We start from the raw sequence: 113667 nt of genomic DNA on the forward strand, positions 1-113667 counted from the left end.
TTCCTCGGCGACGGCGTGAACGTCGCGAACCACGCGATCGGCGGCCGCAGCTCGAAGAACTTCATCAGCCAGGGCCGTCTCGACGAGATCCTCCGCGCGGTGCGCCCCGGCGACTACCTGTTCGTGCAGTTCGGCCACAACGACGCCACGCAGGGCGTCGACGACCGGTACGCGAGCCCCGCCGACTACAAGGAGTACCTGCGGGTCTACGTCGACGGCGTGCGCCAGCGCGGCGGGACCCCGGTGCTCGTCACGCCCGTGTCGCGCCGCAGCTTCGATGCGACCACCGGGCTCTTCAACGTCAGCTTCCCCGAGTACGTGGCGAAGATGACCGAGCTCGCGGTCGAGGAGGACGTGCTCCTCGTCGACCTGTCGGCCTCCAGCCGCGCCTACCTCGACGCGATCGGGCCCGAGGCCGCGAAGGCCGTGTTCCTGCACGTCGATCCGGGCATCTTCCCGAACCGTCCGGCGGGCATCGCCGACGACACGCACTTCCAGGAGTACGGCGCCATCCAGATGGCCCGGCTGGTCGCGCAGGACGTCCGTGGGCTCGACGACCCGCTCGCGGCATCCGTCGTCGACGTCGAACCGCCCGCCGAGGTGCCGCCGGCGCCGACGAACCTCGTGGCCGGCGCGATCTCCAACGCCGGTGCGGTGCTGCAGTGGGACGCCGCGGCCACGGCCGACATCTACAGGATCCACCGGCAGCTCGTCGGCGACCCCGAGGACACGTGGTCGCTCGTCGGCACCACGACGCAGACCAGCTCGATCGTGCAGGGCCTCATCGAGGGCGCGACGTACCGCTACTACGTCGTCGCCGTGAACGGACGCGGCGACTCCGCGGCATCCGACACCGTCACCTTCACGACCAAGCAGGCGCGCTGGAAGTTCGACTTCGGCCCGGTGGGGCAGCCGCTCATGCCGGGGTACACCGACGTGAACCGCACGACTGCGTACGACGAGGAGCGTGGCTTCGGCTTCGCGGCCATCGGCCACCTCGGCGACCGCGACCGCGGATCGACCGACGGCGTGCCGAACGACCTGCAGCGCGACTTCGTGCTGCCGGGCGACTCGGCGGAGTTCCTGCTCGACGTGCCCAACGGCACGTACTCGGTGAAGACGTACTCGGGCGACTGGATCGGCTCGACCCGCACGAACTTCGACCTCGAGGGTCGCAGCTTCGGGTCGGGCAACGCCGGTCGTGCGAGCGTGAACGAGTCGGTGCGCGGGCCGGTGCTCGTCACCGACGGGCAGCTCACCGTGCGCATCCACGGCGCCGCCGCGGGCACGCGCATCAACGGCCTCGAGGTCACGCCCATCCTGCTGGGGCCGACCGGCCTCGAGGTGACGGATGTCGCGGCCGACCCCGACGCGCCGGGCGTCTCGCTCGCGTGGGACGCGGAGGACGACCTCACCTGGAGGGTGTACCGCCAGAGCGAGCACGAGTCCGAGCCGCAGTTCATCGGCGCGGTCGACGAGCCCTCGTTCACGGATGTCACGGGCCGCATCGGCCTCGACTACCGGTACCACGTGACCGCGGTCGACCAGACCGGGCTCGAGTCGGTGCCGTCGGGCACCGCGGAGGTCTCGCTGGTCGACCCCGACGTCGAAGCGCCGGGTGCACCCACGGGGCTCACGCTGGAGTCGATCGAGGACCGCTCGCTCGAGCTGTCGTGGTCGCAGCCGGTCGACGCGCTCTACTACCTCGTGTTCCGCTCCGAGGTCGCGGGCGAGGACGGCGAGCTCGTCGGCCTCGCCGAGGCGCCCCGGTTCACGGACGCCGACGTGCTCACCACCATCCCGTACTTCTACCGGGTCGTGGCGGTGAACGCGGGCGGCTCGTCCGCGGCATCCGACGAGTTCGAGACCCCCGCCCCCACGGTGCTGCAGCGCCAGGCGGAGTACCTCGACCGGGCGCCCACGGCGGTGGCCGTCGACGGCGGCGTGCTGGTGTCGTGGCGCATGCTCGGGACCGACCCGGATGCGATCGGCTTCCACGTCTACCGCGACGGGGAGCGGATCACCGGTGAGCCGATCACGGAATCGACGAACCTGCTCGACGCCGACGGCACGGGCGAGTCGACGTACTTCGTGACCGCAGTGCTCGACGACCGCGAGGTCACCGAGACCGGCGAGTTCGGCGTGCGCGACGCGTCGTACCTGTCGGTGCCGCTGGACAAGCCCGCCGACGCGTACACGAAGGACGGCCAGCCGTACACGTACTCGGCGAACGACACGAGCGTCGGCGACGTCGACGGCGACGGGCAGTACGAGCTGTTCGTGAAGTGGTACCCGTCGAACGCGAAGGACAACTCGCAGGCCGGCTACACCGGCAACGTCCTGCTCGACGCGTACCGGATGGACGGCACCAGGCTCTGGCGGATGGACCTCGGTCCGAACGTGCGGGCCGGCGCGCACTACACGCACTTCATGGTCTACGACCTCGACGGCGACGGCCGAGCCGAGGTGACCCTGAAGACCGCGGACGGCACGATCGACGGCGTCGGCCAGCCCATCGGCAACGCCGCCGCCGACCACCGCAACAGCTCGGGCTACGTGCTGCAGGGACCGGAGTTCCTGACGGTGTTCGACGGTGAGACGGGCGCGGCGATCGACACGATCGACTACGTGCCCGCGCGCGGCGACGTCGGGTCGTGGGGCGATTCGTACGGGAACCGGGTGGACCGGTTCCTCGCGGGCGTGGCCTACCTCGACGGCGAGACGCCGAGCGTGCTGTTCAGCCGCGGGTACTACACCCGCGCCGTGGTCGCCGCCTACGACTTCGACGGGCAGCAGCTCGTCGAGCGGTGGGTGATCGACTCCGACGAGCCGGGTTCCGAGGGCCTCTACGGGCAGGGCAACCACAGCCTCGCGGTGGCCGACGTCGACGGCGACCAGAAGGACGAGGTGCTCTTCGGATCGGCGACGATCGACGACGACGGCGAGCTGCTCTACTCGACGGGCCTCGGCCACGGCGACGCGCAGCACGTCAGCGACCTCGACCCGTCGCGTACCGGCCTCGAGGTGTTCAGCGCCCACGAGGACATGGGCTCCGCGGGCAACCGCGGCGCGACGATGCGCGACGCGCGGACCGGCGAGATCCTGTGGGACATCCCCGCGGATCGCGACACCGGCCGCGCGGCATCCGGCGACATCGACCCCCGCCACGCTGGTGCGGAGGCTTGGGCCGTCGGCGGCGACGCGGCGTGGAACTCGCGCACGGGCCAGCTGCGGTCGGCCACGGGCGAGCTCATCGCGAACGAGATCCCGGCGGCGAACTTCCTCGCCTGGTTCGACGGCGACGCGCTCCGGGAGATCGTCGACCACTCGTGGGACGCCGACACGTCGCAGGGCGTGCCGACCGTGTCGAAGTGGAACTGGGAGACCTCGTCGGAGGACGTGATCCTCACCGACGACGGCGCCCGGTCGAACAACGGCACCAAGGGCACGCCGAACCTCCAGGCCGACCTCTTCGGCGACTGGCGCGAGGAGATCGCATGGCGGAGCGCCGACTCGTCGGAGCTGCGCATCTACGCGACCACCGAGGAGACCGAGCTGCGGATCCGCACGCTCATGCACGACACGCAGTACCGCACGGCGGTCGCGTGGCAGAACACCGGCTACAACCAGCCGCCGCACCCGAGCTTCTTCATCGGGGACGGCATGGCCGAGCCTCCGGCGCCGCAGATCGCGGTCACCGCGGCTCCGGGCGGGCCGACGGATGCCACGGCGCCGGTCGTGACGGGCGTGCCGGCCGACGGCACGCTGCTGCCCGACTCGGGCGCGTTCACGGTGAGGGTCGCGGCGACGGACCCCGAGTCCGGCGTGCGCAACCTCGACCTCGCGTTCGACGGCGAGCCGGTCGCGCCCGGCCAGGTGATCCCGCTCGACGGGCTCGCCGGCACGCACACCCTCACGGTGCGCGCGGCGAACCACGCGGGGCTCGTGACCGCGTCGTCGGTGTCGCTGCTCGTGTACGAGGACGAGGGCGCGACGGAGGCGCCGGGCCGCGGCAGCCTCTCGTCGAACTCGGGTTGGGAGGACGGCCTGCACGACGGGTCGTTCACGATCTCGATGAACCTGTGGCACGGCGTCAACGGCTCCGTGTTCCGGCTCTACGAGGACGGCGAACTCGTGTCGACGCAGCTGCTCTCGCCCGATTCGCCGAACGCGCAGCTCGCGACGTTCGACGTGGCCGGCAAGGAGAACGGCGACTACGTCTACACGGGCGAGCTGGTGAACGCCGCCGGCACGACGGCCACCACGTCGGTGACGGTCAGGGTGCGGGATGCCGCGCCGGCGCCGCCCGTGCTCAGCCACGACAACCGCGACCGGGACGGCAACTACGTCGTCACCGCGAACCTGTGGTGGGGCACGAACGGCACGGCGTACCGGCTCTACGAGGACGGCGTGCTGATCGACGAGCAATCGCTGGTCGCGGCCTCGCCGAACGCGCAGTCGGCGTCGACGGCGATCGCGGGGCGTGCGCCCGGCGAATACGTGTACGTCGCCGAGTTCGTGAACGCGGCCGGGGTCACGGAGTCGAAGCCGATCACGGTTCGGGTGAAGTAGCGCCGGGATTCGGACGGGGTGGCGGGTGCTGCGGCATCCGCCACCCCGCCCGGCGTCAGCCGCGACGCGGCGTCGACTCGCGCAGCACGACCTCGGTGTGCACGGGAGTCTCGTCCTCGGCGGTGGCGTCGCCGAGCGCGAGGCGGATGGCGCGCCGGCCGACCTCCTCGAGCGGGATGCGCACGGTCGTCAGCGGCGGGGTCACGTCGCGCACCGTGGGGACGTCGTCGAAGCCCGCGACCGCGACATCCGTGCCGGGGGTGAGCCCCGCGTCGCGCAGGGCGGACATCGCGCCGACCGCCATGACGTCGTTCGCGGCGAACACGAGCTCGACGCCGTCGAGGCCCTGGCCGAGCAGCTCCTCCATGCCCGCGTAGCCGCCGTCGCGAGTGAAGTCGGGGCGGACGATGCGCTCGAGCGTGCCGCCGGTCGCCTCGAGGCCCGCCCGGAAGCCGGCGAGGCGCTCGTCGGCGGTGCGGATGCCCTCGACGCCCGTGATCGCGGCGAAGCGGCGGTACCCGAGGCCGGTGAGCTCGCGCGCGAGCGCCTCGGCGCCGGCCCGGTTGTCGAGCTGCACGGTTCGGAAGTCGAGGTCGGTCGTGCTGACGAAGGCGACGCGGCCGCCGTTGGACTCGTAGGCGCGAAGCTCCGCCTCGAGGGCGTCGTTGTTCGGGTCGCCCACGCGGCGCGACGCGGCGAGGATCATGACGCGCGGACGCTGGCCGCGCAGCGTGCGGACCAGCTCGAGCTCGCGCTCGGTGTCGCGCTCGGTCGCCGCCATGGTCACGATGAGGCGTTCGCGGTCGGCCTCGCTGACCACGCCCGCGGCGATCTGCGAGAAGTACGGGTCGGCGATGTCGGCGACGAGCAGCGCCACGGTGGTCGTGGTGCCGCGCGCGACGGCCTGCGCCGAGAGGTTGGGGGAGTAGTTGAGCTTGGCTGCGGCGGCGAGCACGCGCTGGCGGAACTCCTCATTGACCTTGCGGGTGCTGCCGTTCAGCGAGCGCGACGCGGTCGCGAGCGAGACTCCGGCCTCGCGCGCGACGTCGTGGAGGGTCGCGGGTGCGTGCCGCGTGGTGGGGGCTGCGTCGCCGGCCATGCTTCCTCCGATTCGGTCGCGCCCGGATGGGCGCCTCGATGCTATCGCCGCGTGCGGTGGAGCCCCGGGCCGTTTGGCCCGCGATGCACGAGATGGTAGAAATGGTAGCGCAGTGAGATAGCGCTTTCCCGTGTGAATCGACCGGATGCCGCAGGCCCGGCGATCGTGTGCGGACATCGCGTTCTCAGCCCACGGACACACGAGCGGAGCACGCGATGGCGCAGCGCGAACGGTACGGACTCATCGGTACCGGGAGCCGCGCCGGCATGTACGTGGGCGCTCTCTCCGGCACGATGCTCGGCGCCGAGCGCGTGCCCGACGTCGCCCGGCTCGTGGCGTGGAGCGACGTGAACCCCGGGCGGCTCGACGTGTACGAGCGCGAGGTCGTGGCATCCGGCGCCCCCGCCCCCGCCCGCTACGACGTCGCGGACCTCGGGCGCATGATCGCCGACGAACGCCTCGACCGCGTCATCATCACGACGCCGGACTTCACGCACGCCGACTACATCGTCCGCTCACTGCACGCCGGCGCCGACGTGGTCGTCGAGAAGCCGCTCACGATCGACGCCGAGAGCGTGCGCCGCATCGGCGCCGCCATCCGGGAGACCGGCCGCGAGGTCATCACGACCTTCAACTACCGCTACAGCCCGCGCAACTCGACCCTCCGGCGCGTGATCGCCGAGGGTCGCATCGGACAGGTCACGAGCGTGCACTTCGAGTGGGCGCTCGACACGGTGCACGGTGCCGACTACTTCCGGCGCTGGCACCGCGACAAGGCGAACTCGGGCGGGCTGTTCATCCACAAGGCGTCGCACCACTTCGATCTCGTCAACTGGTGGATCGCCGCGGCACCCGTGCGCGTCTTCGCGAGCGGCGGGCTGCGGTTCTACGGTGCCGAGAACGCCGCCGCCCGCGGGCTCGGCGCGCGGCCGGCGCGCGGCACGGGCACGGCAGGCGACCCGTTCGCGCTCGACCTCGCGAACGACGCTCGCCTCAAGGAGCTCTACCTCGACCAGGAGCACCACGACGGCTACCTCCGCGATCGCGACGTGTTCGACGCGGGCATCACCATCGAGGACAACCTCGCGGCCCTCGTCGACTACGACACGGGCGCGACGCTCAGCTACTCGCTCAACGCGCACGCCCCGTGGGAGGGCTACCGCGTCACCGTGAACGGCACCGAGGGCCGCGCCGAGCTCGAGGTCGTCGAACGCGGGGCCGTGCTCATCGGCGACGACGGGCGCGTCGTCGTCGACCCGAGCATGCATCCCGACCACTCGCCCGTCGACGAGGTGCGCCCCGACATCGAACGGCTCGTGGTGCAGCGGCACTGGGAGGGCGCGCAGGTCGTCGACATCCCCGAGGGCATCGGCAGCCACGGCGGCGGCGACGCGTACCTGCTGCGCCACCTCTTCGACCGGGTGACGGATGACGCGCCCCTCGGCCGCGTCGCCGGCTACGCCGACGGCGTGCGGGCGGTCTCGGTCGGCATCGCGGGCAACCGGTCGCTCGAGACGGGCGAGGCCGTCCGGGTCGCCGACCTCGACCTCGGGGTCTGACGCCGGATGCGGCGAGCGGATGCCGCGCGGCATCCGTGGGCCGGCTTCACGGGAGTCACCGCGATCCACAGGACGCATCGCGGGACTCCGGCCTGCGATTCGCGGGTTCTCCGGTAAACGGAGTGGAGTGGCGGGAGGGGAGGCGTGAGGGGGCCCGACCGCGGTGCTGGCGTCGAGGGTCTTTGGGCCCCACGGCGGAGCGTGCACGGTGGCAGGATTGCGCGCATGACCGATCCGACGAATGTTCCCGCGGGCTGGTACGACGACGGACGCGGGCAGCGACGCTACTGGGACGGCACGCAGTGGACGGAGCACACCGCGCCGCTCGCGAGCGCGGGCGCCTCTGCTGCTGCCGGGACCCCGGCCGACCAGGCCGCGACCCTGCCGTACGAGCGGCAGCCGGGCGCCGCGGATCCGTACGCGGCGACGTCGCAGTACGCGGTCGCGCCCGCCGGCGGCGCCGGATCGGGCGGATATCCCGGTCCCGGAGCACCTGGCGCGCCCGGCACGCCCGCCGGCCCGAAGAAGCTCAACGTGCTCGGCATCGTCGCGCTCGTGCTCGCCGTGATCGGCTTCATCCTCGCGTGCATCCCGTTCGTGCAGGTCATCGCGTGGATCGTGCTGCCGATCGCCTTCGTGCTGTCGCTGGTCGCGCTGTTCCTGGAAGGGCAGAAGTGGCCCGCGATCACGGGTCTCATCGTCTCGGTGCTCGGCGGCATCGTCGGCGCGCTCGTGTTCACGTTCGTGACCCTCGGCGTGCTCGGGCAGATCGCCGATTCCGACGTCATCCAGGACCGGATCGAGCAGGAGCTCGAGGAGGAGTTCGGCACGCCCGTCCCGACCGAGGGCGCCACCGACGAGGAGCCCGACGGCGGCACGCTGGACGGGCTGGCGTTCGGCGACACCATGGAGTGGGACGACGGCGTGACGATGACCGTGTCCGAACCCGAGCCGTTCACGCCGTCCGACCTCTCGGCGGGCGCCGACCAGGCGGTGGACCTGGTGTTCACGCTGACGATCACCAACGGCTCGTCCGAGAACGTGCAGCCGATCGTGTTGTCGACCCTGTCGTCGGGCGGCACCGAGGCGACGCGCATCTTCGACGTCGGCGCCGAGGGCGGCCAGGTCGGCATCCCCCCGACCACGGCGATCCTGCCCGGTGAGTCGGTCACGTGGCAGGAGGCATGGTCGGTCGCCGACGAGGCGTCGCTGACGATGCAGACGGCACCGTCGTTCCAGTACGAGCAGGTCGTCTTCACGAACGTGCCGCAGTAGGCCGTCGCGGTGACGGATGCCGCTGCATCCGTCACCGCGTTCAGGCGGCGGCGACGCCGTCGGCCGCCGTGCCGTCGATCGCGGGGGCGCCCTTGGGGTAGGCGACGAGCATCGCGCCGGAGACGATCCACACGACGCCGATCGCGACGATGAGCGGCTCCGCGCCGACGCCCGCGGCGAGTCCCGCGACGGCGGCGCCCGCGGCGGCGGCCGCGGCGCGCAGGCCGGCACCGACCGTGAACACCTGCGAGCGCAGCGCGGGCGGGCTCTGCTGCTTGCGGATGAGCAGCATTGCGGCGGCGCTGCCGGCCGTGAACACCCCGGAGACGCCGATCGCGAACGCCGCCCACCAGGGGCCGAGGTCCGCGACCGCGATCACGGTGAATGCGCCGGTCGCGGCGAAGCCGAGGCCCATCTCGACCTCGGGACGCAGCCGGCTCGGGCGGGCCGAGTTCCACAGGGCGCCGAGCAGGCCGCCGACGGCGAACGCGGTCACGATGATCGCGCCGTCGGCGGCGGCGCCGCTCCGGGCGACCGCGAGGGCGACGGCCGCGATCGCGAGCCCGCCGGCGCCGAACTGGCTGAGTGTGCCGCTCGCGGTGATGATCGCGAGCGGTCGGTGCGTGGCGATGTGGCGGAAGCCGGCGGCGATCGTGCGCAGCATCGACGATCGGTCGTGGTCGCCCGCGACGGGATGCAGGCGCAGTGGGATCGTGCCGAGCGCGCCCAGCAGCGCCGACGCCGCCATGAGGAGCGTGGCGACGCGCGCCGAGCCGAGCGCGGCCGCGGCGGCGACGGCGGCCGGCCCGGCGACCGCGCCGAGGTTGTACGCGAGCGCGTCGATCGCGTACGCCCGCCGCTCGTCGGGGATGCGTTCGGTGACGAAACTCGACAGCCCGCCGAACACGAACGGGGTCGCGGCGCCCGCGACGAGCAGCGCGATCGCGACCGCCCATGCCGGCACGGGCCCGAGGAACGCCGCGATCGCGTACGCGGCGGCGATCGTGAGTCCGGCCGCGGCGACGAGTCCGCCCGGCCTGGGGCTGCGGTCGAGCATGGCGCCCGCGACGGGCGCGGCGACGATCGACGGCCCCAGTGCGGCGGCGGCGAGCAGGCCGCCGAGCGCGACGTCGCCGAGCTGCTCGACCGCGAGCACGGGGATCGCGACGGTGATCCCGCCGACCGCGAGCCGTGGCGGGGTCGCCGCGATGAGGTAGGTGGCGACGCCCAACTCAGGCGTCCGGCGCGTCCGGTGCGTCCGGCGCGTCGGGTGCGGTCGTGCCGGCCGGGTGGGCCGCCGGGACGAGCACACCGTCGACGCGGCGGGGGATGCCGAGCGGGTTGCCGTCGCGCAGCTCGGCCGGCAGCGCGTCATCCGGTGCGTCCTGGAACGCGATCGGCCGGAGGAACCGGCGCATCGCCGTGACGCCGACCGAGGTGTGGATCGAGGTGGTCGCGGGCCACGGTCCGCCGTGCTGCTGCGCCCAGCTCACGGCGACCCCGGTGGGCCACCCGGCGAAGAGCACGCGGCCGGCGACCTCGGCGAGCACGTCGACGATGGGCGCGAGGTCCTCGCCGGGCTGCGCGTGGACGGTCGCGGTCAGGCTGCCGCCGACGGCGCGCACGGCGGCGAGGGCGTCCGCGACATCGGGATACTCGACGACGAGCGTCGAGGGGCCGAAGCACTCGTGCAGCAGCGCGCCGGGGTCGGCGATGACCGCGGCGGTGGTGGTGCGCAGCACGACCGGGGCTCCGGTGCCGGGCTGCTGGGCCGGGTCGCCGGCGACGACCTCGACGCCGTCGCGGCCCGCGAGCGAGCCGATGCCGCGCGCGAACGCGTCGGCGATGCCGTCGGTCAGCATCGGCATCGGGGCAGCGGATGCCGCGGCGACCACCGCACCGACACGTTCGGCGAAGCCCGACCCGGCGGGCACCAGCACGACGCCGGGGTTCGTGCAGAACTGGCCGGCGCCGAGCGTGAACGACCCGACGAGCCCGGCGGCGAGTTCGTCGGCGCGCGCGTCGAGTGCGTCGGCGGTGATGAGCACCGGGTTCACGGCGCTGAGCTCGCCGTAGAACGGGATCGGGTCGGGTCGGCCCGATGCGAGGTCGAACAGCGCGCGGCCGCCGTGGAGCGATCCGGTGAACCCCACCGCACGGATCTCGGGGTGCTGCACGAGCGCGACACCGGCGTCGTGCCCGACGACGTGGCCGAAGACACCCACTGGTGCGCCCGCCGCGACGAGCGCGTCGCCGACGACCTCGGCGGTGCGCGCCGACAGCCGCGGGTGCGCGGGGTGGCCCTTGACGATGACGGGGCAGCCGGCGGCGAGCGCGGAGGCGGTGTCGCCGCCCGCGACCGAGAACGCGAACGGGAAGTTCGACGCGCCGAACACCGCGACGGGCCCGAGCGGGCGCAGCATGCGCCGCAGGTCGGGCCGCGGCGGGATCGTCGCCGGGTCGGGGTGGTCGATCGTCGCCTCGAGGTACGAGCCCTCGAGGATCGCGTCGGCGAACAGCCGCAGCTGCGCGGTCGTGCGGGCGACCTCGCCGATCAGGCGCGCGGGGCCCAGACGGGTCTCCTCGTCGGCGATCGCGACGAGCTCGTCGCGCGCCGCGTCCAGCGCCGCGGCGGCGGCACGCAGCCAGTCGGCGCGCTCGGCGGCGGTCGAGGCGACGGTCACGGCGAACGCGCGGCGCGCGGCGGCGGCGGTCCGGTCGAGTTCGGCGGGTGTCGTGGCATCCGTCTCGGCAGGGCGGGTCGCGGCGGCGGCGGCGGTGTCGGTCATGGTTCCTCCGTGGGTCGAGCGGATGCCGCGGCATCCGTCTGCTCGCTCGTGAATCGTATGCCGAGCCCGTCACGACCGGTGGTGGACGCCGTGGCGCCCGACACGGCGACGGGCGACGGCTCGGCGAGTGCGTCGAGCGCGTCGAACGAGGCGTCCTCGACGGACTCGACGAGGTGGTCGCCGGGCAGGGTGAGCGCGAGCTGCGCCGAGAGCTCGATCAGCAGGTGCGGTGCGAGATCGACGCCGCCCTCGGCGGCGAGGCGGGCGATCCGCAGGAACGGCGTGATGCCGCCGACGCGCACGACGTTGGGTTGCACGACGTCGACCGCTCCCGCGTCGATGAACTCGGCGAAGCGGTAGCGGGTGTACAGGTTCTCGCCGAGCGCGACGGGCACGTCGATGCGGCGGCGCAGCTCGACGTGGGCGGCGAGGTCGTCGGCGCGCAGCGGCTCCTCGATCCAGGCGAGGTCGAACGCGGCGAGTTCGCCGATCGCGCGGTCGGCCCGTTCGAGGCTCCAGCGCTGGTTCGCGTCGATCATGAGCCGCCGGTCGGGGCCGATGACCTCGCGCACGGCGGCGATGCGCTCGACGTCGCGCGCGATATCCGGGCTGCCGACCTTGACCTTGACGGCGTCGAAGCCCGCGGCGACCCAGCGCTCGGCCTGTGCGACGAGCTCGTCGAGGGGGTAGTGCAGGTTCACGCCGCTGCCGTACACGGTCGCGGCGTCGTGTCGGCGGCCGATGAGGTCGGTGAGCGGCCGGCCCGCCCGGCGCCCGGCGAGGTCCCACAGCGCGAGGTCGAGGCCCGCCATCGCGATGGTCGTGATGCCGCCGCCGCCGCCCTCGTGCAGGTGGGTCCAGAGCGGGTCCCAGAGCACGCGGGCGTCGGCCTCGCGCCCGAGCGCGAACCGCCGGATGTCGTGGTCGAGGTGTGCGCGCACCGCCGCCGCGCCGATCGTGGGCGTCCACGAGAACCCGTGCCCGACCGCGCCGTCGGAGTCCTCGACGGCGACCTCGACGACCGAGAGGTCGTGCACGTCCGGGCCCCACGGGCGGCGGAGCGGGATCCGGATCGGCCGGGTCCCGATGCGGGCGATCGTCGCGGTCACCGCGCGGATGCCTCCGCGGGGGCGGCCGTGCCAGACGGCGGCGTGGCCGCGGCATCCGTCGGCGGAGCCACCGTCGCATCTGGCTCGCCCGCACCGAGGTGCTCGGCCAGCGCGAGACCGGAGTCGAGCAGCGCCGCGAGCCGGGCCTCCTGCTCGGGCGTCGGATCGACGAGCGGCGGGCGCACCGACCCGACCGGCAGTCCGCGCAGGCGCAGCCCGGCCTTGATGAGCGACACCCCGAAGCCCGGCGTCTCGTCGCGCAGCCGCACGAGCGGCGTGAAGAACTCGCGCAGGAGCGTCATCCGCACCGCCTCGTCGCCGTCGGCGTACGCGCGATAGTGCAGCGCCGCGAGTTCGGGGATCATCGCGAACGCCGCCGACGAGTACAACGGGATGCCGATGCCGCGGTACGCGCCCTGGCTGAGCTCGGCGGTCAGCAGCCCGTTGAAGAACGCCCAGTCGTCGCGCGCGGCCCGGGCGGCGAGGACGATCTCCTGTGCGAGGCCGATGTCGCCCGTGCCGTCCTTGAAGCCCACGACCTTCGGGTTCGCGGCGAGCCGGGTGATGGCGTCGGCGGTGTAGCGGGCGGTGCCGCGGTGGTAGACGATGAGGGGCAGGTCGGATGCCGCGGCGACCGACTCGACCCAGGCGACGAGCCCGTCGGTGGTGCCCGGCACGAGGTACGGCGGGAGGAGCAGGAGCCCGTCGGCGCCCGCGTCGGCCGCGCCCCGCGCGAGCTCGATCGCGTGGCCGAGCGGACCGCCGGCGCCGGCGATCACGGGAACGCGACCGGCGACGACGTCGACGCTCGTGCGGACCACGTCGATCACCTCGCGCGCGGAGAGGGCGTGGAACTCGCCCGTGCCGCACGCGGGGAACACGCCGCCCGGCCCGAACGGCAGTCGCGAGGCGACGTGCTGGGCGAGGACGTCGCGGTCGACGAGCCCGTCGGCGTCGAAGGGGGTGACGGGGAAGAACAGCACTCCGTCGAAGTCGAGACGTGCTGGTGCGGGCGTGGTCGCGGTCATGCGGTCCTCGTCTCCTTCGTGGCGGAGGTGTCCGCCGACTGATGCCGTTCGCGGCGAGTGATACCGCTGGAACGGTCACTCTCGGCGCGAACGGCATCACTCGGCGACGGTGCGGCGGGTACGGCAGCAGCGGATGCCGCGGCGAGCTCGCTGCGCCAGTCGCGGGTGGGGCGCCAGCCGAGCCGGTCGGCGGCCTTGCGGATCGAGAACACCGGCGCGGTGCCCTCGAGGGCGTCGGCGGCGGCGCCGAGCCCGGGGGCGAACTCGCGCCACAGCTCGGCGACGGGCCGCTCGGCGAGCGCGTCGGCCGCGCCGACGAAGAAGCCCTCGCCGTCGATCGCGTCGGCGGGCGCGGCCAGCCACGCGTCGACGAACCCGGCGACGTCGCGCGCGTCGACGTAGTTGAACAGGCTCACGGCGGCGAGCGCGGGGTCGGCGAGCCGTTCTGCGACGGTGTGTCCCTGCTGCGTGGGCGCGCCGGCCCATTCCTCGGGCGAGATGACGTAGCAGGGGCGGAAGAACCCGTACGCGCCGGCCGCCGTGCGGGCGAACATCCGCGCGGTCTCCTCGATGACCGCCTTCGACAGGGCGTAGGCGTTGGCGGGCTCGATCGGGTGGGTCTCGTCGATCGGCACCGCGGCGGCGCGCCACGCGGGGGAGGAGTACCCGATGAGGGTGGGGCTCGACGCGGCGAGCACGCGACCCACTCGGGCGGATGCCGCGGCCGAGAGCACGTCGTGCGCGAGCGCGGTGTTGGCGAGCAGGATGTCGCGCTCGGGCGCACTGAACGGCACGGCGATGCCGGCGAGGTGCACGAGTGCGTCGGGTCGGAGTTCGCCGATCGTCCGCGCGGCCGCCCCGGCGGCGGCCAGGTCGACCGTGTGCTCGTCGACGCCGTCCAGTCCGGCCGGGGCTCGGTCGAGCCCAGTGACCTCGTGGCCCGCGGCGGCGAGGCGGGTCGCGAGCGAGCGCCCGAGACGACCGGACGATCCGGTGACGACGACGCGCATGCGTGGGCCTTCCGACTTGAGAAACCGCTTTCTCCGCGAGAGCCTAGGCGAGCTATGGTTGCTCCGGCAAGCCGGTGACTACACTGGGGAACCGATTTCTCCGATCGAAGGAGCACGCATGGGCGAACGCAGTCGCGGCACCACGATCTCGGACGTCGCCGCGCACGCCGGCGTCTCGCCGGCGTCGGTGTCGCGCGTGCTGAACGGACGGCAGAGCGTCGATCCGGCGATCGTCCGCCGCGTGCAGGCGTCGATCGCGGCACTCGGGTACGCGCCGAGCGCCACCGCGCGCAGCCTCGTGAGCGGGCGCAACACCACCGTGGCGATGGTCGTGCCCGACCTCGAGAACCCGCTGTTCCAGGGCATCCTCAAGGGACTGAGCCTGGCCGCGGCCGCGGACGGATACCGCGTGCTCGTCGCCGACACCGCCGAACGCGTCGACGACGAGGAGTCCACTGCGATCGAGGCGCGCCAGCGGTGCGACGCGCTCGTGCTGTGCGCTCCCCGCATGCCCGAGGAGCGCCTCCGCCGCCTCGTGGACCGCGTCGCGCCGGTCGTGGTCGTGAACCGCCCGCTGCCCGACGTCGACGTGCCGATCGTGGGCGTCGACTACGTGCGCGGCATCCGCGACCTCGTCGACCACCTCGTGGCGCTCGGACATCGACACCTCGCATACGTGACGGGGCCGGAGACGAGCGCCTCGAACGCCGAGCGCCTACGCGGCGTCGACGAGGCGCTCGCGATGCATCCGGGTGTGCGCATCGACCGCATCCCTGGCGGGTCCCGCCCCGAGGAGGGCGAGGCCGTCGCAGGCGCCGTGCTCGACGCGCACCGCGACGGCGTGACCGCGGTCATCGCATTCAACGACCTCGTCGCGCTCGGCCTGCTCGCTCGGCTGCGCGAGCTCGGCGTCGACGTGCCCGGCGATCTGTCGGTCGCGGGCTTCGACGACGTGCCCATGTCGCGCTTCGCGACGCCGCGCCTGACGAGCATGTCGGTGCCGCGCACCGAGATCGGCGCCCAGGTGTGGGCGCGGCTCCGCACGCTCATCGGCGGCGGTCCGGTCGAGCACTCGGTGCTGTATCGCCCCCGGCTCGAGGCCCGCGAGAGCACGGCGGCGCCGGTGGCGGTCGGGGTGTCCGCGTGAGCGGGCTCGCGCCCGCGGCATCCGCTCTCGGCGTGGACCGCCCGGCCAAGCGCGCCCGCGTGCTCGAACTGCTCGACCGAGGCGGGGCGTCCGCGATCGTGCTGCGGTCGCACACGGCGGTCGCCTGGTACCTCGACGGGGCGCGCACGCATGTCTCGCTCGCCGGTGAGCCGGTCGCCGCGGTCGTGGTGCGGCCGGATCGCGACGAGGTGCGCGTGTTCGCGAACGAGGCCGAGCGGCTGCTCGTCGAGGAGCTCGGCGACGCTGCGGACCTCGATGTCGTACGCGTGCCGTGGCACGAGCCGCTCGTGCCGGCGAGCCTCGACGCGCTCGACGAGGCGGATGCCACGGCCGACCTCCGCGCCGCCCGAGCCGCGCTGCTGCCGGGCGAGCTCGCCCGCTACCGGGTGCTCTGCAGCCAGGTCGCCGAGGCGCTGACGGATGCCGCGCTCGCCGCGGAACCATCCGACACGGAGCGCGACGTCGCCGCGCGGCTCGCCGCCGATCTCGTCGAGCGCGGGATCGACCCCCTCGTGACGCTCGTCGCCGGTCGATCGCGGCTGGCCCACCGGCATCCGCTGCCCACCGACTCGCCGGTCGGCGACCGCGCGATGCTCGTCGTCTGCGGCCGCCGCCACGGACTCATCGCGAACGCCACCCGCTGGGTGCGGTTCGGCCCCGCCGACCCCGGCGAAGCGGATGCCATGCGCCGCATCCTCGACGTCGAGGCAGCATTCCTCGACGCCACCGTGCCCGGCTCGACGCTCGGCGATGTGTTCGCGGCAGGCACCGCCGGCTACGTCGCGAACGGGTTCGACCCCGACGAGTGGCGCAAGCACCACCAGGGCGGGGCTGCCGGGTACGCCGGCCGCGACCCGCGCGCCGTGCCCGGCGCCTCCGACATCGTGCAGCTCGGACAGGCGTTCGCCTGGAACCCGACCGCGCCCGGTGCGAAGGTCGAGGACACGGTGCTCATCGGTCCCGAGGGCGTCGAGGTTCTCACCGTCGACCCGCGCTGGCCGACGATGCGCGTGGCCGGCCGCGATCGGCCCGTCGACCTGGCTCGTCCTGCGCACGACAGCGGGGCCGCCTCGTCGTCGCCCATCTCCGGCCGGGTCGGCCAGGTCTTCATCCCCGTGCGCGAGCTGCCTCGGGCGGCTCGATGGTACGCGACGCTGCTCGGAAGCTCGAGCGGCCGGATCTCGCATGGCGACACCATCTGCGAGCTGCGGACCGAAGGCGCTGTCGGCGTCGCACTCGACGCGAATCAGCCCGATTTCGTCGCCGACGGGCCACCCCGGTTCTTCTGGTGGGCCGATGACCTCGTCGCGGTACGCGCACACCTGGAGTCGCTCGGCGTCGCACGACTGGGGGAGATCGTCGACATCGGCAGCGTCTCATTCATCCAGTTCGCCGACCCCGACGGGAACCGTCTCATGGTGTGCGCCCGCAACTGACCCGGATCGCCCGCGATGCCGCGCCGCTCAGTCGGCGCCGGCCCGCTCCTCCTCGAGCTCCTCGAGCACCTCGAGCGGCGACTCCACCTCGCCCCGCCAGGCCTCGACGCCCTCGCGCACGGCGAGTGCTGCGACGACGAGCGCCGCGACCGAGTCGGCCCACCACCAGCCGAACAGCGAGTTCAACAGCAGCCCGATGAGCACCGTGCCCGAGAGGTAGACGCAGAGCAGCAGTTGCGTGGCATCCGCCTGCACGCTCTTCGACCCGAGCTCGCGGCCGGTGCGGAACTCGATCCACGCCAGGAGCGGCATCACGATGAGGCTGGCGACGGTGATGGCGATGCCGAGCGGGCTGTGCCCGACGCGTTCGACGCCGGTGAGCGAGATGATCGCGTCGACCGTCACGTATGCCGCGAGCGCGAAGAACGCGATGCCGATCGCGCGCACCGTCGGCTTCTCCCAGCGCTCGGGGTCGCGCCGCGTGAACTGCCAGGCCACCGCCGCGGCCGAGGCCACCTCGATGAACGAGTCGAGTCCGAATCCGATGAGCGCCGCAGAGGATGCCGCGACGCCGGCCGTGAGCGCGATGATGCCCTCGAGCACGTTGTAGCCGATGGTGAACGCGACGATCATGCGCACGCGGCGGTGCAGGGTCGTGCGGCGCTCGGGAGTGAGCGTGGCGATCAACGGACCCCCTCGATGCAGCATCCGGCGACGGTGCACGCCGGATCGATGCAGGGCGCGTTCTCGTCGACCGCGAGGGTGGTCTCGAGCAGTGAGGTGAGCGCGTGCGCGAGGTGCGGATCGGCGATCTCGTACCGGGTCTGGCGACCCTCGGGTTCGGCGACGACGATGCCGCAGTCGCGCAGGCACGCGAGGTGGTTCGACACGTTCGGCCGGGTCAGTTCGAGTTCGCGGGCGAGCACCGCCGGGTAGCTCGGACCGTCGAGCAGGGTCATCAGGATCCGGGAGCGGGTCGGGTCTGCCATCGCGCGGCCGAGCCGGTTCATCACGTCGAGTCCGGTCGAAAGGGTCAGCATGCGCTGACTATACATTGTGGACTGACCAATCGGCCAGCCCAGCGGCATCCGTTCTCAACTGGGTTCGGATGACGCCGCGACCCGTTCGCGCAGACCGCGCAGCATGCCACGCGACATGATGAAGTCCGCCGGGACGATGAACGCGTGCGCCCCGAGCGTGAGCCACCACGGGGCCGTGCGCGCGCGCCACCTGAACACGAGCCGGGTCGCGCGGCCGCCGTCGACGGGTCTCAGGCGGAAGCTCCACGTCCAGCGCAGGCGGGCCAGGTCGCGCTCCCGCCACGACAGCGGCAGGTGCGTCGTCGACTCGAGCACCAGGTGGTCGGCCGTTTCCGCCTCGCGAACGGTGAACCCGCAGACCGACTCGGGTGGCCCGTCGGGGATCACGTCGCCGACCTTCAGATCCTGGAACTCGGCGTGGATGCGGCTCGCACTCGGCCAGTTGTCGGGGAAGAGCAGCACGTCGACCCAGCGCGGGGTGTACCAGCCGCCGCGGTGCCAGCCGACCTGAACCAGCCATGGCCAGATCTGCTCGGGCGGTGCCGGGAGCGTCGCCGCGTGCGTCGCCACGATCTGCGGTCGGTCGACGACCTCGTCGCCGGGGAGTCGAGCGCGTCGTTCCTCGACCGTCGACCCGTAGGTGCGGCCGAGCCAGTGGAGCGCCAGGGCCCCGGCTGCGATCGGAGCGAACACGGCCAACGCGACGTTGCGAGCGGAGGGCATGCGCCGAGTCTGGCGATTGCGGGCGTGGCCGGGCGGGTCGATGGTCCCGCGACGAGTGCGCCGGTACGTCGGTACTGCGGTACCGCGTCCGCGACCCGGAACACTCGAGAGCGCCCACGCAGCGAACGGATGCCGCGCTCGAGCCCGCGCCCTCGCTCGTGGGTGCCTGCGTGCGTGAGGATGGACCCATGAGGGACTCCTATGCGATCGACCTCAGTGACGACGATCTCCGCGAGGTCACGGACTTCGCGGCGCGATGCGCGCGCGCCGTGCTGCCGATCTTCGAACGCGACGTGCCGAGCGACGAGCGCGCGCGCGAGGCGATCGACGCGGCGCGCGAATTCGCCGAGGGCGGGACGCGCACGAGCGCCCTGCGCACCAGCGCGTGGGGCGCCTTCCGTGCGGCCCAGGTCGCTGCGACGCCGGCCGCCTCCGAAGCGGCCCACGCGGCGAGTGCGGCGGCAGGCGCGGCGTTCCTGCATCCGCTCGCCCACCCAGACCAGGTGAAGCACATCCTCGGGTCCGCCGCCCGTGCGGCGCGCGCGGTCGAGGTCGAGGCAGACGACGCCCGGGGCGTCGGTGAGGCCTACCTGGAGGAGGAGCTCCCCGAGGTTCCCCCCGCGGTGATCGAGGTGCTCCGCCGGTATCCCCCCGCGCCGAACGGCGGCGGGCGAGTGGGCGAACTGATGCGCCTCCTCGACGCGTACCTCCGTGCGTCCGAACCCTCGTCGCCCCCGCCGGAGTGACGCGCGAACCCTGGCCGCGGACGGCGTTCCGGGGCACAATGCGAGTCATGTCGGACTCGACCCCGCGCGACCGTGCCGTGCCGAACCTGCCGTCCCGCGACCTCGACACGAGCGAGGCGTTCTACGCCGGCTTCGGATTCGAGCGCGCCTTCCGAGACGACGGCTGGATGATCCTCCGGCGGGGTGGGCTCCAGCTGGAGTTCTTCCCGTTCGCCGAACTCGATCCCGCTGCGAGCGCGCACCGCTGCACGGTTCGCGTCGCGGACGTCGACGAGCTGGCCGAGGCCATCGCCGCCGCCGGCGTGCCGGTCCGTGACACCGGGTTCCCGCGCCTGCACGAGGTGCGCCTGCAGGACTGGGGGCTCAGGGCGGGTCACCTCGTCGATCCCGACGGCAACCTGCTCACGCTCATCGCCGAACCGGCACTCCCGGAACAGCGGACGACGTCCACGGCCATGTAGGATGGGATAGCGCTTTCCGGTCTGACGTCCCGACGGCCGCCGCGCACCACGGATCGACGACGACACGAGGAGACCGATGCCCGACCTCCGGATCGCCCGCGACGACGACCGAATCATGATCCACGCCGCCGGCGAGGTGCTCGCCGAATACGTCTTCCGGCCCGCCCATCCGACGTTCGAGTCGCCGCGCCCGTACCTCAGCCCGATCCGCACGCTCGGCGGCGAGACCGTCTCGCTCTACCGCCCGCACGACCACGTCTGGCACAAGGGCATCGCGTGGTCGCTCCCCGTCGTCGGCGACGAGAACTTCTGGGGCGGCCCGACCTTCGTGCGAGGTGAGGGCTACGTGCAGCTGCCGAACAACGGCGAGCAGCGGCACGTCGGCTTCGAGCCGAAGGATGCCGCGGCGTCGGCGCCCGGCACGGCCCGCTGCGTCGAGCTCCTCGAGTGGATCACGCAGACCGGCGAACGGATCTTCGACGAGGAGCGCACGCTCGCGGCATCCGTCATCACCGACGATGCGTGGCTGCTCGGCTTCGCCACCCGCATGGCCAACACCACCGACCGGCCGATCCCGATCGGCTCGCCCACGACCCGCGGCCGCGAGAACGCCGGATACGGCGGCCTCTTCTGGCGCGGCCCGCGCTCGTTCACGGGCGGCAGCGTGCTCGCGCCGGGCGTCGCGGGCGGCGACGAGCTGCGCGGCATCCGCTCGCCCTGGATGGGGTTCACTGGGCGCCACGACGAGACGGACGCCGCATCCACCGTCGTCCTGGTCGACGACCCCGCCAACCTGCAGCACCCGCCGCAGTGGTTCGCGCGCAGCGAGGAGTTCGCGTGCCTGTGCCCCGCGCCGTTCTTCAGCGACGAGCACGTCGTCGAGCCCGGTGCGGCGATGACCCTGCGGTACGGGATCGTGATCGCGGACGGCGCATCCGACCCCGAGCGGGCCGCGCGGCTGGCCGGACTCGCCGCGGAGCGCCTTCCCGAGCTGCTCGTGCCGGCGCCCACCGCAGCGGAGACCTCGGACGCCTCGTGACCGCCCCCGCGTTCCCCGGCGCCACCTCGGTCAGCGCCCTCGAGGTCTACGACGACGTGGCCGCCGACGGGCTCGCGGGCGGCACGCCGCACCTGCACACCGTCTCGGCCGAGGCGTACCTCGTCGTCGGCGGACGCGGGCGGCTGCACACGATCGACGGCGCCGGCGCGTTCGCCGAGCTCGCGCTCGCGCCCGGAGACCTCGTGTGGTTCGCGCCCGGTGTCATCCACCGCGCGGTGAACGACGGCGGGCTCGACGTGCGCGTCATCATGCAGAACGCCGGGCTCCCCGAAGCCGGCGACGCCGTCATGACGTTCCCCGACGCCGTGCTCGCCGACCCCGGGCGGTATGCGGATGCCGCGGCGCTGCCCGGTGACGAGGCATCCGACGTCGAACGCCTCGCGGCCGCAGTCGCGCGCCGCGACCTCGCCGTCGAGGGGTATCGCGCGCTGTTCCGGGACGACGGCGCGGTCGACCGCGAGCGTCTCGCCCGGCTGCACGAGCAGGCCGCTGCGCTCGTGGCGCGTCGCGCCCCCGAGTGGCGCGCCCGCTGGCAGGCGGGCGCGCTCGCCGTCGCCCGCGAGACCGGCGAGCGCCTCGACGCGCTCGCGGCCGGGCGCGACCCGGGGCTCGGCGCGGCGCGCGTCGCCGCGGCATCCGGCACCCCGGCCCTCGGCATGTGCGGGCGCCTGCACCGCTACGACACCTCGATCGACGCCACCATCGACCCCACCGGAGGAGACCGATGACCGCCCCGACCACCCCGCTGCGCGCCGCGATCGTCGGCACCGGCGCGATCGCCAATGCGCACGCGCAGGCGATCGCCGCGACGCCCGACGCCGAGCTCGTCGCCGTCGTCGACCGCGATATCGACCACGCGAGGGCGTTCGCCGAACGCTGGGGCGGGCCGGCGGTCGCCGATTCGCTCGACGCGCTCCTCGCCGGCGACGGCGTCGACGTGCTGCACGTCTGCACCCCGCCCGGAGTGCACGCCTCGCAGGCCATCGCCGCGCTCGACGCGGGTGCGCACGTGATCTGCGAGAAGCCGGCCGCCCTCTCGCTCGACGAGTTCGACGCGATGACGGATGCCGCGAACCGCAACGACCGTCGTCTGGCCGTCGTGTTCCAGCAGCGAACCGGCACCGCCGCCGCGCACATCAAGGGACTGCTCGACTCCGCGGCGCTCGGCCGCCCGCTCGTCGCGACCTGCCAGACGCTCTGGTACCGCGACCCCGCCTACTTCGAAGTGCCGTGGCGGGGCAAGTGGGCGACCGAGGGCGGCGGGCCGACGCTCGGACTCGGCATCCACCAGATCGACCTGCTCGCGTGGTTGCTCGGCGACTGGGCGAGCGTGAACGGGCAGCTCTGGCGGCTCGCGCGCGAGACCGAGATGGAGGACGTCTCGACGGCGACCGTCGCGTTCGAGAGCGGCGTCGTGGCATCCGTCATCACGAGCGCGCTCTCGCCGCGCGAGACGAGCTCGATCCGCATCGACACCGAGCTCGCCACCGTCACGGTCGACCACCTCTACGGGCACGGGCACGAGCACTGGCGCATCACGCCCGCGCCGGGCGTCGACCCGGCCGTCGTCGACGGGTGGGCGCTGCCGCCCGCCGAGGAGGCCAGCGGCCACGACCCGCTCGTGCGCGACATCTACCGGGCGCTCGTCAGCGGTGGTCCGCTGCCGTCCACGGCGACCGACCCCGCACGCTCGTTCGAGATCGTCACGGCGATCTACTCGTCGTCGGCAGCCGGCCGCACGGTCACGCGCGCGACGCTGCGCGACGACGCCGATCGACGCCGCAGCCTCGAGAGCCCGGTCGTCGACCTGCGCCGATGAGCGGGCGAGCGGATGCCGCGGGGCCGGCGTCCACGCCCGTGTCAGGGGCCGCCGCGGCATCCGTCGGCCGAGTCGACCTGCCCGACGACGACGCGCTGTTCCACGACTCGGTGCACGACGGCGCGACGGATCCCACCGTCATCCGTCATCACGCGACGGGGGAGTGGTGGATGCTCTACACCCAGCGCCGTGCATCGGTCGACGAGCCGGGGGTCGCGTGGGTGCACGGCAGCCGCATCGGCGTCGCGCGCTCGGCGGACGGACTCGCCTGGCGGTACGCGGGCACGGTCGACGACCTGCGCCTCGGCGACGGGACGGTGCCGGAACAGGCGCAGACGCACTGGGCGCCCGAAGTGATCTTCGACGGCGAGCGGTATCGCATGTACCTCACCGTGATCGACGGCATTCCCGACCGGTGGGAGGGGCATCCGCGCCGTATCGTCGAGTACGTGAGCGACGACCTCGCGCGGTGGACGGTGGTCGGGGAGGTGCCGCTGAGCTCCGACCGCGTGATCGACGCGTGCGTGACGCCCTGCCCCGACGGGCTGTGGCGCATGTGGTTCAAGGACGAAGCGGACGACTCGACCACCTGGGTCGCCGCGAGCGCGGACCTCGCGCCGGGGTCGTGGCGCGTCGAGGGGCGGGCGATCGCCGGGCGTCCGCACGAGGGGCCGAACGTGTTCGAGCTCGGCGGCTGGTGGTGGATGCTCGTCGACGAGTGGCGCGGCATGGGCGTGTTCCGCTCGCGCGACGCGATCTCGTGGATCCGGCAGGGCGGCTCCGACGACGTGATCCTCGGCGCCCCCGGCCGTCGCCGCGGCGACGCGACGTTCGGCCGGCACGGCGACGTGGTCGTCGCGGGCGACCGGGCGCTGCTCTACTACTTCACCCACCCGCACTGGGACGGGTCCGAGCTGGGGTCGACGGATGCCGCATCCGCGCGCCGCAGCGCGATCTTCGCCGCACCGCTCGCCGTGGTCGACGGGGTGCTCGTCTGCGACCGCGACGCGCCGCTCGCCCCGCTCGGCGCCGTCGGCGCTTGACGTCACGCGAGGGGACGGGACCGGACGGGGACGGAGGCGCCGTGGCATCCGTCTCGAAACGGTATCGGTTGAAACGATTTTCTGCATTCGATTGACCGATCGCCGACTTGGCGTTACATTTGGGGAAGCGCTTTCCCACTCCAGCGTGATGCACCAGGCAGACAGCGACGTTTCCAGGAGGACAACGATGTTCAAGATTCGCACCCGACGCGCGGCACTCGCCGGCGTCGCGCTCGCAGCGAGCAGCGCGCTCGTGCTCACGGGGTGCTCCGGCGGGGGATCCGAGCCCGCCGCCGAGTTCGACCCCGACGAGGAGGTCACGCTCGACCTCGCCTTCTGGGGCAACGACGTGCGCGCCGAGATGTACGACGAGGCCATCGCCGCGTTCAACGAGGAGTACCCGAACATCACGGTGAACACCCAGTTCCTCGGCTTCCCCGAGTTCTGGGAGAAGCGCCAGACCGAGGCGGCCGGCGGTGGGCTGCCCGACGTGATGCAGTTCGACTACTCGTACCTCCGCCAGTACTCCGAGAACGGGCTGCTGCTCGACCTCACGCCGTACCTCGGCAACATCATCGACACCGAGCCGCTCAGCGAGAACATCCTGCAGATCGGCGTCGTCGGCGACGAGACCACCGGCATCCCGACCTCCACGAACGCGTGGGGCATGTACACCAACCCGGCGCTGCTCGAGCAGGTCGGCGTCGAGGAGTTCCCCGGCGGCACCTGGGAGGACTACAACGACTGGATGGCCGAGGTCACCGACGCGGCCGAGGCCGCGGGCGTCGAGCTCTGGGGCGGCACCGACTGGACCGGCCGCATCCAGAACTTCGAGATCCAGCAGCGTGCCGCGGGCGAGGATCTCTTCACCCCCGAGGGCGAGCCGAACTTCACCGAGGAGGACCTCGCGGACTTCTGGTCGCAGGGTGACGAGATCCGCACCGACGGCTCGGTCATCGGCCAGCAGCGACTCGAGGAGGTGTTCCCGCTGTCCGGCTTCGACTCGGCGCTCACCGCGAGCGAGCTGACCTGGGACAACTTCGGCGCCGGCTACCTCGGCAACCTCGGTGAGGGCTACAGCGAGCTCGGCCTCGTCGCCCCGCCCGTGACCGAGGAGGGGGCGCAGGACCTCTACCTCAAGCCGTCGATGCTGCACTCCATCGCGGCGACGACCGACCACCCCGAGGCATCCGCCACCCTGCTGAACTACCTCGTCAACGCCCCCGAGGTCGGCGAGGCCTTCGGCACCAACCGCGGCATCCCCGCCTCGGAGACCCAGCTCGACGGCGCCGAGCTCGACCCGCTGGGCGAGCAGATCGCCGCCTACGAGGAGTCGATCTCCGACCGCCTCGGCGACGCCCCGCCCGTGCCGATCGTCGGCTACGGCACCCTCGAGGAGAAGTTCCGCCAGATCGGCCAGGAGCTCGGCTACGGCACCATCACCGTCGACGAGGCCGTGGAGCAGTTCTTCGCCGAGATGGACGTCGTCCTGAACCAGTAGCGGCACCTCGGGTCCGGGCCGTCGCGGCCCGGACCCGGAGTACCCTCAGGACCGAACCGGGAGAACCATTGTGACCAGCACCCTGACGAGAACGATCGTCACGGCCGAGGAAGACGGCACCAGGCGCCGCTTCGGCCGTCGCGGCCCCGACGTCCCGGCGCGAGCCGGACTGAAGGCCAGGAACCGCCGGGAGACGGCGACGGGCTACACGTTCCTCCTCCCGTGGATGATCGGCTTCGTCGGCCTCACGCTCGGGCCGATGCTCTACTCGCTGTACCTCGCCTTCACGCGGTACAACCTCTTCACCGACCCGCAGTGGGTGGGCCTCGACAACTTCGTGCGGATGTTCACCGAGGACCCGCAGTACATCCAGTCGGTGCAGATCACGCTCGTGTACGTGCTGGTCGGCACCCCCATCAAGCTCGCCGCGGCCCTCGCCGTCGCGATGCTCCTGAACTACCGCGACAAGGGCTCGACCTTCTTCCGCTCCTCGTTCTACGCGCCGTCGCTGATCGGCGCGAGCGTCTCGGTCGCGATCGTGTGGCGCGCGATGTTCTCCACCGACGGGCCCGTCGACAACACGCTCAGCATCTTCGGCATCGAGCTCGGCGGCTGGGTCGGCAACGTCGCCCTCGTGCTGCCGATGATGATCCTGCTGGCGGTGTGGCAGTTCGGCGCCCCGATGGTGATCTTCCTCGCCGGCCTCAAGCAGGTGCCGCGGGAGCTCTACGAGGCCGCCGAGGTCGACGGTGCCGGCCCGATCCGCAAGTTCCGGTCGGTGACCTTCCCGATGCTCTCGAGCGTGATCTTCTTCAACCTGCTGCTCGAGCTGATCAACGCGTTCCAGGTGTTCGCGTCGGCGTACATCATCTCCAACGGCTCGGGCGGACCGGCCGGCATGACGAACTTCTACACGGTCTACCTCTACAAGCGCGGCTTCGCCGACCTGCAGATGGGCTACGCGGCCGCGATGGCCTGGGTCCTCGTGATCGTCGTCGCCATCATCGCCGCGATTCTCTTCAAGACCCAGAAGTCGTGGGTCCACTACGCGGGAGACAACCGATGAGCACTTCCACCATCGAGCAGCCCCGGGCCGAGTTCCTCGAGGTCGAGCTCCAGCCGGGCGACACCCAGGGGCGGCGTCGCATCAAGCGCAAGACCGTCAACACGATCATCTGGTTCGTGGTGCTCGCCGCCCTGACCGCGATCGTGCTCTACCCGCTGGTCTGGCTGCTGTTCGCCACGTTCAAGCCGTCGAGCGAGTTCGGCCAGAACCCGGGTCTCGTGCCCGACGACCCCACGATCGACAACTACTTCAAGGTCCTCGAGGGCATCGCGGGCACCCCGCTCTGGCGGTTCTTCGCGAACTCGCTGTTCATCGCGGTCATGGCCGTGATCGGCACGCTGTTCTCGTCGGCGCTCGCGGCGTACGCGTTCGCCCGCGTGCAGTTCAAGGGCGTCGGGATCCTGTTCGCGGCGATGATCGGCACGCTGCTGCTGCCGTTCCACGTCGTGATCATCCCGCAGTACATCATGTTCCAGAAGCTCGACATGATCGACACGTACTGGCCGCTGATCCTGCCGAAGTTCCTCGCGACCGAGGCGTTCTTCGTGTTCCTCATCGTGCAGTTCATCCGCAACATCCCACGCGACATGGACGAGGCGGCGCGCATCGACGGCGCCGGCCACTGGCGGACGTTCTTCTCGATCATCCTGCCGCTGATCAAGCCGGCCCTGATCACGAGCGCGATCTTCACGTTCATCTGGACGTGGAACGACTTCCTCGGCCCGCTGCTCTACGTGAACAGCCCCGAGCAGTACCCGCTGCCGATCGCGCTGCGCCTCTACAACGACCAGACGTCGACGTCGGACTACGGGGCGACGGTCGCGGTGTCGTTCCTGGCGCTCGTGCCGATCCTGATCTTCTTCATCGTGTTCCAGCGGTTCCTCGTCGACGGCGTGGCGACCCAGGGCCTGAAGGGCTAGGGGCGAGCGGATGTCGCGGGCGAGCGAGCGGGCGGCGCGTCACGCCGAGCGATCGGGCTCCGGTCCGGTCCGCTCGGACGCGCCGCCCGCGCGCTTCCCCGGCGCGACGAGCGCGTTCGCGCTGCTCGGCGAGGTGCTCCTCGTCGGGGTGCTCGTCGCGATCGTCTCGATCCCCGTGGTGACGTTGCCCGCCGCGCTCGCGGCGGGCGTACGGCACCTGCGGCGCTTCCTCAAGGCGGAGCACTCGCCGCTCGGGCTGTTCTGGGCCGACGTGCGGGCGGGGATCCTGGGCGGGATCGGCGTGGGCGCGGCATCCGTCGTGCTCGTGCTCGTGCTGTTGCTCGACATCGACCTCGCGGGCAGCGGTGCGCTGCCCGGCGGACCGGTCGTCGCCGCCGTCGGCTGGATCGGGCTCGCGGCGCTCGCGCTGGCGCTGTTCACCGCCGCCGGGCTGTGGTCGCCGCAGCGCGGGTGGCTCGGCGCGCTGCGTCTCGTGCCGCGGACCGTCGTGGCCGACCCCGTCGGTGCCGCCTACCTCGTCGCCGCGGGCGTGTTCGCGGTCGTCGTGACGTGGCAGCTGCTCCCGCTCATCGTGCCCGCGCTCGGCTGCGTGGCGCTCGCGATCGTGGCCGTGCCCGAGCGGCCGCGGCGCGTTCGCGCCTGAAGGCCGGGGGGGTCGCGCGCTCCCGGCGCGCAGTCTCTCGAGGCGGACGGCTCGCGCTCAGTCCGGCATCGAGTGGGTCGCTTCGCGGCGCTCCACTCGAGCGCGAGCGCGATCGTGGGCCTCGCGGAGCAACCGCAGCACCGTGCCCAGCGTGCGCTCGGCCGGCGCGACGACGCAGATCCAGCCGAGCGAACCGTAGACGGGGTGCGGATTCACGACGTCTGCGGCCGCGAAATCCCTCCGGCGGCTCAGGGCGCGCGGATCCTCGCCGGTCGCGTCGTGAAAGGCGCCGCGGGCGACGTGGACGTTCACGCGCCACCGGTCCGGCCCGCCGAGCGCCGACGCGGTGTCGCCGGGGTAGTCCTTGGTGACGATCGTCGCGTAGGGCTGCGTGCGCTCGGGCAGGCGGCCGTCGGGCGCGTAGTAGAAGAAGCTGTCGCCCCATGCGACCTCCGGGACGTCGTCGCCGGCCTCCGGTCGCACCACGAGCGAACCGTCGAACCCTCGCACCGCGTCGATGATCTGCTGCATACTCATGGTTCGAGTGTGACCTTCAAGTGCTTATGTGGGGTTTCGATGGGTGAGACGCATGCCGCGGGTGGAGGCCCGCTTCGGACCGCCGACGTCGCGCGTCGGTCCGGCTACTCGGTGCAGCAGGTCCGCGACCTGGAGCGACTCGGAGTCATCCCCTCGGCCGAGCGCGAGTCGAACGGGTATCGGGCGTATTCGATCCGCCACGTGCACGCGCTCCGGGCCTACCGCGGACTCGCCGTGGCCGCCGGGCCCGTCGCGGCCCGGCGCCTGCTCGCGACGCTGCACTCCGCGACGATCACCGAGGCGGCCGCCGCCATCGACGAGGCGCACGTGAGCCTCGCCCGCGAGCGCGGTGAGGTCGAGCGTGCCTTGGCAGCGCTGCGGGTCATCGCGTCGGAGCGCGCGGGTGCACCCCGCGAGCGCGCCGTCGACGCGATGACGATCAGCGAGCTCGCCGACGCGCTCGGGGTCCGCCCGTCGACCCTGCGGTTCTGGGAGCAGGAGGGACTGGTCCGGCCCGACCGCGTCACCTCCCTCCGGGCGCGCAGGTACGCGTCGCGGGCCGCCGACGAGGCGCGCATCGTCGCTGCGCTTCGCGGCGCGGGATACGGCGTGCCGGACGTACGCGCCCTCATGGCGGAGCTGGGCGAGCTCGGCGGGGCGCTCGAGGCCGACCGCCTCCTCGCCCGGCGGCTCGACCGCCTTGCCGAGCGGAGCGTCGCGCTGCTCCGCGCGAGCGCCGACCTCCTGGTCCTCCTCGAGTCACCGGGCACGACTCGGGGGTGATCCAGTTCTCACGAAGGTGCGGCCGGAATCCCGCCGTTCTCAGGACGACACGCCGTCGCGGGACGCGACCCGCCGGAGAACGCCTGAGGAGGGCGTGGGCCACACGCGGGTCGCGGAGACGTGCACGGCGTCGAGGGCATGGAGCGGGGTGGCGCCGACGGCGCACCGGCGGGTGTGCGCCTCGGCGGGGAGGTGCACTTCGGCGTCGGGGTGGAGCGGGAGGATGCGAAGGCGCACGTCGGAGCCGGCGCGGACGCCCGCCGCGTCGAGGTCGACGAACCAGCGCGTGCCGTCCCAGAAGCGGTCGGCGACGGTGACGCCGTCGACCTCGAGCGCCGCCACGTCGCCCGCCCAGCGCACCTCGAGCGTGCGGCGGACGCCGGCGACCGGGTCGCCGAGGCCGACGAGGCGGTGAGCGGATGCCGCGGCGTCGAGCTGCGCGGGCGACGGCGCCGCCCGGCGCGCGGGCGTGCCGCCGTACGACGGCAACGGCGTGCCCGCGTCGCGTGCGGGCTCGGCGGCCACCTCGAGCTCCGGTGCGTCGTCGCCTTCGAACGCGAGCCGCGTGAAGTCGCCGGAGGCGGGCTCGTACCGGAGCACGTCGGGCGCACGGTCGGAGCGGGCGGCGAGGGCGGCGCCGTCGAGCCACAGCGGCGCGGGCGAGCGCAGCAGCATCCGCTCTCCCGAGGGGCTGTCGAGGACCCAGAGGTCGTCGGCCCATCCCGCGGGAAGGACGAGCACGTCGAGCGCTGCGACGCGGTCGTGCACGCGGTGGAGCGTAGCGCGGTCGGGCGCGGCGTCGAGGAGGAGAGATGCCGACGTGGCATCCGTTCGCACCGAGACCGCGGCGGGAACGCCCGGCTCGGCGAGCAGCACCAACGTGGGGCGGTCGCCATCGAGGAGGGTCAGCGCCGAGGCGGTCGCCCATTCGACGATCGCGCCGCCGAGCGCGAGTCCCAGGGGCCAGCGCGCCACGGTGCCCGGCGGGATGGTGAGCGGCGGCCGATCGGCGGACGGCACGAGCACGGGCCCCGACGCGAGCGCGACCTCGATGCGCACGTCCTCCACGGGCGACAGCGGCTCGAACGGCTGGTGGTGCCCGATGAACAGGAATCCCGCGTCGCCCTCCGAGCGGACCGCCCAGCGGAGGGTGTCGCGGTCGTCGTCGCCCTGCGGCATCCGCTCGGGCAGCCGAGCCGCCATGGGTGCGAGGCGCTCGCCGAATGCGGCGAGGAACGCGTGCTGGATCCGCAGCGCGGCATGGCTCTGCGCGAGCGTGCCGGCCGCTCCGACGGGCGCGTGGAAGTCGTAGTCGAAGCGCGGCAGATCGTTCGGGTATCCGGTCGCGAGCGACTCCTGCATGCCGTCACCAAGATTCAGGCCGCCCGCGTACATGTAGTAGCCCTGCCAGTTCGAGCCCGACCCGAGCTTCGCGTTCGCGACCGCGGCGAGGTCGAGCGCGCTCGGCAGCGGGCGGCGGTGGTAGGCGGTCGCCATGCCGCCGCCGAGCTCGCAGGTGGCGACGGGGAAGTCGGGGGACGCCGCCGCGCGGGCCCGCGGCGCGGCATCCGTCGTCTCAGTCGTCTCGGCCGAAGCGCCGCGTACGTCCGCGCCGATGCCGGGATCGTCCCAGTCGTGCGAGAAACGGAAGTGCGAGCGGAAGCTCGACGGCCACGGCGCGTCGGCGTCGACCCAGAACCCGTCGGCGTAGCCGCCGAACACCGGCATGACGACGTCGGGCGGCAGCTCGGCGCCGTCCCACGCGGTCGCGGCCCAGATCGGCGCGGACAGGCCCACCTCGCGGGCGAGTCCGACGAGCGTCGCCAGGTGGTCCGGCTGATCGATGAGCTCGTTCTCGACCTGGATGCCCACGATGGGCGAGTCCGGCCCGCACAGCGGCGCGAGCTCGCGCCCGATCGCGGCGTACCATCCTCGCGCCAGGTCGAGGTAGGCCGGGTCGTCGGTGCGATGGCGAACGGATGCCGCGGCCACCCAATCGGGGAACCCGCCGCCCCGCACCTCGCCGTGCACCCACGGCCCGATGCGTACGACCACGTCGAGGCCGACCTCGGCGGCGACCCGCACGAACGCGGCGAGGTCGAGTCCGTCGTCGAAGCGGATGCGACCGCGCTCGGGCTCGTGGTGGATCCAGATGACGTACGTCGACACCACGGTGACGCCGCCGGATCGCATGAGCTGGAGGCGTTCGCGCCATTCCGAGCGCGGGACGCGGGAGTAGTGCAGCTCACCCGAGACCGGGATCGCCGGGTGGCCGTCGAGTTCGACGTACCGGTTCGTGAGGGCGACGCGGTCGTGCCGGTCTCGTTCGTTCGACATGGCGGGGCGGGTGAGCGGCGAGCGCTCGCCCGCATCGGGCGCAGGCGCGAGGCGCAGCGGCATCCGCTCGGTCATCTCGCTCCTCCTGCTTTCTTCGTTGACGAGGTGGTCGCTCTCAGGCTACAGTGCGGGGAAGCGCTTTCCCGAACACCCCCACGAGCGCCGACCCGAGACCCCATCACGGAGGACGACGATGTTCACGAGGAACGGCCGACGCAGCCTGCTCGCCGCCGCAGCCCTGACCGGCGCCACGGCCCTCGCCCTGACCGGCTGCTCGAGCGCCGGCAGCGAGGCATCCGGCTACGACCCCGACGAGGAGGTGACGCTGAACTTCACCTGGTGGGGCAACGAGGACCGCGCCGAGCGCTACCAGCAGCTCATCGCGACCTTCGAGGAGGAGCACCCCAACATCACCATCGACGGCACGTTCACCGACTTCCCGTCGTACTGGGAGAAGCGGAAGACCGAAGCCGCGGGCGGCGGCCTGCCCGACGTGTGGCAGTTCTCCGACTCCTACCTGCGCGAGTACGCCGAGCCGGGCCTGCTGCTCGACCTCGACACCGTGTCGGAGTACATCGACTTCGACGCGTTCGAGGACGGCCTGCGCTCGACCGGCCAGCTCGAGGGCACGCAGTACTCGCTGCCGACCGGCTACAGCGCCTGGGCGGTGTTCCTGAACGACGCACTCCTCGCCGACGCGGGTGTCGAGCCCTACGAGGGCGGCACCAGCTACGACGAGTACACCGAGTGGATGGCCGAGGTGACCGAGGCCACCGGCGGCGAGGTCTACGGCGGTACCGACATGACCCAGCGCATCCAGACGTTCGAGAACGTGCTCCGTGCGCAGGGTGAGAACCTCTACACCGAGGACGGCGGGCTCGGCTTCACCGAGGACCAGCTCCGCGACTTCTGGGAGTCCGGCGCCGACGCGCGCGACGGCGTCACGATCCCGCAGCAGCAGCTCGAGGAGATCGCCCCGATCTCGGGCTTCGGCTCGAACCGCACCGCGAGCGAGGCGAGCTGGAGCAACTTCCTCGGCGGCTACCTGGCCGACTCCGGCGCCGAGTCGGTGACCATGGTCGCGCCGCCGACCGACGACCCCGACGGCAAGGACCTCTACCGCCAGGCCGGCCTGCAGATGGCGATCTCGGCCGACACCGAGCACCCGGAGGCGGCCGCGATGTGGCTCGACTTCGTCGTGAACAGCGAGGAGGCCGGCGAGGTCTTCGGCACCACGCTCGGATTCCCGGCCTCGGAGACCAAGCTCGCCGGCACGACCCTCGAGGGCGTCGACGCGCAGGTCGCCGAGTACCTCGACTCGGTCGCCGACCGCATCGGCGACGCCCCGCCGGTGCCGGTCGTCGGATACGGCTCGCTCGAGCAGACCTTCTGGGACCTCGGCAAGTCGATCGGCCTCGGCGCGATCACCGTCGACCAGGCGGTCGAGCAGTTCTTCGCCGAGGCGCAGGTCATCCTGGGCTGACGCCCGGGCCGACAGCGACGGATGCCACGGGCGCCGGCTCCCGCGCGGGGGTCGGCGCCCGCGGCATCCGCTCACCGTCTCGAACACCCGCACCACGCACCGACACACGAGAGGAGCCCCGTGCACTACGGCGCCGACTACAACCCCGAGCAGTGGCCCGAGGAGATCTGGTCCGACGACGTGGCGCGCATGCGCGAGGCCGGCGTCACCATGGTGAGCCTCGGCATCTTCTCGTGGTCGCGGATCCAGCCGCGCGAGGGCGCGTTCGACTTCGGCTGGCTGGACCGCGTGATCGACCTGCTGCACGAGGGCGGCATCGCCGTCGACCTCGCCACCGCGACCGCGTCGCCGCCGCCGTGGGCCACGGCGCAGTACCCCGAGATGCTCCCGCAGGACGAAGCCGGCGCCACGTACTGGCCGGGCAGCCGGCAGCAGTTCGCGCCCTCCTCGCCCGTCTACCGGCGTCTCGCGGGCGAACTCGTCACGGCGCTCGCCGAGCGGTACGCGAACCACCCCGGCGTGGTCATGTGGCACGTGAACAACGAGTACGGCTGCCACCTCGACGCCGACTACTCGGATGCGGCGCGAGACGCGTTCCGCCGGTGGCTCGCCGACCGGTACGGCTCGATCGAGGCGCTCAACGAGGCGTGGGGCACGTACTTCTGGTCGCAGCGCTACCAGTCGTTCGACGAGGTGTTCCCGCCGCGGAAGGCGCCGTACTCGCGCAACCCCGGCCAGGAGCTCGACTTCCGCCGGTTCACGAGCGACATGCTGCTCGAGTGCTACCTCATGGAGCGCGAGCTCATCCGCGCGGCCGGTGCGACCCAACCGATCACGACGAACTTCATGGGTGCGTTCAAGCCCGCGAACTACGCCGAGTGGGCCGAGCACATGGACGTCATCAGCGACGACGCCTATCCCGACCCGAACGACCCCGAGTCGTTCCGGGCGGCGGCGTTCCAGCGCGACCTCGTGCGATCGCTCAAGCCCGAGGTGCCGTGGATCCTCATGGAGCAGTCGACCAACGCGCTGAACTGGCGACCCGCGAACGCGCCGAAGGCCCCCGGTCAGATGGCCGCGCTCTCGGCGCAGGCGATCGGGCGAGGGGCCGACGGCATCCTGTTCTTCCAGTGGCGGCAGTCGCGGGCGGGCTCCGAGAAGTTCCACTCCGCGATGCTGCCGCACGCCGGTACCGAGACCCGCACCTGGCGTGAGGCGGTCGCGCTCGGCGCCGATCTCGCGGCGCTGCCCGAACTGCCCGCCGGGGCGGCGACCCGCGACGCCCGGGTCGCGCTCGTCTTCGACTGGGAGAACTGGTGGGCCGTCGAGGCCTCCGACCACCCGCAGAACTCGCTCGACTACCTCGCGGTGATCCAGCGCTGGTATCGCGCGCTGCACCGCCGGCACGTGCAGGTCGACATCGTGCCCGCCTCGCGCGTGGGCGAAGGGTACGCGCTCGCGATCGCGCCCCTGCTCTACCTGCTGCGTGAGACGGATGCCACGGCGCTCACCTCGTTCGTCGAGGACGGCGGGCACCTGCTCGCCGGGCCGTTCACCGACGTGGTCGACGAGATCGACCGGTTCCGCGACGGCGGGTTCGCGACGCAGCTCGGGCCGCTCTGCGGCATCCGGATCGAGGACTTCGGGGCGCTCGTGGCGCCGTCCGCTCCGGCCGGGGAGCCGGGCGAGCGGGAGGCGACGTTCGCCGGCGACGAGGGGCTCGCCGGAGTCGGCACGCTGCTCGCCGAGGAGGTGCACGTCGTCGCCGACGACACGCGCATCGAGGCGTCCTTCACCGCCGGCCGTCGCACGGGCGATCCGGCGCTCACCGTCCGCGAGACCGGGGCGGGCAGCGCCAGGTACCTCGCGACGATCCCCGACGAGGCCGGCACGCAGGCCGTCGTCGACCGACTCCTCGCGGCGACCGGGGTGGAGCCGGTCGCCGCGGGGCTCCCCGACCACGTGGAGGCCGCCCGGCGCGGACGGCTGCTGACACTCGTCAACCACGGCGGGCCCGCGGCATCCGTCGACGTCTCGGGAACCGACGCGGTCACGGGCGAGCGCGTCGACCGCGTCGAGCTCGCCGCGGTCGACTGGGCCATGGTGCTCACCGACTGAGCGTCGTACGATGCGCCGGACGATGCAGTCGACCGAGGAGGTTCCGATGCGCGCGATGATCCTGAGCGGGGCCGGACGATACGCCGACCCGTGGCACCCGTACCCCGACACCAGCGCGCGTCTCGCGGCGCTCGTCGCCGAGGCCGGGTACGACGTCGAGGTGCGCGAGGACGTGGATGCCGCCCTCGCGACGCTCGGCGACGACCTGACGCTGCTCGTGGTGAACGCGGGCGACCCCGACGGGCCCGACGCGGAGGGCGTCGCGCCGGCCGCCGACGCGGCGTCCCCGGCCGTCGACGAGACCGCGCTCGAGACCGCGATCGATCGCGGACTCGGCATCCTCGCGATGCACTCGGCGGCGTCGAGCCTGCGAGACTACGCCGCCTACCACCGCGCCGTCGGCGGCCGGTGGGAGGACGACGTGTCGTGGCACCCGCCGTTCGGCGAGACGCACGTGCACCTGGTCGGCAACCACGCGATCCGCGAGGGGCTCGCCGACTTCACGGTCGAGGACGAGCGGTACACCGCGCTGCGCCTCCACGACGTGATCGAGCCGATCGCCGAGCACGACGAGGGCGGGTTCCGGCATCCGCTCGCCTGGGCGCGGGAGTTCGGACGTTCGCGACTCGTGTACGACGCGCTCGGGCACGATACGCGCTCGTACGACTCGGCGGAGCACCGTGCGCTCATCGCACGGGCGCTCGACTGGCTGTCGCACGTGCCCGCGCCGACCGCCGGCACCGGCGGCGTGAGCGTGGCATGAACCGCCGCGTCGTCCTCGCACCCGACTCGTTCAAGGGCACCGCGACGGCCGCCGAAGCCGCCGATGCGATCGCGCGGGGCTGGCGGACGGTCGCGCCGGCCGACGAGCTCGTCGCGAAGCCCATGGCCGACGGCGGGGAGGGCACGCTCGACGCGTTCGCCGCCGCGGTGCCGGGCGCGTCGCGCGTGCCGGTGTCGGTGCAGGGTCCCGACGACCGGCCGACGGATGCCGCGTGGCTCGGCCTGCCGGACGGCACCGCCGTCGTCGAACTCGCCCTCACGAGCGGCATCACCCTGCTCGATCGCCTTCGGCCGCTCGACGCGCACACGCTCGGATTCGGGCAGGCGATCGTCGCGGCGCTCGATGCGGGCGCGCGACGTCTGCTGCTCGCCATCGGCGGCAGTTCGTCGACCGACGGCGGGGTGGGTGCGCTCGCGGCGCTCGGCGGGGTGTTCCTCGACGCGCAGCGCCGGCCGGTGCGGCTCGGGGCGCGCGGGCTCGGGACGCTCGCGCGGGCCGACCTGTCCGGGCTCCGGCCCCTGCCGACGGATGGCGCGCTCATCCTGAGCGACGTGACGAACCCGCTGCTCGGGCCGACGGGCGCCGCGGCCGTCTTCGGACCGCAGAAGGGCGCGACCCCCGTGATGGTCGAGGCGATGGACGACAACCTCGCCCGGCTCGTGCGCGCCGTGCCGGGCGGCGACGCGCTCGCCGCGGTGCCCGGGGCGGGCGCGGCCGGCGGCACGGGGTTCGGACTGCTCACCTGGGGCGCGCGCATGGCAGGCGGGTCCGGCGCGGTCGCGGATGCGATCGGGCTGTCGTCGGCGCTCGCGGGCGCCGACCTCGTCGTGACCGGCGAGGGCCGCTTCGACGGGCAGTCGGCGGCGGGCAAGGTGCCGAGCGAGGTCGCTGCGCGCGCCGCCACGGCCGGCGTGCCGGTCGCCCTCGTGGCCGGGGCGATCGACGCGGATGCCTCCGGCTTCGCCGCATCCGCTTCCCTCACCGACCTCGCCGGCGGCGCTGCCGCCGCGATGGCCGAGCCGCTCCGCTGGCTCGAGGCCGCGGGCGCGGCGCTCGCCCGCTCGCTCGCCTGACCGTCCCCGCTCCAACGCCGGCGCCGTGCGTCCGGTCTGAGGGTCCGGGTCAGAGCGTGACGGATACCGCGGCGTCGGCGCCGCGGGCGATCGCGAAGGGTTCCGGCGCGGCATCCGCCGACCCGGCTCGTCGCACTGCGTAATCGCCGGCGAAGCCGCGCACGGCGACGCGCCCCCCGGCATCCGTTCGCACGGTCGTGGGCGGAAGCCACCACTCGCCCTTCACCAGGTCGCGCAGGGCGCGGTACGACGGCTTCGGGCTGCCGTCGGCGCGCAGCAGCCCGATCGGGGCGTTGAGCCACGCGCCCCGGTCGGTGATGCCCCAGTACGTGATCGCCGCGACGGCCGGGTGCCCGACGAGCGCGCGGTAGTGGCGCTCGAGCTCGTCGGCCTGCCGCGCCTCGCCGTCGGGCGTCGAGGGCCACTCGTCGACCTGCCAGTCGTTGAGGTCCTCGATGTGCGGCGGCATGAGGTCGCCCGAGACGAGCGACGTCTCGGTGAAGTGCAGGGGCAGGCCGTACCGGGCGAACCGGTCGGCGATCGCGACGAGCTCCTCCTCGCCGCGGAACCCCTGGTGCATGTGCGTCTGCAGGCCGATCGCGTCGAGCCGGACACCGGCTTCGAGCACGCCCTCGATGAGGCACTCGTAGGCGGTCGACAGGTCGAAGTCGTTCAGCAGCAGCGTCGCGGCGGGGTTCGCGGCGCGGGCCTCGTCGAACGCGAGTCGGATCACGTGGATGCGGCCGCGTGCTCGGGCGAGGGGAGTGATGGCGTTCTCCTCGGCCTCGAACACGGGCATGATCACGACCTCGTTGATCGCGTCCCAGGTGTCGATGAGGCCCGCGAAGCCGGCGGCCTCGCGACGGATGCGGGCGCGCAGCGCCTCCTCGACCTCGTCGACCGGGCGGTCCAGCAGCCAGCGCGGGGCGAGCGTGTGCCAGGCGAGCGGATGCCCCTTCACGGTCACGCCGCGGTCGCGGAACCACTCGGCGCTGCGGCGCAGCTCGTCGGTGCGGGGCCGGCCGGGCTCGGGCTCGAAGTCACGCCAGTAGAACGGGAGCGTGGCGGTGTTGAACACGTCGAGGTAGCGCTCGGCGAGCTCGACGTCGCCGGGTTCGCCGCGGCCGTTCGCCAGGCCGATGAGGTCGAAGCCGATGCTGCCGAACGCGAAGGCGTGCCGGGTCTGCTCGATGGTCACCTCGGCGTCGGCGAGCGGCCCACCGTCGCTGCCAGAGATCGTGAGCGTCGCCGTGCCGAGCCGGTGCTCGGGGCCGCCGCTCGCGCCGGCGACCGTGCTCATGTCGTGCGATCCGTCCCGCCGGCCGCGGCGCGGGCCGCGCGCGCGTACTGCTCGCGGATCACGGGGCGCGTGTCGGGCGCGAGCTCGTCGGCGATCTCGACCAGCCACTCCGGACGCGACCCCGTGAGCACCCACGCCGCCTGGCGCGCGGCGCCGTCGGCCACGTACTCGCCGGGGGCGGGCACGACGACGGGCACGTCGAACACCTGGCCGGCGATCCGCCGCACGGCCGGGTTCTGCGCGGCCCCGCCGATGAGCAGCACGCGCCGCGCCTCGACGCCCTGGGACCGCACGGCGTCGAGCCCGTCCGCGAGCCCGCACAGCAGGCCCTCGACCGCCGCCCGCGCGATCGACGGGCGCGTCGTGTTCGCGAGCGTCAGCCCCGAGAAGGACGCGGTCGCCTCGGGCAGGTTCGGCGTGCGCTCGCCCTCGAAGTACGGCACGAGCACGGCGCCGGATGCCCCGGGCTCTGCCTCGAGCGCGAGCCGCCCGAGTTCCGCGTGGTCGACGCCGAGCAGGCCCGCGGTCGCGTCGAGCACGCGCGCGGCGTTGAGCGTGGCGATGAGCGGCAGGAACCGCCCCGTGGCATCCGCGAACCCGGCGACCGTGCCGGACACGTCGGCGGTGGCGGCATCCGTCACGGCGAAGACCGTGCCGCTCGTGCCGATCGAGACGACCACGTCGCCGGATGCCGCGTCGAGGCCGAGCGCCGCAGCCGCGTTGTCGCCCGCGCCGGGGCCGACGAGGATGCCGTCCGGAGTGTGGCCGGCGGTCTCGCCGGGGCCGAGCACGCGCGGGAGGACCGCGTCGTGTCCGAGCGCCCGGACGAGCAGTTCCCGGTCGTAGCCGTCGGCGCCCCAGTACGCGGTGCCCGACGCGTCCGACCGGTCGGTGGTGAGCTCGTCGAGCACCGGACCGAGCGGTGTCTCGCCCTCCGGCCCGTAGCCGCGGAGGCGCCAGGTCAGCCAGTCGTGGGGGAGGGCGACCGCAGCGACGCGCGCCGCGTTCTCGGGCTCGGCGTCGCGCAGCCAGCGCAGCTTCGTCGCCGTGAACGAGGCGACCGGCACGACGCCCGTGCGGCGCGCGTACTCGTCGGCGCCCACCTCGTCGATCAGGTCGCGCGCGGCCTGCGCCGAGCGGGTGTCGTTCCAGAGCAGCGCGTCGCGGATGACACGGCCCTCGGCGTCGAGCACGACCATGCCGTGCTGCTGCCCGCCGATCGACACGGCCTGGACGCCCTCGAAGCCGCCGGCGTCGGCGAACGCGGTCAGGAGCGCGCCCCACCACGCGGCGGGGTCGACCTCGGTTGCGTCGGGATGCGCGGCGCGGCCGGTGCGCACGAGCGCCCCGGTCGCGGCATCCCGGATCACGACCTTGCACGACTGCGTCGACGAGTCGACGCCGGCGACGAGCGTCACGGTGTCCTCCTGGTGGTGTTCATGCCTCGAGTGTTGCCGTTCGCGGCGAGTGATGCCGCTGGAACGGCAACACTCGGGCCGAACGGCAACACTCGGCGGAGATGGCGGCGGTCAGCGCGCGCCGAGCAGGTGCTCGGTCGCGAGCTGCTGCAGGCGCACGAAGCCGAAGCCCCTGCCGCCGAGGTAGGCACCGGCGTCGAACTCCTCGAACGCGGAGCGGTCGGCGAGCAGGTCGTCGACCGTCTCACCCTCGCCGAGCGTGGGCTGCGCGAGCTCGAAGACGCGGGCGGCCTCGAGCGCCTCCTGCACCTCGGGGTCGGCGCGGAACGACGCGGCACGTTCCTTCAGGAGCAGGTAGGTGCGCATGTTCGCGGCGGCCGAGTCCCAGACGCCGGTCTCGTCCTCGGTACGCGACGGCTTGTAGTCGAAGTGGCGCGGGCCGGTGTAGGCCTGGCCCCCGCCGGGGCCGCCGTTCTCGAGCAGGTCGACGAGCGCGAACGCGTTGTGCAGGTCGCCGTGCCCGAATACGAGGTCCTGGTCGTACTTGATGCCGCGCTGGCCGTTGAGGTCGATGTGGAAGAGCTTGTCGTGGTACAGCGCCTGCGCGATGCCCGCGGCGAAGTTCAGGCCCGCCATCTGCTCGTGACCGACCTCCGGGTTGAGGCCCACGAGCTCGGGGCGCTCGAGCGAGTCGATGAAGGCGAGCGCGTGCCCGACGGTGGGCAGCAGGATGTCGCCGCGCGGCTCGTTCGGCTTCGGCTCGATGGCGAAGCGGATGTCGTAGCCCTTGTCGGTCACGTAGTCGCCGAGCAGGTTGACAGCCTCGCGGTAACGCTCGAGGGCCTGGCGGATGTCCTTCGCGGCGTCGTACTCGGCGCCCTCGCGGCCGCCCCACATCACGAACGTCTTCGCGCCGAGCTCGGCGGCGAGGTCGAGGTTGCGGAGCACCTTGCGCAGCGCGAAGCGGCGCACGGCGCGGTCGTTCGAGGTGAAGCCGCCGTCCTTGAAGACGGGCGTGCTGAACAGGTTGGTCGTGACCATCGGCACGACGAGGCCGGTGTCGGCCAGCGCGCCCTTCAGCCGGTCGATCTGCGTCTGGCGCTCGCTGTCGGAGGAGCCGAACGCGAACAGGTCGTCGTCGTGGAATGTCAGGCCGTAGGCGCCGAGCTCGGCGAGCTTCTCGACCACGTGCACGACGTCGAGCGCGTTCCGGGTCGGGCCTCCGAAGGGGTCGGTGCCGTTGTAGCCGACGGTCCAGAGACCGAAGGAGAACTTGTCGTCACGGGTCGGGGCGCTGGCCATGATCCGCCTCTCAGCGTCGTCGATGATTTGTTGGCGTGTAAAACATAACTGGTCGAGCCGCCGCACGCAAGCGGGCCGAAGGCCATTTGTTCGCAATTGCCACAAAACACTTGCGAAGCGTTTCGACACCGGCGTAGAGTGCCGACCGTTCCAATCGAAACGCTTAGACGACGGAGTCTCGACATGGCGAAGATCCACGAGGTGGCCAAGGCCGCCGGCGTGTCCATCAGCACCGTGTCGTACGCGCTGAGCGGCAAGCGCTCGATCTCCGCCGACACCCGGCGGCGCATCGAGGAGGCGGCGCTCGAGCTCGACTACCGGCCGAACGCCGGTGCCCGCATGCTCGCCGGCCGCCGCACGCAGATCTTCGCGCTCACCGAGCCGTTCCGGGCCGACACGCACGCTCCCGCCCACATGGCGTTCGTGCTCGCGACCTCCATCGCGGCGCGGAAGTACGAGTACGACATCCTGCTCCTCACCGAGGAGGAGGCGTCGGCGGGCATGCGCCGGGTCGCGTCCAGTGGGCTCGCCGACGGCGTCCTCGTACTCGACGTCGCCCCCGACGACGAGCGCGTCGCCCTGGCCCGTCGCATCGCGCTTCCCAGTGTGTTCATCGGCGTGCCCGACGACCACGAGGGGCTCGTGTGCGTCGACCTCGACTTCGAGGCGGCCGCCGCGCTCGCCGTCGATCGGCTCGCGGGCCAGGGGCATCGATCGATCGGATTCGTCGGGCACCCGCCCGTCGCGTACGAGCGTTCCAACTTCCCGCCGCGCGTCCGGCGGGGGCTCGAGCAGCGCGCCGCCGAACTCGGCGTCGACTGCGCAGTCACCCTCCCCGAGGCCGACGGACCGCGCCGCACCCCCGTGCGCGTGGCGGTTCGCGAACTCGTCGAGGGCGGTGCGACCGCCCTCGTGCTGCACTGCGACGACACCAGCCATGCCGTCGCGCTCGACGAGCTCGCGGCGCTCGGCCGCCGCGTGCCCGACGACGTGTCGGTCGTCTCCGTGGGGGCGACCTTCGACACGTCCGCCTTCCACCCGCCGATCGACTCCGTCCCGCTCGTGCCGAGCGCGTCGTGCGAGCTCGCGGTCGAGCTCGCGATGCGCATGGTCGACGGCGGTGAGCCGCCGGCGGGCGTCCACCTGATCGCCCCCGAGTATCGCGAGCACGGCTCGACGGCGCCGCCCCCGAACGCGTCCGCCTGACGCGCACGGACCGCCATGCGGCATCCGTTCGCCGTCAGTCGAAGCGCTTCGACAGATCCACCCGACACCCCACCGCACCACCCACACCAGGAGAGGTAGCAATGAAGCACACCAGAACCCTCGCCACCGTCGCGTCGCTCGCGGCCGCGGCGCTCGTCCTCAGCGGATGCTCCGGCGGCGACGCCGGCGGCGGCGACGACGACACCCTCCGGCTCTGGCACTACGAGGGCGCCGACTCGGCCATGGGCATCGCCTGGGACCGGGCCATCGAGATCTTCGAGGAGGAGACCGGCGCCACGGTCGAGTTCGAGGAGAAGAGCTTCGAGCAGATCCGCTCGACGGCCAGCCAGGTCCTGAACTCCGACGAGGCGCCCGACATCCTCGAGTACAACAAGGGCAACGCGACCGCCGGCCTGCTCTCGAGCGAGGGCCTGCTCACGCCGCTCGACGACGTCGTCGACGAGTACGGCTGGGCCGACCAGCTGGCACCCGCGCTGCAGACGACGGCGAAGTACGACGAGAACGGCATCATGGGCTCGGGCAGCTGGTACGGCGTGCCCAACTACGGCGAGTTCGTGCAGGTCTACTACAACAAGGACGCGTTCGCCGCCGCAGGCCTCGAGGTGCCCACGACCTTCGCCGAGTTCGAGGACGTGCTGCAGGCGTTCGCCGACGAGGGCACCACGCCGCTCGCGACGTCCGCCGCCGAGTACCCGCTCGGCCAGCTCTGGTACCAGCTCGCGCTCACCGAGGCCGACCGCCAGTTCGTGAACGACTACCAGCTCTACGAGAACCCGGTCGACTGGGAGGGCGATGAGATCTCGTACGCGACCGAGACCGTGAAGGACTGGGTCGACGCCGGCTACATCTCCACGGATGCCTCCGGCTTCAAGGCCGAGGACGCCGGCGTGAGCTTCATCAGCGGCGACGCCCCGATCTTCTACTCGGGCAGCTGGTGGTACGGCCGGTTCGCGAACGAGATCACCGACTTCGAGTGGGGCACGTTCCTCTTCCCCGAGGCCGAGCTGTCGCCGGGCTCCGCGGGCAACATGTGGGTCGTGCCCGAGCGCGCGCAGAACAAGGAGCTCGCCTACGAGTTCATCGACATCACCATGCGCCCCGAGATCCAGGCGCTGCTCGGCAACAACGGCGGCGTACCCGTCGCGGCCGACGAGGCCGACATCACCGACGAGAAGTCGCAGGAGCTCATCGCGAACTTCAACGCGCTGAACGACATGGACGGCATCTCGTTCTACCCCGACTGGCCCACGCCGACGTTCTACGACGAGCTCAACGCCGGGCTCCAGGAGCTCGTGAACGGCACGAAGTCCCCGGCCGAGGTGCAGCAGCAGCTCGGCGAGCAGTACCAGGCCGGCGTCGACGACATCGTCGGCTGAGACCCGGATGCCGCGGCGTGTGCGTGCGCCGCGGCATCCGCCCCTCGGGGCCACCGGCCCCACCACCCATGCCGGATCACCGGAAGGACTCACCATGTCAGCCCTCGACACCAGGGCCGCGACGACGATCGAGGCGACGGATGCCGCGGGCGGCCGCCGCCCGGCCCGCCGCCGCTCGCACGGCCCCGAGGAGGGGCTCATCCCCGGTGCCCGCCGCGGCACCTACTGGCTCTACCTCGTCCCCGGCCTCGCGCTGCTCGCCGTCATCGTGGTGGTGCCGCTCTTCTGGAACATCTACCTGACGTTCACTTCGTATCGAGGCATCCGCCCGCCCGAGTGGATCGGCCTCGAGAACTGGGTCGAGCTCATGGGCGACCGGGTGTTCTGGACGAGCTTCGGGAACTCGATCGCGATGATCCTCGCGATGGTGATCGTGCCGACGCTGCTCGGCCTGCTGCTCGCCGCGATGCTGTTCGACCTCATCGGGCGCAAGTTCGGCGGGAGGCTCGCGAGCTTCCTGCGGGCCACGTACTACCTGCCGCAGATCCTTCCCGCGGTGATCGCGGCGATCGTGATCGGCTGGATCCTCCGCCCGCAGAACGGCGCGCTCAACCAGGTCCTCGAGGGCATCGGACTCGGCGACCTGACCCGCAACTGGCTCGGCAGCCCCGACACCGCCCTGCCGAGCCTCATGGTCATCATGATCTGGGTGCAGCTCGGCTATCCCATCGTGATCTTCATGGCGGCCCTGCAGCGGGTCGACCCCGAGCTGTACGAGGCCGCCGAGCTCGACGGGGCGAACTGGATCCAGCGGTTCCGGGCGATCACGGTCGGCATGATCCGGCCGGAGATCTTCGTCGTCACGCTCACGTGCACGATCGCCGCGCTCAAGGTGTTCGGCCCGGTCTACGCCCTCACCGGCGGCGGACCCGGCACGTCGACCATCGTGCCCGCGTACTACGCGTACAGCGAGTTCTTCCAGTCGCAGCAGGTCGGCTACGGCGCGACCATCGCGACCGCGCTCACGGTCGTGATCGCCGCGGTCAGCGTGCTGTTCATCCTGGCCCAGCACCGCATGGAGCGGAAGGAGGAGGGGCGATGACCGCCATCGTCGAGGAGCTCGACCCGGACCGCCGGGACGTCGAGCTGCCCACGGACGACGCGCCCGCGCGTCGCCCGCGCCGCGACATCCGCGGCACCGGCCGTTCGCGCCGTCCCAGCGGCTACGCCAAGCGCACCCCGGGCGACTGGGTCGTGCTCGTCGTCGCGATCGTGCTCGGCTTCTTCATCGCCGTGCCGTTCCTGCTGATCCTGATCAACTCGTTCAAGTCGCCGACCGACTACAACACGTCGGGTCCGCTGACGCTGCCGACCGAGTTCTACTTCGACGGCATCGTGGCGTTCTGGGAGCGCGTGGACTTCCCCGAGAAGCTGTGGAACAGCGTGTTCATCTCCGGGCTCGTCGCGGTGTTCGCGGTGCTCATCTCGATGTTCAACGCGTTCGCGCTCGGCATCGGCCGGGTGAAGGGGCGGCTGTGGATCGTCGTCGTGATCCTGCTGGCGAACATGCTGCCGCAGGAGGTGCTGCTCTACCCGCTGTACTTCATGTTCAAGCAGGTCGGCCTGTACGACAGCCAGTGGGCGGTCATCATCATCTTCACCGTCATCCAGTCGGCCTTCGGCACGTACCTGCTCGCGTCGGTCTACTCGACGTTCCCGAGAGAGCTGCTCGAGGCCGCCTCGCTCGACGGCGCGTCGCGATGGCAGATCCTGTGGCGCGTGGTGTTCCCGATCTCGCGGCCGACGCTGTCGGTGCTGCTGATCTTCTTCTTCATCTGGACGTGGAACGAGTTCCTCATCCCGCTGACGTTCCTCGTGTCGAACGCGACCCAGACGGTGCCCGTGGCGATCACGGTGCTGCAGGGCGACCGGCTGATGGACGTCACCACCACGAGCGCGTCGGCCCTGCTCGGCCTCATCCCGACGCTCGTCTTCTTCCTCATCTTCCAGCGCACCCTCACCAGGGGCATCACGGCAGGAGCAGTCAAGTAATGAAGTTCACCGACGGGTTCTGGCACGCACGGCCGGGTGTCGAGGCGCTGTACGCACAGGAGGCGCGCGACATCGCGGTCGAGGGCGACGAGCTCGTGGCGTGGGCGCCGACGCGCGTCATCGCGAGTCGCGGCGACACGCTGAACCGGCCCATGCTCACGGTCTCGCTCGCGAGCCCGGCCGAGGGCGTCATCCGGGTGCGGATCGAGCACCACTGCGGCACGCCGCGCGACGTGGGCTTCGAGCTCGAGACGGATGCCGCGTACGCCGCGGGTCTCTCGGTGGACGACGAGGGCGGGGTCGTCGACGCCGGCTCGCTGCGCGCGCGCATCCGCCGCGGCGCCCCGTGGGAGCTGACCTTCGAGGACGCCTCCGGCGGCCCGCTCACCGCGAGCGGCCACAAGTCCGTCGGGTACATGAAGCTGGCGCCGGGCGCGCCGGTCGCCGCGGAGCCCACGGGCGTCACCGGCATCACCGAGACCGGGCTCGCCCCGGCATCCGCGTACCTGCACACCCAGCTCGCGCTGGGCGTGGGCGAGCTCGTCTACGGGCTCGGCGAGCGCTTCGGCCCGCTCGTGAAGAACGGCCAGACGGTCGACATCTGGAACGCCGACGGCGGCACGTCGAGCGAGCAGTCGTACAAGAACGTGCCGTTCTACCTGACGAACCGCGGCTACGGCGTGCTCGTGAACCACGCCGGGCACGTGTCGTTCGAGGTGGGGTCGGAGGCCGTCGAGCAGGTGCAGTTCTCGGTCGCGGGGGAGTGCCTGGAGTACGTCGTGATCGCAGGTCCCACGCCCGCCGAGGTGCTCGACCGGTACACGCGCCTCACGGGCCGGCCGGCTCGCGTGCCCGACTGGTCGTACGGCCTGTGGCTGTCGACGAGCTTCACGACCGACTACGACGAGGCGACGGTGAACGCCTTCATCGACGGGATGTCGGAGCGCGACATCCCGCTCGAGGTGTTCCACTTCGACTGCTTCTGGATGCGCGAGTTCCACTGGACCGACTTCCAGTGGGACCCGGCGGTGTTCCCCGATCCCGAGGGCATGCTCGCGCGGCTGCACGACCGCGGGCTGCGGGTGAGTGCGTGGCTGAACCCGTACATCGCGCAGCGTTCGCAGCTGTTCCGCGAGGGGCTCGAGCGCGGGTACCTCGTACGGCGGGCGGATGGCTCGGTGTGGCAGTGGGACCTCTGGCAGGCGGGCATGGCGCTCGTCGACTTCACGAACCCGGATGCCACGCACTGGTTCCAGGAGCACCTTCGCGGCCTCGTCGCGCAGGGCGTCGACGCGATCAAGACGGACTTCGGCGAGCGGATCCCGATCGACGTGGTCTGGCACGACGGCAGCGACCCCGAGGCGATGCACCACCGGTACACGCAGCTCTACAACCGCGCGGTGTTCGAGGTGCTCGAGGAGTCGCGAGGGGTCGGTGAGGCCGTGCTGTTCGCCCGGTCGGCGACCGCGGGCGGCCAGTCGATGCCCGTGCATTGGGGCGGCGACAACTCCTCGACGTTCACGTCGATGGCCGAGAGCCTGCGCGGCGGGCTGTCGCTCGCGATGAGCGGCTTCGGCTACTGGAGCCACGACATCGGCGGCTTCGAGGGCGATCCCGACCCGGCGGTGTTCAAGCGCTGGCTCGCGTTCGGGCTGCTGTCGAGCCACTCTCGCCTGCACGGCTCGACGAGCTACCGCGTGCCGTGGGCGTTCGACACGGGCGACGAGGCGCCGGGGCAGTCGGCGGTCGAGGTCGCGCGCACCTTCGCGAAGCTGAAGGCGTCGCTGCGGCCGTACCTCGTGGCCGCGGGGGAGGAGGCGCACCGCACCGGCACGCCCGTGATGCGGCCCATGCAGCTCGCGTTCCCCGGCGACCCTGCGGTCGCGCACCTCGACCGGCAGTACCTGCTCGGGCCCGACCTGCTCGTCGCGCCCGTGTTCTCGGCGTCGGGCGAGGTGGAGTACTACCTCCCGTCGGGCACGTGGACGAACTGGTTCACGCGCGAGACCGTCGAGGGAGGCGTCTGGCGCCGCGAACTTCACGGGTTCGACACGGTTCCCCTGTGGATCCGAGGCGGTGCAGTGATTCCGGTCGTCGGACCTGGCGGCGAGCGCTCGGAGATCCGCGGCTGACACGCCCGGCATCGGCTGATCGCAAGTTTCGACGCTAGACTTCGAAACATGTCAACGGATGCCGCGACGGAGCGCGTCACGCTCGCCGAGATCGCCGACGAGGCCGGCGTCTCGCTGTCGACGATCTCGAAGGTGCTGAACGGGCGAGCGGATGTCGCGGCCGCGACCCGCGCACGCGTCGAGCAGGTGATGGCCGAGCGCGGGTATCGGCGGCGCGGCGGCGGACGTTCCGAGTCGCGCGCCGAGCTCATCGAGCTCGTCTTCCACGAGCTCGACCCGATCTGGTCGATGGAGGTCATCGACGGCGTCGAGTCGGTCGCGAAGCAGCACGGCCTCAGCGTGGTGCTCACGGTGAGCGGCACCCGGCACTCGCCCGACCCCGACTGGATCGAGGGCGTCATGCGCCGCCGGCCCGTCGGCATCGTGCTCGTGTTCAGCGACCTCGCGCCGGAGTACCGCGAGCGCCTGCACGCGCGCGCCATCCCGTTCGTGATCGTGGACCCCGCCGGGGACCCGTCTCCGGACGCGCCGTCCGTCGGCTCGGCGAACTGGTCGGGCGGACTCGCCGCGACGCGGCACCTGATCGAGTTCGGGCACCGGCGCATCGCGGCGATCACCGGCCCGGAGGACATGATGTGCTCGCTCGCGCGCATCGACGGCTACCGGTCGGCGATGAACTCGGCCGGGCTGCCGATCGACGAGTCGTGGATCCGCTTCGGGGACTTCCACGTCTCGGGCGGTCGCGATCGCGCGCGCACGCTGCTCGACGCGCCCGAGCGGCCCACCGCGATCTTCGCCGGCAGCGACATGCAGGCGCTCGGGGTGCTGGAGGCTGCGCGCGAGCGCGGCATCCGGGTGCCGGAGGATCTCTCGGTCGTCGGGTACGACGACATCCCGCTCGCGCGCTGGCTGACGCCGAAGCTCACGACCGTGCACCAGCCGCTGCGTCGCATGGGCGAGGAGGCGGCGCGCCTCGCCATCCGCCTGGCGGACGAGCCGCTCGAGTCGGGCGCCCCGACGCCGCGCATGGACCTCGCGACGAGCCTCGTCGTGCGCGAGAGCACTGCGCCGCCGCCGGAGGCGGTCGTGCGCTGAGGCGATGGGGCGCTCTCGAGAGCTCGTTCGTCGCGCGCGGTCGCGCAACTCGTCAGGCGCCCACCGACGGGATCGACGCGACCGCCTCGACCTCGACGAGCGCGCCCGGGCGGGCCGGCGGGACGGCCAGGACCGTGACCGCGGTGCGGTAGGGCCACACCGCGGCGCTGGCGGCATACGCCTCATCGGGGTCGACGTCGGGATCGAGGTGGATCGTCAGCTTCGCGACGTGCTCGGGACCGCTGCCCGCCGCAGCGAGCACCGCGAGGACGTTGCGCAGTGCCTGCTCGGTCTGGGCGCCCAGGCCGTCGAGCAGTCGCCCCGCGGCATCCACCCCGTTCTGGCCGCCGACGAAGACGAGCGGGCCGGGCGGTGTGATCATGCCCTGCGCGAAGGCCGGGCTGCGGTGCAGTCCCTCCGGATCGATGGGCGTCACGTGCTCGATCATCTCGAGGCTCCTTTCCTGACACCCCAGAGTGTGCTCCTGCCCGCCGACACGCCGCGACCCGGCGCCGCGCTCCGAGCCGAGCCCCTGGCCTCGACGACGACCGTTCGGGTGTCGACCGGTGCGTTTCGCCGTATCGTTGGGGCTCACAGGTGAGGGGTGCCCATGGGTGGCGAACCCGCGATCGTCGAGCGAGTCGTGACCGTCGACGGTGCGTTCTTCCGGATCCTGTCGGGGCCGCGACCCGCATCGCAGACCGGTCCGGCCTTCGTCCTGATCCACGGGATCGGGACGTCCCACCGGTACCTGGCGAGACTGCATCGCGAGCTCGCACGCACCGATCAGGTCCACTCGATCGACCTCCCCGGATTCGGGGGCATGCCGAAACCGGATGCCGCGATGGATGTCAGCGACATGGCGGCGGCTCTCGCGAGTGTGCTCGATCACCTCGGCCTCGCGTCGGCGGTCCTGGTGGGTCACTCCATGGGAGCGCAGTGGGTCGTCGAGCTCGCGGCGACGCGGCCCGATCTCGCCGCCGGGATCGTGCTCATCGGGCCGGTCGCGGACGACGCCCGCCGCACCACGCTCGCGCAGTCGGCCGCGCTCTTCCGGGACGCGCTGCGGGAGCCGTTCGGCGCGAACGTGGTGGTGTTCGCCGACTACGCCCGATGCGGGCCGGTGTGGTTCGCGAAGCAGCTGCGCTGCATGATCACCTATCCGATCGAGGAGCGGGTCGGGGCGATCTCGGCTCCGCTCCTCGTCATCAGGGGAGGGAACGACCCGATCGCCGGCACGGAATGGTGCCGCAGGCTGCGATCGGCCGCGCCGCACGGTTCGTTCGTCGTGGTCCCCGGGAACCGGCACGTCGTGCAGTACGGCGCGGCTCCGGCGGTGGCCGCCGCCATCCGCGCGTTCATCGCGCGCGAACCGGCCTTCCGCGCCGCCGAGCGACTCGGGTGAGACGAGAACGAGGGCCCCTGCATCGCAGAGGCCCTCGTGGTACCGGCGGACAGGTCATCGACCCGTCCGGCTCGGCTCAGCTCAGTGGCGGTCGTCGCGCGCGTCGCGATCGTAGGCCTCGCGGCTGCCGGCCTTCGCCAGGCCGCGGCTGACCATGTAACCGATCGTCAGCAGGGTGGCGAAGAACCACACCTGCTCGGCACCGAAGCCCTGGCCGTCTTCGTTGCTGTCCACGACCGCGGAGGCGATGAACATGCCGACGAGGACGACGACGTAGGCGATGAACTCGGTGGTCTTGAAGGCCGCCTTGGTCTCGGTGGTGAGGCGGTCGACGCCGTTGCGGGTGTTGGTAGTGGTGCTCATGTGGTACGTCACGTTTCTGTTCAGTGGTGCTCGTCAGTGCGAAGTGCACCGTCAGCGATGTAAGCAGTACGCGGCAACAATCGACGAATGCGCGGTACCCCCTTGCTTTCGGAGGCGAGCAACGGGAGAGATCCTCACTCCGGTCCCGGAACGGGCAACCGGGGCGGCCGATCGCTCCACACGATCGACCGCCCCGCTCCTCGGCCGGGGCGCGCGTCAGGGGAGGGGACGTCCCGCCGCCGCCGAGACCGTGACCGGCGCGGAGGCCGCGACACCGGGCTCGAGCTCACCGGAGCTCGCCGTGACGAGCACCGTCAACTCGGCACCGCGGTCGAGACCGGTCACCCGGTACGACGCGTTCGTCGCCCCCGGGATGTCGGCGCCGTCGCGCTGCCACTGGTACGACACCGACGCCGTCGACGGGTCCCACTCGCCGGCGTCCGCCGTGAGGACGCGACCCGCGAGCGGCTGCCCCTGGATCGACGGTGCGACGACGTTCTCGACGGCGGTCGGCGCGGCCGGGCCGACGAACTCGCCGACGCCCCAGCGGGCGGTGGACTGGTAGCCCGCGCCCGTCGGGTCCGCCCAGTTCCGGATGGCCGTGCGCTGCCCGCCTGCGGCGTCGTTCACCTGGAAGTCCAGCCCGTGGAACGTCCCGAGGCCCGCCGCATCGCCGAGGTCGACCGAGAGCTCGACCAGGTAGCCGCCGTCGACGAGGGCGGTGGCGCTCTGCACGCGCGCCCGCTGGAACGCCTCGTCGCCCGTGCCGAACGACACCGCGTTCGCCGCGCTCACGCGGATCTGCGTGTCGTCGTAGCGGTAGGAGCCGTTCTTCGCATTGCCCGGGTCGACGTAGACCTCGATCGAGTCCTGGATCCACGGGTCGGAACCCGACACGTCGACCACGGGGTCGGCGACCTCGGCGAGCACGTACAGCGTGTCGCCCGACCAGACGGTGCGGATGTCGGCGACCGCGCCACCGTCGCCGAGCACCGACTTCTCGGTGCGCACGACGTTCGCATCCTCCCACGCGTCGTCGATCGCGCCGTCCACGGCGGGCGCCGCGTCGGCCGCGACGACCTCGAGGAAGGAGAGCGGCTCGACGAGCGTGAGCGTGCCGAGCACACCCGGCGCGTTCCACCCGACCGACGAGCCCGAGGCATCCGTCACCCGCAGGTCGAAGTCGAGGGTGTCACCCTCCGCGGCATCCGTCAGCGGCAGGTGCGCGACGACGTCGTACCCGCCGTCGCGCTCGGTCGCGACCGCGGAGACGGAACCCGAACCGTCGCGGCCGACGGTCGCCACCGTCTCGCCGAGCCGGAGCTCGACCGCGTCCGCGGCATCCGTGGTCGCGTCGTCGACGCTCGCGAAGACCGTCAGGTGGTCGGCCGCCCAGCGCAGCTGGAACTCCGCAACGCCCTCGACCGCGTGACGCGGCAGCCGGCTCCACTCGGGCGACGCCGTCGCGCCGTCGGTGATTGCCACGTCGCCCGCGAACACGTTCGCGGTGCGCTGCGGCGCCGGCAGATCGCCGTCGACCGCGCCGTAGTAGGCGGGCTTGGCCTTCAGCGCGTCGTCGAAGATGAGCGGTGCGCCCGAGCTCGCGCGCCAGCTGCGCCCATCGGTGAGGCCCCAGACGGTGACCGAGAACAGCTTGCCCGCGTGCTCCCGGAACACCCGGAACGCGTCGCGGTAGTAGTACCCCTGATCGACGAGCCTCGCCTGCGTCACCGGGGTGCCCGTGGTGACGTCGAGCTCGGTGACGGCCTGCGTGACCGGAAGGTCCTCGAAGGCGACGATCGCCTGCTCGAGCGCCGAGACCGGCATGGCGAGGCTCACGTGGAACTGGTGCCCCACGCCGTCGACCGGCACGCCGCGCGCGAGCAGCCGCTCGACGAGCGCCCGGTAGCGCACCTGCTTGCCGCCCTGTTCGGTGTTGTAGTCGTTGATGAAGAGCGCGACCGGCCGCTCCGCGCCATCCGCCGCGTACACGTCGTTGAACGCCTCGTCGGCGTACGCGAACGAGAGGTCGATGAACTCCTCGCCGAGGATGCGGTACCACTCGCTCCGGCGCAGGCCGTCGGCGAACTCGCTGCCGTCGGAGACGACTTCGTTCACCACGTCGAACGCCGTCAGCGGGTTCGTGTCCGACCCGAACGGACCGTGCCTCGTCGCCAGGTACTCGGCCACGTCGAAGACGTGCGCGCGAAGTCGGTCGCGGAGCACGGCCCTGCCGGCATCGTCGGCCGCGAGCGGCTGGCCCGCGTCGTCCTGGAAGAACCAGGCGGGCGTCTGGCTGTGCCACACGAGCACGTGGCCGTAGAGCCCGAGGTCGTTCGCTGCCGCGAAGTCCGTGACCGCATCGGCCTCGACGTTCGCCGCGACGAAGTCGCCGTTCGCGTCGTACCAGGCCTCGGGCTTCATGAAGTTCTCGGCCGTCACCTGGTCGAAGTGCCGCAGCAGCAGCTCGGATGCCGCACCCGCGGTCTCCCGACTGTCGATCGCGACGCCCATCGGGAAGTCGACGGTCTCCGTGATGCCCGTGAGGTCCTCGATGACGGGTGCCTCGGGCACGCGCACCACGACGTCGTCGACGTACAGGTCGCTCGTGTTGCCGACGGCGCCGTTGTCCCAGCGGGTCTCGAAGTACAGCAGCGAGGCGTCGGCGTCGGAGCCCTGGAAGGTCGCCGTGACCTCGGTCCATCCGCTGTTCGTGACGGTGTCGAACTGCGCGAGCGTCGCGAAGGCGGTCGTGCCGCCGGTCGTGTTCGCGCGGCTCAGCCAGACGTCGTCGACGGGCTGGCCGTCGCCGAAGCGCACCCAGGCGGTGAGTTCGTAGGTGACGGATGCCGCGAGCAGCCCGGTCACGTCACGGCCGAGGCCGTCGCCCTGGCTCGTGCGGTTCGTCACGACCGCAGACTGCGCGCCGGCGTGCGCCTGCGCCGTCGACAGCTCGACCGTCGCGGTCGTCTCACCACTTCCGCCGCGCAGGCCCCAGCCGTCGAGGTCCTCCTCGAAGTCGCTGTCGATCACGACCTCGCCGCTCGGCGGCGGCGCCGTGCCGCCGTCCTCCGTCGTGATGACGAGGTCGTCGACGAGGAACGACGGGTGCCGGTCCCCGATCGGCGCCGCCTCGATGTAGAGGCTCGCGCTCGCGAGCCCGTCCGGGAACACGTAGCTGCCGCCGATCTCGACCCACCCATCGGCCGTCGCGTCCACGGCGCCGCCGATCCACGTGTACGTGTTCGAACCGCCGGCGGCGGGCGTCTGCTCCGCGGTGAAGTGGACGCCGCTCGTGCCGGTCTCGCCCTCGGGCAGCTTCACCCACGCCGAGAAGTCGTACGTCGCCCCGGCCTGCAGGCCGAGGGCCGCGGCGCTCGCCGAAACCCCCTGCCAGTCGCCGGTGCGGCCGGTCACGGCGAGGCTGTGCGTGCCGCCGTGCGCTTCCGCGTCGGTGACCGTCAAGGTCACGCCGCCGCGTGGACCCCATGGTCCGGTGGCGCCGTCCTCGAAGTCGGCCGCGCTCACGATGACGGGCTCGGCGCTCGCCGAGGTGGCGAGGCCGAGCGTCGCCAGCACGGCCGTGGCCGTGGCGAGGGCGAGGGTTCCCAGTGTCCTTCGTCGTTGCATTGCTGCGCTCCTTTGCGCGGTCGGTGGTGCGGTGACGGTGGTGCGGGGTCTGGTGGCGTGCGGGCGCGACGGGTGCGGCGGACAGCGTGCAGGGGCGCCATCCGCCGAACCGTCGCGGCGCTCAGCCGGTCGTGGGGGCCTCCACGGGGGCGAGGTCGACATCGATGAGCGGGTGCAGGCGGCGCAGGTGGTCGACGACCCGCACCGGCCCTTCGAGGCGGACGGTGTGCGCGTGCACGAGCTCGCCGCTCGAACGGCCGACGCTCAGGACGAGGTCGCCCGGTTCGACGATGCGTTCGCCCGAACGGGACGTGAACGAGGCGAGGTCGGCCGGAACCGTGAACCACACGTCGGCGGCGGCGCCGGGCTCGAGGTCGACCCGGGCGAACCCGACGAGCCGCTGCACGGGCCGCACGACCGATGCGACCGGGTCGTGGAGGTAGAGCTGCACGACCTCGGTGCCGGTGCGCGAACCGCTGTTGCGCACGCGCAGTCGCACGCTCACCGCGCCGTCGGTCGCGATCGCATCCTCGTCGCCCGCGAACGTCTCCCACTCGAACGTCGTGTAGCCGAGTCCGTGGCCGAACGGGTACGCCGCCGTCGGGTCGACGTTCGAGACGTCGCTCGCACGCGCGAGCGGCGCGGCGAGGTACGTGGTCGGCTGCGATCCCGGCGTCGCCGGGATCGACACGGGCAGCCGGCCGCTGGGGTTCACGCGTCCGCTCAGCACGCCGGCGATCGCGCCCGCGCCCTCCTCGCCCGTGAAGAACGCCTCGACGATGCCCGCCGCTTCGGAGGTCGCCCGCCCGAGCGCGTACGGCCTCCCGGCGAGCAGGGCGAGCACCGTCGGCGTGCCCGTGTCGAGCACCGCGTCGACGAGCCGCTGCTGCGCGCCGGGCAGGTCGAGCGACTCCGCGTCGCACCCCTCGCCGCTCGTGCCGCGGCCGAAGAGGCCGGCCCGGTCGCCGAGCGCGAGCACGACGACGTCCGCCGTCGCGGCGAGTGCCGCGGCATCCGCGAGCCCGTCGGTCTCGCCGCCGTCGACCGAGGTGCCGAGGGCGTGACGGATGTCGCTGCCGGGGAACTCCGCCCGGATCGCGTCGAGCAGCGTGGGGATCTCGATGCCCATCTCGACGCCCGGATGCTGCGTCACGACGTGGGTCGGGAACGAGTAGCAGCCGAGCATGGCGTACGGGTCGTCGGCGTTGGGGCCGATGACGGCGATGACGGACGGCGCGTCGGCACCGGTCGCGGCGAGCGGCAGCGCGCCGTCGTTGCGCACGAGCACGACCGCGCGCTCGGCGAGCTCGCGTGCGAGCTCCCGGTTGGCGGGCGGGTCGAGGTCGATCGCGCCCCGGACCGACGCGGCATCAGGGGCCTCGACGCCACGCAGCGCGGGCGGCACCGGCGACCAGCCGGCATCGAGCAGCCCGAGTTCCGCCTTCTGCCGCAGTACCCGGCGCAGGGCGGTGTCGACGAGCGCGACGTCGACCACGCCCGCCGTGACCGCCGCGTGCAGCGGCTCGCCGAACGCCTTCACGGTCGGCAGCTCGATGTCGATGCCGGCCTCGAGGGCCGTGCCCGCGGCATCCGCCCACGTGTCGGCGACGCCGTGCAGCAGCTTCAGGAACGCCACCGCGAAGTAGTCGGCGACGACCGTGCCGTCGAAGCCCCACGTGTCGCGCAGCAGCTCGGTGAGCAACCATCGGTCGCCCGCCGACGGCACGCCGTCGAGGTCGGAGTACGAGTTCATGACGCTGCGCGCGCCGCCCTCGCGCACGGCCATCTCGAACGGCGGCAGCAGCACGTCGGCGAGCTCGCGCCGCCCGATCGACACGGGCGCCAGGTTGCGTCCGGCCTTCGAGGCCGAGTAGCCGACGAAGTGCTTCAGCGTCGCGACGATGCCGGACGACTCGAGCCCGCGCACGTAGGCGGTGCCGACCGTGGCGACGAGGTACGGGTCCTCGCCGATGGTCTCCTCGACGCGGCCCCAGCGCGCGTCGCGCACGACGTCGAGCACGGGAGCGAGCCCCTGGTGGACGCCGACCGAGCGCATGTCGGCGCCGATGCGCCGCGCCATCCGCTCCACGAGGGCCGGATCGAACGTCGCGCCCCACGACAGCGGCACCGGGTACGCGGTCGCGCCCCACGCGGCGAAGCCGGCGAGGCACTCCTCGTGCGCGACCGCCGGGATGCCGAACCGGTTCGCGGCGGCGATGCGCTCCTGCATGCGCACGAGCGAGAGCGCGCCGGCCGCCGCGTCGACCGGGGCCGTGCCGAACGGACGCGTGACCTGGCCGAGCCCGGCGGGCAGGATGGCGTCGAGGTCGACGTCGTCGTTCAGGTCGTGCTGGTGCGGGGCGACGTCGGCGTGCCCGTCGTCGGAGGCGCCCACCCAGACGCCGTAGAGCTGCGCGAGCTTCTCGTCGAGGGTCATCTCGGCGATGAGCGCGCCCACGCGCTCGTCGAGCGGGCGCGCGGGGTCGCGCCACGCGGCATCCGTCACCGCGGTGGTTCGCGGCGAGCGGATGCCACCGGCCGTCGTGTCGTGCTGCGTCATCCCTTCACCGCCCCCTGCAGGCCGCCGACGATGCGTCGCTCGGCGGCGAGGAAGAACACGAGCGCGGGGATCATCGCGAGCGACGTGTAGGCGAGCACGGCGGCGGTGTCCTGCGAGTACTGCGTCGAGAACTGCGTGACCCCGAGCGGCAGCGGCCACAGTTCCTGCGGCAGGGTGCCCGTGCTGATCACGAGCAGGGGCAGCAGGTAGCCGTTCCAGCTGCCGACGAACGCGAGCACGCCGACCGTCACGAGGCCGGGCATCGACAGGGGCAGCAGGATGCGCCAGAAGAAGCCCAGCCGGGAGGCGCCGTCGATCGACGCGGCCTCCTCGAGCTCGTCGGGGATCGCTCGCAGGAACGGCACGAGGATGATGATCGTCGTCGGCAGCGCGAACGCGATCGACGGGATGATCACGCCGAGGTACGTGCCGTGCAGGCCGAGCGTGCGAAGCAGCAGCGTGAGCGGGAGCGCGGCGACCGTGAGCGGGAACATGAGGCCGGCCGCGAACAACGTGTAGAGGCCCTCGCGGCCGCGGAAGTCGTAGCGGGCGATCACGAACGCGGCCATGATGCCGACGATGACGACCCCGAGGGTGGTGCCGGCGGCGAGCACGACGCTCGCGAACACGTTGCCCCAGAAGCGCGGCGCGCCGAGCACCGTGACCCAGTTCTGCAGGGTCCACGGGTCGGGCAGGCCCGCGGGGTCCGCATTGAGGTCGGCGGTCGTGCGGAAGCCGCCGATGAAGACGTACATGACCGGCCCGATGGCGATGGCCGCGACGACGAGCGCGACGAGGTAGACGACGGGCTGGCTCCAGTCGATGCCGCGCCGCGCGGGCCGCCGGGGCGGCAGGTCGTCCGGCGCCCGGCCGGTGGTGATGGCGGTGGTCGCGCTCATGTCAGCGCACTCCTCGGGTGATGGCGCCGGCGAGGTCGCGGCGGAGGGCGAAGCGCTGGTAGACGAGCGCCACGAACAGGGAGATGAAGAAGAGGATGACGGCGATGGCGCTGCCGTAGCCCGGCTGGCCGGCGAACTGGCCCTGCTGCACCATGTACGTCGCCATGGTCTCGGTCGACATGCTGCGCACGGTCGGCGCGACGGTGACCCAGACCATGTCGAACAGCTGCAGCGCGCCGATCATCGACAGGAACGCCCAGATCCGGATGGTGGGCCCGAGCAGCGGGATCGTGATGTGACGCTGGATCTGCCACCAGCTCGCGCCATCGATCGCGGCGGCCTCGGCGAGCTCCTCGGGCACGCCCTGCAGGCCGGCGAGCATCAGGATGATCGCGAAGCCGAGGTACTTCCACGTGAGGATGAGGAACAGCGTCCACAGGGCGATGTCGGGGTCGGCCAGCCAGTTGCGCTGCAGTTCGCCGAGTCCGATCGCCTCCAACGCCGCATTGACGCCGCCCGTCGGCTGCAGCAGCAGCTTCCAGGAGAGGCCGGCGATGACCTCGGCGAGCACGTACGGGACGAAGATGAGCAGGCGCAGCGCCGCGCGTCCGCGCATCGGGCGGTTGAGCAGGAGCGCGATCGCGATGGCGAGCGGGCCCTGGATGGCGAGCGAGAAGACGAGGATGAGGAAGTTGTTGCCGATCGCGCGGACGAACTCGGGGCTGCCGAACGCGCGCTCGTAGTTGGCGAGGCCGATGAATCGCTCCGGGTCGGCCAGGTGCTCCCAGCGGAACGCGGGAGGCAGGTTGTAGAGGCTGTACACGGCGGCGAGGATCACCGGCAGGATCACGAAGCCGAGGAAGAGGAACAGGGCCGGGCCGACCAGGACGGCGATCTCGATCCGCTGGCGCGCGGAGCGGGGGCGTCGGGGGCGGCCGCCCGGGGCGGGGGCCGGGCCCGCGGAGGTCGCGGGCCCGGCCGGGTTCAGTACTGCGGTCATGGTGCTACTGCGTCGCCGCAGCATCCTCCATCTTGGTGACGATCTCCTCGGGGGTGCCGGCTCCGCCGAAGAGGTTCGTGATGCCCTCGTTCATGGCGTTGCCGACGGTGGTGCCGAAGGCCGTGTCGAACCAGAGCTGCACGAACGAGGCGTTCGCGAGGCCCTCCGCGACGGCCTTGAGGTTCTCGTCCTCGATGGACTCGGTCGCCGCGGGTACGGTCGGGATGCCCGAGCCGCTGGCGGCGAACTTCGCCTGGACCTCTTCGCTCATGATGTACTCGAGCAGCTCGGCGCACTCCGGGGGCGCCTCGGCCGAGCAGCCGTAGCCGTCGCCGCCGCCGAGTGCCGCGGTCGGGTCGCCCGCGGCATCCGGGATGCCCGGGAAGGGGAACCAGCCGAGGAACTCGGGCACCTGCTGGTCGGGGGTCAGCCCGCCGATCACGCCGGCGTTCCAGTGGCCCATGAGCTCCATCGCCGCCTGGCCGTTGGCGATGAGACCGGCCGAGCTGCCCGCGCCCTGCTGGGCGGGGGTGCCGAGGAAGCCCTCCTGGAACGGCTCGATCGCGAGGAAGTCCTCGAGCTGCTCGCCGGCCTCGACCCAGCAGTCGTCGCTGAAGTCGCTCTCGGCCTCGCCGGCCTGGAGCGCCTCGGGCGAGCAGGAGTGGAGCGCGAACTGGTACCACCAATGGGCGGCCGGCCACTTGTCGCCCGCGCCGACGGCGATGGGCGTGATGCCCTCGTCCTTCAGCTGCTCGACGGCGTCGACCAGCTCGTCGAGCGTCTCCGGCGGGGCGTCGATACCGGCCTGCTCGAACAGCTCGGTGTTGTACCAGAAGCCCTCGATGCCGAAGGTGAAGGGGACGCCGTACGTCTTGCCGTCGACCTGCCACGGGTTGATGGTGGCGCCGACGCTCTCGATGGTGTCGGGGATCTCGTCGTCGAGCGGCATGAGGTAGCCGTTCTCGACCTGGTCGCGGAGCTCGCCGCCCGGCCAGACCTGGAAGAGGTCCGGCGGGTCGCCAGCTGCCAGCGCGTTCGGGATGAGGGTGCGCTGCAGCTCCTCGTTCTGGTAGCCGGTCTGCTCGACGTTGATGCCGGGGTGCTCCGCCTCGAACTCCTGGGCCACCTCCTCCCACACCTCGGGGAGTGGTCCGGTGGTGCCGTTGTGCCACCAGGTGAGGGTGACCTCGCCGTCGCCGCCCTCGTCGCCGCCGTCGCCGGTGCTGCACGCGGTGAGGGAGGCGAGGGCGAGGCCGGTGGCCGCGGTGAGCGTGACGAGCCGCATGGTGCTGCGTCTGTTCATCATTGAACCTCTCGAAAGTTTCGACCTCAACGTCGAAAGTGATCTGGACGCCTCGAATATACGCCGCCGTCGTTTTGCGGTCAAGCACAACATATTCGGCGCGGTGCCTCCCGACGGCTCGGATGCGTCCCTAGAGTGGATGCCGTGCCAGACCGGACCGGAAGTTTCGACGGCGTCCACCGCCGCAACCTCGCGCGCGTGCTCGGCCTCGTGCACCTCGAAGGGCCGCTCTCGCGTGCTCGGCTCACCGCGTTGACGGGCCTCAACCGGTCCACCATCGCGGCGCTCGCCGGAGAGCTCAACGAGCTCGGCCTCGTCGAGGAGCGCGCGCCCGACCCCACCAACCGCGTCGGACGCCCGTCGCCCGTGGTCGCCGCCGACGAGCGCGTCACGGCCATCGCGGTGAATCCCGAGGTCGACGCCGTGACGATCGCCGCGGTCGGCCTCGGCGGCCGCATCGCCGCGCGCCGGCGCATCGACGTCGACCACCTGGCTCCGCCCCACGAGGTGGCCCGACTGGTCGCCGACACCATCGACGGATGGCGCGGGGCCGAACTCGCGCACGCCCGCTTCGTCGGCGTCGGCCTCGCCGTGCCGGGCCTCGTCCGTGGTTCCGACGGGCTCGTCCGGTTCGCGCCGCACCTGGAGTGGCGCGAGGTGCCCCTGCGCGCGTTCGTCGAGGAGGCGACGGGGCTTCCGGCCGCGATCGGCAACGACGCGAGCCTCGGCGCGATCGCCGAGCACCTGTTCGGCGCCGGTCGGGGCGTCGACGACCTCGTCTACGTCAACGGCGGCGCCAGTGGCATCGGCGGCGGGCTCATCGTCCACGGCCGGCCGGTGGGCGGGGCGAGCGGCTACGCGGGGGAGTTCGGGCAGAACCGTCCGGGCATCGCGGCATCCGTCGACCGCCGTGCCGACGGCGGGGTGCTCGAGGACGAGGTGAGCCGCACGCGACTGCTCGAGGCGGTGGGCCTGCGAAGCGCCGACGAGCCGACGCTCGCCGCCGCCATCCGAGACGCCATCGAAGCGGATGCCGCGGCCGGCGTCGCCGTCGCGGAGGAGGTCGACCGGCAGCGCCGCATCCTCGCCACCGCACTCGCCAACGCGGTGAACGTGCTGAACCCGTCGCTCGTGATCCTGGGCGGGTTCCTCGCGACGCTCGCCGAGCAGGACCCCGACGCGCTGCGCGCGGCCGTGGCCGCGCAGGCGATGCCGGCCGCCGCCGAGGACGTGGACCTCGTCGTCGCGGCGCTCGGCGAGGACCGCCTCATGATCGGGGCGGCCGAGGCGGCGTTCGCGTCGCTCCTCGCCGATCCGCTCGCCGCCGCGCACCCGGTGGTCGAGTAGCGCCGGAAAAGTTCGCACTTGCGCGAAACCCCGCTCGCGCCGCTAGACTGGCCCGAGTCGAATCGATTCGAGCCGGTGTCCGACCGGCCGCGATTCCGAACGGCGCCTGCGGGCGCCGTCTTCGTTCGCCAGGCGCCCGACGGCGTGCGCCACGCACCAGCCCTCCGCACGACCGCACTCGAGCACGCCACGGGAACCGCCTATGTCCACCGCCTCCATCCCCATCATCCGGCCCGACGACCTCGAGCCCAGCGTCGGGCGCCACCCCGGCGACCTCCTCAGCCGTCGCCAGCGCCTCGTCTACGTGGTCGTGCTCGGCGCGCTCACCGCGCTCGGCCCGTTCACGATCGACCTCTACCTCCCCGCGTTCCCCGCGCTCGAGTCCGAGCTCGGCGTGAACGCCGCGGCGATCCAGATCACGCTCACCGGCACCATGATCGGCTTCGGCCTCGGCCAGCTCGTCGTCGGCCCATGGAGCGACAAGGTCGGGCGCCGCCTGCCGCTCATCCTCTCGACGATCGTGCACATCGCGGCATCCGTCGCGGCGGCCCTCGCACCCGACATCGCGTGGCTCACCGCGTTCCGCCTGCTGCAGGGCTTCGGCGCGGCCGCGGGCGGCGTCGTCGCGATGGCGATGGTGCGCGACCTGTTCGGCGGCAAGCCGCTCGTGCGCATGCTCTCCCGCCTGGCGCTCGTGGTCGGGCTTGCGCCCGTCATCGCGCCCGTCGTCGGCTCGCAGCTGCTCCAGGTCATGGACTGGCGCGGGCTCTTCTGGGTGCTCGGCGCCTACGGGCTCGTCGTCATGCTGGCCGTCGTGTTCCTCATCGTCGAGACGCTGCCCGAGTCGCGCCGCCACGTCGCGGGCCACTCCTCGATGCGCGAGCGCTACCGCGCGCTGTTCCGCGACCGCGTCTACCTCGGCGCGGCGCTCGTCGGCGGCATGACGTTCACCGGCCTCTTCGCCTACCTGTCGACGTCGTCGTTCCTCTTCCAGCAGGTCTACGGCTTCACGCCGCAGGAGTACGGCATCCTCTTCGCGGTCAACTCGATCGGCGTCGTCATCGGCGTGCAGGTGTCCTCGCGGCTCATCCGCGGACCGATCCCGCCGCAGTACATCATCGCCGGCACGACGCTCGTGCACCTCGCGATGGCGATCGCGATCGTCGTGCTCGACAGCTCGGGCGCGGGATTCTGGGGCACCGCCATCCCGCTGTGGATCTACATCGCCGCGTGCGGGTTCACGTTCCCGGCCGTGCAGGTGCTCGCACTCGCCAACCACGGTGCCGAGGCGGGCACCGCGGCGTCGCTGCTCGGGGCACTCAACTTCGGCCTTGCCGGCGCGCTCTCGCCGCTCGCGGGCATCATGGGCGTCGGAACGGCGGTGCCGATGGCGATCGTCATGGGCGGCGCCGCGGTGGTCGCGGTGTCCTCGGTGTGGCTGCTCGTGCGACCGTCGACGGTGCCCGCGCTCTCCGACTGACCCGGCGGCCGAGCCGGCAGGTCGGCCCTCGCCCTGGCGATGCCGCCCGGATACGCTCGGACGCAACCGGGCAGGCGAGGGATGGAGCACGCGATGGGGACGTCCGACGGGCCCGAGATCCGTCGAGCGACGGTGACGGATGCCGCGGCGACCGGCCGCCTGCTGTTCGACTTCAACACCGAGTTCGAGACGCCGACGCCCTCCGCCGAGGAGTTCGCGCGGCGCTTCGACGACCTGCTTCGCCGCGACGACGTCATCGTGCTGCTGGCCGTGGCGTCGGAGCCGGTCGGCTTCGCCTACCTGACGCTGCGCCCGACCCCGTACGGCGACGGCCCGCTCGCGCAGCTCGAGGAGCTCTACGTCCGCCCGGAGCTGCGCGACCGCGGCATCGGCACCCGCCTGCTCACGGCGGCGCTGGCCGAGGTGCGCGAGCGCGGGGCGATCGAGATGCACATCAACGTCGACGAGGTCGACGTCGACACGCGGCGGTTCTACGAGCGGCACGGGTTCGTGAACATCGAGCCCGGTGAGGACTATCGCATGCTCTTCTACCTCCGCGAGCTGTGACCGAGCCCCGGGGCTCTCACCGTGCCCTGACCGGGCGCTGGTACCACGCGCAACCGCCACGCGTCGAGCCCGAGCCACGCGGCATCCGCTTCTCAGGGCCTTCCCGGCTCGCCGACTAGCGTGGGAGCATGACCGCACCGGCCGGAACCGACGAGCACACCGACGACGCGCAGCATGCCGCTGCGGGCGAGCCTCACGGCGCGCACGGGCCGCGTGCCCAGGCGGCGACTCGGGTCGACGGCAAGGCGGCGGCGCGCGCCGACGACCTGCGGCCCGAGGCACGCGAGGAACGCACCGAGTACGTCGGCCGGTTCGTGCCGTTCGCGGTCGGCATCGCCTCGCTCATCATCGCGGCGCTGCTCGGGGTGATCCTCATGCTGCGCGCCGACGGCATGTTCGAGATCGACGAGGAGTGGGCGGAGGACGTCTTCGAGCTGCGCGGCGGCATCGGCGACATCTTCGCGTTCGGCATGGACGCCCTGGGCGGCGGCATCGTCGGCGTCTTCCTCGTGCCCATCGCGGTCGCGGTGATCCTGCTCGTGGTGCGACGGCCGTGGGCGGCGTTGTTCTTCGTCGTCGCGTCGGCCGCGAGCGCCGGCGTCGTGCAGCTGCTGAAGAACCTGTTCGGCCGCGCCCGGCCTGAGGACATGCTCGTGGCGTCGGACTTCGGCTCGTTCCCGTCCGGGCACGTGGCCAACGCCGCGACCATCGCCGTGACGATCGGCATCATCGTTCCGAAGCTCTGGGTGTGGATCGCGGGCGCGATCTACACCGCCCTCATGGCCGTGAGCCGCACCTACCTCGGCGTGCACTGGATCACCGACACGATCGGCGGCGTGCTCATCGGCGCCGGCGTCGCCCTGCTGGTCTGGGTGCTGTTCGCCCGGCGGCTCGAACGCGAGCGCCTCGACCGGGCGGCGAAGATCGCCGAGCACAACCGGCTGCGCGCCGAGGCGCACGTCACCCCGCCGGCGCGACCCCGCTCCCGCGAGACCGTGTCGGCCGGCTGACTGCGGCCGCCTCGACGAGCTGCAGCACCCGCGCGGCCACGCTGACGGCGATCGCTGCGGGTTCCTTCGAGCGGATGCCGTCGATGCCGATCGGCGTCGTGATGCGCGCGAGCGCCGTGTCGTCATGTCCGGCCTCGGCGAGTCGCGCGCGCAACCTCGCCCACTTCGACCGCGAGCCGATGAGCCCGATCGAACCGAGACCGCCGGTGCGCAGCGCCATGTCGCAGATCGCGAGGTCCTCGGCGTGGTCGTGGGTCATCACGAGCACGTGCGCGCCGGCGGGCAGTTCGGCGAACGCGGCCTCGGGCACGGGCAGGTGACGCAGGCGCACCTCGGCGACCGCGTCGGCGAACGGGCCGGAGCGCCCCGGCTCGCCGACGCGCGCGGGTGCGAGCATCGCCGCACGCGAGTCGACCAGGTCGAGCCGGACGGGGTGCCGCGCGAGGACGCGCGCGAGCTCGAGCCCGACGTGCCCGATGCCGAAGATCGCGACCGCGGGCACGACCGGCACGGGTTCCAGCAGCATCGTGACCTCCCCTCCGCAGCACTGCACGCCGTAGTCGACGACCGCCTTGTCGCTCAGGGTGAGCGTGAGCAGCTCGGGCTCGGCGGCGCCCGCGTCGAGCATGCTCCGGGCACGGTCGACAGCGGTCTCCTCGAGGTTGCCGCCGCCGACGCTGCCGAACAGGGTGTCGGAGGAGACGACCATCTTCGCGCCGCCGTTCCGCGGCGCGTGCCCGCGCACGGCGGCGAGGGTGACGAGTACGGCGGGCGTCCGCGTCTGGCGGAGCAGCTGCAGGGCGTCGACCCAGTCCATGCGTCCTCCGCTCAGTGCTCGGATCCGACGGGGGCGCGGGACCGGTCGGGGGCGGATGCCGCGGCATCGGTCGGCTCGGCGGCGTCGCCGGACTCGCTCGCGGAACGCGCCGCCTCGATCGCCCAGAACGTCGCCTCGGGCGTCGCGGGCGACGCGAGCTCCACGACGTGCCCGGTCGGCCCGAACGCGGCGACGGCCTCGCGGATCGCCTCGCGCACGCTGAACGCGAGCATGAGCGGCGGTTCCCCGACCGCCTTGCCGCCGTACACCACGCCGTCGTCGGCGGCGCGCTCGAGGAAGTGCACGTTGAGCTCGTCGGGCAGCTCCGAGAAGCTCGGCAGCTTGTAGGTGCTCGCCGACTGCGTGAGCAGGCGCCCGCGGCCGGGCCCGTCGGTCTCGTCCCAGCGCAGCTCCTCGAGCATGAGCCATCCTGCGCCCTGCATGAATCCGCCCTCGACCTGCCCGAGGTCGACGAGCGGCGAGAGCGAGTCGCCGACATCGTGGACGATGTCGACCCGGCGGAGGCGCGTAGCGCCCGTGAACCCGTCGACCTCGACCTCGGACGCCGCGGCACCGTACGCGAAGTACTTGAACGGCGTGCCCTGCATCGTCGCCGGGTCCCATCCGAGGCCCTCGGTGCGGTAGAAGCCGGCCGCCCAGAGCTGCACGCGCTCGTGGTACGCGGTCTCCACGAGTTCGGCGAAGGCCATCGCCCGGTCGGTGACGGATGACACGACGAGGCCGTCGGCGAAGCGGATGTCGCCGGCCCCGCCGCCGAGGTGCGCCGCGGCGACCTCCGCCAGGCGGTCGCGGATCTGCTCGCACGCGTGCTTCACGGCGCCGCCGTTGAGGTCGGCGCCCGACGACGCAGCGGTCGCGGACGTGTTGGGCACCTTGTCGGTGCGCGTCGGCGCGAGCCGCACGGTCTCGAGCGGCACGCCGAGCGCGGTCGCGGCGACCTGCAGCATCTTGGTGTGCAGCCCCTGCCCGAGCTCGGTGCCGCCGTGGTTCACGAGCACCGAGCCGTCCTTGTAGACGTGCACGAGCGCGCCGGCCTGGTTGTAGGCGGTGAACGTGAACGAGATGCCGAACTTCACGGGCGTGATCGCGAGCGCCCGCTTGATGTCCGGGCTGCCGGCGTTGAACTCGGCGATCGACGCGCGGCGCTCGTCGAACGAACTCTCGGTGCGCACGCGATCCCAGATCTGCTGCAGGCGCTCGGCGTGGCGGACCTCCTGGCCGTAGGGCGTGGTCTGGCCGGGCCGGTAGAGGTTGCGCTCGCGCAGCGCCACCGGGTCGATGCCGAGCGCGGGGGCGACGCGGCCGAGGATGTCCTCGATCACGAACATGCCCTGCGGCCCGCCGAATCCGCGGAACGCCGTCTGCGACGTCTTGTTGGTCTTCGCGATGCGCCCGTGCACCGCGATGTCCGGGATCCAGTACGCGTTGTCGACGTGGCACAGCGCGCGGCCCAGGACCGGCTCCGACAGGTCGAGGCTCCAGCCGCCGTCGGCCGTGAGCGTCGCCTCGAGCGCGAGGATGCGCCCGTCGTCGTCGAACCCGGCGCGCCAGGTCGCGTGGTACGGGTGGCGCTTGCCGGTCATCGTGAGGTCCTGCGTGCGGGTGAGGCGCAGTCGAACCGGGCGGCCGGTGCGCGCAGCGCCGAGCGCGGCGACCGCCGCGAGCCCGTGCGGCTGCATCTCCTTGCCGCCGAACCCGCCGCCGAGCCGCAGCACCTGCACCGTGACGCGGTTCGACGGCACGCCGAGCACGTGCGCGACGATCTCCTGCGTCTCCGACGGGTGCTGCGTGCTCGAGTCGACGAACACCTGCCCCTCGGAGTCGACGTGCGCGAGCGACGCGTGCGTCTCGAGGTAGAAGTGCTCCTGCCCGCCGACGAAGCTCTCGCCCTCGAACACGTGCGGTGCGTTCGCCAGGGCGGATGCCGCGTCGCCGCGCCGCACGGTCGGCGCGAAACCCTGGTACGAGCCGGCCTCGACCGCCTCGGCGATCGTCACGATCGACGGCAGGGGCTCGTACTCGACATGGACCGAGGCTGCGCCGCGACGCGCGGCTTCGGCGGTCTCGCCGAGCACCCACGCGAGCGCGTGCCCGTGGTACCTGGCCGCGTCGGGGAACAGCGGCTCGTCGTGCTTCGTGCCCGCGTCGTTGACGCCCGGCACGTCGTCGGCCGTCAGGACGTGGACGACGCCGGGCACCTCGAGCGCGGGCGCGACGTCGAGCCGGACCCGCGCGTGCGCATGCTCGGACTGCACGGGCCACGCGGTGAGCACCCCGCCGCGGCGCGCCGCGACATCGTCGGTGTACGTGGCGACGCCGGTCGCGTGCTGCGCGGCGCTCTCGTGCGGCATCCGCTTGCCGACGACCGCACCGTCGGGGCGTGCGGCGAGCTCGCTCATGCGTGCACCTCCTCACGGGCGGTGCTGCGGTACAGCTTGAGCAGCGCGCGGTTCAGCATGAGCGCGCGGTACTCGGCGCTCGCCCGATGGTCCGACATCGGCGTGCCCTCGTCGCCGAGCACGGATGCCGCGTCCCGGACGGTCTCGAGGTCCCATCGGCGTCCGGTCAGGGCCGCCTCGGTCGCACGCGCACGGATCGGCGTGGCAGCGACGCCGCCGAGCCCGATGCGGGCCGCCGCGACCGTGCCGTCGTCGCCGAGGTCGATCGCGAAGCCGACCGCGACGCTCGAGATGTCGTCGTACCGGCGCTTGGCGACCTTGTGGAACGCGGCGAGGTTCGCGAGGGGCAGCGGGATCCGGATGGCGCGGATGAGCTCGTCCGGCCGCCGGACCGTCTGCCGATATCCGGTGAAGTACTCGGCGAGGTCGACCTCGCGCTCGCCGTCGGCCGAGACCAGCAGCAGTCGCGCCTCGAGGGCCAGCAGCGCGGGCGCGGCGTCGCCGATGGGGGACGCCGTGCCGAGGTTGCCGCCGATGGTCGCGCGGTTGCGGATGAGCGGCGACGCGAACTGCGGGAACAGCGCGTCGAGCAGGGGCACGCGGCCGTCGAGCCGGCGCTCCGCCTCGCTCAGGCTGAGCGCCGCGCCGACCTCGATCGCGGAGTCGTCGACGCGCACCTCGCGCAGTTCGGGCAGGTGCTCGATCGCGACCGTGAGCGGCGTGCGCCGGCCGCGCAGGTTCACCTCGACGCCCCAGTCGGTCGACCCGGCGACGACGGTCGCGTCGGGCTCGTCGCGCAGCATCCGCAGCGCCTCGTCGAGGCCGCCGGGGCGCACGAACCGCTCGCCGTCGTGCTCGACGTCGGTCGCGCGGGCGGGCGGTGCCGGGTGTGCGCGACGCGCGGCGAGCGGGTCGGCGTCGTCGGGCGCGCCGAGCGAGTACGCCGCGTCGCGGATCGGCCGGTACCCGGTGCAGCGGCACAGGTTGCCGGCGAGCGCGTGCAGGTCGAAGCCGTTCGGGCCGTGGTCGTGGTCGGGGTGCTCCGGGCGAGCGGATGCCGCGGCATCCGTCGTCGTGCCGCCCGCGCGACCGAGCCGGTAGAACTCGGCGGCCATGCTGCACGCGAACCCGGGCGTGCAGTAGCCGCACTGCGAGCCGCCGCCGGCGGCGAGCGCGGCCTGCACCGGATGCGGGGCGTCGGGCGTGCCGAGCCCCTCGGCGGTCACGACCTCCTGCCCGTCGAGCCCGGCGACGGGGAGCAGGCACGCGTTGACCGCCGTCCAGGTGGTGCCGCCGTCGTCGGCCGGGACGGCGACGAGCACCGAGCAGGCGCCGCACTCGCCCTCGGCGCAGCCCTCCTTCGCACCCGTGAGGCCCCTCGCGCGAAGCCAGTCGAGCGTGGTCGTGTGCGCGGCCACCTGGCCGTCCGAGTGCTCGATTCCGTTGACGGTCACGACGATGTGCTGCATCCGCACCCCCTGCCGCGAGTCTACGCCGGGGTCATGGCCGGTGGTCCGGTTGCGCCGCGGGGGTATCTGCCAAGATGAGGCTGAGCGTGCGGAGCGCGGCCCCGCAGAAGCCCGGGAGGGAGCGGCAGACGCATGACCGTCGAGATCGCCCGCGCCGCCGAGGTCGCGGGCAGCTCCGAGATCCTCACCGACGACGCCCTCGCGTTCGTCGAGGCACTGCACCACGGGTTCGACGCGAGGCGACGCGAGCTGCTGGCCGTGCGCCGCGCCCGACGCGAGCGGATCGCGGCCGGCGAACCGCTCGACTTCCTCGCCGAGACCGCCGAGGTGCGTGCGGGCGACTGGCGCGTCCCGCCTCCGCCCGCGGCGCTCGCCGACCGACGCGTCGAGATCACCGGTCCGGCGTCGCCCGCGAAGATGGCGATCAACGCGGTGAACTCGGGCGCCCGGGTCTGGCTCGCCGACCTCGAGGATGCGTCGAGCCCGACCTGGGCGAACGTCATCGGGAGCGTCCTGAACCTCCGGGACGCCGCGCGCGGCACGCTCGCGTGGACCTCGGCGGAGGGCAAGGAGTACGCGCTGCGCGACGACCTCCGTCGCCCCACCGTCGTCACCCGCCCGCGCGGCTGGCACCTGCCCGAGAAGCACGTGCTCATCGACGGCGAGCGCGCCTCGGGTTCGCTCGTCGACTTCGGCCTGCACTTCTTCCACACCGCGCAGCTGCTCATCGACAACGGCGACGGGCCGTACTACTACCTGCCGAAGCTCGAGAGCCACCTCGAGGCACGGCTCTGGAACGACGTGTTCGTGTTCGCGCAGGAGCGGCTCGCCATCCCGCAGGGCACCATCCGCGCGACCGTGCTGATCGAGACCATCCCCGCGGCGTTCGAGATGGACGAGATCCTGTTCGAGCTGCGCGAGCATGCCTCCGGCCTCAACGCCGGCCGGTGGGACTACCTGTTCAGCATCATCAAGGTGTTCCGCGACGCGGGCCCCGAGTTCGTCGTGCCGGACCGCGCCTCGGTGGCGATGACGGCGCCGTTCATGCGCGCGTACACCGAACTGCTCGTGAAGACCTGCCACCGCCGGGGCGCGGTCGCGATGGGCGGCATGGCGGCCTTCGTGCCGAACCGCGCCGACCCCGAGGCGACCGCGACGGCGTTCGAGAAGGTGCGCGCCGACAAGACGCGTGAGGCGGCGGACGGGTTCGACGGGTCGTGGGTCGCGCACCCCGACCTCGTGCCCGTGTGCCGCGAGGTGTTCGACGGCGTGCTCGGCGACCGGCCCAACCAGCTCGACCGGCAGCGACCCGAGGTCGAGGTGTCGGCCGCCGAGCTGCTCGACGTCGCCTCGGCCGGCGGCGCCGTCACCGAGGCGGGGCTGCGCACGAACCTCTCCGTGGGCGTGGCGTACACGGCCGCATGGCTCGCGGGCAACGGCGCGGTCGCACTGCACAGCCTGATGGAGGACGCCGCGACGGCCGAGATCTCGCGATCGCAGGTGTGGCAGCACCTGCGGCACGGCGTCGTCCTCGCCGACAGCGGCCGGACGGTGACGCGCGAGCTCGTGCGCGCCGTGCTGGACGAGGAGGTCGCGGCACTGCGCGCCGACGTGCCATCCGACCGCTTCGCCGCGCACTACGAACCCGCCGCGCGTCTCGTCGCCGACCTCGTCCTCGCCAACGACTACGTCGACTTCCTCACGCTGCCCGCGTACGAGCTGCTGGAGTGAGCGTGCCCACCGCACTGACCGCCGACGTGCTCGCTTCGGTCGAGGCCCGACTGGCCCCGACCGATCGGCTGCTCGCGACCGCCTACCCGGGCGACGACGGCACCCGGCAGCCGGTGCACACCGTGTACGTACCGGGCGACCGGTACACGCCCGAGCTGCCCGCGCAGTGGACTCGCAAGGCCCTGGATGCCGTCGCGGCGGCCGGCGGCCTCGAGGCGCTCGCGATCGACGTCGGGCTCGAGGCCGGGATCGCGGCGGAGGTCGTGCCGCTCGTCGAGCGCAAGCTCGCGCACGAGCCGATCGAGGACCTCAGGCTCGACTTCGAGGACGGCTACGGCGACCGCGGCGACGACGTGGAGGACGCGGACGCGGTGCGCGCGGGCGAGCGCGTCGCGGCGGCGTCCGCCCACGTCGCGCCGCCGTTCATCGGCATCCGGTTCAAGTCATTCGAGGCGGCGACGAGGGCCCGCGGCATCCGCACGCTCGACCTGTTCGTGACGACGCTGGTCGAGCGGGGCGGGCTGCCCGACGGCCTCGCGCTCACCCTGCCCAAGGTCTCCACGGTCGCCCAGGTCGAGGCGATGGCCGAGGTCGTCGCGGCGCTCGAACGCGCGCACGGGCTGCCCGAGGGACGGCTCCGCTTCGAGGTGCAGGTCGAGACGCCCCAGCTGGTGCTCGGCGCCGACGGCGTCGCGCCCGTCGCTCGCCTCGCACGCGCTGCGCCGGGGCGCATCGCCGGGCTCCACTACGGCACGTACGACTACAGCGCCGCGCTCGGCATCGCGGCGCCCGACCAGTCGCTCGAGCACCCCGCCGCCGACCACGCGAAGCTCGTCATGCAGGTCGCCGTCGCGGGCACCGGCATCCGCCTCTCGGACGGGTCGACGAACGTGCTGCCCGTCGGCGAGCGCGCACCCGGGGCGTGGCGGCTGCACGCCCGGCTCGTGCGCCGCGCCCTCGAACGCGGCTTCGCCCAGGGCTGGGACCTGCACCCCGCGCAGCTGCCCACCCGGTACCTCGCGACGTACGCGTACTACCGCGATGGCTACCCAGACGTCGCCACCCGCCTGCGCCACGCGCACGAGCGCACGAGCGGCGCCGTGCTCGACGAACCCGCGACCGTGCGCGCGCTCGCCGGGTTCGTGCGCCGCGGCGTGCGGTGCGGAGCGATCACGGCGGACGAGGTCGCCGCCGACACCGGCCTCGACGACGCCGCGCTCGCCGCCTGGGCGAGCCCGAGGCGAACGACGGGCTGAGCGGATGCCGCGCAGCGCGCGGTCCACGGACGAGGAGGTCCCATGAGCGACACCCCGAGCTACTACACCCCGGCGGGCGGGTTGCCGGACCAATCGGAGCTGCTCACGGACCGGGCGATCGTGACCGAGGCGTACACCGTGATCCCGAAGGGCGTGCTGCGCGACATCGTCACGAGCAACCTCCCCGGGTTCACGCGCACGCGCTCCTGGATCCTCGCGCGGCCGATCGCCGGGTTCGCCACGACCTTCGCGCAGCTCATCGTCGAGATCGCGCCGGGCGGCGGCGCCGAGCGGCCCGAGGCGGAGCCCGGCGTCGAGGGCGTCGTGTTCGTCACGTCCGGCGAGCTCACGCTCGAGGTCGACGGGCGGCGCGACGTGCTCGGCCCGGGCGGGTACGCCTACGTGGCCGCCGGCGCGACCTGGTCGATCATGAACGAGGGCGACGTGCTCACGTCCTTCCACTGGATCCGCAAGGCGTACGAGCCCGTCGAGGGTGTCGCGGCACCGGCCTCGTTCGTCACGAGCGACACCGTGGTCCGGCCCGAGCCCATGCCCGGCACCGACGGCGCCTGGGCGACCACGCGCTTCGTCGACCCCGACGACCTCGCCCACGACCTGCACGTGAACATCGTCACGTTCCAGCCCGGCGGGTCGATCCCGTTCGCGGAGACACACGTCATGGAGCACGGGCTGTTCGTGCTCGAGGGGAAGGGCGTGTACCGCCTGAACGGCGACTGGGTCGAGGTCGAGGCGGGCGACTTCATGTGGCTGCGCGCGTTCTGCCCGCAGGCCTGCTACGCGGGCGGGCCGGGGCCGTTCCGCTACCTGCTGTACAAGGACGTGAACCGCCAGGTCCGGCTCACCGATCCGGCGACGGGCCGCGCGGCGAGCCGATGGGGGTGAGCGAGCGGATGCCGCAGGCCGCCGCCGGACCGTCCGCCGCAGCGGCATCCGACGTCTTCGACCTCGTGCTCGCCGGAGAGCGGGTGCTCGTCGACGGGGCGTTCGCGGCTGCCGAGGTGGGCGTGCGCGACGGGATCGTGGCGCAGATCGCGGGCCCGGGCGCCGGGCTCGTCGGCGTGCACCGCGTCGAGCTCGCCGACGACGAGGTGCTCATCCCCGGCCTCGTCGACACGCACGTGCACGTGAACGAGCCGGGCCGCACGGAGTGGGAGGGATTCGCGAGCGCGACGCGCGCGGCCGCGGCCGGTGGGGTCACGACCATCGTCGACATGCCGCTGAACAGCATCCCGCCGACGACGGACGTCGGCGCCCTCGCCGCCAAGCGCGCCGCCGCCCTGGGGCGGGTGTTCGTCGACGTCGGGTTCTGGGGCGGGATCGTGCCCGGCAACGGCGGCGACCTGCTGCCGCTCGTCGACGCGGGGGTGTTCGGGTTCAAGTGCTTCCTGGCGGACTCGGGCGTCGCGGAGTTCCCGCCCGTCGACGCCGACGAGATGGAGCGCGCGATGGCGATGCTCGCCGGCACCGGGACGCTCGTCATCGTGCACGCCGAGGACGCCGCGCGCATCGCCGCCGCGCCGCACCCGCACAGCCGCGACTATGCCGACTTCCTCGCCTCCCGGCCACGCGCGGCCGAGCAGGCCGCGATCGCCGCGGTGATCGCGGCAGCGCACCGCACGGGGGCGCGCGCGCACCTGCTGCACCTCAGCGCCGCGGACGCGCTCGAGCCGATCGCGCGGGCGAAGCGCGACGGCGTGCCGATCACCGCGGAGACGTGCCCCCACTACCTCGTGCTCGCCGCCGAGGACGTTCCGCCCGGCGCGACCGCCTACAAGTGCTGCCCGCCGATCCGCGAGGGCTCGAACCGCGACGCGCTCTGGCGCGGGCTCGAGGCGGACGTCATCGACCTCGTCGTCTCCGACCACTCGCCGGCGCCCGCATCGCTGAAGCTCGCCGGAGACGGCGACTTCGCCGAAGCATGGGGCGGGATCGCATCGCTGCAGCTCGGCCTGCCGCTCGTGTGGACCGAGGCCCGCCGCCGCGGCATCCGCCTCGAACGCGTCGTCGACTGGATGTCGACCGCGCCCGCACATCTCGTCGGGCTCGGATCGAAGGGGGCGATCGAGGTCGGGCGCGCGGCCGACCTCGCGGTCGTCGCGCCCGACGAGTCGTTCACGGTCGACGCCGCGGCGCTCGAGCACCGGCACCCCGTCACGCCGTACGACGGGCGCGAGCTCGTCGGGGTGGTCCGTGCGACGTACCTCGCGGGGGAGCCGGTGGACCGCGGCGCGCCGCGGGGGCGGCTCCTGCGGCCGGACCTCCGACGGGCAGAATCGGAGGGTGGTCCGGGCGATGTCGCTTGACGCGTTCAACGGGGCCGGTCGCGACGAGGCGATCGCCCTCCTGCGACCGTGCCTGGACATCGACCGGTGGTGCGCCGAGCTCGTCGACGCGCGTCCCTACGGCTCCGTCGACGAGGTGGTCGCGGCGGCCGGGGTCGCCGCGTCGCCGTTCACGTCGGCGGAGATCGAGGGTGCGCTCGCGCACCATCCGCGCATCGGCGAACGTCCCGTGGGCCCGGGTGCCGAAGCGGCCATGTCGCGTGCCGAGCAGGCGGGCGTCGACCCCGCCGACGCCGAGGTCGCGGCTGCGCTCGCGGCGGGCAACCGCGCGTACGAGGAGCGGTTCGGACGCGTGTTCCTCATCCGCGCCGCCGGGCGGTCGTCGCGCGACATCCTCGACGCGCTCACCGAGCGGCTCGCGCACACCGCCGACGAGGAGGAGCCGGTCGTCGCCGACCAGCTCCGCCAGATCGCCGTCCTCCGACTGAAGGGACTCCTCGCATGACCACCTCGAGCACCTCGCGCATCACGACCCACGTGCTCGACGCGACCGCCGGGCGCCCGGCCGAGGGGGTCGCCGTCGAGCTGCTCGTCTCCGACGGCGGCGCCTGGCGGTCGCTCGACACGGCGGTCACCGACGCCGACGGCCGCGTCTCGCGGATCGGCGCCGACGAACTGCCGGCGGGGGACTACCGCCTGCGCTTCGACACCGCCTCGTGGTTCGCGGCGCGCGGCGTCGAGGCCTTCTACCCCGAGGTGGTGCTCACGTTCCACGTCGCGGACGACGGCCGGCACGTGCACGCGCCGCTCCTGCTCAGTCCGTTCGCGTATTCGACCTATCGAGGGAGTTGACCATGTCCGAGCCCGCCATCGTCCTCGGCGCCAACCGGTACGGCAAAGCCGAGGTGCGCGTCGTGAAGGTCACCCGCGACACGGAACGGCACGAGATCGACGACCTCGACATCACCTCGCAACTCAGCGGGGACTTCGCCGCGTCGTACCTCGAGGGCGACAACGCGAACGTGGTGCCGACCGACACCCAGAAGAACACGATTTTCGCGTTCGCACGCGACGGGATCGGCTCCACCGAGGAGTTCCTGCTGCGCCTGGCCGACCACTTCACGAGCTCGTTCGAGTGCGTCACCGGCGGGCGCTGGACGGCCGAGCGGTACGCCTGGGAGCGGATCATGTCGCACGGCGCCGAGCACGACCACGCGTTCGTGCGCACCGGCCGGGAGGTGCGCACCGCGATGGTCGTCGCCGACGGCGACGAGCGGCACGTGATCGCCGGGGTCGACGGCCTCAGGGTGCTGAAGACCACCGGGTCGGGGTTCGAGGGCTACCCGAGGGACCGGTACACGACGCTCGCCGAGACGCGCGAGCGCATCCTGGCGACGGAGGTCGCGGCGCGCTGGCGCTACGGCGAGCCGGGCATCGACTACGACGCGGCGTACGCCGGAGTGCGCGCGCTGCTCCTCGAGGCCTTCGCCGAGCGGTTCTCGGCGGGGCTACAGGCGACGCTGTTCGACATGGGGCGACGCGTGCTCGAGGAGCACGCCGAGATCGCCGAGATCCGGTTCTCGATGCCGAACAACCACCACGTCCTCGTCGACCTCTCGCCGTTCGGGCTCGACAACCCCAATGAGGTCTTCTACGCCGCCGACCGCCCCTACGGCCTCATCGAGGCGGCCGTGGTGCGCGAGGGCGTCCCGAGCCCGGCGGTCGCATGGGAGGGCGTCGGCCGCTTCTGCTGACGCCGCGGGAGGAGGTTCGCGCCCGTTCCGGCGTGTCATGTCCCGACATGCCGTCCGCCCGGCGGTTCTTCCTCCCTGCACCCCTCCTCCCCATCCAGCCCACCATGCGGCGGGTCCAGGAACTCCACGGCCCCGGCAGCAGGGGATCCGCGGGCATCCCACCATTCACGCATGCCCGAACTCCTCAGCGAACTCGCCCGGCTCGGCCATGTCGCACGGGAACGCACCCTGGCTGCCGACGGCATCGGCCCGGACCAGGTCGCGCGGGCGGTCGAGCAGGGCACCGTGTTCCATCCGAGGAACGGGTGGATCGCGACACCGTCGGCCGACCGGGAGCAACTGATGGCCGTCGCGGTCGGCGCCCCGATCGGGTGCGTATCGGGGCTGCGCAGGCTCGGCGTCTGGGCGGGCGACGACGATGTGCTGCATCTGCACGCACCGCCCTCATCCGGACACGTCGACACCCGCGCTCGGGCGACCGTCGGCTCCGCCGAGGGAGTGTGGCATCCGCTGACCCCGTCGCATCGCCGGTCATCCGGCGGCGCATGGGGGGCCGCGTCGGGCCGTCCGCGCGTGCACTGGGCCGCCGATCCTGCGCCGAAGCGGGCGTACGACTGGGTCGTGTCTCCGGAGGCCGCGCTGGCGCGCGCGGTGCGGTGCCTGCCCGAGGAGCACGCCCGCGCGGCGGTCGACTCGATATTGCATGAGCGCGTGCTGACGCGCAGCGAGGTGGACGCGGTCCTCGCTGGGGTTCCGACCGCCCGCGTGCTCGTCGACCAGTACACGGGACGCCTCGAATCGGGAGTGGAGAGCCTGTTCGTGCGGCGGATCGCCGCCGCCGGCTTCTCGGTCGTGCCACAGGTGCGGTTCGCGGGGTTCGGGCGCTTCGACGGGCTGATCGACGGCGTCGTGCTCTTCGAGATCGACGGCCGCGGCTATCACTCCGGCGCGGACGAGTTCTACCGGGACCGGGATCGCACGCTCGTCGGGCACGCGTTCGGGGTGCCGGTGCTACGGCCGAGTGCGCGCCACATCCTGGAGGACTGGCCGACGGTGCTCGCGGCAGTGTCCCGTGCGGTGGCGGATGCCGCGATCGTGCGGGCCGCACGCGGCCTGCCGCCCGTGCTGACATGAGCCGGGAGGAAGAGTCCCGCACCCGCCGGTCGGGGACTGCCGACACGCCGGGGTCAAGGCGCAAGTTCCTCCACGCCACCAATTATCCAACTGGACAATTGAGTCTCAGGCGGCTACCGTACCCAGCATGCGAATCCTCCTCATCGGTGCGGGGGGCGTCGGCGATGCCATCGCCAAGATCGCCGCCCGTCGCGACTTCTTCGAGCTCATCGTTGTGAGCGACTACGACGAGTCCCGCGCCCGGCGCACGGTCGACTGGATCGCCGCGAGGCACGGCGACGCGGTCGCGGCGCGGTTCGCCACAGCGCAGATCGATGCGAGCGACCCCGAGGTCGTGGCATCCGTCGCCCGAGAGCACGGCGCCACCCACGTCATGAACGCGGTCGAGCCGAAGTTCGTGCCGTCGATCTTCCGCGGCGCGCTCGTCGCCGGCGCCGACTACCTCGACATGGCCATGAGCCTCTCCGAGCCCCACCCGACCGACCCGTACGCCGAGACCGGTGTGAAGCTCGGCGACGACCAGTTCGCGCAGGCCGACGACTGGGAGAAGGCCGGCCGCCTCGCGCTCGTCGGCATGGGCGTCGAGCCCGGGCTCTCCGACGTGTTCGCCCGCTATGCCGCCGACCACCTCTTCAGCGAGGTCGACGAGCTCGGTACGCGCGACGGCGCCAACCTGGTCGTGCGCGACGAGGAGGGCAACGAGATGTTCGCCCCGTCGTTCTCGATCTGGACCACCATCGAGGAGTGCCTGAACCCGCCGGTGGTGTGGGAGAAGGAGCGTGGCTGGTACACGACCCCGCCGTTCAGCGAGCCCGAGGTGTTCGAGTTCCCCGAGGGCATCGGCCCGGTCGAATGCGTGAACGTCGAGCACGAGGAGGTGCTCCTCATGCCGCGATGGGTCGACGCGAAGCGCGTGACCTTCAAGTACGGCCTCGGCGACGAGTTCATCAACGTGCTCCGCACCCTCAACCTGCTCGGCCTCGACTCGACCACGCCGATCCGCGTCCGCAGCGCGAGCGGCCCCGTCGAGGTCGCGCCGCGCGACGTCGTGGCCGCGGCGCTGCCCGACCCCGCGACGATCGGCCCGCGCATGACCGGCAAGACGTGCGCGGGCCTCTGGGTGACGGGCACCGGCGTCGACGGCGCCCCGCGCGAGGTGTACCTGTACCACGTGAGCGACAACGAGTGGACGATGCGCGAGTACGAGGCGCAGTGCGTCGTCTGGCAGACCGCGCTCAACCCGGTGGTCGCGCTCGAGCTGCTCGCGTCCGGCGCCTGGCAGGGCACGGGCGTGCTCGGGCCGGAGGCGTTCGACGCGCAGCCGTTCCTCGAGCTCATGGCGCGCGCCGAGTCGGAGGGCGGCTACGGCCAGTCCTGGGGCATGGAGGACCGCCTGGCGCGATAGGGTCCGATGCCATGACGGATGCCGCGACCCTCGCCCGCGCGCACGAGCTGGCCGACGACGCCGACCGGCGTGCCGGCATCCGCACCCGCGACGCACGACCCGACGAGCTCGCGGGCGCGCTCGCCAGGTTCGACGCGACGTGGGGCGTCGGTCGCACCGTCGACCTCGCGTCGCTCACGGCGATCGCGCACGCCGGCAACACCGTGCTCGTGGCGGTGCCCGAGCCGGGGGGAGCGCACGCCACGGGCGAGCTCGCCGCGCCCGGCGATCCGCCGCTCGGGGCCGCGCTCGGCTTCCTCGGCTGGGCGGGCGGCCTGCACGTGCACTCGCACATGAACGCCGTCGACCCGCGGGCGCGGGGGCGCGGGGTGGGCGTCGCGCTGAAGCTCCGACAGCGCGCGATCTGCCTCGACCACGGCATCGACGAGGTGCGCTGGACCTACGACCCGCTGATCCGCCGCAACGCCCGCATGAACCTCGTCCGGCTCGGCGCCGAGGTCATCGCGTACCACCCCGACTTCTACGGCGAGCTCCGCGACGCGATCTCGGGAGGCGACCGCAGCGACCGCTTCGAGGTGCGCTGGCGACTCGCGTCGCCGCGGGTCGGGCGTGCCCTCGAGCGGATGCCGCAGCCCGACTGGCGCGCCGAGGGCCGCCTCCTGCTCGTCGCCGACTTCGAGGCCGTGCGCGCGTCGGACCCCCGCGCCGCTGCGGCGCTCCGGGATGCGTCGCGCGAGGCGTTCACCGCGCTCGCCGACGGGCGGGTCCGGCCGGAACTCGACGGGAACGGCGACTACGTGTTCACAGCCGACGATCCCGACCGGGAACGCTGAACCGCGGTCGCGAACGGCTCATGGGGTTCCGCGTGGGCCGCCTGGGGAGGAACGGTGCAGACAATCATGCAGTCTGCCTCGCGAGAATGCATGAATCACGCGATGAACACGCCGCCCCGGCCCGTCTACGGTTCGAGGATGGATATCGCAACTCTCGCCGGGACAGCGTCGACCGCTCTCTTCGCGGTGGCGAATCTGCCGATGATCGCGAAGGCGATCCGCACCCAGGACATGACGTCGTACAGCTTCACCGCGCTGCTCGTCGGCAACGCGGCCAACGTGATCCACACGGTCTACGTGGCGTCCCTTCCGATCGGACCGATCTGGGTGCTGCATGGGTTCTACCTCGTCACCATGGCGGTCATGATCGCGCTCTACGTCCGGCACGGCTGCATCCGCGCCGCGGCGCGCGCCCGGAAGGCGGCGCGAGGACTGCGATCGCGGCGTCCGCGCTGGATCGGGCGGGACGGCGCCGTGCCCGTCTCTGACGGCAGGCACGGTCCGGCGCTAGCATGCAGGCATGCCTGAGGCGCGTGCGGGGCTCGACGAATCCCGGAGTGCCTACGCCCGGCGGGATTGGCGGGCGGCGGCCGCCGGATTCGAGGTCGCGCACGTCGACGCGCCGCTCGGGTCCGACGATCTCGTCAGATGGAGTCGCAGCGAGTGGTGGCTCGGGCGCACCGCGCCCGCGATCGCACTCTCCGAGCAGGCATTCGCCGCGTTCCGTGACGCGGGGCGTGCCGAGGATGCCGCGGAGACGGCGCTGCGGATCTCACTGCTTCACGTGACCGGGGCCGACGTCACGCTCGCGATGGCGTGGATGCGTCGGGCGCAGTCCCTCCTGCGTGACCTGCCCGACGGCGTGCAGCACGCCTACCTCACGTACCTGGAAGCGTGGGCCGGGATGCCGAACGGCATCACGCCGTGGCCGGCCGAGAGCGTCGAGCGGCTCCGCGATCTCGCACAGCGGCTGCCGGACCCGGCGGTCGCGACGCTGAGCCTGTTCGTCTCGGGGATGGCCGACGTGCGTGCGGGTGATGTCGCGGGCGGGTTCGCGAAGCTCGACGAGGCGATGCTGGGCGTGCTCGCGGAGGAGATCGAGCCCGAGTGGGGAGGGGACGTCTTCTGCACGACGATCCACACGTGCCACGAACTGGCCGATCACCGCCGGATGGCGGATTGGACGCGAGCGACGGAGGAGTGGTGTCGACGCTTCGGCAGCGATGCCATCTACGTGGGCGTCTGCCGGATCCACCGGCTCGAACTCCGTTCCGCGGCGGGGGATTGGGACGACGTCGAAGACGCGCTCACCGAGGTGTGCGGCAACCTCGCTCCGACCGATCCCTGGATGGCTGGCGCGGGCTGGTACCAACTGGGCGAGCTGCGCCGCCTGCGCGGCGATGGCGGCGGTGCCCGTGCGGCGTACGGTCTCGCGCGCGAAGTGGGCATCGACCCGGTGCCCGGCGAGGCCCTGCTGGAGCTGCAGGACGGCGAGCCGTCGCGCGCCTGGCACCTCATCACCACCGCGCTGGACGCCGGTGACCGACTCGCCAGGGCTCGCCTGTTGCGCGCCGCCGTGGAGATCGCCCTGGCGATCGGGCGAACCGATTCGGCCGCCGCCTACCGTGACGAGCTGCGCACGTTGGCGGATGATTTCGCAAGCCCGGGGTTCCGGGCATGGGCCGATCACGCCGACGGGATGCTGGCGCTGGCCGATGGCGATCCGCACACCGCGATCACGGCGCTGCAGGCGGCACTCGCATACTTCCGCAGGCACGGTCTCCGTTGCGAGCACGCGCGCGTGCTCGCGTGGCTCGCCGCCGCGTACGACCGGACCGGCGACCCGGCGCAGGCTGCGCATCTTCGGGCCGAGGCGTCCGCGATCTTCGAGCGCATGGGCGCCCTCGCCGATCTCGAGGTGGCACGACGCAGCGCCGTCGATGCGGGGCCGCTCACGCCCCGCGAGCGCGAGGTGCTCGAGCAGGTCGCGCGCGGTGCGGCCAACCGCGAGATCGCCGAGCGGCTCGTCATCAGTGAGAAGACCGTCGGCCGCCACCTCGCGAACATCTACCTGAAGATCGGCGTGGGTTCGCGGACCGCGGCCGCGGCGTGGTGGCGCGACCGGAGCCGGTGAGACAGGGCCTGCATCGAATGATGCAGGCGCCGGGCACGGATTGCACGGTTCACCCGACGCGGCGACACTTCCCCGATCCGTAGCGTCGGGGTCATCCACCGACCGAAGGGACCATCCCGATGTCCGACACCGCAGTGCTCACCCGCTCCGAACCCACCGTCGGCGGCGCCGCTGCCGGAACGACCGCCGACGAGTTCTCGGAGCGCATGGTCGCGTCCGCCCTCGGCTGGCTCGAGACCATGTCGATCCACCTCGGCACGCAGCTCGGCTGGTACGACGCCCTCGTCGCCGAGGGTCCGCTGACGCCCGTGGAGCTCGCGCGGCACACCTCCACCGCACCGCGGTATGCGCGCGAGTGGCTCGAGCAGCAGGCCGCGAGCGGCATCCTCGAGGTCGCCGGCGCGGTCGACGTGCCGGGCGACGCCCGCAGCTATGCGCTGCCGGCGGGACCGGCCGAGGTGCTCGCCGACCGTTCGAGCCTCGCGTACACGGGCCCCCTGGCCCGCATGCTCGCTGCCGCGGGCGCCCAGATGCCTGCGCTCGTCGAGGCGTACCGCACGGGTGGCGGCGTGAGCTGGGAGCAGCTCGGCGTGCACGCCCGCGAGGCGCAGGGCGACATGAACCGCCCGTGGCTCGAGGCGGCACCCGACGTGTTCGCGCGGCACCCGCACGTGCACGAGCGGCTCGCCCGGCCCGGCGCCCGCATCGCCGACGTCGGCATGGGCGAGGGCTGGTCGTCGATCGCGATCGCGAAGGCCTATCCCGACGCGCAGGTCGACGGCTTCGATGTCGACGGGCCGTCGGTCGAGGCCGCGCGCGCACACGCCGAGGCGGCGGGCGTCGCCGACCGGGTGCGATTCCACCACGCGGATGCCGCCGAGCTCGCCGAGCACGGACCGTACGACGCCGTCGTCGCGTTCGAGTGCGTGCACGACATGCCGAACCCCCAGTCCGTGCTCGCGGCGATGCGCGCCGCGACCGGTGACGACGGGGTCGTCGTCATCATGGACGAGTCGGTCGGCGAGGAGTTCACGCCGGACACCGACGGCCTCGACCGCCTGATGTACGGCTACAGCCTGTTCATCTGCCTGCCCGACGGGCTCGCGCACCGCCCGAGCGCCGGAACCGGCACCGTCATGCGCCCGTCCACGCTGCGGCACTACGCCGCCGAGGCGGGCTTCGCCGACGCGCGCGTGCTGGAGGACGGGTTCGGGTTCTGGCGCTTCTACGAGCTCACCCGCGCCTGACCCGCCTCACGCCGGCCCCCGAGGAGTCGCGTCTTTACGGTCGCGCCGTGCAGGCGCGACTTCTCGGTTCCCGGCGCGCGCGGCGACCTGCGACAGACTGGGGGACAGCGGCCGACGAGCAGGAGACGACGATGACGACGACCACGCCCCGCATCGAGGCCATCGAGCTGCACCGGATCGAGGTGCCGCTCGTGCGTCCGTTCGAGACCTCCTTCGGGCGCGAGACCGCCCGCGAGGTGCTCCTCGTGCACGTGCGCACCGACCGCGGCGACGGGTGGGGCGAGTGCGTCGCCGGTCGCGACCCGTTCTACTCGGGGGAGTACGTCGACGGCGCGGCATCCGTCATCGAGCGCTACCTGGCGCCGGCGCTGCTGCGCGACCGACGGCCGCACGTCGCCGACGACGGGCACGTCTCCGGCGTGCTCATCGACGACCCGGCGCACTCCGCGGGGATCTGGGTCGACGACCGCGAGCAGCACGTCGACGATCCGGCAGCGGATGCCACGGCCGGGGGTGCTGCGGCGTCGATCGCGAGCGTCCCGCTCGCGGCATCCGTCGCCCCAGCCCTCGCGTTCGTCGCGGGCCACCGCATGGCCAAGGGCGCGCTCGAGGCGGCCGTGCTCGACGCCGAGCTGCGCGCGCAGGGACGGTCGATGGGGGAGTGCTTCGGCGCCGTGCGCGAGTGGGTCGACTGCGGCGTCTCGGTCGGGATCGCCCCGACGATCGAGGAGCTGCTCGACGAGGTCACCGGCTACCTCGAGGAGGGCTACCGCCGCATCAAGCTGAAGATCAAGCCCGGCTGGGATCTCGTGCCGGTCGCCGCGGTGCGCGAGCTGATCGGCCGCGACGCCCTGCTGCAGGTCGACGCGAACACCGCGTACACGGCCGACGACATCCCGCTCCTCGCGAGCCTCGACCCGTTCGAGCTGCTGCTCATCGAGCAGCCGTTCGCCGAGGAGGATCTCGCCACGCACGTCCGGCTGGCGCAGGCGTGCGACACGCCGGTGTGCCTCGACGAGTCCATCCTCGACGTCACCACCGCGGTCGACGCGATCGAGCGCGCCGCGACGAGCATCGTCAACATCAAGCCCGGGCGCATGGGCGGCTACCTCGAGGCGCTGCGCGTGCACGACGCGTGCCGCGCGCTCGACGTGCCCGTGTGGTGCGGCGGCATGCTCGAGACCGGCGTCGGCCGCGCGGCGAACGTCGCGCTCGCGGCGCTGCCCGGGTTCACGCTGCCCGGCGACACGTCGGCGTCGGCGCGCTACTTCGCCGAGGACCTCACCGAGCCCTTCGTCCTCGGCACGGGCGAGCACCGCGGGCAGCTGAGGGTCCCGGATGCCGCGGGTACGGGCGTCACGGTGCGCGACGAACTCGTGCGCGACTGGGCGGCGCGCACGCCGGTGGCGATCAGGCGCGGCTGATGTCGGCTTCCGGGCCGGATTCCGATTCGCGGCCGGGCTCGGTCGCGTGGTTCGGGCCGGCTGCGGCATCCCGCTGCGGCCGGGCCGCCAGGATCGGCATCGCGAGGCCCGCGAACAGCGAGCCCGCGCCGCCCCAGAGCAGGTCGCCGATCGAGTCGGTATAGCCGACGTAGATGTCGCTGTCGATGAAGGTCTTGCCGAACCACTCGAACATCTCCCAGAAGACGCCGAACGACAGCCCCAATGCGGTCGTGACGATGGCCGTCGACGCCAGCGGGCGGGGGAGCGTGTCGGCGTCCGCGACGATGCGGAAGTGCACCAGCAGCAGGTAGCCGATCGCGGCGACGAGCCCGTTCAGGAGCAGGTGCACGGGCAGGTCCCACCACTTCACGGTGACGTAGAGGTCGGTGACGCTGCTCCACACCGCGATGAGCGTGACGACGCCGAAGGCGATGTCGAACCCCGGTCGCACGCGAAGCGCGCGGGGAACCACCATCCCGCCGGTGGCGAACGCGAGGCTCACGCCCCCCAGCGGGCCCCAGCCGATCGCGGCGATGGGGATGCACAGGGCGCCGATGAGCCGGAGGACGTCGGCGGCGATCTCCGCCGGACCGTTCGCCCGGCGGCGGATGCCCTCCCAGAGCTCGCGCATCAGGTCTCCTCGTGGTCGTGGTCGTGGTCGTGGTCGTGGGCGTGGTCGTGGTCGTGGGCGGCGGCCGGCGGCCTGACGACCGCCTGCACGGGTTCGTGATCGGATGCCGCGCGCCCGTCGAACCGCGTGGCGTTGATGCCGACCCGCGCGACCTCGACGCCCCGCCCGACGAGGACGAAGTCGATGCGCGGGCCGCCGCGGCGCAGTCGGCGGTACCCGGAATAGGTGCCCCACTGCGGCGTGACCTGCTCGGCGGCCGCCTCCCACGCATCGCGCAGCATGCCGTCGGCGGTGAGGCTGCGGTGGACCGCGGAGCGCTCGTTCGCGTTGAAGTCGCCCGTGACGACGATGGCCGCCTCGGGATCGGCGGCGTGCGAGGCCTCGACGAGCTCCACGATGAGGCGCGCGGACTGGAGGCGCGACCGCCAGGACAGGTGGTCGAGGTGGGTGTTGTACGCGACGATGCGGGCGCCGGTCGCCCGGTCGGTGAATCCGGCGGAGACGAGGATGCGGCGCGTGACGTTGCCCCAGGAGCGCGTGCGCGACCCGAGCTGGTCGGGCGTCGCGGAGAGCGCCCGCTGGCGCCAGGCGGTCAGGTCGAGGCGGTCGGCGTCGTAGAAGATCGGGCAGCGTTCCCCGCGGCCGGAGGGGTCGCGGCCCATCCCCACCCACCGGTATCCGGGGCCCAGGCCCTCGGCGATGACGTGCACCTGGTCGGAGAGGGCCTCCTGCACGCCGAGGATCGTCGGCTGCTCGGAGGCGAGGATGCGCTGCACGAGCGCTCGACGCGTCGCCCACCGATCGGGGCTGGACGGGCGGGTGCCGGGAACGCGGCGACGGATGTTGAATGACATGACGTGCACGTCGGGCGCCGTCACCGGTCCGATGGTCGCCGCGTCCGTCATGCGCCCAGCGTACGCGCCGTGGTCAGTGCTGGAGTTGCTGTCGCGCCTCGGGGTAGCCGAGCGTGTTGGGCTCGGACTCGGCCGGCGTGCGCCCGAGCAGGCTCGTCGGGCACCATCCGGTGATCGCGCCGATCGCGACGATCGCGGCGGACCCCCCGGCGAGGATCGCGAAGACGGGCGTGTCGAGATTGTTGAGCGCGAAGGCGCCGAGGAAGACGGCGATGACGGCGCGGATGCCGCGCTCGCCGCGGCCCACCGCGCATGACCGCGCCCCGAGCGAGCGGACGAGGCGGCTCACGCCTGCTGGGCCTGCGCGGCCTGCTGCTCGGTGAGCTGGCGGCGGACGTCGTCCATGTCGAGGGCCTTGGCGCCCTCGATGACCTGCTCGAGCTGCGCGGCGTTCAGCGCGCCGGGCTGGGCGAAGACGATGATGCCCTGCCGGAACACGACGAGCGTGGGGATCGAGGTGATGCGGAAGCCCGCGGCGAGCGCCTGCTCCGCCTCGGTGTCGACCTTGCCGAAGACGACGTCGGTGTGCTGCTCGGAAGCGCGCTCGAAGATGGGCCCGAACATGCGGCACGGGCCGCACCATTCGGCCCAGAAGTCGAGCAGCACGATGTCGTTGTCCTTGATGGTGGACTCGATGGTGTCGTGGGTGATGTTCACGGAAGCCATGCCGTCAGTCTATCAGACGATACCCCTGGGGTATTATGGAGCCATGCAGACCTCGTTCCTCCGCCCCTCGGGCCGTCCCGCCACCCGTCCGATCCGCCGCGCCCGCGGCATCCGCGCCGCCCTCGTCGCCGCCACCGGCGCCGCCGCGCTCGCCCTCACGGGCTGCGCCTCCGCCGAGCCGATCGAACTCGACTCCGACACCGTCGTCGTCGACGTGCGCACGCCCGGCGAGTACGCCGCCGGGCACCTCGACGGCGCCGTCAACCTCGACCTCACGTCCGGCCAGCTGGCCGCGGAGGTTCCCGCGCTCGACCCCGAGGACGAGTACGTCGTGTACTGCAAGTCCGGCAACCGTTCCGCGCAGGCCACGCAGATCATGGAGCAGGCCGGACTCGAGGTGACCGACGCGGGCTCGATGCAGCAGGCGGCGGATGCCACGGGGCTGCCGATCGTGCAGTGACACTGCGCACCTGACTCGGGGCGGCGTTCGGGGGATTCCCCGATCGTCGCCCTGCGAGTGTGTGGGATGACCCTTGACAATGTCCATGCAAGCGGATGGACTGTTCACCAGAACTGAACGCCGTTGTTCAGCCCGGTGGAGGCAGCCCATGAACGCTCGCTACGTCGTCCGTCGATCCGACTCGTCCGCATACGAGATCCCGGAGGGTCTCGCGCCGGGCTCGAACGGGCTGACGCGATGGTGCGCCGTCGGCTACGACGACGGCGCGGCGCACACGGACTTCGGAATCTCGAGGCTGGCCCCCGGCGGGTCCGTGCCCGCGCACCTGCACTCGTTCGAGGAGTCGTTCCACCTGCTCGAGGGGGAGGTGGTCCTCGCGACCCCCGAAGCCACGGTGCACCTGGTCGCGGGCGACTACGGCGTCATCCCGGTCGGCGTCCCCCACGCGTGGCGCTCGGTCGGCGACGAGGACGCGGTCTGGGCCGACATCCTCACCCCGCCCCCGCGGAAGCGCTACGGATCGGACACGTTCGGCGTCCCGGAACTGCCGGAACGCGACCCGATCCGAGTCGACCCGCGCGATCCCCGGACGCGGTCCTTCGGCGCCATCACGAGCGAGCAGATGGACCCGGGTCGCCAGTCGCAGGCGCTGCTCGCGCAGTCCGCGAGCATGCGCACCGCGCTGCTCGTCTACAGCGGGATCTCCCTGAAGATGATGGTCGATTCCGACCTCGGCTCGGTGCTGTCGACCATGTTCATGGTGCAGTACGAGCCCGACGGCAGGGCAGGACCCCACGACCATCCGCTCGAAGAGGCGTACCTGATCCTCGACGGCGAGGTGGACGCCACGTTCGACGGGGAGTCGATCCGCCTCGGGCCCGGCGACATCGCCTGGGCGGGCGTGGGCTGCATCCACTCCTTCGAGGCGACCGGCGCACCCGTCCGCTGGCTCGAGACGCAGTCGCCCCAGATGCCCGCGAGGCACGCGTACCGATTCGTCCGCGACTGGTCCTACCTCGCGGAGCAACTCGAGGAGCAGGCATGAGCGAGCGCACGATCGTCGTGGTGGGCGGCACCTCGGGCATCGGGCTCGAGGTCGCGAAGCAGATCGTCGCCGCAGGCGACCGCGTGGTCCTGACGGGACGCGACCTCGATCGAGCGCGCCGCGTTGCGGCATCCATCGGCGATCGCGCGGCCGGCGCCGCGGTCGACCTCTCGGACCCCGAGGGCATCCCCAACGGTTTGCGCAAGGTGGGGCAGGTCCACGGACTGGTCCTCGCCGCGATCGAACGCGACGCCAACACCGTGCGCGAGTACGACGTCGCCCGCGCGACCCGGCTCGTCACGCTGAAGCTCGTCGGGTACACGGAGACCGTGCACACGCTCCTCGACCGGATGGACGAGACCGTGGAAACCGGCATCGTGCTCTTCGGCGGGCGCGCGAAGGACGCGCCGTATCCGGGCTCGACGACCGTCTCGACCATCAACGGCGGCATCGAGGGCCTCGTGCGCACGCTCGCCCTCGAGCTCGCGCCGATGCGGGTGAACGGCCTGCACCCGGGGATCGTCGGCGACAGCCCGTTCTGGGCGGGCAAGCCCGAGGGCGTGCTGTCCGCGTACGAGTCGAGGACGCCCGGCGGCGCCCTCGCGACGATGGCCGACATCGTGGGCGCCACGATGTTCCTGCTCGCCAACCGCGGCGTCTCCGGCATCAATCTCTGCGTCGACCGCGGCTGGCGAATCACCTGACCCGGCGACGCTGCATCGGATCACTCAACGAGGAGGAACCATGACCGACGCATCCGCACGACCCCGCCCCGAGGAGTTCGCCTCCGGCCGGCCCGTCGTCTTCCGCAACGCGACGGTGATCACCGTCGATTCGCAGGGCGTGCTCGAGAACGCCGACGTGCTCATCGACGGGGATACCATCACCGGGGTCGGCCCGAAGCTCGAGGTGCCGGAGGGCACCCTCGAGATCGACGCCTCGGGCGGCATCGTCATGCCCGGCATGATCGACACGCACCGCCACATGTGGCAGACGGCCCTCCGCGGCTACGGAGGCGACTGGGCGCTGAGCCAGTACTTCGTGTTCTACTACCTGACCTGGGGCGAGGTCTTCCGTCCGGAGGACATCTACGCGGGCAACCTGCTCAGCGCACTCGAGTCGATCGACCAGGGCGTCACGACCACGCTCGACTGGTCGCACGCACTCCGCACCCCCGAGTACGGGGAGGCGGCCCTGCAGGCGTTCCGCGAGATCCCCGGGCGGTTCGTGCTCGCCTACGGCAACTACCTCGGCGCGCCGTGGGAATGGGCGAACAGCCCCGAGTTCCGGAAGTTCGTCACCGACCACTTCAACGCGCCCGACGACATGCTCGGGCTCCAACTCGCGTTCGACGTCCCGGCCAGCGACGAATTCCCCGAAGCGGATGCGTTCAGGGCGGCCCGCGAGCTCGACCTGCGGGTCACGACGCACGCCGGGGTCTGGGGCGCCACCACCGACCAGAGCATCTCGAGCATGTACGACGGAGGGTGGATGACCGACAAGGTCACCTACGTCCACGCCGCATCGCTCGGCCCGGAGAGCTACCAGAAGATCGCGGCCACCGGCGGCACGGTGTCGGTCTCCACCGAGAGCGAGCAGAGCGCGGGGCAGGGGTACCCGTCCACGTGGGAGATCCGCAAGTACGGCATCCCCGCGTCGCTGTCGATGGACACGAGCGTGTGGTGGAGCGCCGACTTCTTCTCGGCGATGCGGGCCACGCTCAGTGCGTTCCGCTCACGCGACCACCTCGAGGCGCAGTCCAAGGGCGACACCGTCAACGTCAATCGACTCCGCGCCGAGGACGTGGTGTGGCAGGCCACGATGGGCGGTGCGACGACGCTCGGCATGACCGACAGGCTCGGATCGCTGACCGTCGGGAAGAAGGCCGACGTGGTGCTCATCAAGAACGACGAGTCGCCCGCCATGACCCCGATCCTCAACCCCTACGCCCACGTCGTCTACCAGGCCGGCACGGCCGACGTGCACACCGTCGTGGTGAACGGCAAGGTGGTGAAGTACGACGGCAAGCGGATCGACCTGCCGCTCGCGCCCGTTCGCGACAAGGTCGCGGCATCCGTCGAGCACGTGCGCAGCAGCCTCGGCGAGCAGGCGTGGGACGAGTGGATGCACCCGCAGATCCCCGAGGACGAGCAGATCGCGAATCCGTACCAGTACACCGAGGACGAGTGAGCGCTGGAGCCGGCTCGCGGGCGTACGCCGCCCGCGAGCCGGCTCACTCATGACTCCTTCGGATACTGCCAGATCTCGAGCTGGATCCCGTCGGGGTCGCGCAGGTACGCCCACTGCGATCCCGCCAGGTCGCCGTCGGTGAGCGTGACGGGAGGACCGTTGAACACGGCGCCCTTGCCGATGAGATCGTCGTACGCCGACTGCATGTCGTCGACGATGAAGCAGATGTGCGAGGAACCGACGTCGCCGTTGGCGCGGTCCCAGTCCCTGCCCTCGGGATGGTGGTACTCGAGGAACTCGATGTTGACGTTCCCGACGCGGATCATCGAGAACGACAGCTCGGCGCCCTCGACCTGCACGCCGCGTTCGAGCTCGGGTCCCGAGCCGTGGTTGACGGGCCCGGGCTCGAAGCCGAACATCCGCGAGTACCACTCGAACGATCGCTTCATGTCGCGGACGGTGATGCCGACGTGGTGGACGCCGTTGACCGTGAATGCCATTTCCACTCCCTCGTGTCGTGCCCGGATGATGCGCCGAGACGAGCGCTTCACTGAACGGATTGCACTCAGACTCAACACCACATCGCCTGATCCTGCAAGGCCCCGGGCCGGACGCGGCAGCGCGGTGAATGCGCGCGAAACCGCACGTTTCCGGTCATCGAACGTGCCTCGATGCGGCCACGAAGGGGTCGTCGCGCACTGCGGCCTGTTCACTTGATTTGACCCAACAGAAGGGTCTAAGTTCAGTTATAGTGAACACATGGCGATGACGCCGTCCGGCCCCGGCCGGATGTGGGAAGCAAGGGAGCATCCAGATGACCCGACGTCTCGAGGGCCGCACGATCATCGTGACCGGCGGCGCATCCGGCATCGGCGCGGCGCTGGCGACCGGATTCGCGGCGGAGGGCGCGAACGCGGTCATCGCCGACCTCAACCTCGATGCGGCCGAGTCGCTCGCCGGTGAGATCGCGGCGTCGGGAGGCACGGCGAGCGCGGTGCGGGTCGACGTCACCGATCGCGAGGCGGTGCGGGGCGGCATCGCGCACGCCGTGGAGCGCTACGGCCGGCTCGACGCCTACTTCAACAACGCCGGGATGAACTCGCCCATGAAGTTCCTCGACATCACGGAGTCGAACTTCGAGCTGGTCATGCGGGTGAACGCACTCGGGGTCCTCATCGGCACCCAGGAGGCGGCGAGGCGGTTCATCGCCCAGGGCGGCGGTGGCAAGGTGGTCAACACCGCCTCCATCGCCGGTCGTCAGGGCTTCTCGAGCTTCGCGCCGTACAGCGCGGCCAAGGCCGCCGTCATCTCCCTGACGCAGGCGGGTGCGCGGGCACTCGCCGAGCACGGCATCACGGTGAACGGATTCGCGCCCGGCGTCGTCGCCACGCCGCTGTGGACGAAGCTCGACAGGGAGCTCGAGGAGATCGGCGAGGGCCAGAACGGGTTCGACTCCATGTCGAGCGGCATCCTGCTCGGCCGTCCCGCCGACCCGACCGACATCGTGCCGACCGGCGTCTTCCTGGCCGCGGCCGACTCGGACTACATCACCGGGCAGATCATCCCCATCGAAGGCGGCATGATCCTCGTCTAGCGAGGTCGGCCCTACACCGAGAGAGCGATCAACATGAAGAGCACGGGCACGACGGGAATGAACTCGGTCGACTGGGAGGCGCGGGTCGACTTCGACCGACTGCGCGACGACCGGCTGGCGCGCCTCAAGGCCGAACTCGAGCGGTCCGACCTGGGTGCGCTCCTGGCCTTCGACTTCTCGAACATCCGGTACATGACCGCCACGCACATCGGCACGTGGGCGATGGACAAGCTCATCCGATTCAGCCTGCTGACGCGCAACAGCGATCCGATCTCGTGGGACTTCGGCTCGGCGGCCAAGCACCACAAGCTCTACAACCCATGGCTCGACGTGACCACGACCGAGATGGACGCCGACCCGGACGCGCCGCACGAGGGCGCGAAACGGCCTCGCCTGGAGAGCGGCGCGCGTGCCGGCATCTCGACGCTCCGCGGCGCCTTCCCGCCCGACGCGGAGATCGCCGAGGGGGTGGCGAAGAAGATCAAGCGCGAACTCGAGAAGTTCGGCATCGCCAACCAGCCGCTCGGCGTCGACGTGATCGAGTTGCCCATCCTGTTCGCCCTCCAGCGGGAGGGCATTCAGGTCGTCGACGGCCAGCAGGTGTTCCTGGAGGCGCGCCGCATCAAGACCGGCGACGAGATCCGACTCCTCACCCAGGCCGCCTCGATGGTGGATGCCGCGTACGAGGACCTCTACCAGTTCCTCCGCCCGGGCGTGCGCGAGAACGAGGCGGTCGGACTCGTCGCGAAGACGCTGTACGACCTCGGATCCGAGTACGTCGAGGGCGTGAACGCCATCTCGGGAGAACGGTGCTCGCCGCACCCGCACGTCTTCTCCGACCGGCTCATCCGGCCGGGCGACCCGGCATTCTTCGACATCCTGCACAGCTACAACGGCTACCGCACGTGCTACTACCGCACCTTCGCAGTGGGCTCGGCGAGTTCGGCGCAACGCGACGCGTACACCCGGGCCCGCGAGTACATGGACCGGGCCATCGCGCTGGTCCGGCCGGGCGCGACGACGGCGGACATCGTGTCGGTCTGGCCGAAGGCGCAGGAGTTCGGGTTCCCCGACGAGGAAGCCGCATTCGCGCTGCAGTACGGTCACGGCGTCGGGCTCTCGATCTGGGAGAAGCCGATCTTCTCCCGGCTGGTCTCGTTCGATCACCCGGAGGTCATCGAGGAGGGCATGGTGTTCGCGCTCGAGACGTACTGGCCGTCGGCCGATGGCTGGGGCGCAGCGCGAATCGAGGAGGAGGTGGTCGTGACCGCGCACGGATGCGAGGTCATCACCAAGTTCCCGGCAGAGGAGCTGCTCGTCGCCGGCCCGCGGTACCACGCGGTCGGCGGTCCCCTGAACCTCACGCGTGACTCCCAGTCGCACCTCAACACGACGTGGGGTCGGCGCGACGACCCGTCGGAGGAGGGATGACGACGCCCGTCGGGACGATGGACGCCGCCGTCTACCACGGTCGCGGCGACGTGCGCGTCGAGCAGCGGCCCATCCCGATCGCCCGTGAGGGCCAGGCGCTCGTCAAGGTGCTGCGCAGCGGCATCTGCGGCACGGATGCCACGGAGTGGAAGTCCGGCCCCATCATCTTCCCCATCGACCGGGTCCACCCCAACAGCGGGCACACGGGTCCGCTGGTCATCGGCCACGAGTTCGTCGGCGAGATCGTCGACCTGCCCGGGGGGCCGGTCGACGGCTTCGCGGTCGGCGACCACGTGGCATCCGGTGCCGGCGTCTCATGCGGGGAGTGCGACCGATGCCGGGAGGGCCGCACCAACTTGTGCGCGCACTACGTCACCCACGGGCTCAACGTCGACGGCGGCCTCGCCGAGTACGTCGCCGTCGAGACCTCGACGCTCGTCCCGATCCCGCCGGGATGCTCGCTCGACGATGCCGGCGTCGCGCAGCCGCTCGCCGTCGGCCTGCACGCCGCGCGGCGCGCCGGCGCGCGCGACGGCGATCGCGTCATCCTGTTCGGCGCGGGCGCGATCGGCACGTTCATCCTCGCGGGACTCGTGTCGCTGGTCGATGCCGACATCACCGTCGTGGACTTCGCAGGCGATCGACTCGACCGCGCGCTGCGGCTCGGCGCCACCCGGGTCGTGCCGGTCGACGACGACCTCGTCCCCGCGTTGCGCGCCGTCGTGGGCACGGGCGGGGCCGACGTCGTGATCGAGGCGACCGGGGCGCCCGGCCAGCTCTCGGTCGCGCTCGACCTCGTCCGACAGGGTGGGACGATCCTCGGCGTCGGGTTGCCGTCGGCGCACCAGGACCTCGACGTCCACCGCCTGGTGATGAACGAGGTGACGATCGCCACGACGGTCGCGCACATCTGCGGCGAGGACCTCGCGCCCGCCCTCGAGATCCTCGCGACCACGGATCTCGGCGACGAGCTCGTCGAGGCCGTCCATCCGCTCGACGAGGTGCCGCACCAGCTCGCCCGGCTCGCCGGCGGCGAGATCCGAGGCAAGGTCCTGTTCGACCCCACCCGATCCTCCTGAACCCCGTCGCCGCCGCGACCGACCGCGACGCGCGCACCCGAACACAGAAAGGTGGCCGAGTGCCATGAGAGCAGCCGTCTTCCACGACGCGAAGGACATCCGGGTCGAGGATGTCGCGGAACCGACGTCGGTCGGGCCGAACGAGGTGCGACTGAAGCCGTACTGGTGCGGTATCTGCGGGACCGACCTGCACGAGTACGCGGTCGGGCCGATCGTGATTCCCACGGAGCCGCATCCGCTCAACGGGTCGACCGCTCCGCAGATCCTCGGGCACGAGTTCTCGGGTGAGGTGCTCGAGGTCGGCGCCGAGGTGACCTCCGTCCGCGTGGGCGACCGGGTGTCCGTCATGCCGTTGCTGTTCTGCGGCGCGTGCTACTTCTGCCGTCGCGGGCTGAACCATCTCTGCACGTCCATGGCGTGCGTGGGCCTGAGCGACGCGTGGGGCGGCATCGCCGAGCAGTGCGTCGTGCCGGAGTCGAAGGTCGCGAGGCTGCCCGACTCCATGAGCGACATCCAGGGTGCGCTCGTCGAGCCGACGGCGGTCGCCGCATACGGCGTCGACCGGGCAGGTGTCCGCCCCGGCGACACCGTCCTCGTCACGGGACTCGGGCCGATCGGGGCGCTCGCCTCGCTCTACGCCGCCTCGCTCGGCGCGACGGTGTACATGTCCGAGGTCAACCCGAAGCGGCAGGAGCTGGCCCGCTCGCTCGACGTGGGCGAGTTGCTCGATCCGCGTTCGACGGATGTCGCGGCGGAGCTGAAGGACCGCACCGGCGGCATCGGCGTCGACGCGGTGATCGAATGCTCCGGCAACGAGATCGCGCTGCAGACGGCGCTCGCGTCGGTGCGCGCCTCAGGCGACATCTCGCAGACGGGCTTGCACACCAAGCCCGCAGCGATCGATCCGATGGTGCTGTCGGAACGCGACATCACGCTCCGTGGCACCTGGTGCTATCCCGTCACCGACTGGCCGCGCATCATCGACCTCATCGGGCGCGGCCGCATGGACGTCGAGAAGGTGGTCAGCGCCCGCATCGACATGGCCGACATCGTCGAGAAGGGGTTCGAGACGCTGCTCTCGCCGACCGGCGACCAGGTCAAGGTCCTCGTCCGGGCCGAATGAGCAACCCAGGAGAGAGAGTCATGAAGGCACTGCAGTACACCGCCGTCGGCACCCCGGCGGTCCAGGAGCTCCCGGTTCCGGAGATCGCCGACGACGAAGTGCTCGTCGCAGCCCGATCGGTCGGGGTCTGCCACTCCGACATCGAGTTGCTCGAGGGTCGGTACATCATCCCGTTCGAGTACCCGATCATCCCCGGGCACGAGTGGTCCGGCGAGGTCGTGGCGGTGGGCTCCAAGGTGACCGGCCTCGCGCCCGGCGACCGTGTCGTCGGCGAATGCGTCATCGGAGACGACCACTTCGGGTTCTCGATCAGCGGTGCGGCCGCCGAGTTCTTCGTCGCGAAGGAAGGCTGGCTGCACCGGCTGCCCGACGGGGTGTCGTGGACGAACGGCGCGCTCGTCGAGCCGTTCAGCGTCGCGTACTACGCGCTCATGCGCGTCGGCAACGTGAACGCGAGCGACACGCTCGTCGTGCTCGGCGCCGGCCCCATCGGCCTGTGCGTGACGGCCGCAGCGGCGGCGCTCGGCGCGAAGACGATCGTGGCGGAGCCCAGTGCGTCGCGCCGTGACCAGGCGGTCGCGCTCGGCGCCCACCGGGCGGTCGACCCGGCCGACCTCGACGACCTCCTCGCCGCGGAGACCGACGGTCGGGGCGCCGACGTCGTGATCGAGGCGAGCGGTCGGCCGGAGGTGATGGCTCGGGCCCTCGAGATCGCCGCGTTCAAGGGGCGCATCGGGTACATCGGGATCGACGTCGGACGCGAGGCGCCGGCGAAGCTCGGCCTGATCCAGTCGAAGGAGCTGACGATCACCGGCTCGATCGGGTCGCCGGGAGTGTGGCCCGAGACCCTGCGCTTCATGGCGCAGTCGGGAATCGACCTCTCGTCCCTCGTCACGAGCCGCTTCACGGTCGACGAGGCGACCCAGGCCCTCGAGGCCGCGCAGCGGCCCGCCGAGAACATCAAGGCCCACATCGAGTTCACCGCGTCCGCCTGAGTCGGCCGACGCGAGTCGGGCACGTCGAGGGGGCGGCGGACGAGATGGTCCCGCCGCCCCCTCGTCGTCGCCGCTCAGGGGAGCAGCTTCGCCTCGCGGTACCGCTCGACCTTGTCGAAGAAGCTCTTCGGCGTGGAGCGGAAGCCGAGGAATCCCGCCTCGCGGCTCTTGGTCATGTCGGTGATGCACTCGACCTCGCGACCGAGGTCGCTGTCACTGTGCCACCACGACGCGAGCTTCGTCACGTCGGCTTCCGCCAGGCCCTCACGCTCGGCGATGCGGCGCCACACCTCGGGTGCGACATCCGTCATCGACTCGACGAGCGTGCGCGGCGTCTCGCCGGGGCCCTCCCAGTCCACGCCGAAGTACGCGGCGATCTGCGGCCAGAGCCAGCGCCACCGGAACTGGTCGCCGTTCGCGATGTTGAAGGCCTCGTCCTCGCCCTCCGGGTGCGTCGACGCCCAGACGAGCTGCTCGCCGAGCAGGTCGGCATCCGTGACGTCCGTGACGAAGTTCCACTGCGCTACCGAGCCGGGGAAGACGAACGGCCGACCGAGCTCCTTGCAGATGGTCGCGTAGACGGAGAGCGTGAGCACCATGTTCATGGCGTTGTCGACGGCGAAGCCGAAGATGGTGTGCGAGCGGTGCACGCTCCAGGTGAAGCCCATGCGCTCGGCGGCCGCGAACAGCTCGTCCTCCTGCGCGTAGTAGAAGTTCGGGTTGGGCAGCCTGGGCTCGGACTCGTGGAACGGCGTCTCGGCCTTGACACCCGTGGCATAGTCCTCGAACGGGCCCAGGTAGTGCTTGAGGCCGGTGAGGAGCGCGACATGACGGACGCCGCCGTCGGGCTCGAGCGCGGCGAACAGGTTGCGCAGCGTCCGGGTGTTGACCTCGATGTTCTCGGCCTCGGTGTCCTTGCGGATCCAGGCGGTGATGATGACGACCTCCGGCCGAAGGCCCGCGAGCGCTGCCCGGGTGGCCTCGGCGTCGAGCAGGTCCACCTGTACGGGCGTCACGCCGTCGGGTAGGCGTCGTGCGCGTCGTGCGAGGCCGTGCACCTCCCAGCCGGCGTCGACGAGTTGGCGCGAGACCGTCTGTCCCGCGATCCCGGTCGCCCCGACGACGAGCGCCCGGCGCTGCTGGTCAGTGTTCATATGTGAACCTCTTTCGAACGGCGTTGTTCAGTTGAGGTAAACATTAGCGTACGGCCAGCGAGGCGGCCATCGCTCGTCGGCCGCGACGAAGCGAATGGCTCGGCGCGGTGGTCACGCTTGCGCGGATTCGCGGGGCTTTCGACTCTCACAGAGGTTCTGGGCGCGGTGGGAAGCGGCCTTCGTGCAGTGGACGGCCGCGACCCTCATCGGCCTCCGCAACGGGTTCCGGGCGGAATCGTTACCTACAACGCTTGTGAACACCGCGGGAAATCCATAAAGTGTGGCTCAACACTTCGTTCGGTCGGGCCGGACGACGGGATGACTTTCGAAGGGGAGAGCATGACCGACGAATCGACACCTCGGCGCCTGACAAGTGCGCGCTTCGGCGTGTCCAAGGGACTGCTGACGATGGCCGTCTCGCTCGTCGTGCTCGTCATCCTCGGCTTCGCCATCGCCCCGAGCAGCGTCTCGCAGGGCGCGGTCCTCGGCATGCTGCCGTTCGCGTCGGTCCTCGCGATCGTGGGACTCGGCCAGATGCTGGTCGTGCAGCAGGGCGGCATCGATCTCTCGGTGCCTGGTGCCGTGTCGCTGGCGGTCGTGCTCTCGACGCACATCCCGAACCAGGACGATTCCATGCTGGTGCCGGCGATCCTCGCCGTCTACGCCTGGGCGATCGGCGCCGGCCTGCTCAACGGGTTCATGGTGGGCCGACTGGGCCTCAACCCGATCATCGCGACGCTCGGCACCAACGCGCTCCTCTTCGGCGCCGTGCTCGGCATCTCCGGCGGCATCCCCCGCACGACCACGCGACTGCTCAGCTCCATCGCGGGCGGTCGCACCTTCGGCATCCCGAACGCCCTGCTCATCGCGCTGGTCGTGCTGCTCGTCGTCGCGATCCTCGTCAAGCGAACGGTCGCGGGTCGACGCTTCGAGGCGGTGGGCGCCAGCCCGGCAGCGGCACGGGCGACCGGGCTCAAGTACCGGACGCACCGCGGAGCCGCCTACGTCTGGGCGCAGCTGCTGTTCGCGACGGCCGGCATCCTGCTCGCCGGCATCACCAACCAGCCGACGGCGTTCCAGGGCAACACGTACCTGCTGACGTCGGTCGCGGTCGTGGTGCTCGGCGGCACGTCCCTGCTCGGCGGCCGCGGCTATCCCGTTGCCACCGTCGTCGCGGCGCTGTTCCTCAGCCAGCTCGACCAGTTCGTGCTCGCCCTGGGCGTGCCGTTCGCGGTCCGCACGCTGGTGCAGGCGGCGGCGCTCGCGATCGGCGTGGCCATCTACACCGTGGACTGGGCCGCGCTGCGCCGAAGACTCGCTGCAAGGTCGGATGCCTCGGCGCCGGCCACACCCTGAGACCCCCGCTCCTACGGAGCGAGGTGCACCAAGAGAATCGTGCGACATGGCGGTCGCGCGGATATGGAGGACAACATGATTCACCGCAGAATCGCCACGGCGATCGCCGTCGCGGGCGTCTCGGCACTGGCCCTGGTGGGCTGTTCCTCGGGCGGGGCCGACGAGGCCGCCGAAGAGGGCGGCACCTCGGTCGAGGGCGCTCCCGCCTGGTGCGGCCCCGAGGAGGCCGTCGTCGGCCTGCTCGACGGCTTCGGCGGCAACAGCTGGCGACTCGTCACGACCGCGGCCGGCCAGGCCGAGGTCGAGAAGTGCCCGAGCGTCGTCGAGTACCTGTACGCCGACGGTCAGGGCGACACCCAGAAGGCCATCTCCGACATCCAGGGCATGGTCGCCTCGGGCGCCGACGCGATCGTCGTGTTCCCGGATGCCGGCGAGGCCATGCTCCCGGCACTGCGCAGCGCCTATGAGGCGGGCGTCGTGACGGTCCCGTACCGGGTCGACCCGGGCGGCGAGGACGGCGTGGACTACGACATCTGGGTCGGCGCCGACTTCGTGGCCGACGGCGTGGCCTGGGGCGAGTGGATCCAGGCGAACTTCCCCGACGGCGCCAACATCCTCTTCCTCAGCGGTCCGGCCGGCAACAGCCAGGGCCTCGATGAGCGCGAGGGGTTCGAGTCCGTCCTCACGGACCCGAAGTACGAGTTCATCGGCGAGCAGCCCTACGAGGTCACCAACTGGGACCCCGCGCTGACCCAGCAGGTGCTCACCGCGGCGATCGCGAAGTACGACCAGATCGACGTCATCGTCTCCGACTTCGGCCCGTCGCTCGTCGGCGCGCTGCCCGAGTTCGAGAAGAGCGGCCGTTCGATCCCCGCGCTCGCCACGTCGGACGGCAACGTCCTCGCCTGCTTCTGGCAGGAGAAGTCGCCGGACAACCCGGACTTCAAGCTGACCACCGTGGCCACCGGCAACGACAACGTGCGCCTGGCCGTGCAGCACGCCGTGGCACGTGCCACGGGCGGCGAGATCCCCTCGGAGACCGTCTTCGAGGCGCCGCAGTTCGAGGACTCGGTCGACGGCGACCCGAACGAGGTCCAGTGCCGTGACGACCTCCCCGGCGACATCTACCTGTCCGCCGAGATGGACGCCGACGAGCAGGCCGCGCTGCTCGAGTAGCGGCATCCGTCACCTCACGGTCTCCCGGCCCGCTGCCCAGCGGCGGGCCGGGAGACCAACGAACCACCCGAACCCGATCCCGAGCCCGGAGTGAGGATCCTCACGTGAACATGCAAGCCGCCGAAGCCCCGACCACGGTCGCCACGCTCGTCATGTCCGGCATCTCGAAGAGCTTCGGCGGCGTCGCTGCGCTGACCGACGTCTCCCTCGAGGTGCGCCCGGGCGAGGTCCATGCGCTGCTCGGCGAGAACGGCGCCGGCAAGTCGACGCTCATGAACGTGGCCACAGGAACGATCCGTCCCGACGCCGGCTCGATGGTCTTCCGCGGAGAGGCCATCGACGGCATCGACCCGCGCGACGCGACCCGGCTCGGCATCGCGTTCGTCCACCAGCACCCGGCGGTGCTCCCGGACATGACGGTGTTCGAGAACCTCCTCGTGGCGCTGCCGGCGTCGGTCTTCGCGGACGCCCCGTCGCGCGAGGAGTCCGCGCGCTCCCTTCTCGCGCGGGTGAACCTGCGCGTGCACCTCTCCGACCGGGTCGAGGCGCTCTCGGTCGCCCAGAAGCACCTCCTCGAGATCGCGAAGGCGATCGCCGTGAAGCCCGCGCTGCTCGTCCTCGACGAGCCCACCGCGCCGCTCGGCGAGGAGGCCGTCCGCATGCTGTTCGGGCTCGTGCGCGACTTCGTCGCCGCCGGGACCTCGGTCGTCTACATCACCCATCGGCTCGCGGAGGTCCGAGAGCTCGCCGACCGCGTGACCGTCCTGCGCGACGGGCGACTTCGCGCGACCGCGATCGTCGACGAGATCTCCGACCGGGAGCTCCTCTCGCTCATCGTCGGGCGGCAGCTCGACTCGACCTTCCCTCCGAAGCACGACGGGCCCGCCGACGAGGCACCCAACTTCATCGTCGAAGGGCTCACCGGTCCCGGCTTCAAGGACGTCTCCATCACCGCCCGGCGCGGCGAGATCATCGGCGTGGCCGGCGTCGTCGGCAACGGGCAGAGCGAGCTGCTGCGCTCGCTCGCCGGGCTCTCCCACTTCGACGGCACCGTCTCGATCGACGGCACCCGGGTCACAGCGAAGCGCCTCCTCAGTGAGGCCGCCTACCTGCCGGCCGATCGCCTCAGCGAGGGACTCATGATGCGCCTCACCGTCCGCGAGAACGCGGCTGTCTCGGCGCTCACCCGGTTCCGCACCGCCCGGCTCCTGAACCGCAAGCGCGAGCTCGGCATGGTCGGCGACACTCTCGGTTCGCTGTCGGTGAAGGCCGCCTCGCTCGATGCGCCCGTGTCGTCGCTCTCGGGCGGCAATCAGCAGAAGGTCATGGTGGCCAGGGCGCTGCTGTCCGAGCCGGAGCTGGTGCTCGCCGACGAGCCGACGCAGGGCGTCGACGTCGGCGCCCGCGCCGAGATCTACCAGATCCTCCGCGAGGTGTCCGCGTCCGGCATCCCGGTCATCGTCGCGTCGTCGGACGCCAAGGAACTCGAAGGCCTGTGCGACACCGTCATCGTCATGTCGCGCGGACACGTCGTCGACGTGCTCCGAGGGGACGACCTCACCGAGGAGCGGATGATCCACGCCGCCGTGAGCTCGACGACGCAGACCGTCGGCGTGGAGGACATCGCCGACGCCGAGATGGACGAGCGCACCGCGGTCCGCCGCGCGAAGATCCGCCGCTTCGTCCAGGGCGACTACGCGCCCGCCGTCCTGCTGGTCGCGGTCATGGTGCTGCTCGGCGCATTCATCTTCGCGCAGAACGACCGCTACCTCGGGGCGTTCAACATCTCCTCGATGCTGCTGCTCGTCTCGGCGCTCGGCTTCATCGCCATGGGCCAGACGATCGCGCTGCTCACGGGCGGCATCGACCTGTCCGTGGGGCCGCTCGTCGGCTTCCTCGTCGTGGTGGGGTCCTTCTTCATCCTCAACGAGACGCCCACGACGTCGATCCTGCTCGGCTTCGCTGCGATGCTCGGCGCCTCGATCATCGTCGGGCTCGTCAACGGCACATTGATCAGGTACGTGAAGTTCACCGCGATCGCGGCCACGCTGACGGTCTACATCGCGCTGCAGGGCATGAGCTTCATCCTCCGCCCGACCGCGGACGGCTACATCAACGCCGACGTGTCGCGGGCGATCACCACAAAGCTCGGTCCGATCCCGGTCGCATTCATCGTGCTGGTGCTCGTCGTCATCGGGCTCGAGTACGCGCTCCGCCGCACCCCGTGGGGGTGGCACCTGCGCGCCGCCGGCTCCGACGAGGAGTCCGCGCGACGCGTCGGCGTCGAGATCAACCCGACGATCGTGCTCGCGTACGTGGCGACCTCGGTGCTCACGTTCCTCGGCGCGATCATGCTCATGACGCAGATCGGCGTGGGCGACCCGTCGCAGGGCGTCGCGTACACGCTCTCGAGCATCACGGCGGTGGTCCTCGGCGGTACGAGCCTCCTGGGCGGACGAGGGACCTTCGTGGGCACGCTGTTCGGCTCGATGCTGCTCGTCCAGGTGCTGAACGCCACGGTGTTCCTGCGGCTCGACCAGATGTGGCAGTACATCCTCCAGGGCGTCCTGATCCTCGCCGCCGCCATCCTCTATGCGGTCGCGCGGTCCAAGCGACGTCGGCGCGTCTCGCGGAGGGCCTGACCGGATGGCGGACGCACCGCGCATCGCGGTGCTCGGCACCGGGGCGAACGGGGCCGCCATCGGCGCCGACCTCACGCGCGCCGGCCACGACGTGACGTTCATCGAGCAGTGGCCCGCGCACGTCGAGGCGATGCGACGCAGCGGCATCCGAGTCGAGATGCCGGACCGCACCGAGGTCACGCCGGTGCAGGTTCACCACGTGTGCGACGTGGCGGAGCTGCGCGAGCCGTTCGACCTGGTCTTCCTCGTCGTCAAGGCGTACGACACCCGTTGGGCGTGCGAGCTCATCAGGCCCGTCCTCGCCGACGACGGCCTCGTCGTCGGCGTGCAGAACGGGATGACCATCGACGACATCGCCGATATCGTCGGGCCGCATCGCACGATCGGGGCGGTGATCGAGATCGCCGCGAACATGTTCGAGCCGGGCGTGGTGGAGCGGCAGAACCCGCCCGACGAGACGTGGTTCGCAGTCGGCGGCATCCATCCCGCGACCGCCATGCGGGCGGAAGGGGTGGCGGGCGTGCTGCGGGCCGCGGGCCGGGTCGAGGTCTCCGGCGACATCCGTTCGTCGAAGTGGATGAAGCTCGTGGTCAACGCCGCCGAGCTGGTGCCGTCGGCCATCCTCGACCTGCCCCTCGACGACGCCGTGCGCGTGCCCGGCATGCGCGACTTCATGGTGCGCGCCGGCCGGGAGGCCGTCCGGACCTCGCTCGACGCCGGCAACCGGCTCGTGCCGATCTTCGGCATGACCGAGGCGGATCTCGTCGATGCGGACCACTACGCCGATCGGCTGCTCGAGATCGTGCTCGACGTCTACACGCTGCCGAGCACCCTCACCACCGTCCTCCAGGACTGGCGGAAGGGTCGGCGCAGCGAGGTCGAGGAACTCAACGGGCTCGTGGCCCGCGAGGCCGAACGCCTCGGCGGTGCAGCCCCGTACAACGCACGCGTCGCCGAACTCGCGCGCGAGATCGAGTCCGGTCGGCGCGCCGCCGGCGTCGACAACCTGACCGAGCTGCTCGGGGTGGTGGCGACATGAACCGGCGGGTGACGGATGCCGCGGAGCTGGAAGGGCTGCGGATCGCGGTGCTCGGCACGGGTGCGAACGGCTCGGGCATCGGGGCCGATCTCGCCCGCGCCGGCCTGGACGTCACCTTCGTCGACCAGTGGCCGGCGAACGTCGAGGCGATCCGCGCGCAGGGAGTGCGTGTCGAACTGCCGAGCGACGTCGAGGTCACCGAGGTGCGCGTCCTGCACCTGTGCGAGGCGGCCGAGCTGCGCGAGCGGTTCGATGTCGTGCTCCTGCTCGTCAAGGCCTACGACACGCGATGGGCGTGCGAGCTGATCAAGCCGTACGTCGCGGACGACGGCGTGGTGGTCGGGGTCCAGAACGGGATGACCGCGGATGACATCGTCGAGATCATGGGTCCGCATCGGGCCCTCGGCGCGGTCATCGAGGTCACCGCGGCGATGGAGACCCCGGGCGTCGTCATGCGCCACTCCGGCCACGACCGCTCGTGGTTCGCCGTCGGGGCGCCCGATCCCGCGAGTGAGCGCCACGTCGCGACGGCGGCCGCCGTCCTCCGGCATGCGGGCGTCGTCGAGGTCACCGATGACATCGCCTCCGCGAAGTGGATGAAGCTGGTGCTGAACGCCGCGGAGCTGGTGCCGTCGGCCATCCTCGACCTGTCCATCGCCGAGTGCGCGCGCTTCGACGGCATGCGCGAGGTGATGCTGGAGGCCGGGAACGAGGCGATCCGCGCGGCGCAGCTCATGGGCCTGCGGATCCGGCCCATCTTCGGGATGACGGGGGCGGCCGCGTCGTCGCCGGAGACCTACGTCGCGACCGTCCTCGACGAGTTGCTCGCCGAGTACGTGCTGCCGCATTCGCGGTCGACCGTGCTGCAGGACTGGTCGAAGGGACGACGGGCCGAGGTCGGCCAGATCAACGGCGCGGTCGTCGACACGCTGGCGCGGTTCGGCGAGACGGCGACGGTGAACCGGGCCGTGGTCGAGCTCGCCGCGGAGATCGAGGCCGGCCGCCTGACGCCGGGCACCCACCTGCGGCCCGCACTCACGGCTCGCATCGCCGAGCTTCGCGAGCGCGCGCCATCCGCCTGACCCGTCGCCAGGGCGGCGACGAACCCACTCATCGAGGAGGAGCAACAATGGATCTCTCGCGACTGCGCATCGCCGTCGTCGGCACCGGGGCGAACGGCGCGTCGATCGGCGCGGACTTCATCCGCGCCGGGCTGGACGTCACCTTCATCGAGCAGTGGCCGGCCCACGTCGAGGCGATGCGCGCCGACGGCCTCACCGTGCACTTGCCGGACGAGACGCAGGTCACGCCCGTGGATGCGTACCACCTGTGCCAGGTCGCCGAGATGCGCACCGCCTTCGACCTCGTGTTCACGTCGGTGAAGACGTACGACACCCGGTGGGTGTGCGAGCTCATGAAGCCCGTCATGCGCGACGACTCGGTGATGGTGGGACTGCAGAACGGCATGACGATCGACGCGGTCTCGGAGATCCTCGGCGCCCGTCGTTCGGTGGGCGCGGTGCTCGGCATCGCCGCGAACATGTTCGAACCCGGAATCGTCGTCCGCCAGGTGCCGCCGTCGGGCACGTGGTTCACCGTCGGCACCATCGACGGGCGACGCACCGAGCGGCTCGAGCAGGTCGCCGCCGCGCTCTCGCACGCCGGCGTGACCGAGGTCAGCGACGACATCCGCTCGTCGAAGTGGATGAAGCTCATCGCCAACATCCCCGAGATGCTTCCGTCCGCGATCCTCGGCGTTCCCCTGCTGACCGCGGTGGGGCTCGACGGGGTGCGTCCGGTCATGGATGCCGCCTCCCGCGAGGCGTACGCGCTGGCCACCGACCTGGGCATCCGGATGCTGCCGGTCCTCGGCAAGACGGCCGACCAGATCCCGGAGTCCGACCAGTACGCGCTCGACCTGCTCGACGTCGTGCTCGACCGCTTCTCGCTCCCCGACACGCGCGTGGCCGTGCTGCAGGACTGGGAGAAGGGTCGGCGGGCCGAGCTCGACGCGTTCAGCGGATACGTCGTCGCGAAGCGTGCCGAGATCGGCGGGCGGGCACCCGTCAACGAGGCGATCCTGCGACTCGCGGAGCGCATCGAGGCGGGGGAGCTCTCACCCTCCCCGCAGAACGCCCCGCTCCTCGTGGAGGCGGCCGACCGGGCGTCGGCCGAGGCCGCCGCGGCTCACGGCGTCTCGTAGTCGACGATCGCCTTCTCGGCAGCCACCGAGTTCACGACGTCGAGCGCGCGCACGTGCTCGGGGTGCACCTGGTACGCGGCGAGGTCCTCCCACGACGCGTGCTCGGTCTCGAGTGCGGCATCCCAGTGCGTCTCGACGGTCTTCGGGTCGGCCGACAGCCGCAGGCTGAGCACCCCGGGGACGGATGCCGCGAGCGGCTCGAGCGCGGCGCGGAGCGCCTCGACCTGCTGTGCTCCCGCGCCGTCACGGGTGCGGTCGGAGACCTTGAACAGGACGATGTGACGGATCATCGTGCCGGACCTTCCTCGTGCGAGCGCGCCCTCGTGACCTCGGCGACCGCCGACCAGTCCAGATCCCGCAGTTCCGGGTCGGCGAGCGCCGTCTCGAAGAGCTCCCGGAGCACCGGCGCGATGGGGAGCGTGACGCGGAGCGTCTCCGCGGCGTCCTCGGCGAGCGAGAGGTCCTTCAGGCCGAGCGCCATGGAGAAGCCCACGGGCTCGTAGCGCTTGCCGGCGATGATCGGACCGTAGCCGCGGTGCACCGATCCGCTGAAGGCCGTGTGCGTGAGGATGTCCACGAACTCCTCAGGGTCGATTCCGGCCGATTCGACGAGCACGACGGACTCCGCGATGGACTGGAGGGCATTGATGATCGAGTAGTTGACGGCGATCTTGACGAGGCTCGCCATGCGCGGATCGGCACCGAGGTTCCACACGCGCTGGCCCAGTCGCTCGAGCGTCGGCATGGCCGCCGCGACCGACGGCCCATCGCCGGAGGCGACGATGAGCAGGGCGCCGGTCGACGCGATGGTGGAGCGCCCGAGCACGGGGGCCTGGACGTACCCGACGCCGTGCCGGGCGTGACGTTCGGCGAGTTCGTTCGCGGCCGCCGGGCTGATGGTCGCGTGGTTCACGTGGACGCGACCGGCGGGAACGGCGGCGAGCAGGCCGTCGTCGAAGACCGAGAGGAGCGCGGCATCATCGGCGAGCATCGAGTGCACCACGGGCGCCGCCGCGAAGACGGCCTCGGGTGTCGGCGCGGCCGTCGTCCCGAGCCGATCGGCGAGTTCGACGGCCGGGCCGGGGCTGCGGTTCCACGCGGTGACGCCGAATCCCTCGGAGACCAGACGCTCGGTCATCCCGCGCCCCATTGCCCCGAGGCCTACGAACCCCACTTCCAGATCCACGTCGACCTCCTCACGGAGACGCCGTGCGGCATCCCCGTCTGTACAGTAATGATTAACAACGAGCCACGCAATCGCGCGTTCGCGCTCGAATGACGGGAACTGCGTCTATCATGGCGAGACGGAAATCTGTTCAGCTGTGCTGAAACGGCACGGCGAATCACACGCGAAGGAAGCGACCATGCAGCTCGATGTGGGTTCGGAGCTCCGCCGCGTGCGGGAATCGCGGAAGCTGAGCCTCCGCAACGTGGCTTCCGCCGTCGGCGTCTCGGCCAGCCTGCTGTCGCAGGTCGAGACCGGCAAGACGCAGCCGTCGGTCAGCACCCTGTACGCGTTGGTGAACTACCTCGGCATCTCGCTCGACGGGCTCATGGGCACCACCCGGGCCGGCGCGCCCGCGATCGGGGTCGCGAACCCGGTCGTCGAGACGGCGCCGACGGGGTCGCGACTCAGCGACGCCGTCGTGCAGCGACGCGAGGACAACCCCGTGATCGAGATGGAGAACGGCGTGACCTGGGAGCGGCTCGCCGTCGGGGCGAGCTCCGTGGCCGATCCGCTCATCGTGACGTACCAGCCGTCCGCCTCCAGTTCGATGGAGGGCAAGATGATGCGGCACGCGGGCCTGGAGTACGGTGTTCTGCTCGAGGGCCGGCTGACGCTGCGCATCGACTTCGACACCTACGAACTCGAACCGGGCGACTCGTTCTGCTTCGACTCCGGTCGCCCGCACCTCTACGTGAACCAGTCCGAACAGCCGGCGCGCGGCATCTGGTTCGTCATCGGGCGCCGTGACACCTCCTACCAGTCGCTCGCGGACCTCGGCCACGATCAGCCCGCCGAGGCGCGCCCGATCGCCTCGGCCGTCGACGTCCTGCACGCGATGAAGTCCATGCGCGCGCCATCCGAGGCCGCGGAGGCTCCGGGAACCTGACGCGCCCTCCGGCGCCGACCGGCGCGCTCAGCCGCCCGGCGAGAAGACCTCCGGATGCCGCGACAGCAGTCGCCTCGTGCGCCGGATGTGTCCCTCGATCGTGCGCTCGGCGCCCTCGACATCGCCGTCGCGGAGCGCGACCACCATGAGGTGGTGCTCGTCGTGCATGATCCGGCGGATGTCGGCGTCGGCGAGCATCGTGTACGCGCGCCGGTATGGCTGGGTCGTGTTCCAGAGGCGTTCGACCAGGTCGCCGAGCATGAGGGTGTCGGCGCGCGAGTAGCTCAGCATGTGGAATTCGCGGTCGAGGCGGAGGAACTCGCCGACATCGTCGGTGGCCGTCATCGCGGTCGCGAGGGCTTCGAGCCGGTCGAGGTCGGCGGGCTCCAGGCGGGGTGCGGAGTACCGGAGCAGGAGCGGCTCGAGCCGTTCGCGCGTCTGGTAGACCTCCTCGCACTCGCTGAGGGTCAGGCGGGAGACCCATGCACCGGCGTTCGCGACGAGCGTGACGAGGCCCTCCGCCTCGAGCGCCCTGAGCGCCTCGCGCACGGGCACGCGGCTCGCACCGAAGCGCTCGGCGATCTCCTCCTGGCGGAGCCGCGCGCCCGGCGGGTAGTCGCCGTGTGCGATCGCGTCGCGGATGCCGGCAGCGATCCTCGAGCTGGCGTTCCCGTCGCGCGACACGGGCACCTGCACCTGCATGTCGACGGCGCTCATGCGGCGGGGTTCCGCGGGTCCCAGAGCTTCACCGCGGCATCCGCCTCGTACGCCTTGCCGTTCGGGAAGCTCACGAGTTCGAGCTGCATGCCCCACGGGGTGAGGAAGTAGACCCAGCGCTGGCCCTCGCTCGCGTTGCGGCTCGCGGTGGGCTCGCCGAGGACCTGCACGCCCTGCTCGAGCAGGTACGCGACGGCCGTATCGAGGTCGTCGACGTAGAAGGCGAGGTGGTGGCCGCCGATGTCGCTGTTCCGGGGTTGGCCGTTGCGGCCGTCGGCGGGCTCCCACTGGAAGATCTCGAAGTTGGGCCCGTGCTTGCATCGGAAGAACCGGAGTTCCCGCATGACCGTGCGGGGATGGACGTTCAGGTGCTCGGCCATCCAGTCGTCGTCGCGTTGGAACGGGCCGAGGGTGTAGACGTACTCGCACCCGATGACGTCGACGAAGAAGCGGTGCGCCTCGTCGAGGTCGGGCACCGTGAAGCCGATGTGCTCGGTTCCCCTGAGGCCTGGCAGTGCCATGTCGCATCCTCTCGTCGGCAATGACTGGATGCAATCATAGCAATCGGATCACGCTGCTCGCGCTGAGACTTCACGAAACGCCTTGGATTGGATCCAATGATCCCGTACGATGGCCGTACGCCATCGCACCGCCGCGATGCGCCGCCGACGGAGGACCACAGCCATGCCGAGACGACGACGCCTGGAGCCCACGGCCGAGTGGGTCCAGCTCACGACCACCGCAGCCGACTGGAAGGCCGCCGAGCCCGCCCTGCTCGAGGCGATGCTGGGCCAGCTCCATCTCATCCGCGCGTTCGAGGAGCGCGTGCTCGACCTCGCGGCCGACGGTCTCGTGCACGGCCCGGCGCACTCGTCGATCGGCCAGGAGGGCGGTGCGGTCGGCTCGATCGTGGGGCTGCGGTCGACGGATGCCGTGAACGGGTCGCATCGCGGTCACCACCAGTTCCTCGCCAAGGCCATCACGCACGTCTCGGGCGGGCGGCTCGATCTCGACCGGCTCGTCACCGACGACCTCCAGGCGCTGCTGCAGCGCACGCTCGCCGAGATCCTCGGGCTCGCGCAGGGCTTCTGCCGCGGCCGGGGCGGCTCGATGCACCTGCAGTGGTTCGAGGCCGGAGCGCTCGGCACGAACGCCATCGTCGGCGGCGGCGCCCCGATGGCCACCGGCAACGCGTGGGCGCAGAAGCACGCGGGCACGACCGACCTGACCGTCAACTACTTCGGCGACGGCGCCGCGCAGATCGGCTCGGTGCTCGAGTCGATGAACCTCGCCGCCGCCTGGAAGCTGCCGGTCTGCTTCTTCGTCGAGAACAACCTCTACGCCGTCTCCACCCGCATCGAGGAGGCTGTCGCCGACACCCGGCTCTCGGTGCGCGGCCAGGGCTTCGGCATCCCCTCGTGGCGGGTCGACGGCATGGACCCGCTCGCCGTGCACCTCGCCATGCGCGAGGCCGAGGAGGTCATGCGCTCCGGCGGCGGCCCCGTCGTCGTCGAGGCCGAGGTCTACCGCTTCTTCCACCAGAACGGCCCGTACCCCGGCAGCGCGTTCGGGTATCGCACCAAGGAGGAGGAAGAGGAATGGCGTGCGCGCGATCCGCTCGAGCGCGTCGCCGCCGAGATGATCCGGCTCGGCCGGATCTCCCGCGAGCAGGTCGACGCGGTGCGCGCCCAGGCGGTCGCCGCGATGGATGCCGCCACCGGCGAGCTGCTCGAGGACGACCCCGAGAAGCAGGGGCGTCGCCGCATCCGCCCCGAGCTCTGGCCCGACCCGGAGTTCGTCGACGTCGGCGTGCGCGGCGACGGCAGCGAGCTCGATGCGCTTCGTGCGCTCGAGCCGACCGCCGACGACCGCGAGCGCGAGAGCCTGAAGTTCGTCGACGCGGTCGCGGGCGTCATGGACCGACGCATGGGCGAGGACGAGCGCATCATCGTGCTCGGCGAAGACGTGCACCGCCTGAAGGGCGGCACGAACGGCGCCACCAAGGGCCTGTCGACCGCGTACCCCGAGCGGGTGCTCGGCACCCCGATCAGCGAGAACGCGTTCGCCGGCCTCGGGGGAGGGCTGGCACTCGACGGCCGCTTCCGACCCGTGGTCGAGTTCATGTATCCCGACTTCATGTGGGTCGCCGCCGACCAGGTCTTCAACCAGATCGGCAAGGCCCGACACATGTTCGGGGGCGACAACCCTGTGCCCCTCGTGCTGCGCACGAAGGTCGCCATGGGGTCCGGCTACGGCTCGCAGCACCTGATGGACCCGGCCGGCATCTTCGCCACGAGCCCCGGATGGCGCATCGTCGCGCCGTCGACGGCCGAGGACTACGTGGGCCTCATGAACGCGGCGCTCGCGCTGCAGGATCCCGTGCTCGTGATCGAGCACGTCGACCTCTACAACGAGAAGGACACGGTCATCGCGGGCGACCTCGACTACGTGATCCCGCCCGGCACTGCCGCCATCCGTCGCGAGGGGTCGGAGGTGACCGTCATCAGCTACCTGTCGATGGTGCGGCACAGCCTCGAGGCGATCGAGCAGACCGGCGTCGACGCCGAGCTCATCGACCTGCGCTGGCTCGACCGCGCGTCGATCGACTGGGCGACCATCGAGGAGAGCGTGAAGAAGACCAACGCGGTGCTCATCGTCGAGCAGGGCGCGCGCGGCACCTCGTACGGCGGCTGGCTCGCCGACGAGATCCAGCGCCGCCTGTTCGACTGGCTCGACCAGCCCGTGCAGCGCGTCACCGGCTCCGAGACGTCGCCGTCGATCTCGCGCGTGCTCGAACGAGCGGCCATCGCCCGCACCGAGGAGGTCGCCGCGGCCCTCGAGACGGTCCGCGCGAACGCGGGAGGTGCGTGATGGCCACCACCGTCCGCATGCCCGAGGTGCTCGCGAACACGACCGAGGCCGCGATCCAGTCGTGGTCGGTCGCTGTCGGCGACGAGGTCGCCGTAGGCCAGCCGCTCGCCGAGATCGAGACCGACAAGGCCGTCGTCGAGTACGCGGCCGAGGTCGCCGGCACCGTCCTGGAGCTGCTCGTCGCCGAGGGCGACCTCGTCGACGTCGGCGCTCCGATCGCGGTGGTCGGCGAGCCCGGCGAGACGGCGACGGATGCCGCGCCCGGCCCCCGTTCCGACGCGACGGCCGCGGATGCCGCTGCCGCACCCGCGACGGAGGCGGTGCCGTCGGATCCCGAGTCCGCCGCCCCCGTCGCCGACGCCGAGCCCGCGTTCGACGAGACGTCCGAGGCGACGTCCCAGCACGCGCTCGCGGCATCCGAGACCGAGGGCCGCGGCGGCACTGGCGACGGGAGTACGGCGGGCCGACGCTTCATGAGCCCGCTCGTGCGGCGCCTCGCGCGCGAGCACGGCATCGACCTCGCCGGAGTCGCCGGCACCGGCCCCGAGGGGCGGATCGTGCGCCGGGACATCGAGCCGCTCGTCGCGGCAGCGGGTTCGGGCCCCGCGCCCGCAGGGGCGCCCGCAGACGCCGCCGCGTCGCCCGCGCCCGCGGCTCCGGCGCCCGCGCCGGCGGCATCCGCGCCCACCGCGTCGCCCGACGCCGAGCTCATCCCGCACACGCGCATGCGCCGCACCATCGCCCGCCGGCTCGTCGAGAGCAAGACGCAGGTGCCGCACTACTACCTGACCGCAGAGTGCCGCGTCGACCGCCTGCTCGAGCTGCGCCGCGAGCTGAACGAGCCCGGCATCGTGAAGGTGTCGGTGAACGACCTCGTCGTGAAGGCCGTCGGCGGCGCGTTCGCCGACGTGCCCGAAGCGAACCGCACGTGGACCGACGACGGCGTGCTGCAGCACCGCAGGGCCGACATCGCGATCGCGGTGGCCATCGACGATGGACTGGTGACGCCGGTGGTCCGCGGGGTCGAGGGGCTCAGCGTCTCCGAGCTCGGCCGCCGCATCGCCGACCTCGCCGAGCGGGCGCGCACAGGAGGACTGCGTCAGCATGAGATCGAGGGCGGCAGCTTCTCGGTGTCGAACCTCGGCATGTACGGCACGCAGGAGTTCAGCGCGATCATCAACCCGCCGCACGCGGGCATCCTCGCGGTCGGCGCGGCGCGGCAGGCGCCCGTCGTGGTCGATGGCGTGCTCGAGGTCGGCACCGTCATGAACGTCACCCTGTCGGCCGACCACCGGGTGCTCGACGGCGCCCTCGCCGCCCGCTGGCTCGCGGCGTTCGTCGCGCGGATCGAGCATCCCCTGACGATCCTCGCCTGATCCCCCCAGGCGCCGCGGCGACACGGCGATGGCCGGACCCGATCGGGTCCGGCCATCGTCGGTGCGGCAGCCTCCGACCGGCAGACCGTCCGAGCATCGGATCGCGTCCGCAGGACGAGCGACCTCGGACGTCTCATATCGCGTCCATGACGCGGCTCGTCCTGCGGTTGCGTCCGACTGCGCGGTTCCTCCGGGCGGACTCCGCAGGACGAGCGACCTCGGAGGTCTCAGATCGCGTCCATGACGCGCCTGATCCTGCGGTTGCGTCCGGCTG

General features: G+C 72.0%; 97 protein-coding genes (1 of these 97 running past the window's edge). 63 read left to right on the forward strand and 34 right to left on the reverse strand.

The genetic code is table 11. The features are described from left to right. Positions 1-4572, forward strand: partial view of a rhamnogalacturonan lyase family protein gene (locus tag ACULK4_RS04785; RefSeq protein ID WP_445965794.1) — the 3' portion only. 1797 nt of this gene lie to the left of the window's left edge; the window shows 4572 of its 6369 coding nt (coding positions 1798-6369); its start codon lies off the left edge, out of view; its stop codon occupies positions 4570-4572. A 55-nt stretch (positions 4573-4627) separates the two neighbouring features. On the opposite strand, the gene ACULK4_RS04790 is transcribed toward ACULK4_RS04785, so the two are convergent. Further along, entirely contained in the window at positions 4628-5671 is a 1044-nt protein-coding gene (locus ACULK4_RS04790) for a LacI family DNA-binding transcriptional regulator (RefSeq protein WP_445965793.1), read from the reverse strand. Positions 5672-5886: 215 nt separating this feature from the next. Between ACULK4_RS04790 and ACULK4_RS04795 the strand changes: the two genes are divergently transcribed. Beyond that, complete coding sequence (locus ACULK4_RS04795; protein WP_445965792.1) at positions 5887-7230, forward strand: Gfo/Idh/MocA family protein; 1344 nt, start codon at positions 5887-5889, stop codon at positions 7228-7230. 225 nt (positions 7231-7455) lie between these two features. Further along, positions 7456-8505, forward strand: coding sequence for a DUF2510 domain-containing protein (locus ACULK4_RS04800; RefSeq protein ID WP_445965791.1), 1050 nt, complete (start codon positions 7456-7458; stop codon positions 8503-8505). Between the two features lie 40 nt (positions 8506-8545). Here the strand turns inward: ACULK4_RS04800 and ACULK4_RS04805 are convergent, their stop codons facing one another. From ACULK4_RS04805 to ACULK4_RS04825, 5 genes are read right to left on the reverse strand one after another with little or no spacing between them, the layout of a single operon-like run. Beyond that, positions 8546-9736 carry an MFS transporter gene (locus ACULK4_RS04805; RefSeq protein WP_445965790.1) on the reverse strand — a complete coding sequence of 397 codons (1191 nt, stop codon included), beginning with the start codon at positions 9734-9736 and terminating at the stop codon, positions 8546-8548. 1 nt (position 9737) lies between these two features. Then, on the reverse strand, positions 9738-11294 hold the full coding sequence (locus tag ACULK4_RS04810) for an aldehyde dehydrogenase (NADP(+)) (RefSeq protein ID WP_445965789.1): 1557 nt from the start codon (positions 11292-11294) through the stop codon (positions 9738-9740). Next, positions 11291-12403, reverse strand: coding sequence for a mandelate racemase/muconate lactonizing enzyme family protein (locus ACULK4_RS04815; protein ID WP_445965788.1), 1113 nt, complete (start codon positions 12401-12403; stop codon positions 11291-11293). Before ACULK4_RS04815 ends, ACULK4_RS04810 begins: the two co-directional genes overlap by 4 nt. Then, the gene (locus ACULK4_RS04820) at positions 12400-13431 is read right to left on the reverse strand and encodes a 5-dehydro-4-deoxyglucarate dehydratase (protein ID WP_445965787.1); all 1032 of its coding nucleotides are present in this window, start codon (positions 13429-13431) and stop codon (positions 12400-12402) included. Before ACULK4_RS04820 ends, ACULK4_RS04815 begins: the two co-directional genes overlap by 4 nt. Next, positions 13428-14441 (reverse strand): NAD-dependent epimerase/dehydratase family protein, encoded by a 1014-nt coding sequence (locus ACULK4_RS04825; RefSeq protein WP_445965786.1) that lies wholly within the window; start codon positions 14439-14441, stop codon positions 13428-13430. The genes ACULK4_RS04820 and ACULK4_RS04825 overlap by 4 nt, the downstream gene beginning before the upstream one ends. 118 nt (positions 14442-14559) lie before the next feature. On the opposite strand from ACULK4_RS04825, the gene ACULK4_RS04830 reads away from it, so the two are divergent. Continuing rightward, positions 14560-15588, forward strand: a complete 1029-nt coding sequence (locus ACULK4_RS04830; RefSeq protein WP_445965785.1) for a LacI family DNA-binding transcriptional regulator — start codon at positions 14560-14562, stop codon at positions 15586-15588. Continuing rightward, positions 15585-17045, forward strand: a complete 1461-nt coding sequence (locus ACULK4_RS04835) for a M24 family metallopeptidase (protein WP_445965784.1) — start codon at positions 15585-15587, stop codon at positions 17043-17045. Before ACULK4_RS04830 ends, ACULK4_RS04835 begins: the two co-directional genes overlap by 4 nt. Positions 17046-17072: 27 nt before the next feature. Here the strand turns inward: ACULK4_RS04835 and ACULK4_RS04840 are convergent, their stop codons facing one another. From ACULK4_RS04840 to ACULK4_RS04850, 3 genes are read right to left on the reverse strand one after another with little or no spacing between them, the layout of a single operon-like run. Beyond that, positions 17073-17753: a cation efflux transmembrane domain-containing protein gene (locus ACULK4_RS04840; protein ID WP_445965783.1), complete on the reverse strand. Its 681-nt coding sequence runs from the start codon at positions 17751-17753 to the stop codon at positions 17073-17075. Next, positions 17729-18085, reverse strand: coding sequence for a Cd(II)/Pb(II)-sensing metalloregulatory transcriptional regulator CmtR (gene cmtR, locus ACULK4_RS04845; protein ID WP_445965782.1), 357 nt, complete (start codon positions 18083-18085; stop codon positions 17729-17731). Before cmtR ends, ACULK4_RS04840 begins: the two co-directional genes overlap by 25 nt. A gap of 54 nt (positions 18086-18139) precedes the next feature. Further along, complete coding sequence (locus ACULK4_RS04850) at positions 18140-18808, reverse strand: hypothetical protein (protein WP_445965781.1); 669 nt, start codon at positions 18806-18808, stop codon at positions 18140-18142. Between the two features lie 188 nt (positions 18809-18996). Here ACULK4_RS04850 and ACULK4_RS04855 point away from each other — a divergent pair, with 188 nt between their 5' ends. The 10 genes from ACULK4_RS04855 to ACULK4_RS04900 all read left to right on the forward strand — a co-directional run bounded on the left by ACULK4_RS04855 (position 18997) and on the right by ACULK4_RS04900 (position 28088). Continuing rightward, positions 18997-19554, forward strand: a complete 558-nt coding sequence (locus ACULK4_RS04855) for a putative immunity protein (protein WP_445965780.1) — start codon at positions 18997-18999, stop codon at positions 19552-19554. A 47-nt stretch (positions 19555-19601) separates the two neighbouring features. Then, positions 19602-20015 carry a bleomycin resistance protein gene (locus ACULK4_RS04860; protein WP_445965779.1) on the forward strand — a complete coding sequence of 138 codons (414 nt, stop codon included), beginning with the start codon at positions 19602-19604 and terminating at the stop codon, positions 20013-20015. Between the two features lie 76 nt (positions 20016-20091). Further along, positions 20092-21054 carry a DUF6807 domain-containing protein gene (locus tag ACULK4_RS04865; protein WP_445965778.1) on the forward strand — a complete coding sequence of 321 codons (963 nt, stop codon included), beginning with the start codon at positions 20092-20094 and terminating at the stop codon, positions 21052-21054. Continuing rightward, complete coding sequence (locus tag ACULK4_RS04870; RefSeq protein WP_445965777.1) at positions 21051-21803, forward strand: cupin domain-containing protein; 753 nt, start codon at positions 21051-21053, stop codon at positions 21801-21803. Before ACULK4_RS04865 ends, ACULK4_RS04870 begins: the two co-directional genes overlap by 4 nt. Then, positions 21800-22894, forward strand: a complete 1095-nt coding sequence (locus ACULK4_RS04875) for a Gfo/Idh/MocA family protein (RefSeq protein WP_445965776.1) — start codon at positions 21800-21802, stop codon at positions 22892-22894. The genes ACULK4_RS04870 and ACULK4_RS04875 overlap by 4 nt, the downstream gene beginning before the upstream one ends. Continuing rightward, a complete protein-coding gene (locus ACULK4_RS04880; RefSeq protein WP_445965775.1) occupies positions 22891-23937 on the forward strand; it encodes a glycoside hydrolase family protein in 1047 nt (348 codons plus the stop codon). The genes ACULK4_RS04875 and ACULK4_RS04880 overlap by 4 nt, the downstream gene beginning before the upstream one ends. Before the next feature lie 187 nt (positions 23938-24124). Continuing rightward, a complete protein-coding gene (locus ACULK4_RS04885) occupies positions 24125-25438 on the forward strand; it encodes an ABC transporter substrate-binding protein (RefSeq protein WP_445965774.1) in 1314 nt (437 codons plus the stop codon). Between the two features lie 169 nt (positions 25439-25607). Next, entirely contained in the window at positions 25608-26504 is an 897-nt protein-coding gene (locus tag ACULK4_RS04890; protein WP_445965938.1) for a carbohydrate ABC transporter permease, read from the forward strand. Then, entirely contained in the window at positions 26501-27424 is a 924-nt protein-coding gene (locus tag ACULK4_RS04895; RefSeq protein WP_445965773.1) for a carbohydrate ABC transporter permease, read from the forward strand. The genes ACULK4_RS04890 and ACULK4_RS04895 overlap by 4 nt, the downstream gene beginning before the upstream one ends. A gap of 10 nt (positions 27425-27434) precedes the next feature. Then, positions 27435-28088: a hypothetical protein gene (locus ACULK4_RS04900; RefSeq protein WP_445965772.1), complete on the forward strand. Its 654-nt coding sequence runs from the start codon at positions 27435-27437 to the stop codon at positions 28086-28088. Between the two features lie 57 nt (positions 28089-28145). Here the strand turns inward: ACULK4_RS04900 and ACULK4_RS04905 are convergent, their stop codons facing one another. Next, positions 28146-28625 (reverse strand): DUF6194 family protein, encoded by a 480-nt coding sequence (locus ACULK4_RS04905; protein WP_445965771.1) that lies wholly within the window; start codon positions 28623-28625, stop codon positions 28146-28148. 39 nt (positions 28626-28664) lie between these two features. Here ACULK4_RS04905 and ACULK4_RS04910 point away from each other — a divergent pair, with 39 nt between their 5' ends. Beyond that, entirely contained in the window at positions 28665-29408 is a 744-nt protein-coding gene (locus ACULK4_RS04910; protein ID WP_445965770.1) for a MerR family transcriptional regulator, read from the forward strand. 39 nt (positions 29409-29447) lie between these two features. Here ACULK4_RS04910 and ACULK4_RS04915 read toward each other — a convergent pair whose 3' ends face one another. Then, entirely contained in the window at positions 29448-31820 is a 2373-nt protein-coding gene (locus ACULK4_RS04915; RefSeq protein WP_445965769.1) for a beta-galactosidase, read from the reverse strand. Positions 31821-31938: 118 nt separating this feature from the next. On the opposite strand from ACULK4_RS04915, the gene ACULK4_RS04920 reads away from it, so the two are divergent. The 4 genes from ACULK4_RS04920 to ACULK4_RS04935 all read left to right on the forward strand — a co-directional run bounded on the left by ACULK4_RS04920 (position 31939) and on the right by ACULK4_RS04935 (position 37203). After that, positions 31939-33228 carry an ABC transporter substrate-binding protein gene (locus ACULK4_RS04920; protein ID WP_445965768.1) on the forward strand — a complete coding sequence of 430 codons (1290 nt, stop codon included), beginning with the start codon at positions 31939-31941 and terminating at the stop codon, positions 33226-33228. Between the two features lie 120 nt (positions 33229-33348). Next, a complete protein-coding gene (locus tag ACULK4_RS04925) occupies positions 33349-35346 on the forward strand; it encodes a beta-galactosidase (RefSeq protein ID WP_445965767.1) in 1998 nt (665 codons plus the stop codon). 22 nt (positions 35347-35368) lie between these two features. Next, entirely contained in the window at positions 35369-36109 is a 741-nt protein-coding gene (locus ACULK4_RS04930; protein ID WP_445965766.1) for a ThuA domain-containing protein, read from the forward strand. Then, positions 36106-37203 (forward strand): glycerate kinase, encoded by a 1098-nt coding sequence (locus ACULK4_RS04935; protein ID WP_445965765.1) that lies wholly within the window; start codon positions 36106-36108, stop codon positions 37201-37203. The genes ACULK4_RS04930 and ACULK4_RS04935 overlap by 4 nt, the downstream gene beginning before the upstream one ends. Before the next feature lie 49 nt (positions 37204-37252). Here the strand turns inward: ACULK4_RS04935 and ACULK4_RS04940 are convergent, their stop codons facing one another. The 3 genes from ACULK4_RS04940 to xylA form a co-directional block, all read right to left on the reverse strand. Continuing rightward, positions 37253-38503, reverse strand: a complete 1251-nt coding sequence (locus tag ACULK4_RS04940) for an endo-1,4-beta-xylanase (protein WP_445965764.1) — start codon at positions 38501-38503, stop codon at positions 37253-37255. After that, complete coding sequence (xylB, locus tag ACULK4_RS04945) at positions 38500-39921, reverse strand: xylulokinase (protein WP_445965763.1); 1422 nt, start codon at positions 39919-39921, stop codon at positions 38500-38502. Before xylB ends, ACULK4_RS04940 begins: the two co-directional genes overlap by 4 nt. A gap of 111 nt (positions 39922-40032) precedes the next feature. Continuing rightward, positions 40033-41223: a xylose isomerase gene (gene xylA, locus ACULK4_RS04950; RefSeq protein WP_445965762.1), complete on the reverse strand. Its 1191-nt coding sequence runs from the start codon at positions 41221-41223 to the stop codon at positions 40033-40035. A 183-nt stretch (positions 41224-41406) separates the two neighbouring features. Here xylA and ACULK4_RS04955 point away from each other — a divergent pair, with 183 nt between their 5' ends. The 6 genes from ACULK4_RS04955 (at position 41407) to ACULK4_RS04980 (ending at position 49105) form a co-directional block, all read left to right on the forward strand. Beyond that, positions 41407-42429, forward strand: coding sequence for a LacI family DNA-binding transcriptional regulator (locus ACULK4_RS04955; protein WP_445965761.1), 1023 nt, complete (start codon positions 41407-41409; stop codon positions 42427-42429). 101 nt (positions 42430-42530) lie between these two features. Then, on the forward strand, positions 42531-43826 hold the full coding sequence (locus ACULK4_RS04960) for an ABC transporter substrate-binding protein (protein ID WP_445965760.1): 1296 nt from the start codon (positions 42531-42533) through the stop codon (positions 43824-43826). 94 nt (positions 43827-43920) lie between these two features. Beyond that, on the forward strand, positions 43921-44928 hold the full coding sequence (locus tag ACULK4_RS04965; protein WP_445965759.1) for a carbohydrate ABC transporter permease: 1008 nt from the start codon (positions 43921-43923) through the stop codon (positions 44926-44928). Continuing rightward, entirely contained in the window at positions 44925-45878 is a 954-nt protein-coding gene (locus ACULK4_RS04970) for a carbohydrate ABC transporter permease (protein ID WP_445965758.1), read from the forward strand. Before ACULK4_RS04965 ends, ACULK4_RS04970 begins: the two co-directional genes overlap by 4 nt. Further along, entirely contained in the window at positions 45878-48010 is a 2133-nt protein-coding gene (yicI, locus tag ACULK4_RS04975; RefSeq protein ID WP_445965757.1) for an alpha-xylosidase, read from the forward strand. The genes ACULK4_RS04970 and yicI overlap by 1 nt, the downstream gene beginning before the upstream one ends. 48 nt (positions 48011-48058) lie before the next feature. After that, positions 48059-49105 (forward strand): LacI family DNA-binding transcriptional regulator, encoded by a 1047-nt coding sequence (locus tag ACULK4_RS04980; RefSeq protein WP_445965756.1) that lies wholly within the window; start codon positions 48059-48061, stop codon positions 49103-49105. A gap of 52 nt (positions 49106-49157) precedes the next feature. Here ACULK4_RS04980 and ACULK4_RS04985 read toward each other — a convergent pair whose 3' ends face one another. After that, a complete protein-coding gene (locus ACULK4_RS04985) occupies positions 49158-49553 on the reverse strand; it encodes a RidA family protein (protein WP_445965755.1) in 396 nt (131 codons plus the stop codon). A gap of 162 nt (positions 49554-49715) precedes the next feature. Between ACULK4_RS04985 and ACULK4_RS04990 the strand changes: the two genes are divergently transcribed. Further along, entirely contained in the window at positions 49716-50510 is a 795-nt protein-coding gene (locus tag ACULK4_RS04990; protein ID WP_445965754.1) for an alpha/beta fold hydrolase, read from the forward strand. A gap of 81 nt (positions 50511-50591) precedes the next feature. Here ACULK4_RS04990 and ACULK4_RS04995 read toward each other — a convergent pair whose 3' ends face one another. From ACULK4_RS04995 to ACULK4_RS05020, 6 genes are all read right to left on the reverse strand, one after another. After that, a complete protein-coding gene (locus ACULK4_RS04995) occupies positions 50592-50873 on the reverse strand; it encodes a hypothetical protein (RefSeq protein ID WP_445965753.1) in 282 nt (93 codons plus the stop codon). Between the two features lie 216 nt (positions 50874-51089). Next, positions 51090-54503 (reverse strand): endo-1,4-beta-xylanase, encoded by a 3414-nt coding sequence (locus ACULK4_RS05000; RefSeq protein WP_445965752.1) that lies wholly within the window; start codon positions 54501-54503, stop codon positions 51090-51092. 121 nt (positions 54504-54624) lie between these two features. Beyond that, positions 54625-57063 (reverse strand): beta-xylosidase/alpha-l-arabinosidase, encoded by a 2439-nt coding sequence (locus ACULK4_RS05005; RefSeq protein ID WP_445965751.1) that lies wholly within the window; start codon positions 57061-57063, stop codon positions 54625-54627. Next, on the reverse strand, positions 57060-57962 hold the full coding sequence (locus ACULK4_RS05010) for a carbohydrate ABC transporter permease (protein ID WP_445965750.1): 903 nt from the start codon (positions 57960-57962) through the stop codon (positions 57060-57062). The genes ACULK4_RS05005 and ACULK4_RS05010 overlap by 4 nt, the downstream gene beginning before the upstream one ends. A 1-nt stretch (position 57963) precedes the next feature. Further along, positions 57964-58962, reverse strand: a complete 999-nt coding sequence (locus ACULK4_RS05015) for a carbohydrate ABC transporter permease (protein WP_445965749.1) — start codon at positions 58960-58962, stop codon at positions 57964-57966. Between the two features lie 4 nt (positions 58963-58966). Beyond that, on the reverse strand, positions 58967-60265 hold the full coding sequence (locus ACULK4_RS05020; protein WP_445965748.1) for an ABC transporter substrate-binding protein: 1299 nt from the start codon (positions 60263-60265) through the stop codon (positions 58967-58969). A 135-nt stretch (positions 60266-60400) separates the two neighbouring features. Here ACULK4_RS05020 and ACULK4_RS05025 point away from each other — a divergent pair, with 135 nt between their 5' ends. From ACULK4_RS05025 to ACULK4_RS05040, 4 genes are all read left to right on the forward strand, one after another. Next, positions 60401-61612: an ROK family transcriptional regulator gene (locus ACULK4_RS05025; protein ID WP_445965747.1), complete on the forward strand. Its 1212-nt coding sequence runs from the start codon at positions 60401-60403 to the stop codon at positions 61610-61612. Between the two features lie 202 nt (positions 61613-61814). Further along, positions 61815-63092, forward strand: a complete 1278-nt coding sequence (locus ACULK4_RS05030) for a multidrug effflux MFS transporter (protein ID WP_445965746.1) — start codon at positions 61815-61817, stop codon at positions 63090-63092. Positions 63093-63185: 93 nt separating this feature from the next. Continuing rightward, positions 63186-63659 carry a GNAT family N-acetyltransferase gene (locus ACULK4_RS05035; RefSeq protein WP_445965745.1) on the forward strand — a complete coding sequence of 158 codons (474 nt, stop codon included), beginning with the start codon at positions 63186-63188 and terminating at the stop codon, positions 63657-63659. 128 nt (positions 63660-63787) lie between these two features. Next, on the forward strand, positions 63788-64669 hold the full coding sequence (locus tag ACULK4_RS05040) for a phosphatase PAP2 family protein (RefSeq protein WP_445965744.1): 882 nt from the start codon (positions 63788-63790) through the stop codon (positions 64667-64669). On the opposite strand, the gene xdhC is transcribed toward ACULK4_RS05040, so the two are convergent. The 3 genes from xdhC to ACULK4_RS05055 are packed head-to-tail and all read right to left on the reverse strand — an operon-like array spanning position 64620 to position 69375. Beyond that, the gene (gene xdhC, locus ACULK4_RS05045) at positions 64620-65486 is read right to left on the reverse strand and encodes a xanthine dehydrogenase accessory protein XdhC (protein ID WP_445965743.1); all 867 of its coding nucleotides are present in this window, start codon (positions 65484-65486) and stop codon (positions 64620-64622) included. The genes ACULK4_RS05040 and xdhC overlap by 50 nt on opposite strands. A gap of 11 nt (positions 65487-65497) precedes the next feature. Continuing rightward, positions 65498-67906 (reverse strand): xanthine dehydrogenase molybdopterin binding subunit, encoded by a 2409-nt coding sequence (xdhB, locus tag ACULK4_RS05050; protein WP_445965742.1) that lies wholly within the window; start codon positions 67904-67906, stop codon positions 65498-65500. After that, positions 67903-69375, reverse strand: a complete 1473-nt coding sequence (locus ACULK4_RS05055) for a xanthine dehydrogenase small subunit (RefSeq protein ID WP_445965741.1) — start codon at positions 69373-69375, stop codon at positions 67903-67905. The genes xdhB and ACULK4_RS05055 overlap by 4 nt, the downstream gene beginning before the upstream one ends. A gap of 132 nt (positions 69376-69507) precedes the next feature. On the opposite strand from ACULK4_RS05055, the gene aceB reads away from it, so the two are divergent. The 14 genes from aceB to menC all read left to right on the forward strand — a co-directional run bounded on the left by aceB (position 69508) and on the right by menC (position 84596). Next, positions 69508-71106, forward strand: a complete 1599-nt coding sequence (aceB, locus tag ACULK4_RS05060; RefSeq protein WP_445965740.1) for a malate synthase A — start codon at positions 69508-69510, stop codon at positions 71104-71106. Beyond that, positions 71103-72362 carry a DUF6986 family protein gene (locus ACULK4_RS05065; protein ID WP_501043357.1) on the forward strand — a complete coding sequence of 420 codons (1260 nt, stop codon included), beginning with the start codon at positions 71103-71105 and terminating at the stop codon, positions 72360-72362. Before aceB ends, ACULK4_RS05065 begins: the two co-directional genes overlap by 4 nt. A gap of 42 nt (positions 72363-72404) precedes the next feature. Continuing rightward, positions 72405-73265, forward strand: coding sequence for a bifunctional allantoicase/(S)-ureidoglycine aminohydrolase (locus ACULK4_RS05070; RefSeq protein ID WP_445965739.1), 861 nt, complete (start codon positions 72405-72407; stop codon positions 73263-73265). A gap of 8 nt (positions 73266-73273) precedes the next feature. After that, a complete protein-coding gene (gene allB / locus ACULK4_RS05075) occupies positions 73274-74686 on the forward strand; it encodes an allantoinase AllB (RefSeq protein ID WP_445965937.1) in 1413 nt (470 codons plus the stop codon). Further along, complete coding sequence (uraD, locus tag ACULK4_RS05080) at positions 74676-75170, forward strand: 2-oxo-4-hydroxy-4-carboxy-5-ureidoimidazoline decarboxylase (protein ID WP_445965936.1); 495 nt, start codon at positions 74676-74678, stop codon at positions 75168-75170. Before allB ends, uraD begins: the two co-directional genes overlap by 11 nt. Continuing rightward, positions 75167-75517 (forward strand): hydroxyisourate hydrolase, encoded by a 351-nt coding sequence (gene uraH, locus ACULK4_RS05085; protein WP_445965738.1) that lies wholly within the window; start codon positions 75167-75169, stop codon positions 75515-75517. Before uraD ends, uraH begins: the two co-directional genes overlap by 4 nt. A gap of 2 nt (positions 75518-75519) precedes the next feature. Further along, positions 75520-76419: a factor-independent urate hydroxylase gene (gene pucL / locus ACULK4_RS05090; RefSeq protein ID WP_445965737.1), complete on the forward strand. Its 900-nt coding sequence runs from the start codon at positions 75520-75522 to the stop codon at positions 76417-76419. A 171-nt stretch (positions 76420-76590) separates the two neighbouring features. Continuing rightward, a complete protein-coding gene (locus tag ACULK4_RS05095) occupies positions 76591-77553 on the forward strand; it encodes a putative endonuclease domain-containing protein (RefSeq protein WP_445965736.1) in 963 nt (320 codons plus the stop codon). Between the two features lie 127 nt (positions 77554-77680). Then, entirely contained in the window at positions 77681-78958 is a 1278-nt protein-coding gene (locus ACULK4_RS05100) for a saccharopine dehydrogenase family protein (protein ID WP_445965735.1), read from the forward strand. 11 nt (positions 78959-78969) lie between these two features. Next, entirely contained in the window at positions 78970-79791 is an 822-nt protein-coding gene (locus tag ACULK4_RS05105; protein WP_445965734.1) for a hypothetical protein, read from the forward strand. Between the two features lie 138 nt (positions 79792-79929). Then, positions 79930-80319 carry a hypothetical protein gene (locus tag ACULK4_RS05110; protein ID WP_445965733.1) on the forward strand — a complete coding sequence of 130 codons (390 nt, stop codon included), beginning with the start codon at positions 79930-79932 and terminating at the stop codon, positions 80317-80319. Continuing rightward, positions 80312-81925, forward strand: a complete 1614-nt coding sequence (locus ACULK4_RS05115; RefSeq protein ID WP_445965732.1) for a helix-turn-helix transcriptional regulator — start codon at positions 80312-80314, stop codon at positions 81923-81925. The genes ACULK4_RS05110 and ACULK4_RS05115 overlap by 8 nt, the downstream gene beginning before the upstream one ends. A gap of 119 nt (positions 81926-82044) precedes the next feature. Next, a complete protein-coding gene (locus tag ACULK4_RS05120; RefSeq protein WP_445965731.1) occupies positions 82045-83172 on the forward strand; it encodes an SAM-dependent methyltransferase in 1128 nt (375 codons plus the stop codon). Between the two features lie 131 nt (positions 83173-83303). Further along, complete coding sequence (gene menC / locus ACULK4_RS05125; RefSeq protein WP_445965730.1) at positions 83304-84596, forward strand: o-succinylbenzoate synthase; 1293 nt, start codon at positions 83304-83306, stop codon at positions 84594-84596. Here menC and ACULK4_RS05130 read toward each other — a convergent pair. From ACULK4_RS05130 to trxA, 4 genes are read right to left on the reverse strand one after another with little or no spacing between them, the layout of a single operon-like run. Then, positions 84583-85248 (reverse strand): DUF2238 domain-containing protein, encoded by a 666-nt coding sequence (locus tag ACULK4_RS05130; protein WP_445965729.1) that lies wholly within the window; start codon positions 85246-85248, stop codon positions 84583-84585. The genes menC and ACULK4_RS05130 overlap by 14 nt on opposite strands. Continuing rightward, positions 85248-86153, reverse strand: a complete 906-nt coding sequence (locus ACULK4_RS05135) for an endonuclease/exonuclease/phosphatase family protein (protein WP_445965728.1) — start codon at positions 86151-86153, stop codon at positions 85248-85250. The genes ACULK4_RS05130 and ACULK4_RS05135 overlap by 1 nt, the downstream gene beginning before the upstream one ends. A gap of 22 nt (positions 86154-86175) precedes the next feature. Next, positions 86176-86451: a YgaP family membrane protein gene (locus ACULK4_RS05140; RefSeq protein WP_445965727.1), complete on the reverse strand. Its 276-nt coding sequence runs from the start codon at positions 86449-86451 to the stop codon at positions 86176-86178. Further along, positions 86448-86828, reverse strand: a complete 381-nt coding sequence (trxA, locus tag ACULK4_RS05145) for a thioredoxin (protein WP_445965726.1) — start codon at positions 86826-86828, stop codon at positions 86448-86450. The genes ACULK4_RS05140 and trxA overlap by 4 nt, the downstream gene beginning before the upstream one ends. A 43-nt stretch (positions 86829-86871) precedes the next feature. Here trxA and ACULK4_RS05150 point away from each other — a divergent pair, with 43 nt between their 5' ends. The 4 genes from ACULK4_RS05150 to ACULK4_RS05165 all read left to right on the forward strand — a co-directional run bounded on the left by ACULK4_RS05150 (position 86872) and on the right by ACULK4_RS05165 (position 90523). Further along, on the forward strand, positions 86872-87288 hold the full coding sequence (locus tag ACULK4_RS05150; RefSeq protein ID WP_445965725.1) for a rhodanese-like domain-containing protein: 417 nt from the start codon (positions 86872-86874) through the stop codon (positions 87286-87288). Between the two features lie 148 nt (positions 87289-87436). Beyond that, positions 87437-88333 carry a cupin domain-containing protein gene (locus ACULK4_RS05155; protein ID WP_445965724.1) on the forward strand — a complete coding sequence of 299 codons (897 nt, stop codon included), beginning with the start codon at positions 87437-87439 and terminating at the stop codon, positions 88331-88333. Beyond that, complete coding sequence (locus ACULK4_RS05160) at positions 88330-89037, forward strand: SDR family NAD(P)-dependent oxidoreductase (RefSeq protein WP_445965723.1); 708 nt, start codon at positions 88330-88332, stop codon at positions 89035-89037. The genes ACULK4_RS05155 and ACULK4_RS05160 overlap by 4 nt, the downstream gene beginning before the upstream one ends. 40 nt (positions 89038-89077) lie before the next feature. Then, positions 89078-90523: an amidohydrolase family protein gene (locus tag ACULK4_RS05165; protein WP_445965722.1), complete on the forward strand. Its 1446-nt coding sequence runs from the start codon at positions 89078-89080 to the stop codon at positions 90521-90523. A gap of 47 nt (positions 90524-90570) precedes the next feature. Here the strand turns inward: ACULK4_RS05165 and ACULK4_RS05170 are convergent, their stop codons facing one another. After that, positions 90571-91023, reverse strand: a complete 453-nt coding sequence (locus tag ACULK4_RS05170; RefSeq protein ID WP_445965721.1) for a VOC family protein — start codon at positions 91021-91023, stop codon at positions 90571-90573. A gap of 314 nt (positions 91024-91337) precedes the next feature. Between ACULK4_RS05170 and ACULK4_RS05175 the strand changes: the two genes are divergently transcribed. From ACULK4_RS05175 to ACULK4_RS05195, 5 genes are all read left to right on the forward strand, one after another. Next, positions 91338-92117 carry an SDR family NAD(P)-dependent oxidoreductase gene (locus ACULK4_RS05175; RefSeq protein WP_445965720.1) on the forward strand — a complete coding sequence of 260 codons (780 nt, stop codon included), beginning with the start codon at positions 91338-91340 and terminating at the stop codon, positions 92115-92117. Between the two features lie 33 nt (positions 92118-92150). Beyond that, positions 92151-93548 (forward strand): M24 family metallopeptidase, encoded by a 1398-nt coding sequence (locus ACULK4_RS05180; RefSeq protein WP_445965719.1) that lies wholly within the window; start codon positions 92151-92153, stop codon positions 93546-93548. After that, on the forward strand, positions 93545-94627 hold the full coding sequence (locus tag ACULK4_RS05185; protein ID WP_445965718.1) for a zinc-dependent alcohol dehydrogenase: 1083 nt from the start codon (positions 93545-93547) through the stop codon (positions 94625-94627). The genes ACULK4_RS05180 and ACULK4_RS05185 overlap by 4 nt, the downstream gene beginning before the upstream one ends. A gap of 64 nt (positions 94628-94691) precedes the next feature. Further along, the gene (locus tag ACULK4_RS05190; protein ID WP_445965717.1) at positions 94692-95750 is read left to right on the forward strand and encodes a 2,3-butanediol dehydrogenase; all 1059 of its coding nucleotides are present in this window, start codon (positions 94692-94694) and stop codon (positions 95748-95750) included. 20 nt (positions 95751-95770) lie between these two features. Further along, positions 95771-96745: a zinc-dependent alcohol dehydrogenase gene (locus ACULK4_RS05195; RefSeq protein WP_445965716.1), complete on the forward strand. Its 975-nt coding sequence runs from the start codon at positions 95771-95773 to the stop codon at positions 96743-96745. A 74-nt stretch (positions 96746-96819) separates the two neighbouring features. Here ACULK4_RS05195 and ACULK4_RS05200 read toward each other — a convergent pair whose 3' ends face one another. Continuing rightward, positions 96820-97899 carry an SDR family oxidoreductase gene (locus ACULK4_RS05200; RefSeq protein WP_445965715.1) on the reverse strand — a complete coding sequence of 360 codons (1080 nt, stop codon included), beginning with the start codon at positions 97897-97899 and terminating at the stop codon, positions 96820-96822. A gap of 387 nt (positions 97900-98286) precedes the next feature. Here ACULK4_RS05200 and ACULK4_RS05205 point away from each other — a divergent pair, with 387 nt between their 5' ends. The 6 genes from ACULK4_RS05205 to ACULK4_RS05230 all read left to right on the forward strand — a co-directional run bounded on the left by ACULK4_RS05205 (position 98287) and on the right by ACULK4_RS05230 (position 106315). Next, positions 98287-99255, forward strand: a complete 969-nt coding sequence (locus tag ACULK4_RS05205) for an ABC transporter permease subunit (protein WP_501043358.1) — start codon at positions 98287-98289, stop codon at positions 99253-99255. Between the two features lie 75 nt (positions 99256-99330). Then, the gene (locus ACULK4_RS05210; protein ID WP_445965713.1) at positions 99331-100431 is read left to right on the forward strand and encodes a substrate-binding domain-containing protein; all 1101 of its coding nucleotides are present in this window, start codon (positions 99331-99333) and stop codon (positions 100429-100431) included. Positions 100432-100541: 110 nt separating this feature from the next. Then, complete coding sequence (locus tag ACULK4_RS05215) at positions 100542-103073, forward strand: ATP-binding cassette domain-containing protein (RefSeq protein ID WP_445965935.1); 2532 nt, start codon at positions 100542-100544, stop codon at positions 103071-103073. A gap of 4 nt (positions 103074-103077) precedes the next feature. Further along, positions 103078-104112, forward strand: a complete 1035-nt coding sequence (locus ACULK4_RS05220) for a ketopantoate reductase family protein (RefSeq protein WP_445965712.1) — start codon at positions 103078-103080, stop codon at positions 104110-104112. After that, entirely contained in the window at positions 104109-105194 is a 1086-nt protein-coding gene (locus ACULK4_RS05225; protein ID WP_445965711.1) for a ketopantoate reductase family protein, read from the forward strand. Before ACULK4_RS05220 ends, ACULK4_RS05225 begins: the two co-directional genes overlap by 4 nt. Before the next feature lie 47 nt (positions 105195-105241). Next, positions 105242-106315 (forward strand): ketopantoate reductase family protein, encoded by a 1074-nt coding sequence (locus ACULK4_RS05230; RefSeq protein WP_445965710.1) that lies wholly within the window; start codon positions 105242-105244, stop codon positions 106313-106315. Here ACULK4_RS05230 and ACULK4_RS05235 read toward each other — a convergent pair. Further along, positions 106300-106605, reverse strand: coding sequence for a Dabb family protein (locus ACULK4_RS05235; RefSeq protein ID WP_445965709.1), 306 nt, complete (start codon positions 106603-106605; stop codon positions 106300-106302). The genes ACULK4_RS05230 and ACULK4_RS05235 overlap by 16 nt on opposite strands. Continuing rightward, positions 106602-107453 carry an NAD(P)-binding domain-containing protein gene (locus ACULK4_RS05240; protein ID WP_501043359.1) on the reverse strand — a complete coding sequence of 284 codons (852 nt, stop codon included), beginning with the start codon at positions 107451-107453 and terminating at the stop codon, positions 106602-106604. The genes ACULK4_RS05235 and ACULK4_RS05240 overlap by 4 nt, the downstream gene beginning before the upstream one ends. Before the next feature lie 226 nt (positions 107454-107679). Here ACULK4_RS05240 and ACULK4_RS05245 point away from each other — a divergent pair, with 226 nt between their 5' ends. Further along, positions 107680-108429 (forward strand): cupin domain-containing protein, encoded by a 750-nt coding sequence (locus ACULK4_RS05245; protein ID WP_445965708.1) that lies wholly within the window; start codon positions 107680-107682, stop codon positions 108427-108429. Positions 108430-108456: 27 nt separating this feature from the next. Here the strand turns inward: ACULK4_RS05245 and ACULK4_RS05250 are convergent, their stop codons facing one another. Then, positions 108457-109146 (reverse strand): GntR family transcriptional regulator, encoded by a 690-nt coding sequence (locus tag ACULK4_RS05250; protein ID WP_445965707.1) that lies wholly within the window; start codon positions 109144-109146, stop codon positions 108457-108459. Further along, positions 109143-109667 carry a VOC family protein gene (locus ACULK4_RS05255; protein ID WP_445965706.1) on the reverse strand — a complete coding sequence of 175 codons (525 nt, stop codon included), beginning with the start codon at positions 109665-109667 and terminating at the stop codon, positions 109143-109145. Before ACULK4_RS05255 ends, ACULK4_RS05250 begins: the two co-directional genes overlap by 4 nt. Before the next feature lie 163 nt (positions 109668-109830). Here ACULK4_RS05255 and ACULK4_RS05260 point away from each other — a divergent pair, with 163 nt between their 5' ends. Both ACULK4_RS05260 and ACULK4_RS05265 read left to right on the forward strand, forming a co-directional pair. Beyond that, positions 109831-112017: an alpha-ketoacid dehydrogenase subunit alpha/beta gene (locus ACULK4_RS05260; protein WP_445965705.1), complete on the forward strand. Its 2187-nt coding sequence runs from the start codon at positions 109831-109833 to the stop codon at positions 112015-112017. Continuing rightward, positions 112017-113393, forward strand: coding sequence for a dihydrolipoamide acetyltransferase family protein (locus tag ACULK4_RS05265; RefSeq protein WP_445965704.1), 1377 nt, complete (start codon positions 112017-112019; stop codon positions 113391-113393). Before ACULK4_RS05260 ends, ACULK4_RS05265 begins: the two co-directional genes overlap by 1 nt. The last annotated feature ends 274 nt before the right edge of the window (positions 113394-113667 follow it).

It is taken from the genome of Agromyces selenitireducens, from assembly GCF_052748465.2.

What these genes read in the sequence shown, in the direction of transcription:
- ACULK4_RS04855 (WP_445965780.1), top strand. Translation starts at nt 18,997, where the DNA reads ATGAGGGACTCCTATGCGATCGACCTCAGTGACGACGATCTCCGCGAG.
- ACULK4_RS04825 (WP_445965786.1), bottom strand. Translation starts at nt 14,441, where the DNA reads ATGCGCGTCGTCGTCACCGGATCGTCCGGTCGTCTCGGGCGCTCGCTC.
- ACULK4_RS05070 (WP_445965739.1), top strand. Translation starts at nt 72,405, where the DNA reads ATGAGCGACACCCCGAGCTACTACACCCCGGCGGGCGGGTTGCCGGAC.
- ACULK4_RS05095 (WP_445965736.1), top strand. Translation starts at nt 76,591, where the DNA reads ATGCCCGAACTCCTCAGCGAACTCGCCCGGCTCGGCCATGTCGCACGG.
- ACULK4_RS04915 (WP_445965769.1), bottom strand. Translation starts at nt 31,820, where the DNA reads ATGACCGAGCGGATGCCGCTGCGCCTCGCGCCTGCGCCCGATGCGGGC.
- ACULK4_RS05260 (WP_445965705.1), top strand. Translation starts at nt 109,831, where the DNA reads ATGCCGAGACGACGACGCCTGGAGCCCACGGCCGAGTGGGTCCAGCTC.
- ACULK4_RS04970 (WP_445965758.1), top strand. Translation starts at nt 44,925, where the DNA reads ATGACCGCCATCGTCGAGGAGCTCGACCCGGACCGCCGGGACGTCGAG.
- ACULK4_RS05250 (WP_445965707.1), bottom strand. Translation starts at nt 109,146, where the DNA reads ATGAGCGCCGTCGACATGCAGGTGCAGGTGCCCGTGTCGCGCGACGGG.
- ACULK4_RS05230 (WP_445965710.1), top strand. Translation starts at nt 105,242, where the DNA reads ATGGATCTCTCGCGACTGCGCATCGCCGTCGTCGGCACCGGGGCGAAC.
- ACULK4_RS04810 (WP_445965789.1), bottom strand. Translation starts at nt 11,294, where the DNA reads ATGACCGACACCGCCGCCGCCGCCGCGACCCGCCCTGCCGAGACGGAT.
- ACULK4_RS05175 (WP_445965720.1), top strand. Translation starts at nt 91,338, where the DNA reads ATGACCCGACGTCTCGAGGGCCGCACGATCATCGTGACCGGCGGCGCA.
- ACULK4_RS05170 (WP_445965721.1), bottom strand. Translation starts at nt 91,023, where the DNA reads ATGGCATTCACGGTCAACGGCGTCCACCACGTCGGCATCACCGTCCGC.
- allB (WP_445965937.1), top strand. Translation starts at nt 73,274, where the DNA reads ATGCCGCAGGCCGCCGCCGGACCGTCCGCCGCAGCGGCATCCGACGTC.
- ACULK4_RS05200 (WP_445965715.1), bottom strand. Translation starts at nt 97,899, where the DNA reads ATGAACACTGACCAGCAGCGCCGGGCGCTCGTCGTCGGGGCGACCGGG.
- ACULK4_RS05165 (WP_445965722.1), top strand. Translation starts at nt 89,078, where the DNA reads ATGACCGACGCATCCGCACGACCCCGCCCCGAGGAGTTCGCCTCCGGC.
- ACULK4_RS05195 (WP_445965716.1), top strand. Translation starts at nt 95,771, where the DNA reads ATGAAGGCACTGCAGTACACCGCCGTCGGCACCCCGGCGGTCCAGGAG.
- ACULK4_RS05215 (WP_445965935.1), top strand. Translation starts at nt 100,542, where the DNA reads ATGCAAGCCGCCGAAGCCCCGACCACGGTCGCCACGCTCGTCATGTCC.
- cmtR (WP_445965782.1), bottom strand. Translation starts at nt 18,085, where the DNA reads ATGCTGACCCTTTCGACCGGACTCGACGTGATGAACCGGCTCGGCCGC.
- ACULK4_RS04885 (WP_445965774.1), top strand. Translation starts at nt 24,125, where the DNA reads ATGTTCAAGATTCGCACCCGACGCGCGGCACTCGCCGGCGTCGCGCTC.
- ACULK4_RS05040 (WP_445965744.1), top strand. Translation starts at nt 63,788, where the DNA reads ATGACCGCACCGGCCGGAACCGACGAGCACACCGACGACGCGCAGCAT.
- ACULK4_RS04830 (WP_445965785.1), top strand. Translation starts at nt 14,560, where the DNA reads ATGGGCGAACGCAGTCGCGGCACCACGATCTCGGACGTCGCCGCGCAC.
- xylA (WP_445965762.1), bottom strand. Translation starts at nt 41,223, where the DNA reads ATGGCCAGCGCCCCGACCCGTGACGACAAGTTCTCCTTCGGTCTCTGG.
- ACULK4_RS05160 (WP_445965723.1), top strand. Translation starts at nt 88,330, where the DNA reads ATGAGCGAGCGCACGATCGTCGTGGTGGGCGGCACCTCGGGCATCGGG.
- ACULK4_RS04985 (WP_445965755.1), bottom strand. Translation starts at nt 49,553, where the DNA reads ATGATCGAGCACGTGACGCCCATCGATCCGGAGGGACTGCACCGCAGC.
- ACULK4_RS05220 (WP_445965712.1), top strand. Translation starts at nt 103,078, where the DNA reads ATGGCGGACGCACCGCGCATCGCGGTGCTCGGCACCGGGGCGAACGGG.
- ACULK4_RS04960 (WP_445965760.1), top strand. Translation starts at nt 42,531, where the DNA reads ATGAAGCACACCAGAACCCTCGCCACCGTCGCGTCGCTCGCGGCCGCG.
- ACULK4_RS04920 (WP_445965768.1), top strand. Translation starts at nt 31,939, where the DNA reads ATGTTCACGAGGAACGGCCGACGCAGCCTGCTCGCCGCCGCAGCCCTG.
- xdhC (WP_445965743.1), bottom strand. Translation starts at nt 65,486, where the DNA reads ATGGACTGGGTCGACGCCCTGCAGCTGCTCCGCCAGACGCGGACGCCC.
- ACULK4_RS05180 (WP_445965719.1), top strand. Translation starts at nt 92,151, where the DNA reads ATGAAGAGCACGGGCACGACGGGAATGAACTCGGTCGACTGGGAGGCG.
- ACULK4_RS04795 (WP_445965792.1), top strand. Translation starts at nt 5,887, where the DNA reads ATGGCGCAGCGCGAACGGTACGGACTCATCGGTACCGGGAGCCGCGCC.
- pucL (WP_445965737.1), top strand. Translation starts at nt 75,520, where the DNA reads ATGTCCGAGCCCGCCATCGTCCTCGGCGCCAACCGGTACGGCAAAGCC.
- ACULK4_RS04880 (WP_445965775.1), top strand. Translation starts at nt 22,891, where the DNA reads ATGAGCGGGCGAGCGGATGCCGCGGGGCCGGCGTCCACGCCCGTGTCA.
- ACULK4_RS04865 (WP_445965778.1), top strand. Translation starts at nt 20,092, where the DNA reads ATGCCCGACCTCCGGATCGCCCGCGACGACGACCGAATCATGATCCAC.
- ACULK4_RS04955 (WP_445965761.1), top strand. Translation starts at nt 41,407, where the DNA reads ATGGCGAAGATCCACGAGGTGGCCAAGGCCGCCGGCGTGTCCATCAGC.
- trxA (WP_445965726.1), bottom strand. Translation starts at nt 86,828, where the DNA reads ATGGCTTCCGTGAACATCACCCACGACACCATCGAGTCCACCATCAAG.
- aceB (WP_445965740.1), top strand. Translation starts at nt 69,508, where the DNA reads ATGACCGTCGAGATCGCCCGCGCCGCCGAGGTCGCGGGCAGCTCCGAG.
- ACULK4_RS05245 (WP_445965708.1), top strand. Translation starts at nt 107,680, where the DNA reads ATGCAGCTCGATGTGGGTTCGGAGCTCCGCCGCGTGCGGGAATCGCGG.
- ACULK4_RS05150 (WP_445965725.1), top strand. Translation starts at nt 86,872, where the DNA reads ATGCAGACCTCGTTCCTCCGCCCCTCGGGCCGTCCCGCCACCCGTCCG.
- ACULK4_RS04900 (WP_445965772.1), top strand. Translation starts at nt 27,435, where the DNA reads ATGTCGCGGGCGAGCGAGCGGGCGGCGCGTCACGCCGAGCGATCGGGC.
- ACULK4_RS04965 (WP_445965759.1), top strand. Translation starts at nt 43,921, where the DNA reads ATGTCAGCCCTCGACACCAGGGCCGCGACGACGATCGAGGCGACGGAT.
- ACULK4_RS05105 (WP_445965734.1), top strand. Translation starts at nt 78,970, where the DNA reads ATGACGGATGCCGCGACCCTCGCCCGCGCGCACGAGCTGGCCGACGAC.
- ACULK4_RS05210 (WP_445965713.1), top strand. Translation starts at nt 99,331, where the DNA reads ATGATTCACCGCAGAATCGCCACGGCGATCGCCGTCGCGGGCGTCTCG.
- ACULK4_RS04905 (WP_445965771.1), bottom strand. Translation starts at nt 28,625, where the DNA reads ATGAGTATGCAGCAGATCATCGACGCGGTGCGAGGGTTCGACGGTTCG.
- uraH (WP_445965738.1), top strand. Translation starts at nt 75,167, where the DNA reads ATGACCACCTCGAGCACCTCGCGCATCACGACCCACGTGCTCGACGCG.
- ACULK4_RS04895 (WP_445965773.1), top strand. Translation starts at nt 26,501, where the DNA reads ATGAGCACTTCCACCATCGAGCAGCCCCGGGCCGAGTTCCTCGAGGTC.
- ACULK4_RS05255 (WP_445965706.1), bottom strand. Translation starts at nt 109,667, where the DNA reads ATGGCACTGCCAGGCCTCAGGGGAACCGAGCACATCGGCTTCACGGTG.
- ACULK4_RS04910 (WP_445965770.1), top strand. Translation starts at nt 28,665, where the DNA reads ATGGGTGAGACGCATGCCGCGGGTGGAGGCCCGCTTCGGACCGCCGAC.
- ACULK4_RS05055 (WP_445965741.1), bottom strand. Translation starts at nt 69,375, where the DNA reads ATGCAGCACATCGTCGTGACCGTCAACGGAATCGAGCACTCGGACGGC.
- ACULK4_RS05035 (WP_445965745.1), top strand. Translation starts at nt 63,186, where the DNA reads ATGGGGACGTCCGACGGGCCCGAGATCCGTCGAGCGACGGTGACGGAT.
- ACULK4_RS05100 (WP_445965735.1), top strand. Translation starts at nt 77,681, where the DNA reads ATGCGAATCCTCCTCATCGGTGCGGGGGGCGTCGGCGATGCCATCGCC.
- ACULK4_RS05265 (WP_445965704.1), top strand. Translation starts at nt 112,017, where the DNA reads ATGGCCACCACCGTCCGCATGCCCGAGGTGCTCGCGAACACGACCGAG.
- ACULK4_RS04820 (WP_445965787.1), bottom strand. Translation starts at nt 13,431, where the DNA reads ATGACCGCGACCACGCCCGCACCAGCACGTCTCGACTTCGACGGAGTG.
- ACULK4_RS04850 (WP_445965781.1), bottom strand. Translation starts at nt 18,808, where the DNA reads ATGCCCTCCGCTCGCAACGTCGCGTTGGCCGTGTTCGCTCCGATCGCA.
- ACULK4_RS04980 (WP_445965756.1), top strand. Translation starts at nt 48,059, where the DNA reads ATGTCAACGGATGCCGCGACGGAGCGCGTCACGCTCGCCGAGATCGCC.
- xdhB (WP_445965742.1), bottom strand. Translation starts at nt 67,906, where the DNA reads ATGAGCGAGCTCGCCGCACGCCCCGACGGTGCGGTCGTCGGCAAGCGG.
- ACULK4_RS04875 (WP_445965776.1), top strand. Translation starts at nt 21,800, where the DNA reads ATGACCGCCCCGACCACCCCGCTGCGCGCCGCGATCGTCGGCACCGGC.
- ACULK4_RS05110 (WP_445965733.1), top strand. Translation starts at nt 79,930, where the DNA reads ATGGATATCGCAACTCTCGCCGGGACAGCGTCGACCGCTCTCTTCGCG.
- yicI (WP_445965757.1), top strand. Translation starts at nt 45,878, where the DNA reads ATGAAGTTCACCGACGGGTTCTGGCACGCACGGCCGGGTGTCGAGGCG.
- ACULK4_RS05240 (WP_501043359.1), bottom strand. Translation starts at nt 107,453, where the DNA reads ATGACCGAGCGTCTGGTCTCCGAGGGATTCGGCGTCACCGCGTGGAAC.
- ACULK4_RS04790 (WP_445965793.1), bottom strand. Translation starts at nt 5,671, where the DNA reads ATGGCCGGCGACGCAGCCCCCACCACGCGGCACGCACCCGCGACCCTC.
- menC (WP_445965730.1), top strand. Translation starts at nt 83,304, where the DNA reads ATGACGACGACCACGCCCCGCATCGAGGCCATCGAGCTGCACCGGATC.
- ACULK4_RS04800 (WP_445965791.1), top strand. Translation starts at nt 7,456, where the DNA reads ATGACCGATCCGACGAATGTTCCCGCGGGCTGGTACGACGACGGACGC.
- ACULK4_RS05190 (WP_445965717.1), top strand. Translation starts at nt 94,692, where the DNA reads ATGAGAGCAGCCGTCTTCCACGACGCGAAGGACATCCGGGTCGAGGAT.
- ACULK4_RS05010 (WP_445965750.1), bottom strand. Translation starts at nt 57,962, where the DNA reads ATGAGCGCGACCACCGCCATCACCACCGGCCGGGCGCCGGACGACCTG.
- ACULK4_RS05030 (WP_445965746.1), top strand. Translation starts at nt 61,815, where the DNA reads ATGTCCACCGCCTCCATCCCCATCATCCGGCCCGACGACCTCGAGCCC.
- ACULK4_RS05120 (WP_445965731.1), top strand. Translation starts at nt 82,045, where the DNA reads ATGTCCGACACCGCAGTGCTCACCCGCTCCGAACCCACCGTCGGCGGC.
- ACULK4_RS05235 (WP_445965709.1), bottom strand. Translation starts at nt 106,605, where the DNA reads ATGATCCGTCACATCGTCCTGTTCAAGGTCTCCGACCGCACCCGTGAC.
- ACULK4_RS04930 (WP_445965766.1), top strand. Translation starts at nt 35,369, where the DNA reads ATGCAGTCGACCGAGGAGGTTCCGATGCGCGCGATGATCCTGAGCGGG.
- ACULK4_RS05130 (WP_445965729.1), bottom strand. Translation starts at nt 85,248, where the DNA reads ATGCGCGAGCTCTGGGAGGGCATCCGCCGCCGGGCGAACGGTCCGGCG.
- ACULK4_RS05005 (WP_445965751.1), bottom strand. Translation starts at nt 57,063, where the DNA reads ATGACGCAGCACGACACGACGGCCGGTGGCATCCGCTCGCCGCGAACC.
- ACULK4_RS05000 (WP_445965752.1), bottom strand. Translation starts at nt 54,503, where the DNA reads ATGCAACGACGAAGGACACTGGGAACCCTCGCCCTCGCCACGGCCACG.
- ACULK4_RS04860 (WP_445965779.1), top strand. Translation starts at nt 19,602, where the DNA reads ATGTCGGACTCGACCCCGCGCGACCGTGCCGTGCCGAACCTGCCGTCC.
- ACULK4_RS05020 (WP_445965748.1), bottom strand. Translation starts at nt 60,265, where the DNA reads ATGAACAGACGCAGCACCATGCGGCTCGTCACGCTCACCGCGGCCACC.
- ACULK4_RS05115 (WP_445965732.1), top strand. Translation starts at nt 80,312, where the DNA reads ATGCCTGAGGCGCGTGCGGGGCTCGACGAATCCCGGAGTGCCTACGCC.
- ACULK4_RS05015 (WP_445965749.1), bottom strand. Translation starts at nt 58,962, where the DNA reads ATGACCGCAGTACTGAACCCGGCCGGGCCCGCGACCTCCGCGGGCCCG.
- ACULK4_RS04995 (WP_445965753.1), bottom strand. Translation starts at nt 50,873, where the DNA reads ATGAGCACCACTACCAACACCCGCAACGGCGTCGACCGCCTCACCACC.
- ACULK4_RS05185 (WP_445965718.1), top strand. Translation starts at nt 93,545, where the DNA reads ATGACGACGCCCGTCGGGACGATGGACGCCGCCGTCTACCACGGTCGC.
- ACULK4_RS04990 (WP_445965754.1), top strand. Translation starts at nt 49,716, where the DNA reads ATGGGTGGCGAACCCGCGATCGTCGAGCGAGTCGTGACCGTCGACGGT.
- ACULK4_RS05225 (WP_445965711.1), top strand. Translation starts at nt 104,109, where the DNA reads ATGAACCGGCGGGTGACGGATGCCGCGGAGCTGGAAGGGCTGCGGATC.
- ACULK4_RS05155 (WP_445965724.1), top strand. Translation starts at nt 87,437, where the DNA reads ATGAACGCTCGCTACGTCGTCCGTCGATCCGACTCGTCCGCATACGAG.
- ACULK4_RS04935 (WP_445965765.1), top strand. Translation starts at nt 36,106, where the DNA reads ATGAACCGCCGCGTCGTCCTCGCACCCGACTCGTTCAAGGGCACCGCG.
- uraD (WP_445965936.1), top strand. Translation starts at nt 74,676, where the DNA reads ATGTCGCTTGACGCGTTCAACGGGGCCGGTCGCGACGAGGCGATCGCC.
- ACULK4_RS04840 (WP_445965783.1), bottom strand. Translation starts at nt 17,753, where the DNA reads ATGCTGCATCGAGGGGGTCCGTTGATCGCCACGCTCACTCCCGAGCGC.
- ACULK4_RS05135 (WP_445965728.1), bottom strand. Translation starts at nt 86,153, where the DNA reads ATGACGGACGCGGCGACCATCGGACCGGTGACGGCGCCCGACGTGCAC.
- ACULK4_RS04940 (WP_445965764.1), bottom strand. Translation starts at nt 38,503, where the DNA reads ATGAGCACGGTCGCCGGCGCGAGCGGCGGCCCCGAGCACCGGCTCGGC.